This window comes from Campylobacter concisus (genome assembly GCF_902460535.1).
GTDB classification, from domain to species: Bacteria; Campylobacterota; Campylobacteria; order Campylobacterales; family Campylobacteraceae; genus Campylobacter_A; species Campylobacter_A concisus_AS.
In genome coordinates this window covers 160286-264115 of sequence record NZ_CABPTV010000002.1, presented here as the reverse complement: position 1 = coordinate 264115, position 103830 = coordinate 160286, and the positions used below count along the sequence as shown (strand labels likewise).

General features: G+C 39.1%; 115 protein-coding genes, 5 tRNA genes and 2 pseudogenes. 30 read left to right on the top strand and 92 right to left on the bottom strand.

Annotated features, from left to right (window positions below; genetic code table 11):
• Positions 1-143: 143 nt before the first annotated feature.
• The 3 genes from moaC to FZ945_RS03015 are packed head-to-tail and all read left to right on the top strand — an operon-like array spanning position 144 to position 2109.
• Positions 144-620, top strand: a complete 477-nt coding sequence (gene moaC, locus FZ945_RS03025) for a cyclic pyranopterin monophosphate synthase MoaC (RefSeq protein WP_180997186.1) — start codon at positions 144-146, stop codon at positions 618-620.
• The gene (locus FZ945_RS03020) at positions 595-861 is read left to right on the top strand and encodes an HP0495 family protein (RefSeq protein ID WP_009295275.1); all 267 of its coding nucleotides are present in this window, start codon (positions 595-597) and stop codon (positions 859-861) included. The genes moaC and FZ945_RS03020 overlap by 26 nt, the downstream gene beginning before the upstream one ends.
• 9 nt (positions 862-870) lie before the next feature.
• Positions 871-2109 carry a hypothetical protein gene (locus FZ945_RS03015; protein ID WP_148802367.1) on the top strand — a complete coding sequence of 413 codons (1239 nt, stop codon included), beginning with the start codon at positions 871-873 and terminating at the stop codon, positions 2107-2109.
• Positions 2110-2180: 71 nt separating this feature from the next.
• Here the strand turns inward: FZ945_RS03015 and FZ945_RS03010 are convergent, their stop codons facing one another.
• The 40 genes from FZ945_RS03010 to FZ945_RS02815 all read right to left on the bottom strand — a co-directional run bounded on the left by FZ945_RS03010 (position 2181) and on the right by FZ945_RS02815 (position 25528).
• Positions 2181-2975, bottom strand: a complete 795-nt coding sequence (locus FZ945_RS03010; RefSeq protein ID WP_002941660.1) for an undecaprenyl-diphosphate phosphatase — start codon at positions 2973-2975, stop codon at positions 2181-2183.
• 58 nt (positions 2976-3033) lie between these two features.
• Complete coding sequence (gene tkt, locus FZ945_RS03005; RefSeq protein WP_148802365.1) at positions 3034-4944, bottom strand: transketolase; 1911 nt, start codon at positions 4942-4944, stop codon at positions 3034-3036.
• Positions 4945-5051: 107 nt separating this feature from the next.
• A complete protein-coding gene (locus tag FZ945_RS03000; protein WP_148802363.1) occupies positions 5052-5951 on the bottom strand; it encodes a polyprenyl synthetase family protein in 900 nt (299 codons plus the stop codon).
• Positions 5948-7057 carry a DUF7488 domain-containing protein gene (locus FZ945_RS02995; RefSeq protein WP_148802361.1) on the bottom strand — a complete coding sequence of 370 codons (1110 nt, stop codon included), beginning with the start codon at positions 7055-7057 and terminating at the stop codon, positions 5948-5950. Before FZ945_RS02995 ends, FZ945_RS03000 begins: the two co-directional genes overlap by 4 nt.
• The gene (locus FZ945_RS02990) at positions 7054-7368 is read right to left on the bottom strand and encodes a YbaB/EbfC family nucleoid-associated protein (RefSeq protein WP_002941513.1); all 315 of its coding nucleotides are present in this window, start codon (positions 7366-7368) and stop codon (positions 7054-7056) included. The genes FZ945_RS02995 and FZ945_RS02990 overlap by 4 nt, the downstream gene beginning before the upstream one ends.
• Positions 7369-7371: 3 nt before the next feature.
• On the bottom strand, positions 7372-7719 hold the full coding sequence (panD, locus tag FZ945_RS02985; protein WP_002941539.1) for an aspartate 1-decarboxylase: 348 nt from the start codon (positions 7717-7719) through the stop codon (positions 7372-7374).
• 2 nt (positions 7720-7721) lie between these two features.
• A complete protein-coding gene (locus FZ945_RS02980) occupies positions 7722-9005 on the bottom strand; it encodes a UDP-N-acetylmuramoyl-L-alanyl-D-glutamate--2,6-diaminopimelate ligase (RefSeq protein ID WP_148802359.1) in 1284 nt (427 codons plus the stop codon).
• Entirely contained in the window at positions 8983-9537 is a 555-nt protein-coding gene (locus FZ945_RS02975) for a histidine kinase (RefSeq protein WP_103640088.1), read from the bottom strand. Before FZ945_RS02975 ends, FZ945_RS02980 begins: the two co-directional genes overlap by 23 nt.
• The gene (locus FZ945_RS02970) at positions 9524-9799 is read right to left on the bottom strand and encodes a NifU family protein (protein WP_002941565.1); all 276 of its coding nucleotides are present in this window, start codon (positions 9797-9799) and stop codon (positions 9524-9526) included. The genes FZ945_RS02975 and FZ945_RS02970 overlap by 14 nt, the downstream gene beginning before the upstream one ends.
• A 137-nt stretch (positions 9800-9936) precedes the next feature.
• The gene (locus tag FZ945_RS02965; protein WP_262367139.1) at positions 9937-10191 is read right to left on the bottom strand and encodes a substrate-binding domain-containing protein; all 255 of its coding nucleotides are present in this window, start codon (positions 10189-10191) and stop codon (positions 9937-9939) included.
• Between the two features lie 312 nt (positions 10192-10503).
• Entirely contained in the window at positions 10504-10860 is a 357-nt protein-coding gene (gene rplQ / locus FZ945_RS02960) for a 50S ribosomal protein L17 (RefSeq protein WP_002941584.1), read from the bottom strand.
• A gap of 11 nt (positions 10861-10871) precedes the next feature.
• Positions 10872-11888, bottom strand: a complete 1017-nt coding sequence (locus FZ945_RS02955; RefSeq protein WP_148802357.1) for a DNA-directed RNA polymerase subunit alpha — start codon at positions 11886-11888, stop codon at positions 10872-10874.
• A gap of 14 nt (positions 11889-11902) precedes the next feature.
• Positions 11903-12529 (bottom strand): 30S ribosomal protein S4, encoded by a 627-nt coding sequence (gene rpsD / locus FZ945_RS02950; protein ID WP_148802355.1) that lies wholly within the window; start codon positions 12527-12529, stop codon positions 11903-11905.
• 25 nt (positions 12530-12554) lie between these two features.
• Positions 12555-12947, bottom strand: coding sequence for a 30S ribosomal protein S11 (rpsK, locus tag FZ945_RS02945; RefSeq protein WP_002941551.1), 393 nt, complete (start codon positions 12945-12947; stop codon positions 12555-12557).
• Positions 12948-12969: 22 nt separating this feature from the next.
• Positions 12970-13338 carry a 30S ribosomal protein S13 gene (rpsM, locus tag FZ945_RS02940; RefSeq protein ID WP_012140556.1) on the bottom strand — a complete coding sequence of 123 codons (369 nt, stop codon included), beginning with the start codon at positions 13336-13338 and terminating at the stop codon, positions 12970-12972.
• 3 nt (positions 13339-13341) lie between these two features.
• Entirely contained in the window at positions 13342-13455 is a 114-nt protein-coding gene (rpmJ, locus tag FZ945_RS02935) for a 50S ribosomal protein L36 (RefSeq protein ID WP_002941545.1), read from the bottom strand.
• 189 nt (positions 13456-13644) lie between these two features.
• Complete coding sequence (gene infA, locus FZ945_RS02930) at positions 13645-13863, bottom strand: translation initiation factor IF-1 (protein WP_002848031.1); 219 nt, start codon at positions 13861-13863, stop codon at positions 13645-13647.
• Positions 13864-13896: 33 nt separating this feature from the next.
• Positions 13897-14655, bottom strand: a complete 759-nt coding sequence (map, locus tag FZ945_RS02925) for a type I methionyl aminopeptidase (protein WP_087583627.1) — start codon at positions 14653-14655, stop codon at positions 13897-13899.
• A 1-nt stretch (position 14656) separates the two neighbouring features.
• A complete protein-coding gene (gene secY, locus FZ945_RS02920; RefSeq protein WP_009295263.1) occupies positions 14657-15919 on the bottom strand; it encodes a preprotein translocase subunit SecY in 1263 nt (420 codons plus the stop codon).
• On the bottom strand, positions 15919-16320 hold the full coding sequence (gene rplO, locus FZ945_RS02915; RefSeq protein WP_002941506.1) for a 50S ribosomal protein L15: 402 nt from the start codon (positions 16318-16320) through the stop codon (positions 15919-15921). Before rplO ends, secY begins: the two co-directional genes overlap by 1 nt.
• A 15-nt stretch (positions 16321-16335) precedes the next feature.
• The gene (gene rpsE, locus FZ945_RS02910; protein ID WP_002941646.1) at positions 16336-16779 is read right to left on the bottom strand and encodes a 30S ribosomal protein S5; all 444 of its coding nucleotides are present in this window, start codon (positions 16777-16779) and stop codon (positions 16336-16338) included.
• A 15-nt stretch (positions 16780-16794) separates the two neighbouring features.
• Complete coding sequence (gene rplR / locus FZ945_RS02905; protein ID WP_021091120.1) at positions 16795-17151, bottom strand: 50S ribosomal protein L18; 357 nt, start codon at positions 17149-17151, stop codon at positions 16795-16797.
• Positions 17152-17161: 10 nt separating this feature from the next.
• Positions 17162-17698, bottom strand: coding sequence for a 50S ribosomal protein L6 (rplF, locus tag FZ945_RS02900; protein WP_002941606.1), 537 nt, complete (start codon positions 17696-17698; stop codon positions 17162-17164).
• 178 nt (positions 17699-17876) lie between these two features.
• Complete coding sequence (gene rpsH / locus FZ945_RS02895; RefSeq protein WP_148802352.1) at positions 17877-18272, bottom strand: 30S ribosomal protein S8; 396 nt, start codon at positions 18270-18272, stop codon at positions 17877-17879.
• Positions 18273-18281: 9 nt separating this feature from the next.
• Positions 18282-18467 (bottom strand): type Z 30S ribosomal protein S14, encoded by a 186-nt coding sequence (locus FZ945_RS02890; protein ID WP_002941532.1) that lies wholly within the window; start codon positions 18465-18467, stop codon positions 18282-18284.
• Position 18468: 1 nt separating this feature from the next.
• The gene (gene rplE, locus FZ945_RS02885) at positions 18469-19014 is read right to left on the bottom strand and encodes a 50S ribosomal protein L5 (RefSeq protein ID WP_002941643.1); all 546 of its coding nucleotides are present in this window, start codon (positions 19012-19014) and stop codon (positions 18469-18471) included.
• A gap of 5 nt (positions 19015-19019) precedes the next feature.
• A complete protein-coding gene (gene rplX / locus FZ945_RS02880; RefSeq protein WP_002941666.1) occupies positions 19020-19256 on the bottom strand; it encodes a 50S ribosomal protein L24 in 237 nt (78 codons plus the stop codon).
• Positions 19256-19624, bottom strand: a complete 369-nt coding sequence (gene rplN / locus FZ945_RS02875) for a 50S ribosomal protein L14 (protein ID WP_002941516.1) — start codon at positions 19622-19624, stop codon at positions 19256-19258. Before rplN ends, rplX begins: the two co-directional genes overlap by 1 nt.
• Positions 19624-19875 carry a 30S ribosomal protein S17 gene (gene rpsQ, locus FZ945_RS02870; protein ID WP_002941511.1) on the bottom strand — a complete coding sequence of 84 codons (252 nt, stop codon included), beginning with the start codon at positions 19873-19875 and terminating at the stop codon, positions 19624-19626. The genes rplN and rpsQ overlap by 1 nt, the downstream gene beginning before the upstream one ends.
• A gap of 1 nt (position 19876) precedes the next feature.
• A complete protein-coding gene (rpmC, locus tag FZ945_RS02865) occupies positions 19877-20071 on the bottom strand; it encodes a 50S ribosomal protein L29 (protein ID WP_002941625.1) in 195 nt (64 codons plus the stop codon).
• A complete protein-coding gene (gene rplP / locus FZ945_RS02860; protein ID WP_002941572.1) occupies positions 20058-20483 on the bottom strand; it encodes a 50S ribosomal protein L16 in 426 nt (141 codons plus the stop codon). The genes rpmC and rplP overlap by 14 nt, the downstream gene beginning before the upstream one ends.
• 2 nt (positions 20484-20485) lie before the next feature.
• Entirely contained in the window at positions 20486-21184 is a 699-nt protein-coding gene (rpsC, locus tag FZ945_RS02855) for a 30S ribosomal protein S3 (protein WP_002941650.1), read from the bottom strand.
• 1 nt (position 21185) lies between these two features.
• Complete coding sequence (gene rplV, locus FZ945_RS02850; RefSeq protein WP_009295259.1) at positions 21186-21518, bottom strand: 50S ribosomal protein L22; 333 nt, start codon at positions 21516-21518, stop codon at positions 21186-21188.
• Positions 21519-21529: 11 nt separating this feature from the next.
• A complete protein-coding gene (gene rpsS, locus FZ945_RS02845) occupies positions 21530-21811 on the bottom strand; it encodes a 30S ribosomal protein S19 (RefSeq protein WP_002941639.1) in 282 nt (93 codons plus the stop codon).
• Positions 21812-21813: 2 nt separating this feature from the next.
• On the bottom strand, positions 21814-22647 hold the full coding sequence (rplB, locus tag FZ945_RS02840; RefSeq protein ID WP_002941522.1) for a 50S ribosomal protein L2: 834 nt from the start codon (positions 22645-22647) through the stop codon (positions 21814-21816).
• 1 nt (position 22648) lies between these two features.
• A complete protein-coding gene (locus tag FZ945_RS02835; protein WP_002941535.1) occupies positions 22649-22930 on the bottom strand; it encodes a 50S ribosomal protein L23 in 282 nt (93 codons plus the stop codon).
• Position 22931: 1 nt separating this feature from the next.
• Positions 22932-23546 (bottom strand): 50S ribosomal protein L4, encoded by a 615-nt coding sequence (rplD, locus tag FZ945_RS02830; protein WP_002941609.1) that lies wholly within the window; start codon positions 23544-23546, stop codon positions 22932-22934.
• On the bottom strand, positions 23543-24121 hold the full coding sequence (gene rplC / locus FZ945_RS02825) for a 50S ribosomal protein L3 (RefSeq protein WP_002941563.1): 579 nt from the start codon (positions 24119-24121) through the stop codon (positions 23543-23545). Before rplC ends, rplD begins: the two co-directional genes overlap by 4 nt.
• 20 nt (positions 24122-24141) lie before the next feature.
• On the bottom strand, positions 24142-24450 hold the full coding sequence (gene rpsJ, locus FZ945_RS02820; RefSeq protein WP_009295257.1) for a 30S ribosomal protein S10: 309 nt from the start codon (positions 24448-24450) through the stop codon (positions 24142-24144).
• Between the two features lie 460 nt (positions 24451-24910).
• Positions 24911-25528 (bottom strand): hypothetical protein, encoded by a 618-nt coding sequence (locus FZ945_RS02815; RefSeq protein ID WP_148802350.1) that lies wholly within the window; start codon positions 25526-25528, stop codon positions 24911-24913.
• Between the two features lie 148 nt (positions 25529-25676).
• On the opposite strand from FZ945_RS02815, the gene FZ945_RS02810 reads away from it, so the two are divergent.
• The 3 genes from FZ945_RS02810 (at position 25677) to rnhB (ending at position 28260) form a co-directional block, all read left to right on the top strand.
• A complete protein-coding gene (locus FZ945_RS02810) occupies positions 25677-26771 on the top strand; it encodes an ATP-binding protein (protein ID WP_148802348.1) in 1095 nt (364 codons plus the stop codon).
• Between the two features lie 80 nt (positions 26772-26851).
• Positions 26852-27706: an S-adenosylmethionine tRNA ribosyltransferase gene (locus FZ945_RS02805; protein ID WP_148802346.1), complete on the top strand. Its 855-nt coding sequence runs from the start codon at positions 26852-26854 to the stop codon at positions 27704-27706.
• The gene (gene rnhB / locus FZ945_RS02800; RefSeq protein ID WP_148802344.1) at positions 27706-28260 is read left to right on the top strand and encodes a ribonuclease HII; all 555 of its coding nucleotides are present in this window, start codon (positions 27706-27708) and stop codon (positions 28258-28260) included. Before FZ945_RS02805 ends, rnhB begins: the two co-directional genes overlap by 1 nt.
• Here rnhB and FZ945_RS02795 read toward each other — a convergent pair.
• The 6 genes from FZ945_RS02795 to FZ945_RS02770 all read right to left on the bottom strand — a co-directional run bounded on the left by FZ945_RS02795 (position 28252) and on the right by FZ945_RS02770 (position 32895).
• Positions 28252-29829 (bottom strand): DUF4153 domain-containing protein, encoded by a 1578-nt coding sequence (locus FZ945_RS02795; RefSeq protein ID WP_148802342.1) that lies wholly within the window; start codon positions 29827-29829, stop codon positions 28252-28254. The two genes, rnhB and FZ945_RS02795, sit on opposite strands and share 9 nt — an antisense overlap.
• Positions 29830-29919: 90 nt before the next feature.
• Positions 29920-30477: a ribosome recycling factor gene (gene frr, locus FZ945_RS02790; protein WP_021087228.1), complete on the bottom strand. Its 558-nt coding sequence runs from the start codon at positions 30475-30477 to the stop codon at positions 29920-29922.
• Positions 30467-31426 carry a polysaccharide deacetylase family protein gene (locus FZ945_RS02785; RefSeq protein WP_021087211.1) on the bottom strand — a complete coding sequence of 320 codons (960 nt, stop codon included), beginning with the start codon at positions 31424-31426 and terminating at the stop codon, positions 30467-30469. The genes frr and FZ945_RS02785 overlap by 11 nt, the downstream gene beginning before the upstream one ends.
• 2 nt (positions 31427-31428) lie before the next feature.
• Positions 31429-31758, bottom strand: a complete 330-nt coding sequence (gene secG, locus FZ945_RS02780) for a preprotein translocase subunit SecG (RefSeq protein WP_021089287.1) — start codon at positions 31756-31758, stop codon at positions 31429-31431.
• Between the two features lie 62 nt (positions 31759-31820).
• Entirely contained in the window at positions 31821-32204 is a 384-nt protein-coding gene (locus tag FZ945_RS02775; protein ID WP_107929979.1) for a thiamine-phosphate pyrophosphorylase, read from the bottom strand.
• The gene (locus tag FZ945_RS02770; protein WP_002941542.1) at positions 32197-32895 is read right to left on the bottom strand and encodes a Bax inhibitor-1/YccA family protein; all 699 of its coding nucleotides are present in this window, start codon (positions 32893-32895) and stop codon (positions 32197-32199) included. The genes FZ945_RS02775 and FZ945_RS02770 overlap by 8 nt, the downstream gene beginning before the upstream one ends.
• 171 nt (positions 32896-33066) lie before the next feature.
• Between FZ945_RS02770 and FZ945_RS02765 the strand changes: the two genes are divergently transcribed.
• From FZ945_RS02765 to FZ945_RS02750, 5 genes are read left to right on the top strand one after another with little or no spacing between them, the layout of a single operon-like run.
• On the top strand, positions 33067-33711 hold the full coding sequence (locus FZ945_RS02765; protein ID WP_021086289.1) for a carbonic anhydrase: 645 nt from the start codon (positions 33067-33069) through the stop codon (positions 33709-33711).
• Positions 33704-35548, top strand: coding sequence for a mechanosensitive ion channel domain-containing protein (locus FZ945_RS02760; protein WP_148802340.1), 1845 nt, complete (start codon positions 33704-33706; stop codon positions 35546-35548). Before FZ945_RS02765 ends, FZ945_RS02760 begins: the two co-directional genes overlap by 8 nt.
• Before the next feature lie 10 nt (positions 35549-35558).
• A complete protein-coding gene (locus FZ945_RS09750; RefSeq protein ID WP_002941615.1) occupies positions 35559-35717 on the top strand; it encodes a hypothetical protein in 159 nt (52 codons plus the stop codon).
• A gap of 45 nt (positions 35718-35762) precedes the next feature.
• A complete protein-coding gene (locus FZ945_RS02755; protein ID WP_148802338.1) occupies positions 35763-36860 on the top strand; it encodes a GGDEF domain-containing protein in 1098 nt (365 codons plus the stop codon).
• Positions 36847-37902: a GGDEF domain-containing protein gene (locus tag FZ945_RS02750; protein ID WP_187424152.1), complete on the top strand. Its 1056-nt coding sequence runs from the start codon at positions 36847-36849 to the stop codon at positions 37900-37902. Before FZ945_RS02755 ends, FZ945_RS02750 begins: the two co-directional genes overlap by 14 nt.
• A 25-nt stretch (positions 37903-37927) precedes the next feature.
• Here FZ945_RS02750 and FZ945_RS02745 read toward each other — a convergent pair whose 3' ends face one another.
• The 3 genes from FZ945_RS02745 to FZ945_RS02735 are packed head-to-tail and all read right to left on the bottom strand — an operon-like array spanning position 37928 to position 40757.
• Positions 37928-39211 (bottom strand): TRAP transporter large permease, encoded by a 1284-nt coding sequence (locus FZ945_RS02745; protein WP_103615308.1) that lies wholly within the window; start codon positions 39209-39211, stop codon positions 37928-37930.
• Between the two features lie 11 nt (positions 39212-39222).
• Positions 39223-39765: a TRAP transporter small permease gene (locus FZ945_RS02740; RefSeq protein WP_148802336.1), complete on the bottom strand. Its 543-nt coding sequence runs from the start codon at positions 39763-39765 to the stop codon at positions 39223-39225.
• The gene (locus FZ945_RS02735) at positions 39765-40757 is read right to left on the bottom strand and encodes a DctP family TRAP transporter solute-binding subunit (RefSeq protein WP_002941552.1); all 993 of its coding nucleotides are present in this window, start codon (positions 40755-40757) and stop codon (positions 39765-39767) included. The genes FZ945_RS02740 and FZ945_RS02735 overlap by 1 nt, the downstream gene beginning before the upstream one ends.
• Positions 40758-41224: 467 nt before the next feature.
• Between FZ945_RS02735 and sodB the strand changes: the two genes are divergently transcribed.
• Entirely contained in the window at positions 41225-41842 is a 618-nt protein-coding gene (gene sodB / locus FZ945_RS02730; RefSeq protein WP_012140576.1) for a superoxide dismutase [Fe], read from the top strand.
• A 725-nt stretch (positions 41843-42567) separates the two neighbouring features.
• Here the strand turns inward: sodB and FZ945_RS02725 are convergent.
• The gene (locus tag FZ945_RS02725) at positions 42568-42747 is read right to left on the bottom strand and encodes a hypothetical protein (protein ID WP_148802334.1); all 180 of its coding nucleotides are present in this window, start codon (positions 42745-42747) and stop codon (positions 42568-42570) included.
• 3 nt (positions 42748-42750) lie between these two features.
• The gene (locus FZ945_RS02720; RefSeq protein WP_148802332.1) at positions 42751-43917 is read right to left on the bottom strand and encodes a MalY/PatB family protein; all 1167 of its coding nucleotides are present in this window, start codon (positions 43915-43917) and stop codon (positions 42751-42753) included.
• Positions 43918-44005: 88 nt separating this feature from the next.
• Here FZ945_RS02720 and FZ945_RS02715 point away from each other — a divergent pair, with 88 nt between their 5' ends.
• The 3 genes from FZ945_RS02715 (at position 44006) to tpx (ending at position 46362) form a co-directional block, all read left to right on the top strand.
• The gene (locus FZ945_RS02715) at positions 44006-44461 is read left to right on the top strand and encodes a DIP1984 family protein (RefSeq protein ID WP_148802330.1); all 456 of its coding nucleotides are present in this window, start codon (positions 44006-44008) and stop codon (positions 44459-44461) included.
• Between the two features lie 218 nt (positions 44462-44679).
• The gene (locus FZ945_RS02710; protein ID WP_148802328.1) at positions 44680-45822 is read left to right on the top strand and encodes a trans-sulfuration enzyme family protein; all 1143 of its coding nucleotides are present in this window, start codon (positions 44680-44682) and stop codon (positions 45820-45822) included.
• A 9-nt stretch (positions 45823-45831) separates the two neighbouring features.
• Positions 45832-46362, top strand: a complete 531-nt coding sequence (tpx, locus tag FZ945_RS02705) for a thiol peroxidase (RefSeq protein WP_148802326.1) — start codon at positions 45832-45834, stop codon at positions 46360-46362.
• 96 nt (positions 46363-46458) lie between these two features.
• Here tpx and FZ945_RS09745 read toward each other — a convergent pair whose 3' ends face one another.
• The 11 genes from FZ945_RS09745 to FZ945_RS02655 form a co-directional block, all read right to left on the bottom strand.
• Complete coding sequence (locus FZ945_RS09745) at positions 46459-47214, bottom strand: ATP-binding domain-containing protein (RefSeq protein WP_222862611.1); 756 nt, start codon at positions 47212-47214, stop codon at positions 46459-46461.
• Positions 47215-47284: 70 nt separating this feature from the next.
• Positions 47285-49288 (bottom strand): ATP-binding protein, encoded by a 2004-nt coding sequence (locus FZ945_RS02695; RefSeq protein ID WP_148802324.1) that lies wholly within the window; start codon positions 49286-49288, stop codon positions 47285-47287.
• The gene (locus FZ945_RS02690) at positions 49275-50345 is read right to left on the bottom strand and encodes a DNA cytosine methyltransferase (protein WP_262367138.1); all 1071 of its coding nucleotides are present in this window, start codon (positions 50343-50345) and stop codon (positions 49275-49277) included. Before FZ945_RS02690 ends, FZ945_RS02695 begins: the two co-directional genes overlap by 14 nt.
• A 1523-nt stretch (positions 50346-51868) precedes the next feature.
• Positions 51869-52444: a helix-turn-helix domain-containing protein gene (locus tag FZ945_RS02685; protein WP_187424150.1), complete on the bottom strand. Its 576-nt coding sequence runs from the start codon at positions 52442-52444 to the stop codon at positions 51869-51871.
• Positions 52444-52824: a CRISPR-associated protein Csx20 gene (gene csx20, locus FZ945_RS02680; RefSeq protein WP_148802320.1), complete on the bottom strand. Its 381-nt coding sequence runs from the start codon at positions 52822-52824 to the stop codon at positions 52444-52446. Before csx20 ends, FZ945_RS02685 begins: the two co-directional genes overlap by 1 nt.
• Entirely contained in the window at positions 52821-53267 is a 447-nt protein-coding gene (locus FZ945_RS02675) for a hypothetical protein (RefSeq protein ID WP_222862610.1), read from the bottom strand. The genes csx20 and FZ945_RS02675 overlap by 4 nt, the downstream gene beginning before the upstream one ends.
• A gap of 459 nt (positions 53268-53726) precedes the next feature.
• A tRNA-Ser gene (locus tag FZ945_RS02670) sits at positions 53727-53816 on the bottom strand.
• Between the two features lie 57 nt (positions 53817-53873).
• Complete coding sequence (locus FZ945_RS09740) at positions 53874-54029, bottom strand: hypothetical protein (RefSeq protein WP_187424147.1); 156 nt, start codon at positions 54027-54029, stop codon at positions 53874-53876.
• A 30-nt stretch (positions 54030-54059) separates the two neighbouring features.
• Positions 54060-54133, bottom strand: a tRNA-Cys gene (locus FZ945_RS02665).
• A gap of 7 nt (positions 54134-54140) precedes the next feature.
• A tRNA-Leu gene (locus FZ945_RS02660) sits at positions 54141-54227 on the bottom strand.
• Positions 54228-54236: 9 nt separating this feature from the next.
• A tRNA-Gly gene (locus FZ945_RS02655) sits at positions 54237-54311 on the bottom strand.
• 104 nt (positions 54312-54415) lie between these two features.
• On the opposite strand from FZ945_RS02655, the gene FZ945_RS02650 reads away from it, so the two are divergent.
• From FZ945_RS02650 to FZ945_RS02620, 7 genes are all read left to right on the top strand, one after another.
• Positions 54416-54491: transfer RNA gene (locus tag FZ945_RS02650), tRNA-Ala, on the top strand.
• Between the two features lie 102 nt (positions 54492-54593).
• Positions 54594-55322 carry a BUD32 family EKC/KEOPS complex subunit gene (locus FZ945_RS02645; RefSeq protein ID WP_148802318.1) on the top strand — a complete coding sequence of 243 codons (729 nt, stop codon included), beginning with the start codon at positions 54594-54596 and terminating at the stop codon, positions 55320-55322.
• A 168-nt stretch (positions 55323-55490) separates the two neighbouring features.
• Positions 55491-56615: a PepSY-associated TM helix domain-containing protein gene (locus tag FZ945_RS02640; RefSeq protein WP_148802316.1), complete on the top strand. Its 1125-nt coding sequence runs from the start codon at positions 55491-55493 to the stop codon at positions 56613-56615.
• Positions 56616-56686: 71 nt separating this feature from the next.
• Complete coding sequence (locus FZ945_RS02635) at positions 56687-57709, top strand: ribonucleotide-diphosphate reductase subunit beta (protein WP_009494790.1); 1023 nt, start codon at positions 56687-56689, stop codon at positions 57707-57709.
• Positions 57699-58190, top strand: a complete 492-nt coding sequence (locus FZ945_RS02630; RefSeq protein WP_148802314.1) for a hypothetical protein — start codon at positions 57699-57701, stop codon at positions 58188-58190. Before FZ945_RS02635 ends, FZ945_RS02630 begins: the two co-directional genes overlap by 11 nt.
• Positions 58191-58958, top strand: coding sequence for a carbon-nitrogen hydrolase family protein (locus FZ945_RS02625; protein WP_148802312.1), 768 nt, complete (start codon positions 58191-58193; stop codon positions 58956-58958).
• 60 nt (positions 58959-59018) lie between these two features.
• The gene (locus FZ945_RS02620; protein WP_148802310.1) at positions 59019-59651 is read left to right on the top strand and encodes a protein-L-isoaspartate(D-aspartate) O-methyltransferase; all 633 of its coding nucleotides are present in this window, start codon (positions 59019-59021) and stop codon (positions 59649-59651) included.
• 14 nt (positions 59652-59665) lie between these two features.
• On the opposite strand, the gene FZ945_RS02615 is transcribed toward FZ945_RS02620, so the two are convergent.
• From FZ945_RS02615 to pyrG, 5 genes are all read right to left on the bottom strand, one after another.
• Complete coding sequence (locus tag FZ945_RS02615; protein ID WP_148802308.1) at positions 59666-60148, bottom strand: hypothetical protein; 483 nt, start codon at positions 60146-60148, stop codon at positions 59666-59668.
• Between the two features lie 121 nt (positions 60149-60269).
• Positions 60270-60515 (bottom strand): hypothetical protein, encoded by a 246-nt coding sequence (locus FZ945_RS02610; protein ID WP_148802306.1) that lies wholly within the window; start codon positions 60513-60515, stop codon positions 60270-60272.
• Between the two features lie 47 nt (positions 60516-60562).
• On the bottom strand, positions 60563-62137 hold the full coding sequence (recJ, locus tag FZ945_RS02605) for a single-stranded-DNA-specific exonuclease RecJ (protein ID WP_148802304.1): 1575 nt from the start codon (positions 62135-62137) through the stop codon (positions 60563-60565).
• Between the two features lie 312 nt (positions 62138-62449).
• Positions 62450-63028, bottom strand: coding sequence for an outer membrane beta-barrel protein (locus FZ945_RS02600; protein ID WP_009295226.1), 579 nt, complete (start codon positions 63026-63028; stop codon positions 62450-62452).
• An 81-nt stretch (positions 63029-63109) separates the two neighbouring features.
• Positions 63110-64744: a CTP synthase gene (gene pyrG, locus FZ945_RS02595; protein WP_148802302.1), complete on the bottom strand. Its 1635-nt coding sequence runs from the start codon at positions 64742-64744 to the stop codon at positions 63110-63112.
• Positions 64745-64869: 125 nt separating this feature from the next.
• Between pyrG and FZ945_RS02590 the strand changes: the two genes are divergently transcribed.
• The 4 genes from FZ945_RS02590 (at position 64870) to FZ945_RS02575 (ending at position 69772) form a co-directional block, all read left to right on the top strand.
• Positions 64870-65085 carry a DUF4492 domain-containing protein gene (locus FZ945_RS02590; protein WP_103590779.1) on the top strand — a complete coding sequence of 72 codons (216 nt, stop codon included), beginning with the start codon at positions 64870-64872 and terminating at the stop codon, positions 65083-65085.
• Position 65086: 1 nt separating this feature from the next.
• A complete protein-coding gene (locus tag FZ945_RS02585) occupies positions 65087-66622 on the top strand; it encodes a cytochrome ubiquinol oxidase subunit I (protein ID WP_148802300.1) in 1536 nt (511 codons plus the stop codon).
• Positions 66612-67739 (top strand): cytochrome d ubiquinol oxidase subunit II, encoded by a 1128-nt coding sequence (locus FZ945_RS02580; RefSeq protein WP_262367141.1) that lies wholly within the window; start codon positions 66612-66614, stop codon positions 67737-67739. The genes FZ945_RS02585 and FZ945_RS02580 overlap by 11 nt, the downstream gene beginning before the upstream one ends.
• A gap of 266 nt (positions 67740-68005) precedes the next feature.
• Positions 68006-69772 (top strand): aryl-sulfate sulfotransferase, encoded by a 1767-nt coding sequence (locus FZ945_RS02575; RefSeq protein WP_148802296.1) that lies wholly within the window; start codon positions 68006-68008, stop codon positions 69770-69772.
• Positions 69773-69807: 35 nt separating this feature from the next.
• Here the strand turns inward: FZ945_RS02575 and FZ945_RS02570 are convergent, their stop codons facing one another.
• The gene (locus tag FZ945_RS02570) at positions 69808-70158 is read right to left on the bottom strand and encodes a hypothetical protein (RefSeq protein ID WP_148802295.1); all 351 of its coding nucleotides are present in this window, start codon (positions 70156-70158) and stop codon (positions 69808-69810) included.
• 212 nt (positions 70159-70370) lie between these two features.
• Positions 70371-73586, bottom strand: coding sequence for a hypothetical protein (locus FZ945_RS02565; RefSeq protein ID WP_148802293.1), 3216 nt, complete (start codon positions 73584-73586; stop codon positions 70371-70373).
• A 323-nt stretch (positions 73587-73909) separates the two neighbouring features.
• Here FZ945_RS02565 and ilvD point away from each other — a divergent pair, with 323 nt between their 5' ends.
• A complete protein-coding gene (gene ilvD, locus FZ945_RS02560; RefSeq protein ID WP_148802291.1) occupies positions 73910-75583 on the top strand; it encodes a dihydroxy-acid dehydratase in 1674 nt (557 codons plus the stop codon).
• A gap of 41 nt (positions 75584-75624) precedes the next feature.
• Here the strand turns inward: ilvD and FZ945_RS02555 are convergent, their stop codons facing one another.
• The 8 genes from FZ945_RS02555 to FZ945_RS02520 form a co-directional block, all read right to left on the bottom strand.
• Complete coding sequence (locus tag FZ945_RS02555) at positions 75625-76359, bottom strand: hydroxymethylpyrimidine/phosphomethylpyrimidine kinase (RefSeq protein WP_148802288.1); 735 nt, start codon at positions 76357-76359, stop codon at positions 75625-75627.
• Between the two features lie 84 nt (positions 76360-76443).
• A complete protein-coding gene (locus FZ945_RS02550) occupies positions 76444-76980 on the bottom strand; it encodes a hypothetical protein (RefSeq protein ID WP_148802287.1) in 537 nt (178 codons plus the stop codon).
• Positions 76981-77129: 149 nt separating this feature from the next.
• Complete coding sequence (locus FZ945_RS02545) at positions 77130-81197, bottom strand: retention module-containing protein (RefSeq protein WP_148802285.1); 4068 nt, start codon at positions 81195-81197, stop codon at positions 77130-77132.
• Positions 81198-81467: 270 nt separating this feature from the next.
• On the bottom strand, positions 81468-81650 hold the full coding sequence (locus tag FZ945_RS02540) for a hypothetical protein (protein WP_148802283.1): 183 nt from the start codon (positions 81648-81650) through the stop codon (positions 81468-81470).
• 60 nt (positions 81651-81710) lie between these two features.
• Entirely contained in the window at positions 81711-82400 is a 690-nt protein-coding gene (locus tag FZ945_RS02535; protein ID WP_148802281.1) for a response regulator transcription factor, read from the bottom strand.
• A gap of 3 nt (positions 82401-82403) precedes the next feature.
• Positions 82404-84053: a sensor histidine kinase gene (locus FZ945_RS02530; protein ID WP_148802279.1), complete on the bottom strand. Its 1650-nt coding sequence runs from the start codon at positions 84051-84053 to the stop codon at positions 82404-82406.
• A 47-nt stretch (positions 84054-84100) separates the two neighbouring features.
• Positions 84101-84721, bottom strand: a complete 621-nt coding sequence (gene dsbI / locus FZ945_RS02525) for a protein-disulfide oxidoreductase DsbI (RefSeq protein WP_148802277.1) — start codon at positions 84719-84721, stop codon at positions 84101-84103.
• Positions 84722-84729: 8 nt separating this feature from the next.
• Positions 84730-85386: a thiol:disulfide interchange protein DsbA/DsbL gene (locus tag FZ945_RS02520; RefSeq protein ID WP_148802275.1), complete on the bottom strand. Its 657-nt coding sequence runs from the start codon at positions 85384-85386 to the stop codon at positions 84730-84732.
• 240 nt (positions 85387-85626) lie between these two features.
• Here FZ945_RS02520 and FZ945_RS02515 point away from each other — a divergent pair, with 240 nt between their 5' ends.
• Together FZ945_RS02515 and FZ945_RS02510 are read left to right on the top strand one after the other, a co-directional pair.
• The gene (locus FZ945_RS02515) at positions 85627-86271 is read left to right on the top strand and encodes a ferritin family protein (protein ID WP_002940712.1); all 645 of its coding nucleotides are present in this window, start codon (positions 85627-85629) and stop codon (positions 86269-86271) included.
• Positions 86272-86382: 111 nt separating this feature from the next.
• Positions 86383-86673, top strand: a complete 291-nt coding sequence (locus FZ945_RS02510; RefSeq protein ID WP_103637931.1) for a DUF5339 domain-containing protein — start codon at positions 86383-86385, stop codon at positions 86671-86673.
• Positions 86674-86711: 38 nt separating this feature from the next.
• On the opposite strand, the gene FZ945_RS02505 is transcribed toward FZ945_RS02510, so the two are convergent.
• The 13 genes and pseudogenes from FZ945_RS02505 to FZ945_RS02440 form a co-directional block, all read right to left on the bottom strand.
• On the bottom strand, positions 86712-86942 hold the full coding sequence (locus FZ945_RS02505) for a DUF2798 domain-containing protein (RefSeq protein WP_107929928.1): 231 nt from the start codon (positions 86940-86942) through the stop codon (positions 86712-86714).
• Positions 86939-87412 (bottom strand): NAD(P)H-dependent oxidoreductase, encoded by a 474-nt coding sequence (locus FZ945_RS02500; RefSeq protein ID WP_262367137.1) that lies wholly within the window; start codon positions 87410-87412, stop codon positions 86939-86941. The genes FZ945_RS02505 and FZ945_RS02500 overlap by 4 nt, the downstream gene beginning before the upstream one ends.
• A 114-nt stretch (positions 87413-87526) precedes the next feature.
• Positions 87527-88909: pseudogene (locus tag FZ945_RS02495) on the bottom strand (tannase/feruloyl esterase family alpha/beta hydrolase).
• Between the two features lie 196 nt (positions 88910-89105).
• The gene (locus FZ945_RS02490) at positions 89106-89786 is read right to left on the bottom strand and encodes a putative quinol monooxygenase (RefSeq protein WP_148802273.1); all 681 of its coding nucleotides are present in this window, start codon (positions 89784-89786) and stop codon (positions 89106-89108) included.
• 13 nt (positions 89787-89799) lie between these two features.
• A complete protein-coding gene (locus FZ945_RS02485) occupies positions 89800-90315 on the bottom strand; it encodes a hypothetical protein (RefSeq protein WP_148802271.1) in 516 nt (171 codons plus the stop codon).
• 50 nt (positions 90316-90365) lie between these two features.
• Entirely contained in the window at positions 90366-91802 is a 1437-nt protein-coding gene (locus tag FZ945_RS02480; RefSeq protein WP_148802269.1) for a subtype B tannase, read from the bottom strand.
• Between the two features lie 10 nt (positions 91803-91812).
• Positions 91813-92379 (bottom strand): flavin reductase family protein, encoded by a 567-nt coding sequence (locus FZ945_RS02475; protein WP_148802267.1) that lies wholly within the window; start codon positions 92377-92379, stop codon positions 91813-91815.
• A gap of 20 nt (positions 92380-92399) precedes the next feature.
• Positions 92400-93176: an SDR family NAD(P)-dependent oxidoreductase gene (locus FZ945_RS02470; protein WP_148802265.1), complete on the bottom strand. Its 777-nt coding sequence runs from the start codon at positions 93174-93176 to the stop codon at positions 92400-92402.
• Positions 93173-93814 (bottom strand): NAD(P)H-binding protein, encoded by a 642-nt coding sequence (locus FZ945_RS02465; protein WP_148802263.1) that lies wholly within the window; start codon positions 93812-93814, stop codon positions 93173-93175. The genes FZ945_RS02470 and FZ945_RS02465 overlap by 4 nt, the downstream gene beginning before the upstream one ends.
• 29 nt (positions 93815-93843) lie before the next feature.
• On the bottom strand, positions 93844-94989 hold the full coding sequence (locus FZ945_RS02460) for an iron-containing alcohol dehydrogenase (protein WP_148802261.1): 1146 nt from the start codon (positions 94987-94989) through the stop codon (positions 93844-93846).
• An 84-nt stretch (positions 94990-95073) separates the two neighbouring features.
• Entirely contained in the window at positions 95074-95748 is a 675-nt protein-coding gene (locus tag FZ945_RS02455; protein WP_148802259.1) for an anaerobic ribonucleoside-triphosphate reductase activating protein, read from the bottom strand.
• Positions 95749-95836: 88 nt separating this feature from the next.
• Positions 95837-98119 (bottom strand): annotated as a pseudogene (locus tag FZ945_RS02445) (ribonucleoside triphosphate reductase).
• A 327-nt stretch (positions 98120-98446) separates the two neighbouring features.
• Positions 98447-98674, bottom strand: coding sequence for a hypothetical protein (locus tag FZ945_RS02440; RefSeq protein ID WP_148802255.1), 228 nt, complete (start codon positions 98672-98674; stop codon positions 98447-98449).
• 271 nt (positions 98675-98945) lie between these two features.
• Between FZ945_RS02440 and FZ945_RS02435 the strand changes: the two genes are divergently transcribed.
• On the top strand, positions 98946-99197 hold the full coding sequence (locus tag FZ945_RS02435) for a helix-turn-helix domain-containing protein (RefSeq protein ID WP_002940731.1): 252 nt from the start codon (positions 98946-98948) through the stop codon (positions 99195-99197).
• A 29-nt stretch (positions 99198-99226) separates the two neighbouring features.
• Here the strand turns inward: FZ945_RS02435 and FZ945_RS02430 are convergent, their stop codons facing one another.
• A complete protein-coding gene (locus FZ945_RS02430; protein WP_148802253.1) occupies positions 99227-101602 on the bottom strand; it encodes a ribonucleoside-diphosphate reductase subunit alpha in 2376 nt (791 codons plus the stop codon).
• 106 nt (positions 101603-101708) lie between these two features.
• Positions 101709-103830: pentapeptide repeat-containing protein (locus tag FZ945_RS02425; protein ID WP_187424146.1), on the bottom strand; the 2122-nt coding region annotated here is incomplete at its 5' end.

Sequence of the window (103830 nt, the reverse complement as noted above, 5' to 3'; positions counted from 1 at the left end):
ATCTAAATTTTTATTTTAAGAAATGGCAAATTTCAAAACAAGAATGCAAAAGCTCAAATTTTGGGATTAAAAAATATTTTTGCTTAAATTTCTTGTTGGGCTAAATTTGTTTAAATAGGCTATAATCTGCCAAAAAAGGAGAGATAATGCTAACACATTTAGATGAAAAAGACCGTCCAAAGATGGTCGATGTAAGCCCAAAGGATCCAACTAAAAGAGTAGCAACTGCTAGCGGGATCATCAAAATGAGCAAAGATGCTTTTAAGGCGATCAAAGAAAATACCGGCAAAAAAGGCCCAGTCATCCAAACAGCCGTTGTCGCTGCGATAATGGGTGCTAAAAAGACAAGCGAGCTAATACCTATGTGCCATCCACTAGCCATTTTGGGCGTAGATTGTGACATCGAGGAGCTGCCTGAAATTTGCGCTTTTAAGCTTTACGTGAGCGTAAAGATCGAGGGCAAAACAGGCGTTGAGATGGAGGCGCTAACAGGCGTGAGCGTGGGACTTTTAACCATTTATGACATGGTAAAAGCCATAGATAAAGGTATGGAGATCAGTAACATCGTACTAGAGAGCAAAACAGGAGGCAAAAGTGGCGAATATATGCGATCTAAATAATAAAAAGGCAAAAATCGACTACCCAACACACTGGGAGTACAAAGTGATATTTGATGCTGGCGTAAATGCCGAAGAGAAGGTAAAAGAGATAGTAAAAGATAGAGAATTTAAGCTAGTTTTTTCAAAATTTAGCAAGGATAAAAAATACGCTAGCTACGATCTAGCTGTGCTAGTTTTAAGCGAAGAAGAGAGACTGGAGATATTTTCAGCGCTAAAACACGAAGCAAAATACGTTTTATAAGGCAAAAATATGGATAAACTTGAACAAAATTTACGTGATTATAAAGATAGCGAGGGGCTACTAACTAGCATAAAAGCTCTTTGCAACGACTTTTTTAGGGACGTCTCAGACAAAGACGAAAACACACTGCCTGATCTTTTGAAGCAAAAGATGAACGAGCTTTACGACAAAATGGATAAAGAGAGCCTCATAAATGCTAAAAACCTAAAAAGCGCTATGGAGGGGATAAATCAGGCCCTAGTTAGCGGCGAAGAGAAGCAGCTTTATGAGCTATTTGATAAAAGAGATGAGATAAATAGAGCCATCGAGGCAAAGCGAGAAGAGATAAAAAATAGGCTAAAAATTTCATTTGAAGCGGCTGAAGAGGTCGTAAAGGATAGAGATTTTGGCGAAAAAGAGGAAATTTTAGAGCTTTTAAACAACGCCATTATCAGAGAAACAAGGATGCTTGGCATCTTAAAAGAGAGTGCTCAAATCGCCTTTTTAACAACACTTGAAGGCGCAAAGGATGTCGAAGAGACCGCTGGTGCGATAGCTAAAAATATGACCTACGCCGCGATAAGAGGCGGGGAGTTTAGCAAAGAGCGAATGTTTGAAATTTCAAAAAATATCATTAGTGCAGCTGGAAATTTAGCAAATGAGGGGCATATATTTGCAAAAGAGCTCATAAAAGGCGCGATAAATGGCACAAGAGATGGCATCTTAAGAGCTATTGAGAAGCTAAAAGATGAGGCGAAATTTGCTCCAGATGAGCTAAGGCTAAACTCACAGCTTTTAAATTTAAAAAACGTGGATGAAGAGTTCATAGCGCTTCTTAAAGAGCTTGAAAATGAATTTGATGGCGTGGCTAAAAGCGAGATTGAAAGCGTGATAAATAGCGAGCTTGATACAAATCTAGCAAAATTTAAACGCATAAGCGATCAAGCGATGGAGCAGATCAGCTCAAGGCTTGAGGAGCTAAAGTCAAACGGCGTTGCAAAGCTTATGAGCGAGGCAAACAATAAATTTGAAGCCCTAAAGCAAGAGCTAAACGACAAGAGCAAAAAGCTAAAGCTAAATTTTGACGCAAATGACAAGCTTGAAGGCCTCAAACAAGATATCGCAGAGTTTGAGAAAAAGGCGAACGACAAGCTTGAAGACATCAAACAGATGGATATAAAATCAGAAGCTAAGAAATTTGGCGACAGAGCATATCAAGCCGCAAAAGACTTCATAAACGTCATAAAAAAAGATAAAAAAGAGGAGTAAATTTGCCAAGCTTTTGGCAAATTTATCATTTTGGCTAGGTCTATCCAACCTAGCCCTTTTACAACTTAAATTTATAAAAACAGATAGAGCAAAAACGCACCCAAGATCAAGCGGTAGATGACAAAAGGTAGCATCCTGATCCTTGAGATGATCCCCATAAATAGCTTCACGCAGATATAAGCACTTACTGCACTTATGATGACGCCAAGGGCGATGTCGCTCCAAGGTAAGGCGTTTGGATCTTTGATAAGCTTGATACTCTCAAGTCCGCCAGCTAGGATGATGACAGGTATCGAAAGTAAAAATGAGAAATTTGCACTGCCTTTGTGGCTAAATCCTAAAAAAAGTGCTGCTGTCATCGTTATGCCTGATCTTGAGACACCAGGGATGAGCGCCACAGCCTGTGCTAAGCCTATGATAAGAGCAAATTTTATGGTCATTTCATATTCGCTTTTGTTTGTTGAGCGAAGATCAGCAAAGTAAAGTGCGATGCCAAAGATGATAGTTGTAACTGCGATCACAACGCCACTTCTTGCGTACTCTTCGATCACGTTGTTAAACAAAAGCCCAAAGATGCCAACTGGGATAGTGGCAAATCCCACGCACCAGACAAGCAAGCTATCGCCCACCATCTTTCTTTGTGCTATCGAGGCAAAAAAGTCGCGAAGTAGCTTAAAAATCGTATCTTTAAAATAAAAAAGTATCGCGCTTAGCGTACCAACATGCACTGCCACGTCAAAAGCAAGCCCTTGATCTGGCCAGCCAAGTAGCTTTGGCACCAAGATGAGATGAGCCGAGCTAGATATCGGCAAAAACTCGCTTATGCCTTGCACCAAGGCCAAAACGATAACGTGAGAAATTTCCATAAAATGCCTTTTTTGATTGTAGATTGCAGTTGGGGATTTTACTCCCCAAAGTTAAATTTTATATAAGTTCGCTAGCAAAATTTGCAAGCTTTTGCGGAGTAAATCCAAAGTGATCAAATAGCTCGTTCGCCTTGCCGCTGGCGCCAAAGCTGTTCATGCCATAAACTGCGTCGGCAAATTTATACCACTCATAGCCAGTTGCAGCCTCAACTGCGATGATCGTTGTGTTTTTATCTAAAATTCTAGCCACATACTCAGCTGGCTGCTCGCAAAGCAGGTCAAAACAAGGCGCTGATACGATATTTGCACCGATACCTTGCTCAGCTAGAAGTGCGGCTGCTTTTACACAAAGTGAGACTTCGCTGCCACTTGCTATAAATGTGACTTTCGCATCTTTTGCCGAGCTTAAAAGATACGCGCCATTACTAACCTCGCCAAATTCGCCTTTTGCAAGTGGGTCAAGCCCTTGGCGACTAAGCACAAAGGCACTTGGAGCGTTTAAATTTAGCGCCGCATGCCAGCTAGCTGCGTTTTCGTTGCCATCAGCTGGGCGGAATGTGTAGAAATTTGGCATAGCTCTAAATGTGCCAAGCTGTTCTATTGGCTGGTGTGTCGGACCATCTTCGCCAACGCCGATGCTATCGTGTGTGAAGACAAAAAAGTGCTTGATGCCCATTAGCGCTGCTATCCTCGCACTTGGCTTTAGATAGTCGCTGAAGATAAAAAATGTCGCTGAAAATGGCAAGAAAAGACCGTATCTAGCGATGCCGTTATTGATAGCTGCCATGGCGTGCTCTCTAATACCGTAGTGGATGTTTTTGCCATTTGGGAAGTCGCCCATACCCTTTAGCTCGGTCTTGTTTGATGGAGCAAGATCTGCACTACCGCCGATAAAGCCAGGGAGTTTTTTAGCTATCTCATTTAAAATGACATGGTTTGTATCTCTTGTGGCTAGCTTTTTGTCGCTAAAGTCTGGAAATTCGATCTTGCTAAAGTCTGGATTAAGAAGGGAATTTAGCAAATTTTTACCCTCAACACTTAATGCCTCGACCTTTTTGTTCCACATAGCCTCTTCAAGATCGCCCTTTTCTACCGCACCTCTAAATCTTAAAAGCACGTCCTCGTCAATGGCAAATTTCTTCTCAGGGTCAAAGCCAACTGCAGCCTTTGCCTTTTTGATGATCTCCTCGCCAAGTGGTGCTCCGTGGCTGTGGTGGCTACCCTCAAGCTCCATTGCGCCGCGTGCTATGTGCGTGTTTGCGATGATGAGATATGGCGACTCTTTCTCGCTAGCTTGCTCAAGTGCAAATTCGATCTGGTTGAAGTCATGTCCGTCGATGCGTGCGACCTCCCAGCCCTGCGCCTCAAACCTAGCCTTGACGTCCTCGCTAAATGCTATCGCTGTATCGCCCTCGATCGTGATATTGTTTGAGTCGTAGATGAGCACAAGGTTGTCTAGTCTTAGATTTCCTGCGATTGAACATGCCTCGTAGCTTATGCCCTCTTCTAGGTCGCCGTCGCCGCAAAGGCAGTAAATTTTATGATCGATGATTTTATTGTCTGGCTCATTTAGCACGTTTGCAGCGTATTTTTCTGCCATTGCTAGGCCAACTGCATTTGCTACGCCCTGACCAAGTGGGCCAGTAGCCACCTCAACGCCTGGAGTGTGAATTTCTGGGTGTCCTGGGGTGTTTGAGCCAAGTTGGCGGAAATTTTTAAGCTCATCTAAGCTTAGATCGTAGCCGCTTAGGTGCAAAAAGCTATAAACCAAGCTTGATGCGTGACCACCGCTAAAAACGAGCCTATCCCTGTTTAGCCATTTTGGATTTTTAGGGTTGTGTTTTAAAAAGTTGCTTAAAACCACCATGATATCAGCTAGGCCCATAGGAGCACCTGGGTGTCCGCTGTTAGCGTTTTGCACCATATCAGCGCACAAAAATCTTATAGTATCGGCTTGTTTTTTTAGCATATGATCTCCTTTTATTGCGTCAGATTATACAAAAAAGTGATTAAAACTTGCCTTGCATTTTTGCCCAAAATGTCTAAAAAGTGATATAAATTTACTAAATTTACGCACTATCTAAGGTGCTTGTCCGTAAGCTCCAAGATCATCTTTGCTATGCCAGTATCTATCTGTTTTAGCACCTCTTCTATCTGGCAAATTAGCTCATCTTTTTTCTTTTTTGCACCTTCAAGGCCAAGTAAATTTGTAAATGAATTTTTCGATAGGTCGTTATGCACGGGTTTTCCAGCGGCCACTTCGTCGCTTGTAAGGTCGATAATGTCATCTTGTATCTGAAAAGCAAGCCCAAGCTTTAGGCCGATATCATAAATTTTATCGCACTCTTTTTCGTCTAAATTTGCTATCACAGCGCCCATTTTTAGGCTAGCAGCGATGAGCTTTGCGGTTTTGTGGATGTGTAAAAATACTAGCTCATCAAGGCTTAGCATCTTGCCAGAGAGGCCAAATTTAGCCTTTGCTCTTTTGATGTCCTCTTTGTTTGTATTTTCAAAAAAACAATCAAGCGCCTGACCTAGCACCATGCCGCTAACGCCAGCATTTTCGCTTAAAATTTCCACGCATTTTATGCGTGTTTGCGCTGGCAAATCGGCGCGTGAAATTTCATAAAAAGCATGCGTATTTAGCGCATCTCCTGCAAGTATCGCAGTCGTTTCGTCGTATGTGACGTGAAGCGTTGGCGTGCCGCGCCTTAGGCTTGCGTTATCCATCGAAGGCAGATCATCGTGGATGAGCGAGTATGTATGCATCATCTCAAGCCCCAAAGCCACTCTCATAGCCTTTTGCGTGAGGCTTTTATCCACACTCTCCACCACGCCAAGAAGCAAAAGCGCCCTAAAGTGCTTACCTCCGGCCTTTAGCATAACGCCAAGCGTCTCCTCGTAGTAAGGGTGAAAGCTAGGCGCCTTTGGCAAATTTGCATTTAGAAATTTTACAAACTCCTCAAGCAGGCTCATTTTGGCACTCTTGCAAAGAACTGAAAGTCATTTCTGGTAAATAAAAGCACGAAATTTTGCAGGTCGCTTATCTTTTCTAAAAGCTCCTCGCGGTTGCTTACGCTCTCTTTGTTGTAGCCTAAAATTTTATCGCCTATCTTGATGCCAAAAATTTCTGCATTTGACTTTGGCTCGACCTTAGTAACGACTAAATTTTTATCGACCGTGATACCATAATCCACCAAAATTTTATCATCAAGCAAGCTCTCAGGCGACTTTGGCATGATGTTTAAATTTGGCAGATCAAGGCTTGAAGGGGCATCTATATCAAGGCTTTGGTTAAATTTCACATCCCCGCTTACTGGCACTTGAAAGAGTAGCTGCTCTCTATCGCGTTTTACGATGATGTCTAGTCTTGCGCCCTTTGGAGCAAAAAGTACCATCTCATTTAGCTCTCTTAGGCTCTTTGGCTTGATGCCATTTATACTAACGAGCTCATCATCAACCATCATCATCTTGCCGCGGCCCAGTGGATCAACAAGACCAACAAAAAATTTATCCTCTTTTTGCAAGAATTTCACGCCGATATCGCCGTAATAGACGTCATCGTAAGATACAAAGTGCTTTAAATAGCGGTTTGGTATAAATTTATCACCGCCCACAGCTATGCCTATCATCTTACAACAAGGTGTGTTTATCTCGCCAGTCGCGTTATACTCGAAGCTTAGCGTGTCAAAGTCGCCTAAATTTTGCCCTAAAGACTTGATGTGACCCATGACGGTGTTGTTTGAGTCGTTTAAAATTCCAACCCAAGTGCTCTTTTTTATGCGCTCCTCGTTGGTCTCATCAGCCATCACGACAGGGCTTAGCTCCTTGCTAGAGCGGACCAAAAAGAGCTGCAAATATGGGTCAAATTTGACATATTCACCAAGTGGAGCACCATCACTTTTTGGCACTGCGATCAAATTTTTAGTGATAGCCACGCCAAAGTGTTTATTAACTGAGACGATTGAGTTTTTGTTCTTTTCAAAGCAGGCGTTAAAGTCCTCTTGCGTAGGCCTAGGATCGGCATTTAGGCAAAGTGCTGATAGTAAAAAAGCAAGGGCAAATTTATATTTTAGTCTCATTTTATCCCCATCGAAGCAAGCCCGCCAAGCATCCTTGAAGCGGTGTTTTTCTTATCGGCCTCAACCGACTTTAGCACGTCATTTACGGCGCTTATTAATAAAATTTGCATGCTCTCTTTATCTTCAAGCAAGCTATCATCTATGCTGATATCAAGTATCTCACCGCTGCCGTTTGCTCTCACGCTAACTAGTCCGCCGCCACTTTTTGCGCCAAATTCTTTATTTTTGCTCTCTTCTTCCATCTGCTTGGCTTGCTTTTGCACATCCTCAAGCATCTGCCCCATCTTTGAAAAGTCAAATCCCTCAAACATCGCCTACTCCTTTATGATCTCGTTTTTGTTATTTACATGCACGATGGTTGGCTTAAATTTCTTAGCCTTTTTAAATTTCATACTAGCATACGCCACGATGATGACCACGTCGCCAACGCAAACCTTTCTAGCAGCTGCGCCGTTTAGGCAAATTTCGCCTTTTTTGCCCTTTATCACGTATGTGGCAAATCTCTCGCCGTTATTTACGTCTAAAATTTCAACCTTTTGATTTTCTATCAAATTTGCAGCCTTTATAAGCTCCTCGCCGATGCTGATCGAGCCAACATAGTTTAAATTTGCGTCTGTCACGACGGCTCTGTGGATCTTGCTAGCTAAAATTTCTATATTCATTTTTACCTCTTTAAAAGCTCAATTACAACTTCTTTGTCGCTAAATGGGTGCTTGACGCCCTTTATCTCCTGATATGGCTCGTCACCTTTGCCAAGTATGACAAGCGCCCAGCCAGGTTCTAGCTTGCTAATGGCTAGAGCGATCGCCTCTTTGCGGTTGGCGTTTCGTATCAAATTTTCATTTTGGCTCATGCCAGCGCAAATTTCATCGATTATGCTCTCTGGCTCTTCGCTTCTTGGATTGTCACTTGTAACGATGCAAATTCTTGCGTATTTTTGAGCTATCGCTCCCATTTTAGGGCGCTTTGTCCTATCTCTGTCGCCGCCTGCGCCAAAGACTGCGATCAAATTTAGATGTCTAAGCGAGTTTAGCACCTTTTCTATGCCATCTGGCGTATGAGCAAAATCTACGATGACTAGCGGATCGGTGCTAACGACCTCCATCCTACCGCTCACGCCTTTAAATTTACTTATCGCCTTTGAAAGTGTGGCCGCTTCTGGGCGCTCTAGCAGGCAAACAGCTCCAAGAGCGGCGATTAGGTTGTAGAGATTAAACTCACCTTGAAGGCTTGAGTCTATCTCCACATCGCCATTTGGCGTCTTGATGACTGCGTCTATGCCGTCTTTTAGCCCATAAACTATCGGCGCAAAGCTAGCTGGCTTTTTGAGCGCATATGTGTAGGCGTTTTTTGGGTTAAATTTAACTCCACCATCGTCAATATTTATGAGCTTTACGCTCTCATCGTCAAAAAAGCTTGATTTTACCCTAGCGTACTCCTCCATGCTCTTGTGGTAGTCTAGGTGATCTTGCGTTAGGTTTGTAAAAATTTTAAGAGCAAAATTTAAGCTCTCTATGCGTTTTTGAGCGATCGCGTGTGAGCTAACCTCCATCACGAAGTACTCACAGCCCTGCTCGCTGGCTGCTTTGAGGTATGAGAGCGTCTTTAAAATGGCACTTGTCGTAAGCGCCTTGTCATCTATCTGCTCGCCCTCTATAAAAGCTCCTCTAGTGCCACTTAGCCCGCATTTTTTACCTAAATTTCGTAGGGTCTCGTAGATAGCAGCAGCTGTCGTGGTCTTGCCATTTGTCCCTGTGATGCCAACTATCTTTAAGCTTTCATCTATTTTTAAAAGCTTTTTGCACTCCTCAAGGGTGATTATCTTAGCGCCATTTTTTACTGCGTCCTCTGCAAATCTCACATTTGCAGTGGTTTGCACAAAGTATGCACCCTGCTCGCACTCGTTTGAGTCATCTGTTATGAAGCTATTTTCTACTGATATTTTCATCGTTTTGTCTTTTTTGTATCTCTTTAAAAAGCTGATCTATACGCTCGTCGCCGCCAAACATCACCGCTGCACTCTCAAGGTAGTTCATGCTCATATCGATGAAGTCATTTTTTATCAAATTTCCTAAAAATTCCAAAAAATCGTCTTTGTTTGAGATCATCACCTTGGTTGAGAACATGATGTTTTCAAAGACCTTTTTAAAGCTGCCGTCCTTATAAACAGCCCTTTTAAAGTCCTCGTAGCTGATCGCGTCTTGCTCTTCAAAGTACTCGCTCTCCTCGTCTCTGGACTCTAAAATTTTTAAAATTTCCTCCACGCCCTCGTCGTCCTCGCCGGCTCTTACCTTCGCCATGTAGTAGTCAAACAAGAGCTTTGCCTCCTCGGCATTTTCCTCGCCAAGAGAGCAAATTTGTATCAAAAATAGCAGATCCTTCTCGCGTGTCTTCTCGTAGGCTAGCGAAAAGTAAAAGATCGCATCTTTAAATTTAGAGCGTTTGAAATATTTTATGCCTACTTTTTTATAATCCATCAATGTTAAATTCCTCGCCTATTGGGACGTTTATGACCTCAAGCTCTGGGTGAATGTCGATACGAAGCTGCCTTTCGATGCCGTATTTTAGCGTGGTCGTGCTAGCCGCACATCCGTGACAATGCCCTGTAAGCCTTACGTAAATTTTGCCATTTTTTATGCCAAGTAGCTCCATGCCGCCGCCGTCATTTTCAAGCATAGGTAGCACCTTTTGCAAACTCGCAGTCACTGGTTTTAAAAGCTCTTCATCACTAAATGGGATCATATTTTTTCCTTAAATTTTTTAGCTATTATAGCAGATAAAGTGCAAACAAACGTTTTCTAGGCTTTTGCTAGGGGGCGTTTTGGCTTTAAATTTTGGTGGTTTTTTGTGAGAAAAAAGGGCAAATTTGCCCTTTAAATTTAGTTTAGTAGAAGTGATTTTATATCTATTTTTTGCTCGATCATCTTACTTTCAAGCATAAATTCTTGCGTAGCCTCAAGCGCTTTTATATCTTCAGCCGTGATCTTTGGGCTAAAGTCGTACTGAGGATACATGCTCTTTACCGCCTCTATGCTAAGCCCGGTCTCTTCGGCCGTAAATTTAAGCGCCTCGTCCTCGTTTGCTTTGATGTAGTCTAAAATTTCGTCCTGAGCCTTTTTAAATTTCTCAACCACATCTTTATGCTTTTTATAAAACTCCCCCGAAAGAGTTAAAAATTTATAGGTATATTATAGGGATTTTGAGTGTATTAAACTTTACGTCATGATCATCTAGTTATTTTTTGGTTTAACGCCATTATATAAATTTGCATTAGCTACGTGCCATCACCTCAAACACTCCAAAAGTCAAAATTTAAAGCGTTTCAACTTGTAAATTTACTTGAAAACAGAAAGGAGAAATTTAAAAAGTTTTTTAAAAATAAAAATTTATAAAACGTAAAAAGATAAATTTAGAAAGAAAAGAGAGCCAGATAGGCTCTCTGGGGATTATTCAGCTACTAGCTCTATATAAGCCATCTCAGCTGCGTCGCCTCTGCGAACGCGAGTTTTGATGATCCTTGTATAGCCACCGTTGCGCTCTTTAAACTTTGGAGCTACTTCAGTAACTAGCTTATTTGTAGTCTCTTTGTCTTGCAAGGAAGCAAATACTGCTCTGTGAGCGTTAGAGTCGCCCTTTCTAGCTCTTGTTATCAGCTTTTCAACATAGCTTCTAAGCTCTTTTGCTTTTGGTAAAGTTGTCTCTATCTTTTCGCTTTTGATGATAGCTATCGCTAAATTCTTAAGCAATGCAGATCTATGAGATGACGTTCTACCAAGTTTGCGATATCCGTGTTTATGTCTCATCTATTGTCCTTTTATTCTTTTGCACTCATTTGTGATTTTAGCTCGGTTATTTTCTTTCTGAGTTGCTCTTTGCTATCTTTTAACACATCGACACCAACTGGATAGCCTATCTCTTCCATAACCGCTTTTATCTCTTCAAGAGATTTTTTACCTAAATTTTTAAGCTCTTTAAGCTCGTTTTCGTCCATCAACGCAAGCTCACCGATAAATCTAATCTCAGCCTTATCAAGACAGTTAAAACTTCTTGCGCTTAAATTTAGATCTTCTACACTAGAAAGCAGCTTTGAAAACTCGCCGCTTGCACTTGAACTAGCAACTGGAGCGCTAACATCAATATCTAAAATTCCTTTAAATACTGACATTTGCTGATACATAGCTTCTAAACAATTTTTAAAAGCTTCTACTGGACCAACTTGACCATCTGTTGTTATCGTAAATACGATCTTCTCGTAGTCTGGGTCATCTTCAACCAAGACGTTTTGTATCTCATAAACTGCTTTTTTAACAGGTGTAAAGAAAGCATCTAGTGCGATATACTCGTCTTCGATCTCTTCTCTGATCTCTTCACTAGGAACATATCCGATGCCTTTTTGAATGATAACTGAGAAATTTAACTCAGCATCTTCGTTGATGGTAGCAAGATATGCATCTGGATTAACGATCTCAACTAGATCGTTATTTAGGTCAGCGCCAGTTATCTCTTTTGGTCCTTTAAAGCTATACTCTATAACTTCACGCCCACTGCCGCTTTTTAACTTAAATCTGATCTTTTTCAAATTTATAATAAAAAACGCTACGTCTTCAAGCATGCCGCGCATACTATCAAATTCGTGGCTAACGCCTTTTATCTTTACACCAATAGGAGCAAAGCCTACCGTACTTGTGTAAAGAAGACGGCGTAGTGGGTGAGCCAAAGTAACAGCATAACCTGCTTCAAAAGGATATGCTGTAATGTTAGCAACATTTTCGCTAACACTTTTAACTTCAATTTCAGTTGGCATATAAGCTGATGTAGTAATCTTTCTCATCTTTATACCCTCTATTATTTCGAATAAAGCTCTACTATAAATCTTTCCTCAATAGGAATGATAACCTCTTCTCTTTCTGGATTTCTAGTGAAAATTCCAAATTTTTTCTCTTTTTCCACATCTACCCAAGCAACGATGCCAGTTTGAGCTGTAAGATCGATCGCACGAACGATTTGTGAATTGTTTTTAGATTTCTCAGCAACTTCTACTTTAGAGCCTGGTTCCACTCTGTAAGATGGGATATCCACTCTCTTGCCATTTACTAAAATATGTCCGTGAGTTACTAGCTGGCGAGCAAAACGACGAGTTGTTGCAAAGCCCATTCTGTAAACAACATTGTCTAATCTCTGCTCTAGTAGTTGAACCAAAAGAGCACCAGTGTTGCCCTCGCGGCGTGCTGCTTCTTGAAACAATCTTCTAAATTGTTTCTCTGAAACACCATACATAAATTTAGCTTTTTGCTTCTCACGAAGTTGTAAGCCATATTCGCTTATTTTTGCTCTTCTTTGTCCATGTTGTCCTGGCGCATAAGGTCTTTTTTCTAAAGCACTTTTACCAGCAAGTCTTCTTTCGCCTTTTAACGCAAGAGACACACCAAGACGTCTTTCTAATTTTTCAACAGGTCCTGTATATCTAGCCATAATAATTTCTCCTAATTTTCTCTAATTATACGCGGCGGCGTTTTGGCGGTCTGCAACCATTGTGTGGTAAAGGTGTGATATCTTTGAAGAAAGTTACTTTTATACCCTCTACACCACCTACACTCTTAACAGCCGTTTCACGTCCGCTACCTGGACCTTGAACCTTGATGCCAACTTCTTTAATGCCGTGCTCTTTTGCTTTATTTAAAGCATCTTCTACGGCTTGTTGAGCTGCATAAGGAGTTGATTTTTTACTACCTTTAAAGCCTAAGCCACCTGCACTACTCCATGCAATAGCATTTCCCATCTCATCAGTTACAGTTACCATAGTGTTGTTAAATGTTGCACTGATATAAACGATACCTTTGGCTATGCTTTTTCTAACTACTTTTTTCTTAACAATTTTTCTTTTCGCCATTTATTATCCTTTAACCCTTGCCTTACTTAGTAGCCGCACCGACAGTCTTACGTCTGCCTTTTCTGGTTCTAGCATTAGTTTTAGTCTTTTGACCACGAACAGGAAGACCTTTTCTGTGGCGAAGACCTCTATAACTTCCAAGATCCATAAGAGCTTTGATATCCATAGCAACTTGTTTTCTCAAGTCACCCTCAACGACGTGGTGCTCTTGAATTTCTTTACGGATAGCTGCTGCTTCGTCTTCGCTAAGCTCATAAACTCTCTTGTCGTAAGAAATTCCAGCTGCGTCAAGAATTTGACGAGATTTATAAAGACCTATACCATAGATATAAGTCAAACCATACTCGATTCTCTTTTTGTTTGGTAAATCTACACCTGCAATACGTGCCATGCTTTATCCTTGTCTTTGTTTATGTTTTGGATTTTCGCAGATAACACGAATTATGCCACTACGTTTGACAATTTTACATTTGTCACACATCTTCTTTACAGAAGGACGAACTTTCATTTTAGTCTCCTAAAAATTTATTCCACTTTTTTAGGGGCTGCATCAGGTCTAAAGAAAGAATTTAAACCAACTATTTTCAAAATAAGTGGGGAACTTTGAAAATAATTCTTCATACAGCTTTTCGCAAATCTTGGATTTTATCCAAAACCAGCTTTAAATTTACTTAGCATATTTGCCACAAAATCAAATTTACTTATATCTATAAGTGATCCTGCCCTTGTCTAGGCTATATGGCGTAAGTTCTACTTTTACGCGGTCGCCAGGCATTATCTTTATATAATGCATTCTCATCTTTCCGGCGATATGACATAAAATTATATGTTTGTTGTCGAGCTCAACTTTAAAAGTTGCATTTGGCAGTGCTTCAACAACATTTCCATCAATCTCAATGACATCGTCTTTTGCCACAAACTCTCCTTTCTTTAAATTTTTCTCTAAATTTCACGCTTGACTTAAAATTTCAGCTTTGCCATTAACTATCGCCATACAATGCTCATAATGGCTAGTTCTCAAACCATCTTTTGAGGTTACTTTCCAGTTATCGCTTCCTAAAACTGGCGTGCCATCTTTTTGGCAGATCATCGGCTCTATACAAAAAACCATTCCCTCTTTTATCTTTGGTCCAGCTTTTGGATTGTTTCCTTCAAGATAGTTTGGAATTTCTGGCTCTTCGTGTGGCCTTTTACCTATGCCATGACCGCAATATCCACGCAAAGGCACATAGCCTCTACCTAGTATAAATTTCTCAAGCTCGTAGCTAATCTCTTTAAAATGCATGCCAGCTCTTATAAAATCAATTGCAAAATATAGCGCGTCTTTTGAGCAAGCGATCAAAGCCTCGTCTTCTTTTGAAATTTTACCAACCCCAAATGTCCTAGCCGAATCACCAAAATAACCATCTAAATTTGAGCCGATATCAACACTAACGATATCGCCCTCTTTTAGTTTGTACTCATTTGGAATTCCGTGTATTACCACTTCATTGACGCTTATGCAAGCTGCATTTGGAAAGCCGTAAAGCCCTTTAAAGGCAGGTTTTGCTCCAGCAGCTCTTATCATATCTTCGCAAATTTTATCTATCTCAAGAAGGGAAATTCCAGGTTTTATGATCGTAGAAACGTGATCAAGTGTTCGAGCGACGATCTTATTCGCCGCTCTCATTTTCTCTATCTCAGCTGGTCTTTTTAGCGTGATAGCCATTTTATAGACCTACTGCACTTAGAGTTTGGTATTTGTTTGTATAAGACTGGGCTTCTATACGTCTCATCGTATCAAGTGCTACTGAAACCACGATAAGCACTGATGTACCACCAAAATAAAATGGTACGCCCATAGTCTTGACAAGTACCCAAGGTAGTGTTGAAATAATACCTAAGTATAAAGCTCCACCTAAAGTTAGTCTGCCAGCTACTTCGTTTAGATAGCTAGCAGTACTTTCGCCTGGTCTAACACCAGGGATAAACCCACCTTGTTTCTTTAAATTTTCACTTATGTCTTTTGTGTTAAATACGATAGATGCGTAGAAAAACGCAAAAAAGATGATAAATAAAAATGTTAAAACATTAAACATATAGCCATTTGGACTTAAAAAGTCGTTGATAGCCTGGATTACTGGATTTGTGCTAGCCTGCAAAATAGTGCTTGGAAACATCAAAATCGCACTAGCAAATATCGGTGGAATAACGCCACTTAAATTTACTTTGATCGGTATATAGTTCATTATACGTTTGTTTTGATTTTCCATTATCACTTTTCTTGAGTAAGAAATAGGGATACGTCTTTCGCCCATCTCGACAAAGATAATAGCACCAATGGTTGCTAGAATAATCACCAAAATAGCGATAACTGTTAGGAAATTCATCTCAGAAGTATTTACCAAATTTACAGTTCCGCCGATCGCACTAGGTATGCCAGAGACGATGCCCGCAAAGATGATAAGACTTATACCATTGCCTATACCGCGCTGTGTGATCTGCTCGCCTATCCACATAAGTAGCATAGTACCAGTTAGCATAGATACAGCAGAGATCGCGATAAATAAATTCATATCTATCATGATAGCCTGCTCACCACCACGACCGCTTAAGCTTTGAAGTCCGATAGAAACGCCGATTGATTGTACAAGAGTGATAACGATAGTTGCATAACGTATGATTTGCATATATTTTTGCATACCGTCGCGCTCTTTTTTCATCTGACCTAACTTTGGAAATGTTGCTGCTAGAAGCTCCATGATGATCGAAGCTGTGATGTAAGGCATAATGCCTAGAGATATGATACTTAAACGCTCAGCGGCTTTACCACTAAACATATTAAATAGACCCAAGGCGTTGCTATTGTTTGAATTGAAAAATTCTTTAATTACGTCGACATTAACACCAGGAACTGGCACATAAGCCAGTATCCTGTATGCGAACAAAAATGCCAACGTGATTAAAATCTTGTTGGTCAGTGTTTTATCCATTATTTTGTTCCGCTAACGCTAACGTTCTCGTCTTTGATCTTTGAAGCAAGAGCTTTTGCGCTTGCACCGATTAGTTTTATCTTAGTAACGCTCTTTGAAATTTTATGAACGCTAGCTATTGTTGCTATTGAAATTTCCGCAAGCTCTTTTATAGCTGCGATCTTTTCAACATTGATAACATAAGGTTTTTCAAATTTAGAAGCAAAGCCTACCTTTGGAAGACGTCTTTGAAGTGGTTGTTGTCCGCCCTCAAAACCTCTTTTTTCATTGTAGCCTTTTCTTGCTCTTTGACCTTTATTACCTTTGCCAGCAGTTTTGCCATTGCCACTGCCTTGACCACGACCTATTCTTTTAGTTGCATGAGTTGAACCTGCAGCAGGTGTTAATTTTTCTAATGCCATCTTAACTCCTTTCTCTTAGCTTTTTAGCAAACTAAGTGCTTTTATAGTAGCACGAACGACGTTTGCTGAGTTGTTTGAGCCAAGTGATTTAGTAAGGATATCCTTAATACCTGCAAGCTCGATAATAGGACGTGCACTACCACCAGCGATAACACCAGTACCTTCGCTAGCTGGGCGAAGTAGCATTCTACTTGCGTTATATTTTACCTCTACATCGTGAGGGATAGTTGTGCCCTTGATCTTAACGTGGATAATATTTTTAAATGCGTCGTCAATCGCTTTTCTCATCGCATCTGGCACCTCTTTAGCTTTGCCATATCCAAAGCCAACTAGGCCATTTCTATTACCAACAACAACTAAAGCTGTAAATCTAAATCTACGACCACCTTTAACAACCTTTGTAACCCGACCGATATCGACGATTACTTCTTCAAATTCTTCTCTATTATATTTTTCCATCGATTTTCCTTTGGGTTATAGCTTGATGCCATTTTCTCTTAAAGCTTCAGCAAATGCTGCAATAACACCATGGTATAAATAACCATTTCTATCAAAAACTGCAACATCTATCTTCTTAGCTTTTAAAGCCTTAGCAAATTCTTTAGCTAAAGTGACCGCACCTTCTTTGTTTGCTTTTATGCCTATTTTTCTACCATCAACTGCAGCTAGTGTAGTAGCTGTAACGTCGTCAATCGCTTGAACATAAAGAGTCCTGTTTGATTTGAAAATAGAAACTCTTGGGCAAGTTGCAACACCAGAAATTTTACCTCTGATTCTTCTTTTTCTCTTAATTCTAAGAGCGATTTTTCTTTTTAGTACTTTTGCTGTCATTTACCGCCCCTTACTTCTTAGATGTCTTGCCCGCTTTGCGGATGATACGTTCTTCTAGATATTTAACGCCCTTGCCTTTATATGGCTCAGGTGGTCTAAATCCTCTAACTTGAGCAGCCACTTGACCTACTACTTGTTTGTCGTCACCTTTGATAGTAATAACGTTTTTATCAACGCTAGCTTCAACGCCTGCTGGTAGCTCATAGTTGATAAGGTGTGAAAAACCAAGAGAAAGCTCTAAAATTTTACCTTTTGCAGCTGCTTTATAACCAACGCCGTTGATCTCAAGCTGGCGAGTAAAGCCATGAGTGATACCAGTTACGATGTTGTTAGCAAGTGCTCTATATGTTCCCCAGTAAGCTCTGCTTTGGCGATCTTCGCCCTTTGGAGCAAAAACTATATGACCATTTTCTATCTTGACATCAACGTGACCTTTTGTGTCAAGCTCTTTTAAGTGATTGCCCTTTTTAAATTTTAGGACATTATTTTCAACGCTAACGTCTACACCACTTGGGATAGCGATAGGCTGTTTTCCAATACGTGACATTTTTTTCCTTTACTTGTCTAGGGTGTTCCTACATTTACGAATAAACACCACAATGCCGTAAATTTGATCGTCAAATTTGACGAAACCTGACTAAATTTAGCCTTGGCGAAATATAAAATTTCACCTAGCTAAAGTTAAATTTCTAAATTTAAAACAACGCCAAAACGCTGCTTTACTATTACCAAACGGTGCAAAGAACCTCGCCACCAACGCCAGCTTTACTTGCTTCAATACCGCTCATAACGCCTTTGCTTGTGCTAACGATAACTGTTCCGTAACCATTTTTAAAACGCTTAATGTCGTCTTTGCCTTGATAAACACGACGACCAGGTTTTGACACCCTTTTAAGCTCGTTTATAACGCTTCTGCCGTACTCGTCATACTTTAAAACTACGTTTATAAATTTCTTGTTACCTTCTTCAATAACGTTGTAGCTCTCTACATAGCCTTTTGCTGTAAGGATAGAAAGAGTAGCTTCAACAACCTTAGAATGAAGCAATTTTGCAGTCTCAAGTCTTCTCATACTTGCATTTCTAATGCGTGTTAATCCATCTGATATTAAATCGTTCAACATTTCTCTTCCTTACCAACTTGCTTTTTTAAGACCAGGTATTAGGCCTTCGTTAGCCATTTTTCTTAGGCAAACACGGCAAATTCCAAAATCTTTATAAACAGAGTGCGGACGACCGCAAATTTGGCATCTAGTATAGCCGCGAACCGCAAATTTTGGCTTGCGTGCAGCTTTTGCTATCATTGATTTCTTTGCCATTTTACTTTCCTTTTGCAAACGGCACACCAAATAGCTCTAGCAATTTGAATGCCTCTTTATCATTTTTAGCCGTAGTAGCAATCGTAATATTCATACCATGAGTTCGTAAAATTTTATCATACTCAACCTCTGGAAACATTAGCTGCTCGCTAAGACCAAAGTTATAGTTTCCACGTCCATCAAAGCCATTTTTTGGAAGACCACGGAAGTCTTTAACTCTTGGAAGAGCAACGCTTATTAGCTTATCTAAGAAAGCATACATTTGCTCTTTTCTCAAAGTTACTTTGATACCAACAGGGAAACCCTCGCGAACTTTAAAGCCAGCAACTGATTTTTTAGCATCAGTGATAACCGCTTTTTGTCCAGCGATAAGTGAAATGGTATCAGCCATATTTTGAAGCACTTTCTGATCTTTCGCAGAGTCTCCAGCGCCTACACTGATCACGATTTTCTCGAGCGCAGGTATAAGCATTGGATTTTTGATGTCAAATTCTTTTACGAGAGCTGGCTTGATAGTTTCGTTAAATTTATCTTTTAATCTACTCATATCTCTTATCCTTCAACTTTCGCGACGTTTGATATATCAATTGGCATCTCTTTATTTACGTGACCACCATTTGGAGTTTTTTCGCTTGGTTTGATAGCTTTTTTAGCTATTTTGCATCCCTCAACTATAACCTGACCTTTTTTTGCAAGAACTGCTAAAATTTTACCAGTTTTGCCTTTATCGTCACCAGCGATGATCTTTACAGTATCACCTTTTTTGACTTTAAATTTTACATTAGCCATTATAAAACCTCCGGAGCTAGCGAAACAATCTTCATAAAGTTAGCATATCTAACTTCACGTCCAACTGGTCCAAAAATACGAGTGCCGACTGGCTCTTTTTTGCTATCAAGTATAACAGCTGCGTTCTCGTCGAAGCGGATTAGCGAACCATTATCTCTTTGAACCTCTCTTTTAGTTCTTACAACAACAGCTTTTACAACCTGTCCTTTTTTGATCTTACCATTTGGAAGAGCTTTTTTAACAGAGCAAACTATGATATCGCCAAGTGTAGCGTATCTTCTTTTGCTGCCGCCAAGAACTTTTATACACATTAACTCTTTTGCGCCGCTGTTATCAGCAACTGCAAGTCTTGTAAAACTTTGAATCATTACTCAACTCCCTTTGCCAATACAGCTTTTAAGCGAAAATTCTTGCGAGCTGAAAGTGGCCTGCACTCAACCGCAACAACTGTATCGCCTGCTCTTGTCTCATTTTTCTCATCATGAACTAAATACTTCTTAAAGCGTTTTACAAATTTATGGTATCTTGGGTGCATAACGCGTCTTTCTACCAAAATAGTAGCTGTTTTATCTCCAGCTTTTTGTAAAACAACACCTTGAATTTCTCTTTTTAATGCCATTTTACGCCCCTTGTCTTGTTGCACTAATTGCAGTGTTGATCTGAGCTATCTCTTTGCGAACAGCACTAATCTCATTAGGGTTGCTTAACTGCATAGTTTTTAGCTTTTGTCTCAATGTAAATAAAAGCACCTTTTTCTCTTTTAGCAACGCGTTTAATTCTGCAACGCTCTTATCTTTTAACTCAGTATATTTCATTTTCACTCTCTCGCGTTACAAATTTTGATTTGAAAGGAAGTTTGTGTAGAGCCAAAGTTAAAGCTTCACGAGCCAACTCTTCGTCAACACCAGCCATTTCAAATATTATACGACCAGGTTTAATATTCATAACCCACTCTTCAACTCCTGCCTTACCTTTACCCATACGAGTTTGTAGAGGTTTTTTTGTAAGTGGCTTATCAGGGAAAACCCTAATCCAAATTTTAGCCTGTCTCTTTACGTGACGAGTTAGAGCTTGACGAGCAGCTTCTATTTGGCGTGAATTTACTCTACCAGCTTCAACAGCTTTAAGTGCAAATTCGCCAGTTGCCAAAGATGCTCCACGAGTCGCATAACCACGGTTGCGACCTTTCATTTGCTTACGAAATTTAGTTCTTTTAGGCATCAACATAATTATTTACCTCTTCTTGCTCTACGTGTTTTCTTAGGTGCTTCTTCTTCAGTTTTCTCGGGTTGAACACCTTTTTGAAGAACCTCACCTTTAAAAATCCATACTTTAATACCTATGTTTCCATAAGTTGTATGAGCCTCAGCTACACCGTAATCTATCTTTGCTCTAAGAGTATGAAGCGGAACGCGACCTTCTAGATACCACTCGGTTCTTGCCATCTCAGCGCCACCTAAACGACCAGCAACTGAAATTTTGATACCTTTAGCGCCTGATTTTTGAGCACCTTGGATAACTTTTTTCATAGCACGTCTAAATGCGACACGCTTTTCAAGTTGCATAGCTACGTTTTCAGCAGCAAGTTGAGCTGAAGCTTGAGCTTTTCTTTCTTCTTTGATATTTACATTTACTTCTTTACCGATAAGTTTGCTAACTTCGTTCTTTAGGTTTTCAACATCTTGACCTTTTTTGCCGATGATGATACCAGGACGAGCTGCAACTACGGTTACACGAAGTTTTTTAGCCGTTCTTTCGATTAGAATTTGGCTAATTCCTGCATAGTAAAGTTTTTTCTTTAAAAATGCACGAATTTTATAATCTTCACCGATATTTTCAGGAAGACTTTGTTTGGTTGGAAACCATCTAGATTCCCAGTTGCGGTTAATTCCTAGTCTAAGACCTATTGGATTTACTTTTTGTCCCATATTATGCTTCCTTCTTTTCAGGTTTAGATACTTCTACCATTACATGAGAAGTAGGTTTGCGAATTTTGCTCGCTGTTCCTCTTGCTCTTGGTCTAAATCTCTTTAATACAGGACCAGCGTCAACGCGGCAACTAGTTACTACAACTTCTTCTGGCTCAAATCCGCCATTTGCTACTGCTGAGCTAATAGCGTTTGCTATAAATTTAGCACCACGATTTGGCATAAATTGCAAGCTTGCAAGTGCTAGCTCGGCATTCATACCTTGAACTTCTCTTGCTATAAGTCTTGCTTTTGTAGGAGAAAGTCTTACGAATTTTATAATTGCTTTACTCATATCATCTCCCCTTACTTGCCGATTTTCTTTTGCACTGAGCCTTTATGACCCTTAAATGTGCGTGTTGGAGCAAATTCGCCAAGTTTATAGCCTATATGATTTTCTGTAACATATACAGGAATAAAGCTCTTGCCATTATGAACGTTAAATGTTAGTCCAATCATTTCAGGTACAATCGTGCTACGTCTTGACCAAGTTTTGATTGGTTTGTTATCGTTTGCATTTTTTGCGGCAATAACTTTTTTCATTACATGATCATCTACGAAAGGACCTTTTTTGAGTGATCTTGCCATCTCTATTTTCCTTTCCTTCTTGAAATTATAAGCTTATCGCTAGCTTTTTTACGGCGAGTCTTAGCACCTTTGGTTGGTTTACCCCATGGAGTAACTGGGTGACGGCCTGAATTTTTCTTACCTTCACCACCACCGTGTGGGTGATCAACTGGGTTCATAGCAGAACCACGTGTTTGTGGGCGGATACCGCGGTAGCGATTACGTCCAGCTTTACCTATAGTGATGTTAGCCCAGTCTTCGTTGCCAACTACACCGATACTTGCCATACACTCAGCTAGTACTTGTCTCATCTCACCACTTGGCATTCTTAGGATAACATACTTCTCTTCTTTACCCATTAGCTGAGCATAACCGCCAGCTGAACGAGCTATCTGAGCGCCTTTGCCAGGTTTTAGCTCTACGTTATGAACGATAGTACCAACTGGGATAAATCTTAATTTCATAGCGTTGCCTGGTTTAATATCTAGTGAGCCCTCATCGATAGATGCGATAACATCACCAACATTTAGGCCGTTTGGTCTAATGATGTAGCGCTTTTCACCATCTTTATAAGCTATAAGAGCGATACGGCAGTTTCTGTTTGGATCGTACTCAATCGCTTCAACTTTACCTTCTATACCAAATTTGCGACGTTTAAAGTCGATGATACGATAAAGTTTTTTTGCACCTGCTTCTTTATGTCTTGAAGTTATACGACCATTGTTGTTTCTACCGCCAGTTGCAGGTAGTTTAACAAGCAAGCTTCTAACGCTTGGTTTAGCTGTTATATCTTCAGAGCTTAGTCCAGTCATATATCTACGACTAGGTGTATATGGTTTATATGATTTTATAGCCATCTTACGCCTCCGTATTTTCTAGGCTTACGCCTTCAGGTAACTTAACGTAGAATTTCTTTATCTCGTCACGTTGGCCTGCTCTTCCTCTAAAACGCTTAACCTTGCCGCTAATTCTAAGTGAATTTACGCGAACAGGCGTTACTCCAAAATACTCTTGCAAAACCGCTTTTAAGCTGTTTTTTGTAACTCTTGGTGAAGTTTGGATAACAACAACGCCTTGTTCTTGAAGGCCTAGAGTTTTTTCTGTATAAATAATTGTTTTGATATCAGTTATATCCGCCATTTTAGCCCTCTTTTGTTATAGTTTTTAGTGCAGCTTTTTCAATAATAACCGAACTAAATGTAGAGACAAGATAAGCATTTACCTCATTTGCATCTACTACATAGCAGTTTGCTAAATTTCTAAAAGCAAGTAGTGTTTTATCGTCTAGTAAATCTTTAACGATAAGCGCATCTTTTACTTTTAAATTTTTGATGATATTAGCTGCATCTTTTGTCTTTCCAGACTCGATTGAGATGCTATCTACTGCGAAAATTTTACCATCTTGTGCTTTTGCTGCCAAAGCGTACTCAAGAGCTAGTCTTTTTTGTTTTTTATTGACTTTTTGAAAATAGTTTTTCTCGTTTGTTGGACCAAATGCAACTGCACCGCCTACCCAAACGTTAGTTCTAGTTGAACCTGCTCTTGCACCACCACGTCCTTTTTGTCTCCATGGTTTTTTACCACCACCGCTTACAAAAGCACGGCTTTTAGTATGAGCCGAATTTGCTCTTATACCAGCAAGGTAAGATTTTACATAAAGATATAGGTTGTGCGGATTTACTTCAGCGTAGCTTGCAGGAAGCTCTAACTCGCCTGAATTTTCAAATTTATCGTTTAGTACGTGAATTTTACTCATTTTACAATCCTTATTTTACCCATTGCACCATTGTGACCAGGAACGCAACCTTTTACAACTACGATGCCATTTTGAGCGTCAAAGCTTATTAGCTCGTTTTTAACAGTAACTTTCTCATTGCCCATGTGTCCTGCCATTTTCATACCTGGTTGAACACGACCTGGCCATTCGCAGTTACCGATTGAACCGTGGCGTCTGTGGAAACGTGAGCCGTGGCTTTTTGGACCACCACCGAAACCATGTCTTTTTACCACACCTTGGTAGCCTCTACCTTTTGAGTTAAAGCTAACTTTTAAAATTTTAGCCTCATTTAATGGTGTAAAGTCTAGGTTTCCAACTTCGCTATTAGCTACTTCAAGCGTAGCAAATTTGTTAAATTCTGCAGTCAGATTGTATTTCTTTTGCTGACCAGCGATAGCTTTGTTGTTTGCTTTAGTGTGGGCATACGCTACGATAGCACGTTTGTTTTCGTCGATCTCACATACTTTAGCCTCAACTAGCTTAAGCAGTGTAACTGGCGTACTCTTCGTGGCAATCGTTCTACTCATGCCTATTTTTTCTACAATATATTCCATACTCTTATCCTTTTGTCCGCTTACTTCATCGCACGAACTTCGACATTAACTTCTGGAGCTAGGTCGAGTTTTGTTAGGCTATCTACAGTTTCTGGAGTAGCAGCTACGATGTCAAGCATACGAGCGTGTATTCTCATCTCAAACTGCTCACGTGAGTCTTTGTTGATGTGTGGAGATTTTAAGACTGTATAGCGTTTGATCTTTGTAGGCATTGGTACCGGGCCACGAACGTCGGCACCTGTTCGTTTGACAGCTTCTACGATTGCTGCAACAGTGCGGTCTAGAACTCTATGGTCGTAAGCTTTTAGCTTTAACCTGATTCTTTCCATGTGTTTTCCTTTAAAAAGAACTTGTCGCAAACTCGCGACCTCTTTACATCAAAATAACCCGCATAGGATCAAGCGATCGTACGAGCAAGACATAGGTCTTTCGTAAAGAGACTGCGATTTTACAAAAAAGCTATTATAGTTGTCAAGAAAAACGCTATTTTTTGTTGAATTTTGATTAATTATTTCCTTTTAATAAGGAAAGTATATAGAGTGCTTAAATTTTATTTTATACAACAATATTTACTTACAAGGCGATTAAAAAATATTTTCTTTTCGTGTGATAGTTGAAGATTTTATTCAAAAATGCACCACTGGAGAATTGATTTTAGCTGCTATTGGGATTATATTACTTGTTTGGTATGTTGTAGATTACTACAATGTTGGTTAAACATTGTAGTAAAATAAGAAGCTATTTAAGATACTCTAAATTTTTCCATCCTGACGCATCTTTATATATATATCACATGTGATTACTATCATATAATACAGAGTCCCATTTTTTATCTCTATTTTTTATCTTATCATTATATTCTTTTGTTTTTTCTCTATCATCGAGATATTTGTATATTTCACGTAAATCTCTACATATATACCCACTTTTAAGCTCGTTGCAACCATGCTCAAGCATTTGAAGCCCTGCTCCTGATTTGGTAGTAATTATTTTTGCAAAATCTGTGTCTATGGTGCTAGTATTTTGATTTTTTTTAGCGAAATATACAATTTTATCTCTAGTTAAATCAAACGCTGGTATTCTGCAAGCTGGAGCGAATTTTTTATCATAGCAATATTCTGGCACTGTTTTTTCATAAAAATTTGCTACTTTCTTAATATCTTTACTAGCTAAAGCTTCTAGTTTATCTAGCCAAAGGCAACCTAAATCATTGCCTTGATCTAAACACCAATATTTTGCATCATTAATTCTTAAACCCTTTTCTGAGAAAGAGCTTAATGATATTAGTTCTTTCTCACCGCTATAATCATAATTTGGCTTTTCTCTACTACTTCCAAAGCCCCAAGCATATACGCTACTTGTGGCCAACACGCTGGCTAAGACTGAAGCTAAAATTTGCTTTTTCATTATATTTTCTCCTTTGTAAATTCAAAAAGCAAATCATTCTACTGCCCCCCCCTTAAGAATAAATTAATTACAAATATAATATAGATTTAAATATTATTCCTTTTTAAAAGGAAGTGGCTATAATTTCAGAAAGTCAAAAAGGTCAAATTTGAAAAGTTTAGAAACGCTCTATCAAGCACCCATTAAAAATGCTAAATTTATCCCCAGAAAATATGAGATTATCTCGCCAAGGACGCTTATAATAGGCGCTATTTCAAGTGGTAAAACAGCCCTTGTTTATGAGTTTTTGAGCCATTATAAAAGCGAGGAGAGACTTTATATAAATTTAGACGATATAAGGATAGATAGAGCCTCGCTTTTAGCAAATTTAAAAGAGTTTTTAGAAAAAAACAGCCAGATAAAGGTGCTCGCAGTTGAAAATTTACAAGGCGCTGATCTTGTAAATTTAGACTTCTTAAAGGACGCTGCACTTGAAAATATCATCCTTACAAGCAAGGAATTTTCACTCTCGCTTGAGGGCTTTGCACGCATAAATTTAAACTATCTTGACTACGAGGAATTTATACTATTTTTTAAGAAAAATTTGGACCAAGACCTGCTTTTTAGCTACTTTTTGGCCCATGGTAACGAGATAGCAAGCGCCTTTTTGGACTCCAGCGAGGTCACAGCTCACTTGCAGCATCTCTTAAGAGCAAATTTAAACGAGCAAAGCATCGCTATCCTAAAAGAGTGCGCGACAAAGTGCCACGACACCATAAGCGCCTTTGGGATTTATAAAAATCTAAAAGAACAGATGAAAATTTCAAAAGATAGCGTTTATGGCGTGATAAGCTGGCTAAATGAGAGCGGATACGTGGAGTTTGTGCCAAATTTAGATGAGAGTAGCACGAGTAAGAAAATTTACTTTACAAATTTCGCCCTTCGCAACACTTTGTGCCTAAAAAAGGACTTTTTGGCTGTCTTTGCAAATGTCGTTTTTTGTGAGCTGCTTAAATTTAAAGATGAAATTTACTATACAAAAGAGATCGATTTTTTCCTTACTAAAAGGAAGCTTGCGATCATCTGCGTCCCATTTTCTGCGCCTGAGATCGTCTTTTTGAAATTTAAAAAACTCCATGCAAGCCTAAAAGAGCTAGGCGTTAGCAAACTTCAAATCATCAGCGTCGCAAACCAAGCTGAGCAAAGCATCGAGGGGATAAAGTGCGAGATCTTGCCATTTTCTAGGTGGAGCCTAGGTTTATAAATTTAAACTCTTTGTTTGATTATCATTTTAAAAGACTAGAGATAAAATAGTTATAATCAAAAAAACTATAAAGGACGGACATGAGAGCATTTTTTGGGATCTTATTCATCGCTGCAAGCCTTTTTGGCTACGAGATAAACCACGAAAACTGGGCTAAATTTTATAAATTTAGTGGCGATGCAAATGGTGTGAAATTTGAAGTTTATATGAACTATTTTAAAGATGAATTTGAAAATTTCAAACAAAGCAAGAGCTTTAAAGTCCCACCTAAGATAAGCGGCCACATTTTTTTTGACGGCGCAAAATACGACTATGAAAAGGGCTCTTTTGAGCAAAATGGCAGTGAAATTTCGTCACTAAATGCGGTCTCAGACAAGATAAATTTAGACATTAAAAACGAAAACGGCGAGCTAAAAGGTAAGATAATCGTCAAAAACAAAGCCTACAACGCCACCGTAAAAGAAGAAAAAGAGTATGAAATCCTAAATATCGGCATCCAAATGACCGAGTCAAACGGCACGAGATATGAAGCGATCACTAACGACATATTCGCTAAAGACTCAGCCAAAAAATACAAAAACAAGCTTCTTGCAGAGTTTTACGACCTAAAAAGCGAGCGCAAAAAATGGCCAAACAACCAGTATGAGAGCCTAAAAGAGATCTACTACATCAACGACAAGATCAAGAGCGTTTGCACCTATAAAAACGAAAAAACAAACTGCGAGGTGATCTCGCTTGCAACAAACAAAAAGCTAAAGCTAAAGCAAATTTTTAAAGATATGAATAATGAACATCTAAAAGCAGTCCTAGCAACCGCTGGCGTGAGCGACAACTTCGTGCTTTCGCCGCTTGGGCTTACATTTTTAAACGAGGAGCAAATCAGCGTGCCACTTGAGGAGCTAAGACCTTACTTTAGCGATGAAGTCGGGCTGTAATGGCTAAAATTTGCGGTATCGATGAGGCTGGACGTGGGGCGTTAGCTGGACCACTAAGCGTGGCTGCTTGCGTACTAAATAGTGAAATTCCTGGCCTAAACGACTCCAAAAAACTAACCGCAAAACGGCGCGAGGAGCTCTTTAAAGAGATCACAAAAAGCTCAAATTTCCTTATTGCCTACTTCTCAAACGCCCAGATAGATGAGCTTGGGCTAAGTGAGTGCCTAAGGCGCGCGCTCAAGCTTTTTAAGGCGCATTTTGAGGGCTTTGAGATCATTTACGATGGAAATTTAGACTACGGCGTGGGTATAACCACGATGATAAAGGCTGACGGCAAGGTAGCTAGCGTAAGTGCAGCCAGCATCCTAGCAAAAGTAAGCCGTGACTGCTTGATGAACGGCTGGGATAAATTTTATCCAGCATACGGCTTTGCAGGGCACAAGGGATATGGCACGAAGTTGCACATAGACGCCATAGCTAAATTTGGCTACTCAGACTTTCATAGAAAAAGCTTTGTCATAAAGCCAAAACTCACGCAGGGCTCGCTATTTTAGCTGCGCATCCTCCATATAAAAAAGCACGCTTGCGCCGTAAAATTTATAAACTCCGTTTTTTTGCACGATTTCCATAGAGCGCAGAACAAAGACCCTTTTGCCTACTTTAAGGATCAAAAGCTGCTCTTTTAGCTGCTCAAATACCTCAGCGCCAAAGTCGCCGTCTGGCTTTAAATTTAAACTCGCAAGCGCTTTTTCTAGGTGCTTTTGCATATTTATACTAACTCTTTCATTATCTAGCTGCATAACGAGCTCATCGCCATTTGTGCTGCTTGAGACTACGCTTTTTATGGTCGCCTCTTTGACATTTATGCCGATATTGCCTGAGTTAATGCTAAATACCTGCCACTTTTTCTCTGAGATACTCTCTAAATTTGATATAAATTTTTTATTTTCTAGTGCAAATTTATCGCCGTTTTCTACTAAAAAGTCAAATTTATCTTGCAAAAAGTAAAGCTTCTCTTCGCCGATCTTACTCACGTCGCCACTTAGCAAGCCGCTACTATCAAACAAATTTAGCGACCTTAACTCTCTTAGTAAAAGCTCTTTTTGAGAATTTATGGTAAGCAGCTTCGTATCAAGGACAAAATGGGTGAAAAATATGCCAAATACCATAAAAAATGCTAGAAATTTATAAGGAAAATCCCTAAAAAATATCATCACAAAATAGCTCAAATTTGCGAATATCACGCAGGCGATGAGATAGATCCTAGGCTCACTTAGGCCGTACTCGCCGACTCTGTGCATGATGCCCCACCAAAGCAAAACGCTAGGCAAGATGACAAAAAGTGGCAAGAGCTTAAAAATTTGATCATAAATTTGGCTTTTGATAAGTAAATTTAGCCCTCTTAAAACAAAGCCAGCGATCAAGCAGGCAAGCACGATATAGGCCACTCCACCGCGTGGCAACTCAAGTAAAATAAGCCTATAAATGCAGTATAAATTTAAAAGCGCCACATAGATGATGAGCAGGGGATTTAGGATGAAATTTATGGCGATCTTGATGAAATTTAAGAGTCTGTACTCGCTAAATTTGCTCTCAAAAAAGAGAAATAGACATGGCAGACCAAAAGAGGTCAGCGTCAAGTAGAGCCTCTGTGTCCTGTGGCTGGTTGAGAGCTCCAGCCCAAATAGGTAGTTAAGCCCCGCACAAACAGCAAAAATGCCAAGAAAAAAAAGGTGAAAAAGGGCAAATGAGATGAGTAAATTTAATAGTCTTGCTAGGCTCTCGCTTATAAATTTTTCATTATCTTTGGCGAAATTTAAAGATAATAAAAGCACAAAAGCCATGAGATAAAGTGCCACAAGATCGCTGGCATGACCGCTTAGCTTAAGGCCAAAAAAGTAAAGGCTAGCTCCAAATATCAAAAAGTATAAAGGGAGTAAAATTTGCCTTTTATTTAGATAGATAGCGACCAAAAGTAGCGGCTCAAGCAGCCAAAATCCTCTGTAATCCTCAATGATCTGACTTGAACTAAGAAAAATAGTAGGCAGACTAAACGCCAAAATGGTAAGTAGCAAAATTTTTTTATCAGCAAATGCAGCTTTTAGCTCGGTGATGATATGCAAGGTCGTCCTTTAAAGGATGAAATTTAGCCACATTGCGTGGCTAAAACGGGGGTTTAGAAATTTGCAAAGGGGCAAATTTCTAAATGAAATTTATACTTTTAAAAGCTCGGCTTCTTTCTCTTTTACGAGAGTGTCGATCTTTGCGGTGTAGGTGTCAGTTATCTTTTGAACCTCATCTTGACCCTTTTTGCTCTCGTCTTCAGTTATAGCTTTGTCTTTTTCAAGCTTTTTGACCTCGTCGTTTGCGTCTTTTCTCACGTTTCTGATGCTAACTTTTGCCTTTTCGCCCATAGCTTTTGCATGTTTTGCGTTTTCTTGGCGTTGCTCAACGGTCATAGGCGGGAAAAATAGCTTAACGCTCTCGCCGTCGCTGTTTGGATTGACGCCGATATTTGCAGCTTGGATGGCTGATGAGATCGCTTTTATCATGCTCTTTTCCCAAGGCGTGATAGCGATAGTTGAAGCGTCGCTTGTAAGCACGGTGGCTACTTGATTAAGCGGAGTTGGCGAGCCGTAGTAATCAACCATAACGTTATCTAGGATGTTGATATTTACCTTGCCAGTTCTAAGCGTTGTAAAATCGCGCTTTAATGAAGCGATCGCCTTTTCGCAACCCTCTTTTTGGGTATCGTAAATTTTATTTAGCATTGGTGTCCTTTATTAGAAGTTTTGTGCTTCTGTGATGATCTACTTTTAGCGACATTAACACTTTGCGTTTATCAAGTGGTGGGTTAAATTTACACTCAAAAACGCCATTTGTCATAGGTACTTTTCTAAAGCCATCAAAACCAGTCATGAAAAAACTGCCCTCACTTGCGTTAGTGTCGGTCTTGATGATGAGCTTGTCGATCGCATTGTTTTGCGGATAGCCCTCTGGAAATATCCACTGAGCATTTAAAAATTTGCTATTAAAAGTTAGCGCTATCTTTGTGCCATTCATCACTGGTGTTCTGTAAAGATCATAAACGTCACTTTTATCTGAAACTGCGCCTGAGTTTTGATTTAAAAGTGCCAAAAAGCCAAATTCTTTTGCCAAAGAGACGACCCTGCTATCGATCTCCCCGTAAGGCACTGCGAAGTATTTAGGCTTATAACCCATATGCTTTTCAAAGGTCTCAACGCCCTTTTGAAAGTCCTCTCTTAAGGCCTCATCGCTAAGTTTAGTCATCCTTGGATGAGCGTATGAGTGATAGCCGATCTCTCCGTAAGCTTCTAGCTCTTTGATCTGATCAAAGTCTAGATAATCACCATATTTGTTCGCGCTTGCCTCTACATAGACCATCAAAGCAAATGGGTAGTTATACTCTTTAAAAAGCTCAAGAGCGTTATTGTAAAAGCTTTTGTATCCATCATCAACGGTGATAACGATCCAGTTATCAGGGATCGGTTCGCCAGCATTTACCGCATCGACAAGCCTTGATAGCTTGACAACTTCGAAGCCATTGTTTTTAAAGTATTCAAACTGCTCTCTTAAATTTTGGATAGAAATATCTGTGCTAACGTGCCTTGGATCGTCAAAGCGGTGATAAACTAGGATGTGAGCGTCTGCCAAAGCAAACGTTAGCGTCAAAAGTGACGCTAAAAACGTTTTTATCATTGTTATTTTACTGGATTTTGTGGTGCGCTAGGAGCTGCTGGCACGTCGTTTGATTTTGGTACGACTAGAGATTTGCTATCGACACTATCAACGATAGAGCGTTTTAGATCTTTGTTGTAAAAATATCCAAGTGCAAGTGTGTTTAGGATAAACAAAACGCCTACCACAAAGGTAAATTTAGCTAAAAACCCAGCTGGTCCTTTTGCTCCAAAAAGGCTCTCGTTGCTTCCACTGTATGCTCCAAGACCGATAGATGAGCTCTTTTGGAGTAAAACTGCGATCGTGATAACGACAGCTAGAACAAATTGCAAGATTAAAAATATTAAACTCACGAAATTTCCTTTAAATTTTTTAAATAGTTTGCGATTATACAAGAAAAGATTTAAATTTTTAGTTAAAGTTCTTTTTCAAGCTCATAAAGCTCGTATCTTATGCTTTTAAAAAGCTCAGCTTGATCTAAATTTATAAGCTTAAAGCACTCTTCAAGCACGCGAGCGCTCTCTTGGGCACGCTTGAAATTTGCAGTGATGATCTCGTCTAAATTTGATCTTTCTTGCTCGCTTTTTGTGCTGGTTTTAAGGACGTCGTTTTGTGAATTTCTAAATTTTAAAAATTCTTTTTGTGGGATCTTTGCCTTGTGGCGGAGAGATTTTATCTTATAGGCGAGCTTGGCGTCATCAAAGACATATCTTTTTATATCTTCAACGACGCGAAGCCCTTCTTTTAGCCTATTTAGATTCGCATCTATCACTCGGTAGATGCGCTCATCATTAGTCATTTCTATTAAAAATGCCTAAAATTTGTAGTAATGATGTAAATAAATTTACAAAATCAAGATACAAAGCAACTGCGCCCTCAACTGGTGTCTCGTAGTTGCCACGGATGATATTTTGTGTATCAAAAAGTATGTAAGCGCTAAATAAGATCGATGAAATACTTGCGATTACAAGTTGAAACATCGTGCTTTTAACGAAAATGTTGATGATCGCTGCCACAACGATAACTATCAAAGTTATAAATAGCATCTTGCCCATCGTTGTAAAGTCGCGTTTTGTATTCATCGCAAAGACGCTTAATGCACCAAATGCAACCGTTGTCAAACCAAATGCCTGAGCTACGATACTAGCGCCACTTGGCATAGCAAGGATCGCTGAAAGTAGCGGAGTTAGCGTAAGACCACTTACAAATGTAAATGCAAAAAGAAGTATTAAATTTAATCCCTCTTTGCGTTTAGCCGCCATTAGACCAAAAAGTAACACAAACTCTAGTATCACAAGTCCCCAAAACAAAAATCTATTTGCCGCAAAAACGCCAGCAATGCTAATACCTACATAAGCGCCAGCAGTAGCTGAAAGTAGTGATGCTGCAAAAAGTTGATAAGTTTGTTTTATAAAAGTGCTTAGTGAGCTTTGAGAATACGCAAGCTCTTCTTGATTTTGCTTAGCGTAGTTTCTATCATACAAACTCATTTTTTCTCCTTATGAATTTTTTCGGTGAGTTTAGCCTAAAATAATTAAACAATATATAAAAAGAAGTTTAATAAAAAATATTAGTTTAAAGTCCGTTTTAAAGGGCATTTTTTTGATTAAATAAAAGTTGCTATAATCGCGATAAAAATATAAAAAATGGAGATAAATTTTATGGATGATTCAATACTTGAAGGTGCAGTAAAATTTATGGAAGATGGCTTTTTAGAGCACGAAGAGCTCTTTAAAAGTCTGCAACACAAACAAGATCCGCACACGCTTTTCATATCATGTGTGGATTCAAGGGTCGTGCCAAATTTGATAACAAACTGCCTACCAGGCGAGCTTTTCATGGTGCGTAATATCGCAAACATCGTGCCACCATATAGAGTGAGTGAAGAGTTTTTGGCGACTACTTCAGCGATTGAGTATGCGCTTGAAGTTTTAAACATAAAAAACATCATCATCTGCGGGCATTCTGATTGTGGCGGATGCGCAGCACTTTATGTGGATGAAAAGAAGCTTAAAAACACTCCAAACGTTAGAAACTGGATCAGGCTAATCGAGCCTATCAAGCGAGAAGTGCTTAAATTTACAAGCGACGATCCAGCCAAAATGGCATGGCTAACCGAGAGACTAAACGTGATAAACTCGATCGAAAACATAATGACCTATCCAAATGTAAAAGAGGAGTATGAAAGCGGCAAGCTTCAAATTTACGGCTGGCACTACATCATAGAAACTGGCGAAATTTTTAGCTACGATTTAAAAGAGGGCACATTTAAGCTTCTAGCGGATAAAAGAGGCGAAAATGCGTAAATTTCTAGCCATTATCCTGCTTTCTTTCATAACTCTTTTTGGCGCTGATAACAACGTAACGCAAGAAGACGATATCGTCAGCATAACAAATCAAATTCAAACCATAAACAGCCAGATAAATATCATAAAATCTCAACAAAAAGATATAAACGCTTCAAAGGTTGATAACTCAAATTTGATCACTCTTCAAAAGAAAAAGAGCGATCTTTTAGAAAAGATACCAAACTATATCATGCAGATCGAATTAACCCAAAGCGATATCAATAAATACAATCTGCAAAAAGAGGTGCTAGAGAAAAAGGTAGCTAGACTAGAAAAGCAGTCAAACAAGGATGCCTACATCCAAAGCGCCATCGAGCTTGAGAAGATGAAGGTTGATTCTGCTTATTACTCAGCGCTTGTCAGCCTTGAAGAGGTCTTTAAAAAGGGGGCTAAGGCAAATTCTATAAGAGATGTGATAGATAATGGCCTTTTAAATTTACAGACAAATTCTTATGTGAGTATAAAAGATCTAAAAGACTCACTAAATGACACTTCAGGCTCTTATGACAACGCCTTTTTTGACCTTGAGCTGAAAAAAGAGACGCAAGAAGAAATTTTAACCTACCTTAAAAATAACGCCGATCTTCTAAGCTCAAGCATGCTCTTGTCTGAGCTAAATTTAGTCGATGCAGTCGAATACATAAACAAAACAACTGACATAAATTCAAGTAAATTTAACATCGGCAAGATCGTTGTTATCGTTGCGATATTTTTATTTTTCGTCTCGCTAACTAGAATTTTAGCCAAGCTCACCTACTGGGTGATGTCACTCGTCGCTTCAGGCGAAGGGGTAAAAGAGGCTAAAAATCAGATCGTTGATATCGTGAAAAAGCCGATCTCAGCACTTCTTATCATCTATGCGCTAAACATCTGTATCGGCGTTGGATTTTACCCAGTGCCAGTACCTCTAATGGTAGCAAATATCTTTTCTATCATATATATAGTCGCATTTTCATGGCTTGTCCTAACCATACTAAATGGCTACGGTATCGCTATAATCGACAAAATCGCGCAAAAAAGCAAGCGCAAAGAGGTGATAAACCTAGCACTGAAAGTGATCTATGTGATCGTGCTAATCATCACACTTTTACTGATCCTTCAAAAGCTTGGCTTTGATATCTCAGCGCTCATCGCCTCACTTGGTATCGGTGGTCTTGCTGTTGCCTTCGCTGCTAAAGACATCATCGCAAACTTCTTTGCCTCTGTCATGATGCTCTTTGACAACTCATTTTCACAAGGCGACTGGATAGTTTGTGGTGATATCGAGGGCACAGTCGTTGAGATAGGCTTTAGAAAAACAACTGTTAGAAGCTTTGATAATGCCCTTATCTTCGTGCCAAACTCAAAGCTAGCAAGCGATCCTGTTAGAAACTGGAGCAGAAGAAAGGTCGGAAGACGCATAAGAATGGTTATTGGCATCGAGTATGGTCCAACTACAGAAGAGATCAAAAAATGTGTAAATGACATCAAAAATATGCTGATAAATCACCCAGATATCGCTAAAAGCGAAGATATCGCAGCTAATAAAAGAGGGCTAAAATATAGACAAAACATAGTCTCAGTTGATGACTACGCTGGATATAAGTCAAATTTATTTGTCGTGGTTGATGACTTTGCTGATAGCTCGATAAATATCCTAGTTTATTGCTTTGCAAAAACTATCGTTTGGGGAGATTTTTTAGACGTAAAACAAGATGTAATGCTAAAAATTATGGATATTTTAAAGCAAAATGGTCTAAATTTTGCATTCCCAAGCCAAAGCTTGTATATCGAAAATATCAAAGATAAAATTTAAGGAGAGAAAAATGAGTGATGATTTTGACTACGAAGAGGTAGAAGAAGACTACTCTGAATTTAACGACGAGGATGAGGATAGTAGCGATAGCTATGACTATAACTACGACGAAAATGACTACAACTATGAAGATAGCGATGAGGATGAGGATAGTTACGACTCGTATTAAAATGGTCTAATTAAATTTAATGGACGAAATTAACGGAGAGGATGCTTGGTACAGGAATTTATAGAGCAAGATAGCTATAAGGCTATCGATGACATTTACAAAACGATATTAAACGTAGCGATATTAAGTAATTTAATTGCTATTTTAGTATTTGGTTTTTTTGGTGAAAGCCTATTGATTGTTTTTATATGTCTCTTGTTTTTTGGCATAAATATACCATTAAGGCTAAAATTTGACGTTAAAAAAAGGTATCTAATATCAGCCCTTTTCCATATAAATACAACTGCTGTTGTTATTGCTGGCGTTATTAATATAGGCTGGAACTGTGGCATTTGGATAACTATACTTGGAGTAATTTTTATCAATTACTTTTTAGCGTTTAATAAAAAGATAGTTACATATTTGATTAGTATCCTTGAGCTTTTAGTGCTTTTGTGGCTCTATTTTTCATATAAAGATTCTTCGGTGGTAGTTTCTGAACAAATTCAACGCTTTATCATCTGTTTAAGTGTTGCATTTACTTTTTTACTTGTTTTTAGATTATCTAGTTTTGCTGATGCGATCGCATCTAGTGGCTATAAACAGATCAGTGAAGAAAAAGAAGATATAGAGAGAATTTCTATGTATGACTTTTTGACCGGTCTTTTTAATAGACGCTCAATAGAAAATACACTAAAAAATAAGCTTATAGAGCTTCGAGAAAATAGTAGTGATACGAATTTAGTCGTTATGCTAGGAGATATAGATAACTTCAAAAAGATAAACGATACCTACGGACACGACTGGGGTGACAAGGTTTTAAAAGAGATAGCGCTGTCTTTAAAAGATACATTTAGAGAAAATGATGTCATTTGTAGGTGGGGTGGAGAGGAATTTCTAGTTATCTTGCCCGATGTTAAAACTGAAGACGTAAAAAAAGTAGAAACCAGACTTGGCACAAGGATAGCGCAGGTAAAACTGCCTGACAAAAGTTCAGTAACCATGACCTTTGGTTTAGTTCTTTGCGCAAGTGGTATAAATATAGATATGGATACGGTGATAAATATAGCCGATAAAAAGCTATATGAAGGTAAGAAAAATGGCAAAGACCGTATAGAATATGCCATATTAAAAAAAGGACATTTAGACTATGGCAATGCCTAAACTTTCACTTTATATCTCACACAAAATCATCGTCTCTTCAGCCCTATTAGTACATGTTTTTTACCTAGTTATGTTTTGCCTCATGGGCGAAGAAATTTTAACTGTGGCAAACATCCTATCTGTTAGCATATATCTTTTTGCACTAAAGATACTCTTTGATAGCGAAGAGAATAACAAGATCGTGATGTTTATCTTGCAAGCAGAAATTTTACTCCATGCCTCACTTTGCGTCTTTATCCTTGGACTGGGCTGGGGCTTTGAAATTTTATTTTTAACATCAACAATTAGCCTCTTTTTCTTATCAGTTAGTTTTAAAATGTTAAGCAGACTTATCTCTTTGCTAGATATCGCGGCATTTTTGCTTTTTTATCTAGTGATAGATATACCAGTAAAAGATGATACTTTATATAAAGAGATATTTTTTGTATTTAACCTAACTGCATCTTGCGTGTTTGCCGTCCTAACATCATTTTTACTAGAGAGCTCAAATTTATTTATATTCTTAGGCATCTTAAAAGAGAAAGAGTCTGCTAAGGCTGTCTTTAACCACGACCCACTAACTGGGCTTTTAAACCGCGCTTCGATGCAACAAATTTTTAGACAAAAGAATTTATTTGACGGCAATGACTTTGCTATCGTGATGTGTGACATCGATAACTTTAAAAAGATAAATGATACCTACGGACACGGAGCAGGCGATGAAGTGCTAAAGAGCCTTTCTAAAATTTTCAAAAACGCTTTTAGAAATGAAGATAGGGTTGCAAGATTTGGCGGAGAGGAATTTCTAGCTGTTATCTTTGATGTTAAAAAGGCAAAAGCAGTTAGCATCTTAGAGCGTATCAGAGAGACACTTAATCAAAATGTCGTTGAATTTGAAAACAATAGGATCATAGCGACGATGACCTTTGGTGTCGTGGCGCATAGTGGCAACACTGAGGTAAATATCGAGCGTATGATCAAGCAAGCTGACGAGCTACTTTACGTTGGTAAGCGAAATGGTAAAAATATCGTTATGAGTGCAGATTACGATCCAAGAGGATAAATTTAGAGGCCTGGGCCTCTAAATTTTAATGTCCATACATTATGTTTGGTAGCCAAAGTGAAATTTGTGGTATATAAGTAACCAAGATAAGACCAAAAAACAAGGTTAGCGTCCATGGCAAGCACGCCATGATAACCTCTTTTAAGTTCATATTTGTAAGACCGCTTGCGACAAATAAATTTAGTCCAACAGGCGGAGTGACCATACCTATCTCCATATTTACAACCAAGATGATGCCAAAGTGTATAGGATCAACGCCAAGCTGCGTAGCTATCGGTAGTAAGAGCGGCACCATGATCATGATAACGCTTGAAGGCTCCATAAACTGACCCATGATAAAGAGCAAGATATTTACAAATATCAAAAATCCTATCATGCCGATATTTGCATCAAGTATCATCGAAGCGATCGCTTGCGGGATCTGCTCGCTAGTTAGCAAATAGGCAAAAACAACGGCGTTTGCGATGATGAAAAATATCATAGCTGTTGTAAGGGCTGAGTCTAGGCAGATATCCCAAAGGTCTCTTATCTTTATATCTCTATAGATAAAAAGTGAGATAAATAGCGCATAGACCGCACTTGCTGCAGCAGCTTCAGTCGGAGTGAATATGCCTCCATAAATTCCACCAATAACCACAACGACGATTAGAAGTGCCCAAAATGCTTTTGCAAATTTCTGCACTCTTACTTTAAGTGGCTCAGCCTTAGTCGCTTTAAATCCAAGCTTTTTTGCGCCAACGTAGGTTTGCACAAGCATCATGCCACCAAGCATAAGACCTGGCACAACGCCTGCCATAAAGAGCTTGCCAATACTTACCTCTGCCGTTACGCCATAAACTATCATAACAACTGAAGGTGGTATCAAAATTCCAAGCGAGCCAGCCGTAGTTATGCCGCCCACTGCGTACTCTTTTGGATAGCCAGCCTCTTTTATCGCTGCAAACATAATTGAACCAATAGCCACAACTGTCGCAGGTGAGCTTCCAGAGACAGCTGCAAAGATGATGCAGGCAAATATCGCACTCATAGGCAAGCCACCTGGCAAGTGTCCGACCATAGACTTTGCAAAGTCGATGATACGCCTTGCTGAGCCGCCTTTGCTTAGTAAATTTCCAGCCAAGATAAACATCGGGATCGCCATTAGCGAAAATTTATTGATACCATCAAAAATTAGCTGCGGGATCGTAGCGATGTCGATATCTGTAAAAAATATCATCGTTAAAACGGTGCTTGTGCCTAGCGAAACCGCGACTGGCACGCCTATTAGCATCAGTGCAAAAAGCAGGATAAATAAAAATGCTATTGTCATCTTTTTTCTCCTTAGTCTTTGACTACGCTACCATGAGCTAGCTCGTGCGCTTCGTTGCTTACGACCTTTGCTGCTGGAGTTAGAGCTACTTTGATAGCCTTTTCAGCCGAGCGGTAGCTAGCTGTGACAAAGGCTATTGGAAGCACTAGCATAGGGACCCATTGAGGTATGCCAAGGTCTATTATCATCTGCTCGATCTCGTGCAAAATTTTAAGATAATCAACCGAATAAATCGCGATAAATATCAAAAAGACAGTTGTTAAAATGTGCGAAAAGAGCAGGCACGCCTTTGCAAGCGCTGGTGGAAATTTCTCCACCAAGATAGTTACGCTCACGTGGATGCCCTTGTTAAAGCCATACGCTGCGGCAAAAAACGCCGACCAAATAAATAAGTAGTTTGATAGCTCGCTCGCCCATGACCAGCTTTTGTCAAAAAAGTATCTAGCCACGACGTTGGCAAAGGCTAGTAGCGTTCCACTAGCTAGCCCTAAAACGGCGATAGTCTTATTGAGCGAGACTATCAATATATCAAGAGCGTTAATGAAATTTTTCATTATTTTGTCTCGATTGTTTTTTCTATAAGCTCTTTGCCGATGACATCGTAAAATTTAGGATAGATAGCCTGCATAGTCTTCTCCCACTCGGCTTTTTGTGCGTCGTCTATCTTGAAAATTTCTAGCTTTTTAGTCTCTGCTATATATTTTTCAAGCTCGGCTATGACGTGAGCGTCCTCTTTAGCTGTCTCTTCTCTCTCGTAAGCTGTAGCCTCGCTTAGAGCTTGTTTTACATTTGCTTTTAGATCATCTGGTAGTTTGTTCCAAAATTTATCACTCATAACAACTAGATAGCCTAGATATCCGTGGTGTGAAAGCGTAAGAGAGCTTTGAACCTCGTGAAATTTAGAGTTATAGAAATTTGATAGTGGGTTTTCAGTCGCATCAACTACGCCTTGTTGAAGCGCAGAATAAACCTCTGAAAATGGCAGAACTTGTGGGTTGCCACCGATCGCTTTGATCTGCTCTTCAAGCACTTTTGAGCTTTGGATTCTAAATTTTTGTCCTTTTGCATCTTCTGGCACAAGGATCGGTTTTTTACTTGAGCTAAAGTGCTTAAAACCAGCATCCCAGTAATCAAGCGCTACAAAGCCTTTCTTAGTCACAAGGCCTTTTAGCTCCTCGCCAACTGCGCCATCTTGAACCTTGTGAAGGTGGTCTGCATCCTTAAAGATGAAAGGCAGGTCAAATAGCTGAAACTGCGGCACGATAGGTGTAAATTTAGAAAAGCTTGGAGCTGCCATTTGAACGTTGCCAAGCTTTAGCGCACCAAAAACTCTATCATCATCAAGTAGCTGCGCTGATGGGAAGACTTGAACTTTTATCTTGCCGCCACTTAGCTCCTCAGCACGCTTTGCAAAAAAGTCAGCCGCCTTGCCCTTTGGCGTAGAAGCTGCGACAACGTGAGCAAATTTGATCGTATAGACCTTATCAGCACCAAATGCTAAGCCACTGATGGCACATGTAAAAAGTAAAGCTTGTAAGAATTTCATCTTTCATCCTTTGTAATAGTTTTGATAGGTGCATTATAAATTTCAAAAATAAAAATTTAGAAATTTTGTTTCATAAATTCACATATCTTTATTTTTATATGTGTATTTTTGTAACATTTTTGATCTAAAATGGATAGTTTTTGCTTTGTAAATTTAACGTAAAAATTTATTTATCATTTTTATAGTGCTTATCTGTTACTTTTCTACACATATTTTTATATTATTTTTTACATTTAGAGAAATTTAAATTTACTTTTCTCTCTTTTACAAAGCCAAATTTGCTCTTTTAGGATATAAATTTCACTCTTTTAACCACAAATTTATAAAGAAAATTTGCTCATCTTTTATAAATGAAAAAATTAGCTTTTATAAAAGCCCTATTTTTGGGTTAAATTTTAAGAGATTTTGTTTGTTAATATTTTGTGGCTATAATGCGAGATAACAAATTTTATTATTAAGGAATTATTATGTTTGAACTAAGAAAACTTCCGTTTGACGCAAATGCCAATGCAGTAGTAAGTGCTAAGACCTGTGAATACCACTATGGCAAGCACCACGCGACCTATGTTGCAAATTTAAACAATCTCATAAAAGATACAAAATTTGCTGACGCATCATTTTACGAAATCCTAAAAAATAGCGAAGGCGGCCTATACAACAACGTCGCTCAAGTTTATAACCACGACTTTTACTGGGACTGCATCGCTAAAAAAAGCGAGATGTCAAGTGAGCTAAAAGCTGCGATCGAGGCAAATTTTGCAAACTTTAAAGAAGAGTTTTTAAAGGCAGCTACAACGCTTTTTGGCTCAGGCTGGGCGTGGCTTGTATTTGATCCAAGCAGCAAAAAGCTAGAAATCGTGCAAACTAGCAACGCAAAAACTCCAGTGAGCGACGGCAAAGTGCCACTTCTAGTCGTTGATGTTTGGGAGCACGCTTACTACATCGACAACTTCAACGCTCGTCCAAAATACCTAGAGACTTTCTATGAGAACATAAACTGGGAATTTGTAAGCAAAGCTTACGAGTGGGCGCTAAAAGAGGGTCTTGGCTCAGTTGAGTTTTACACAAAAGAGCTACATAAGTAATATCTGGCGGGACTTTCCCGCCTTAAAATTTCTACTTTTATTCAAATTTAACTATCAAATTTATCATTTTAAACGAGAGCGTAAATTCCCACTTTAGCAAATGACCTTTTTATAAATTTACAACCAGCATAAGCTAACTCATCTTTAAATTTCTGTTTTTATATAAACTTTAAAATCATCAAATTTATTAGCAAAATCACTTTTTGAAAGATAATACGATTTTAAACGGCTCAAATTCTTGTTCTGGCAAGTGACATTCGCTTAAATTTAAAACTAGCACAAACTATTTCGCTCTCAAATTTCTATTGCTAAATTTAATGATAAGGAGGCGCGATATTTGCTACCTCAAAAGGCGTAAAATGCTTGTTTTTGTCGCCTGCTCTATTTTCTTTGGGTCACTTTCACTTTAAATTTATCACCACAAAACCAAAATGGATATCGCGTCTTTAAATTTAAAAAGTCGCTTTGAACTCGAGATGACCACACTCTTTGGTGCTTGAAAAATAAACTCAAGTATTCGCATTAACAGCTTTGCTTAATTTTAATGTAAATCAAGATCGGCATGACTATCTCGCTCTTAAATTTCTCTCTTTCAAATTTAAACTACTAAATTTATGAGCGAAAGCTACTTAATTCCCAAACGCGGCCATGACACTCTTTTGACGCTCCAAGGCATGCTAGAGAGATATCAAAAATAGCAAAAACTGGCTTTACGACCTCTCTTACTACGACCAAGCAACTCCATGCTTAAATTTAAAGTAACCAAAAACAAGCATAGGCTCGCTAGACTTTAAATTTATCAGAAAACTTACTTTGATCTTTAAGAAATGTGTGAGGTCAAAAATGCCCCAGTAGATATTTTGTATCAGACAAAGGCGGCTTAAATTCCAAAGCCACCCAGCCAAAATTTATCTCTTTGAAGTGTATAAATTTATACCATTTTGCAAGCGTTTTAGCCCTTCGAGCACCCTCTCACGCTGCGTTGCGATATTCATACGAAGGAAAAATCTATCTCCTCTGTAAGCGTTGCCGTCATTTAGCCAAAGTCCAGCTTTATCACGCAAGAAATTCATAAACTCACTCGAATCCTCGCAAAACGCACTGCAGTCAAGCCACAAAAGATAAGTCGCACTTGATGGCAAGAGCTTCACTGGTAAGCCTTGCTCTTTTATGAAGTTTGCGACGATATTTTTGTTTTCAAAAAGATACTCTCTAAGCTCATCAAGCCACGCCTCGCCCTCGTTAAAAGCGGTGATTGCGGCGATGATCGCAAAGGCATTTGCCTCGCCGACCTCATCGTAGTTGATAGCAGCATTTAGCCTTGATCTGATCTTTTCATTTGGCGTGATGACTGCCGAGCTTTGAAGGCCAGCTATGTTAAAGGCCTTTGTAGGCGAGATGCACGTGATGGAGTTGTTTTTGCACTCGTCGCTAACGCTGATAAATGGCACGTAGTTTAGCCCAGGGTCAGTTATGTCGCAGTGAATTTCATCGCTGATAACCAAAACATCGTACTTATAGCAAAGCTCGCCTATCTTTTTAAGCGTCTCTTTGTCCCAAATTTTGCCTATTGGATTGTGAGGGTTGCAAAGAAGCATCATAGTAGTTAGTGGCTGAGCTAGCTTTGCCTCGAGATCTTCAAAGTCGATCTCATAAGAGCCATTTTTATAAACAAGGTCGTTTGATAAAATTTCACGTCCATTGTTTTTGATGCAGTTAAAAAAGACGTGATAGACAGGCGCTTGCACTAAAATTTGATCTCCTGGACTGCTAAATCTCCTAATAGCAGTCGAGATGGCCGGTATGACGCCAGTGCAAAAGCACATCCATTCGTTCTCTAAGCTCACGTTGTGACGTCTTTGCCACCAGCTCTTTATCGCCTCGTTCCACTCTTTTGGGATGAACGAGTAGCCAAAGACGCCGTTATCAAGGCGCTTTTGCAAGACGCTTAAGATCTCAGGTGCAGCCTTAAAGTCCATATCTGCAACCCACATCGGCAAAACGTCATTTTTCATACGCCATTTTGATGAGTTTGTACCTTCTCTGCTTACTAATGTGTCAAAATCGTACTTCATAGCTTTTCCTTAAATAAAATTTTAAATCAATTATAACCCAAAAGATACTAAGATGATTTAAAAATTTAATACCCAAAAAGGAAAAATGATGAAACTAGCTCAGGCTCTCATCCTAAGATCTGACACGCAAAAGCGCATCGAACAGCTAAAAGTTAGGCTACTTAGCAATGCAAAAACGCAGGAAAATGAAAGTCCAAGCGAGGATCCAAAGCTTCTTTTAAAAGAGCTTGACAAGCTAACAAGCGAGCTTTTTAGGCTCATTTGCTCTATAAATTTAACAAACTCAAGTGCTAAATTTGATGGCATGAGCCTCACTGAGATGATCGCTAAAAAGGACGCTTTAACGCTAAAAGCAAACGTGCTTAGGGAGTTTGCCACGAGTGCTAGTCAAAAAGTGGATCTTTACTCAAATAGCGAGATCAAAATTTTAAGCACAGTCGATGTGGCCGCGCTTCAAAAGCAAGTGGATGCGCTTTCAAAAGAGATAAGAGAGCTTGAGATGAAGCTTCAGGAGGCAAACTGGTCGGTTGAACTAGTAGAGTAAAATTTATGGTAAAAATTTAGCCAAAAGCGAGTAAAAAACCATACATTGGCAGCTTGCGAAGACCAAGCAAAAGCTTAAATTTAGTCTTAGCAATCTTACAAATGTAATTTTAAAAAGCACTTTTACTACCACTTACTGGTTTGGCTATATTTTGGGTGGGTTTGGGGAAAATTAATTTTTATCATGTAAAATTTCGTAAATTTTTAAAAAGGAAATTTATGAAACTAGACACTCTCGTCGTAAAAGGCATCGAAGCCAAAAACAACCCAAACAAAGCGGTCGTTCCGCCAGTATTTTTAGCTAGCACCTTCGTGCAAGATGACCTTGAAAATTTTCAAGAATTTGCCTACTCACGTGGCAACAACCCTACAAAAAAAGCATTTGATGATATCTTTGCTAAAGTCGAAGGTAGCAAATACGCATTTAGCTTTGGTTCAGGCATGGCAGCAACAGCAGCTGCACTTAGCCTTATAAAAACAGGGCAAAAAGTCCTGCTAAATAGCAACGTCTATGGTGGCACTTATAGGTATGTCACGACTGTTTTTGAGAGTCACGGCATAAAGAGCGAATTTATAGATGATCTAAATTTTTTAAGCGAAGATGACATAAGCGACGACGTGGCAGCTATCTTCATCGAAACTCCCTCAAATCCTCTCTTAAGAGTGACTGATATCGCTAGAATTTCAAAGATCGCTCACAAAAAGGGCGCTCTAGTCATCGTGGATAATACATTTTTGACGCCTTACTATCAAAAAGTGCTTGAGCACGGAGCTGACATCGTGGTATATAGCGCCACAAAATATATCGGCGGACATGCTGACGTGATCGCTGGTATCGTCACGCTAAACGATGATGCTTTGGCTGAAAAGATCAAATTTGCTAAAAATACGCTTGGTGGCATCATCAGTCCGATGGACGCATACTACCTAATACGTGGGCTTAAAACTCTTAGCGTTAGGTTTGACAGACAAACGCAAAATACCCATAAAATCATCAAATTTTTAGAGGATAGTGACGCCGTTAGCGTGGTGCATTTCCCTGGTTCATATAGCGAGCAAGAGGCAAAGATGCAAGCAGCTCAAGCAAGCGATATCGGCGCTCTTATCTCATTTGAGCTTGATGAAAAATATGATGTAAATAAATTTGTAAAAGCGCTAGAAATTTTTGATCTAGCAGTGAGCCTTGGCGGCGTAGAGAGCCTTATCTGCAGGCCTGCAACGATGACGCACGAGGCATATCCAAAAGAGGTGCTAGATAAGATCGGCATAAAGCAAAATTTGCTTCGTTTAGCCATCGGCATCGAAAATGTCGATGATCTAATAGCCGACCTTGATCAAGCGTTTAAAAAAGCTAAAAAATAAGGAGAAATCATGGCAACTACAAAATTTAAAGGCAGTGAGGTAAATTTAATCGGAAACGAGCTATTTGTCGGCTCTTATGCGCCTGAGGCAAGAGTCGTAGCGCAAGATCTTAGCGAATTTAGCGTGGGCGGAAATAACGGCATAGAGGTGCTTGTCTGCTTGCCTTCACTAGATACTGGCGTTTGCGCGGCAGAAGCACGTAAATTTAACGAAAAAGTAGCTGGAAAACACGGAGTAAAACTTAGCATCATCTCAAACGACTTGCCATTTGCGATGGGGAGATTTTGCACGACTGAGGGCATAGCAAATTTGCGCGTGGGAAGTGACTTTAGATACGGAGAATTTGCCCAAAACTACGGCATGCTGATGAGTGACGGGGCGCTAAAAGGCTTGCTTGCAAGAGCGGTCTTTGTCATCAAAGATGGCGTCATCATCCACAAGCAAATCGTCCCTGAAGTGACCGAGGAGCCAAACTACGACGCCGTTTTTGACGCTATAAAACAAAGCGGCGGATGTGGTTGTGGCTGCGGCTGCCATTAAAATTTACTATGCAAATAGCCCGGCTATGATGGCAAAGAGCTGACTGCCTGCCACCACTAGCTCGGCTCCCTCTTTTACATCTCTTAAAACTGGCCTCTATAAGGCCAGTTTTAGGCTGGACTTTGTCTTTTTGCCATCATCTGGCTCTGGTAAAACCTGAGTTAAATTTGTATATTTTTTGATGATCTCTACCACCTTTTTTATCTCATCTGGCAAATTTTCATCCAAATTTTTAGGTAGTGAGATATATAAATTTTCACGGCTTCTAGTTAGCAAGACGTAAATTTTTCTATAAAAAAGCGCTCTTTCATTTTTATATATAGTCTGCAAAAACGGTAAAAAGTTGTGGATGATGATATTTTGCGCCTCAAGGCCTTTAATGGACTGTATCGTCAAAACCTCTACATTTTTACCCTCTGACAAGACGCTCTCTTTTATGGCACTTACAGCGACCTTACTGCTACTTAAAACGACACTTGTTTCGCCATTTGGCAAAGAATTTAGGCACTTTTTAAGCTCACTAAATTCATCAAGCTCGACCACTTTTATGCTACCATCCTGCAAAATACACTGGATGTCTGAGATGAAGTCATGACTGAGATAAAAGCTCTTTTTATAGTAGTCATTTATCGCAGAGTCCTTTTGCAAGATCTCAAATGCGCACCTAGCGATGTTTGAAGGCGTTCGGTAGACATTTTTTAGGTTTTTCACGCGCCCTCTCATGTCTATACGCTCAAATTTTGGATGGTGAAAGATGTCGGCGATGTTTTTGGTATATTCAAAAACATTTTTAAATTTTACTTGGTAAATTTTAATAGAGAATTTTAGAAAAAATATTCCGTAAAATATCAAAGATAAAAAACATGGAATATTTTGGTTTTTTACAGCGTTAATTTTTAATTAACGCTGTAAAAGTTATAGTTTATGATAAATTTGGAATTATTTTTTGTTTTTTTATGACATTCATAAATTCTTTATACATATTCTTTGCATTATCTAGCAACTCAGCATATGTGTATATATAAGTATTATCATCTCTTAATTTTTTAAATTCACCTTCGTCTATATCAATCTTAAGAGATCCATCAGTACCAGTAAATTCAGATACAATACATATTGCTTTGATGTCCTCAAGTCTTATATCATTTTTATTTGGTTCAGTCAAACTTTGTTTTAATCCTTTTTTATATTTTCTAGTTTGATCATATAAACTTGAGTAGGTAACTCTCGCATGATCTTTAGGGTTATTTTTCTTTAATTCTATTATGATAGGATATCTCTCTTCTTGTACTTTTATCAATATGTCTATACGACCAGATTTTTCTTTGTCTGCATCATTATCTCTTATTTTTATATACTTTTCTTTTATTCTATCAAAATTGATATCATTATTGGTGTTCCAGTATGGATTTATTAGCCATGGATTATCATATAAATGTTCTTGAAATACCTTTTCGGCACTTTCAGGGTTATCCATTAATGTTTCAAGTCTATCTATGGCTTTTAGCCTATAATTAATAATATCTGCGGTTTGTATTTGTTCTGCTTTTGCTATCTTTTGCATAAATTTCGACATAAGACGAAAAAGAGCTTCTGTATTTCCCTGCGCTTCATTAATGTCATTATTTATTTCATTAATGCCAATATTGTTTACAACATTGGCAATTGATGTAACCATAGCATCCACTTCTTTATCCCATATTTCACTATCATCATTTAATTTTGCAGAAAATAAATTTAATAATTTATTGTTTATTGTTTTCTCATCTTCAGTTAATCCATTTAACCATTCCTTATAATTTTCATTGTTTTTGATTCTCTCTGGCAACGTGTTTACAGCATCTTTAACCCTAAAATTATCCCACATAGAAATAAATTTTTTTCTGACCTTATCCATATTATCAATAAATTTTTTTACTTCATCATTTGATTCATCAAGCCCTTGTCTACTAGATGTTATTGGGTCATTATCTGTATCTAAAAAATCAACATGAATTTCTCCTACTATATATTGTGAAGCTAGTCTTGCATCAAGTTTATTTTTAAAAATATTTTCATCAGCAATTTTATTATTCATATATGCTATTACAAATGCTCCATTACCGTCTTTAGATAGATCTTTTGGTTTTGCTACGCTACCTATCCATCCTTTTATTTTTTTGTTTCTTATGTAACTAGAAATTTCAGTACCGCTATCTAGAAATTCTTCTATTTTAATATTAGCATTATCAAACATGGCATAAATTTCGTCTTTTTTATACCCAAAATACATAACAAGCTGCAAATCGTTATAGTATGAATTTTTAGATAGTTCTATCTCTTCATTATCTATTTTTAAAGAAAAATCATTAGAAGTTAAATAAAATCTTTTTGATAATTGACTTATTAGATTTGATTCAGATATAGAGGTAAATTTTCTTCTTAAATCAAAAATCTTAACTATAAATCCTGAATTAAAATTTATATAATCCGCATATTCATTAGGCAATCTATCTAATAATTTGATCTCAGTATTGTATGGATTATTTCTAAGCATCTCATTGTAATCTAATATAAAGCTTATCCAATATTGAGAACCTTTTGTTTTTGTAAAAACCTCATACTTATTGCCTATACTAAAAGCAGCTAGCTTTCCTATTCCCTTTTTACCCATAGGCTTTCTCATTAGTAGATTATTGATTGGTTCTTCTGATTGTTTTGGATTACCTATTTTGCAATATTTTTGGTCTAGCTCATCAATATTCATACCTTTGCCATTATCAGCGATAACTATATATGAATTTTCTATCTTTATATCAACTCTAGTTGCATAAGCATCATACGAATTTGCAACGAGTTCAGCTAATGCAGGAGGAGTGGTACTATATAAATTTCTACCTAAATGAGCCACTGCATGATTTGCTGTTGAAAAACTAATTTTCGCCATCTATATTTCCTTGATATTGTTTTAAGTGTTCCAAGATGCTTTTGCCTATGTGTTCCCCTAGTTTTGGTGGAACGGCGTTACCTATGTGTCTAGCAATCTTTCGCATACATATCTTTTCATTTTTATCTATAAATTCGTATTTTGGTGGGAACGACTGAAGCAACGCTCCTTCGCGTAACGATATTGCTCTATCTTGTTCTGGATGCCCAAATCTTCCCGTACCATAATTTATAAACTGTGTAGTTAAAGTTGGGGCAACGTCATCCCAACTCATTCTACCATAAACAGATTTATAACTTTGACCACTTGCTTTTTTATAACAATTTGGCAATAATTTTTCATCCCAATCATGCCATGAACCGCCAGGTTTTGATTGTTTTATTCTTTGCTTATTTATATGAGTTAACATGGGGCTTATGTGGAGATAATCTTTTTGATTGTCATATACACCAGCTTTTATTTTGTCAACTTTATAAATCACATCCCTAACTGTTAGTTTCTTTTCTTCTGATTTTACAAAATCAATATCACCAAATTTAGAAGCTAAAAGTAAAAGCCGTTTTCGCCTTTGAGCAACACCATAATCGCTAGCATCGTGAATCTTAAAATTTATCCTATATCCTTGTGCTTTTAAATTATCAACAAAATCAGCGAATACTTTCTCATTTTTAAGCTCTGGAACATTTTCCATAGATACTATTTGTGGAGAAGTAAATTTTACTAGCCTTAAAAAATCATATAATAATCCCCAATCTTTATGGGAAGATCTATTTTTTTTGTCTTTCCGATGTGTTGAAAAAGGTTGACAAGGGGCACATCCTACTAAAATTTTAATATCAGTATTTCCAAACAGCTCATTGACTTCTTCGCCTTTTATTTCTCTTATATTTTTATGTATAAAGACTCCATTATTGTTTTGTTCATAAGCAAATTTACAACTCTCATCAAAATCAATGCCTGCCAATACGTCTATTCCTGATTTACTAAGCCCATAAGTAAGTCCTCCTATTCCACAAAAAAGGTCTATTGCAGCTATTCTCATATTTTTAACCACCATTTTAAAGTAAATTATTATATCCCAAAAGAGTTTTTAATTTATCCAATCCACAATCTCTATCAGATAAGTCTTATTTTACCTTACAATAATACAAAAGCTATATTAATTTATCGTGAACTTCATTTCTATTTTTTTAGATCAAGAGTTAGCACTTTTAATTTCTCATCTTTGATTTACGGGTTTCAATTATGTTCACATTAAGCCACAATAAATTACTTGTTAATCCTTGAAATTATGGCAAGTTCCTTTGCCCTCTATCTCTTTTGACTTTCTTGGTATCTTTTTGCTAATTTTTGCCCTCACATCTTTACAACTATTCTTCTCTATTTAGTCCATAACAACGACCTATCCCTAGGTCCATATAACATCAGCATTTAAACTATAGCATACTTATTTTTCAAGCTTTGTCAAATTACATATTCTTACTCTTTGTGCATTATAGCGCATTTTTCAGCAATTAAACATGGTCATATAAATAACATAAACTTAAAAAAATAATTTACTTCTCTTTTGATACACAACATTTGCTGTGTATCCCTTGATTTTACAAAATATATGATTTTGATACTTAACTTACGAAAAATTCAGCCACTAAAATTGCTTCTTGATGCTTTGGGCTTGCCTATAGTATACATTTTTATTGAATTTATTGTTGGTAATAAAAATTTATATAAACATTTCAATGCGCCAAGACGAAACTTGATATCAAACATTAACTGATCTCTCAAGCTTATTTAAATTTTTCCTTACCATTTTTACTTTATCACTATACTTTCTATCGCAATTCAGATGCTTCATACTCAGTTCATATTTTGCACCTCTATTATAACAATGGTTCGCCTAATTACCGATTGTTTCAAAAATAGCTTTATCTTTTTACCAAGACTCTTTAATGGTTTATCGGTTATTTTTATATTAAGTTACCTCATAATATAAGCAAGTACCCTAACTCAGATTATCCGACTCCAAAATTACAACAAATTTCTTTTAATGTTTACTCTATATCAACAAAAAACATGTCCATATTTGTGCTTATCATTTAAAAGTCTATAATATCATACAAATAAGACTGAAATTGGAGCATATCTTCCTTTAATTATCACGAAAATTATCACGAACCCTTTTAAACTATCTTGTAACAAATTTCTTATGATAACTGCATGTTCTATGCCAAGGTTTTTAGCTCATAGAAATTGTTCAATTGTGACTATTTCTTTTATAAATCCCATAAATAGGTCTTTAATCCAACTCGTCACCATCTAAAATTTTATTTTCATAAACTTACCCAAATTAAATAGAATAGAAAAACAAATAAAAATCATTCCCGCAAAGCCAAACTATAGCCTATTTAGTAGCGACTCCCCCCATCTATTGTTTTTATTTTAGTTTTGTATGTATTCTTTAAAATATAGCTCTCATTTCATCTAACTATATATGAGACTACACACTCAGCATTTAACTTTCTCGTTTTATTCCTTTAGACTATCTGTTTTTTCATACACAACCTGGATTATTTCAATAGATCATACAATGCATTCTACAACAGCACATATTACCCACTCGGTTAAATTCTCGACTTCACCGATATATTTATACTTAATATCTCGGTATTCTCTGTTTGCAACTGCATTACGAAGCTCACTCAAATACCTTTTGCTAGGCTCATCTTGTAAATTTTCTAAAGGATTTGTTTTAAATAAAAATATATCTGAATTTTCTTGTAGCTGTCTAGATACCTCTTTTTCATATTTATCTAAATCATTCAATAAGCTAGGATCGTTTTCGTTTAGTAAAGCGATTAGCCAGCCTAGATTATCACTATTTTTTAAAAGATACTCTAAAACGACGACTATGTCTTTATTCTTATCAGACACTCTTAACACACCCATAGGTCTTTTGGCATTTTTTACAAGCTTATTTTCCACTATAAATGAATCCTCGAATAAAATTTTGATCTCTTCTATATATCTTCTTAGCGTTCTTTCTTGTATGCCAAATTCGTCTAAAAGCTCTGCATCTGATGGATAAATTTCTCGTTTTTTTAATAATTTTTTTAAAATTTCAAAAATAACTAATGTTTTATTGTTTAACTCTGCCATTATAAATCCTCATATTCTCTAAATCTTGCATGTTTAAATTCTCGTTTCGTTACAACTTTTCCGTTTTCTATATATTCGCTTACTATGCGTTTTGTAGTCGCATATACGACATTTAAACCCATATTTTTTGCAAATTTTATCATGTTATATGTTGCTCCAAAGTCACCTTGAACTAACAACACATCTCCAGCACTAGCCTGCTGCGTAAGTCTATCTTTGTAGATATTTATGATATTTCGTACACTTTCTTCAAACGGATCTATGTCACTCCACTTTGCGTCAGCTATATTTATAAATTTCATAATTTTTAAATTTTCTCTCGCATCTTCTTCTTGTTCTGGTGTTAGAGTGTGATTCATTAAAATAAAAAGAGTTTTCATTTTTTATTTCCCAGTATGTTTTGCACTATACAAAATGAGTTATATTTGTCTAACAATTTTGTGAGCTCTTTTTTTGAATCTTCTATTTTTTCACTTGCATTACCGTGAGCTAGATTATTTCTTAGTTTTTCGGCCTCTTTTATAAAATCTCTAAAATTACCAAGGGTTCTTATGCTCTCCAGCTTATTTTTTATATCATAGTATGCCGCACCACTTTTTTTTAGGTACTTTTCATCTCTTAATTCCATCCATTTTACAAAAGTTCTAGACTCGTGTGTTAGATCATAGGCATTGAAATTTTTACTTTTTCTAAAGGCATCAATGTGCATTTTTACATTATTGCCAAAACATTCAAAGCTTTCTGCACAGTAATACCCAATAGCTTCAAATAACAGGGTTATAGAATTTAATAAGTATCCTTTCGAGCTTAATAACCTAGACATTCTATAAAATTCCATAGAATCTTTTTGTTTACCTATGTCTTGAAGCTCTTTTATATGTTGCTGTATGTCATTAAGGCTGCTCTTAAAAATTCAAAGTCAATTATATTGACATTCTTTGTTAAAAATCATCTGGAAAAGTGCATATTGCTTTGTAAGTTTATTTTAATGATAATCTAAAACCACGAATGGCATTCTATAACTATTTCTTTTAAACTTCTAAACCTCATTAAAAACTAAATAAAAAATAATAATAGTTTGAACTATTTTTTTGATTTTTATTACTATCTTGAGGGGGGGGTCATAAAGGAGTTTAAATATAAATCTAATTTCTATAGATAAAATGATAAATTTCCTATAATAAAGTAAACCTGCAACAAAATTCAAGATAAGTTTTTGCACTTTTTGTGTATCATATTGAGAACTATTAAGACAGGTATTTAAACATTTATTTTTAGTATATGGCCGGGAGATAGGGATTCGAACCCCAGGAGGCTTTCACACCTCAACGGTTTTCAAGACCGCCGCTTTCGACCGCTCAGCCATCTCCCGATTTAAAGATTTGTGATTATAGCCAACTTTGCTTAAAATTTGCTATAACCACCAAAATTATTCTGTTTTTTCTTTGACGTAACTAGCGCCGTCATTGATCTTTTCTTTAGTCCATTCTTTGGCGTTGTGGCTATCTTCTTTTACGCCGTGCCAAGTGTTTGAACAACCTACTGCAAAAAATACCATACAAACTATTAAAAGCAACTTTTTCATTGTTAATCCTTTAATTTGGTTTTTGAAGTCTGGAGGCGACACCCGGATTCGAACCGGGGATCAAAGCTTTGCAGGCTCATGCCTTACCACTTGGCCATGTCGCCGTTTTGGTGGTGCCCGAGACCGGACTTGAACCGGTACGGTAAAAACTACCGAGGGATTTTAAGTCCCTTGCGTCTACCATTCCGCCACTCGGGCAAAATTTAATGGAGCGGGAAACGAGATTCGAACTCGCGACCCCAACCTTGGCAAGGTTGTGCTCTACCCCTGAGCTATTCCCGCGTTAAAGGTTGCAATGTTAGCCAAAAGTTGCTTAAAAATTTATTTTATAAAAACGACTTTCAAAAAAATGTAAGCCATAAAAAGATAAAATACAAAATCCTTTTGGGGTTATAGCTCAGCTGGGAGAGCGCTTGAATGGCATTCAAGAGGTCGGCGGTTCGATCCCGCTTAACTCCACCATGATTTTACTCTCTTTTTTGCTAACAAATATTTTCACTTTTTTCATTAAATTTTACGTCAAATATATGTAAAAATTTAGAATTCTTTCGCTACATTAACAAAATGCAAAATTTAAAACAATATGTAAATGAAATTTTAAAAGATCATAACGACGAGCGTGTTTTTAGCTTTGAATTTGATGGGCAAAAATTTTGGTTAAAACGCATTGAAAAGACCATTGAAGGTGGCTTTTTAACTAAAATTTTTAAACCAAACCCTTATAAGTCATTTGCGGCCGAGATAAAAAAGCTTGAAATTTTAAACGAGGCAAATGCTCCTGCGCCAAAACTCGCGTTAAAAAGCGATGAATTTTTAGTTATAGAAGATGTTGGAGAGCCAGTTGCTAGACTGTTTAAATATAGTAACGATGAAAAATTTAAACACGAAATTTTGCTAAAAGCAGCCCACGCACTAGCTGGACTTCACGCGCTAAATTTCGCACACGGACGCCCAGCTCTTAGGGATATCGCCATAAAAAATGGCGAGATAAAATTTCTAGATTTTGAGTCAAAATTTTTTAGCAAAGACTTGGAGCTTCAAAAGTGCCGTGACCTACTAGTTTTCATCCACGAGCTCTACCGACAAAAAATTTCACATGAGCTGGTAAAAGAAGTGGTCAATGAATACATTAACGCTGGTGGAGCTCAAATCTACTCGCGCTCGCTACAACTAATAGTAAAATTTAAGCCACTTTACTACCTGCTAAAGCCGTTTAAATCTCTAAACAAAAAGGATCTAAACGCAGCCATCAGAACCTTTGAGTATCTCCTGCCGATCGCTCAAAATAGATAAATTTACAAGGCAAAAAGCGCTTTTTGCCAATAGAGCTCTCTGCCTAGTGGTCTATCGTGCCAATGAGTAGCCAAATTTTATCTCATAACTTAAAAAAATCTTCTAAATTTTATCTCTGCTTAACAAAAAATAAATTAATATTCGTTATTAAAATCTAAAAGGAGATATATGCTTTTCAAGCGTAACAAAATCATTTTCAACATCCACCTAATAATCGGCCTAATCGCGACTATACCGCTACTTATCATGACGCTTGCGGCGCCATTTGCCTCTTACAGAGAGGAGATAAAATCTGCGATAAATGAAAAATATATAAATTTAGCACCTAGCGAAAAGCCAAATTTAAGCTTAAGCGAGATCCTCGCCAAGGCAAAAAGTGAGATCAAATTTGACACGCTTGAAAACGTACAAATCGGCGGTGAAAACAAAGCTTATAGCATCAGCGTCACTAAAGATAAAAAGCTCTTAAATTTCTTCATCGATCCAAGAAATGGCGAGGTGATCAGCGAAGATTTGGGCGAGAAAACTCGCATGATAATACTAAGCCTGCATAGAAATTTAGGCCTTGCCCTGCTTGATAGCAAAGTCCCAGCAAACATCGGCAAGCAAATAGTCGCCATTAGCTCGATCATCATGGCACTTCTTGCCATCAGTGGCCTCATCCTCTACGCCCCAGCGATCAAGCGAAATTTCCTAAATTCACTAAAGATCAAACCAAACGCGAAGGGCTATGCCTGCTTTTACAACCTCCACACGAGCCTTGGCACATACGTGGCGATCCTGCTTGTCGTGATGTCGCTAACTGGCCTTTACTGGTCTTATGGCTGGGTAAGAAGCGGCGTAAATAGCATATTTTTCGAGCTAAAGCCAAGCCAAGCGCAAAGGGCAATGCCTCAAAGAAATTTGACCCCAATAAGCGACGAGAAATTTAAAGAGATCGAGACTGCAGAGCAAATTTTTAAAGAAAATGTCACGCTAGAGCTAAAATCCCTCACGATAAACGTGCCTGAAAACAACCAAAGCACCTACACGATAAACTACGAAACTAGCGAGAGTCAGGTAGGCAAGCTAAAGCTTGACGCTAGCGCTGGCAAGATCAAAGAAAACAAACTTGTTAGCAAGAGTGATAGCATCCCAGAGGCAAAAAAGGCAGGTCGAAAAGTGCTTAGCCTGCACACTGGAGAGATCTTTGGCGAGGTCGGTCAGATCGTCTTTGCCATCTCTTGCGTGATCGCCGCTTTACTAATAATAACTGGCTTTTTGATGACCATAAAAAGGAGCAAAACACTCTAAATAAAAGTAAATTTTTACTTTGCTTTGGGTAAGATTTTAAGAAATTTTTACCACAAACAAGAGAGAAATTTATGAACAGAAAACGCATTTACAACCCAAGTTCAAATGAAAATTTGACCGACAGAAGAGTCTTTAACGGCAACCCACACGGCATTTTAAATTTCACTAAGGCAAAATACGAGTGGGCGTTAAAGCTTTGGGACCTTATGGAAGCAAACACCTGGTTTCCAAAAGAGGTCGATACAACAGACGACGTGCGCGACTACGCCTACAACCTCACAGAGGCTGAAAAACGCATGTACGACCTAGTTTGGAGCCAGCTCATATCGATGGATAGCTTCCAGACAAACAACCTAGCTGACAACATCAACCCTTACATTACCGCACCAGAGATCAACGCCGTGCTAAGCCGCCAAGCCTACGAAGAGGCAAACCACAGCAAGTCCTACGCTGTCATGGTCGAGGCGATCTGTGACAACACCGACCTCATCTACGAGATGGAGAAGCACGACGACGTCTTGCGCGAGAAAAATGACTACATCTCAAGCGTCTATGAGGAGCTTGCAGGCGAAGTGACTGACGAGAAGCTACTTCTTGCGATGGTGGCAAACCAAATTTTAGAGGGCATTTACTTTTATAGCGGCTTTACGGCGATCTACGCTCTAGCTCGCGCTGGCAAGATGCTAGGCTCGGCGCAGATGATCCGCTTCATCCAACGTGACGAGATCACGCACCTGCTTTTGTTTCAAAACATGATAAATTCAGTCCGCAAGGAAAGGCCTGACCTTTTCACACCTGAGACTGAGGCGAAAATTTATGATATGTTTGAAAAAGCTGGAAATTTAGAGATCAAATGGGGCAAATACATCACCCAAAACCAAATAATGGGCTTTACCGACGACATAATCGAACAGTATATCCACTATCTCATCGACCAGCGTCTAGTTGCGATCGGCCTAAAACGCAAATACAACGTCGCTCACCCGATCAAATGGGTCGATGACTTTGCTAAATTTAACGACCAAAAGTCAAATTTCTTTGAGGCAAAGGTGACAAACTACAGCAAGGGAAGTATTAGCTTTGATGACTTTTAAAAATGGCATATTAGCCCTTGCCTGCGTGCTTTTTGTAGGGTGCGCAAGTAGTAGCAGTCAGAGGGCGATCGACATAGCAAATAAGGATCTATTAAATAGTTTTAACCCTTACATACTTGTCAAAACAGACGAAACCAAATATGCCATCATCTACCAAAGCATGCCAGCTGGCGATGTCCGGCCAAGTCTGGCACCTATCGGGTCTGCTCTTTTTGTCGATGTTTTAAAGCAGATAAATAGGGAATGTAGCTTTAAATCCACCGACCTAAAAGAGACTAGAGTGGTATATTTTGACGATAAAACCTCGTTTTCGTATGAAGTCTGGGTCTTTAACGATCCGCTTTCACAGCGTGATAACAAGACTACGGCCATAACAGTTTTGCTAAAGCCAACGCCTGAAATTGGCGGGACGGATATGGATTTTAGAATTCCAGAAAATTGCCATGCGCCAAAGCAAACTATATTTGTTTTTGGAAAATAAATGAGCGAAAATTTAAACCTAATAACCCTAACTTTAAAGGCAAAAAATGCTACCGAGCGGCTAGAGGAGCTTGCAAATTTAGTTGAGGCTGCACCTGCAAATTCGCTCCTGCTTGCAAGCGAGCTTTGCATAAGCGGCTATGATTTTGACGGCTTTTTTGCTGGGGCAAATAGAGCTATGCTTGGTGGCATGATAGGCAGCTTTGATGCGATGCTGCTTGAGCGCTTGCAAGAGGCGCTTAGCCCAGATAAATTTCTAGGTTTTACGCACCTTAGTAGCTTAAACAAAAGCGTAGGGCTCGCTCAAATTTCAAATTTAGCCGCTCATGAGCCAAAAATTTATAACGAATTTTTACTTCTTAACTCAAGTAACGTCTTTCATTCGCAGTTTAAGGCTGAGCTTTTTAGGCCAAATTTAGAGCACGAGATCTTTGCCGCTGGCGAGGTGAGCGATATAAATGCCTTTACATTTAAAGGGCTAAAGCTTGGCGTTCTGATCTGCTTTGAGCTGCGTGATAGTAGGCTTTGGGCAAAGCTAAGAGAGTGCGACATCATCATGGTGCCAGCCATGTGGGGCAAGGCCAGAGAGGACGTATATCTTAGCCTTTGCAAGGCACTTGCCATTGCAAATAACTGTTACGTCATGATCTCAAGCTCGCTTGATCTTGAGACCGCTGGGGTCTTTTTGCCAGACGGCATGCTAGAAGCAAGCGCAGTTTTTGACGCAAATTTGATCACACAGATAAAGAAAAATTTAGGGCTTTTATAAATTTTAAGATAAGCTTTAAATCGTATAATAACGATTTAAAATTTGTTTAGGATAGAAATTTTGACCCAATTAGAAGCGATAAAATGCCAAAATTTAGCTAGCGACATAGCCGACGAGATCACGCTAAGTCCGCTTTTGTTTGACGCGATATCAACAACCGAGCGTGAAATTTTCGTACCCATCACCGCACATGCTTACAAGCTTGACGCGCAGCCAATCCTTGGCAACCAGTGGATCAGCTCGCCGCTAACTGTAGCAAAGATGACCATGGCACTAGAGTGCGAAAATGTGGATAACATCCTAGAAATAGGCTGTGGCAGCGGCTATCAAGCGGCTATTTTAAGCAAGCTCGCGCATAGAATTTTTAGTGTCGAGCGCATAGAAAAGCTGGCCATGGAGGCAAAAAAACGCTTCGAGGCGCTAAAGATCAAAAACGTGCACGTAAGATATGACGACGGCAACAACGGCTGGCGAAGCTACGCGCCGTTTGATAGAATTTTACTCTCGGCTGCTGCTGATGAGATCTCGCCAAATTTATTTAGCCAGCTAAAAAATGGCGGTATCTTGGTCGCTCCGATGAAAAAAGATGGCAAGCAGTTTATAGCTAAATTTAGAAAAGACGAGAGCGGAAATTTAGAAAAAGAGTTTTTAGACGAGTGTCTTTTTGTGCCACTTCTTGAGGGCAGAGAGTAGAGGCATTGCCGCTACTACCACCTAACCAGCCACTCGCCGCTAGGGTGCTGTGTAAATATAATATCATCAAATTTTGTAGTTTCTTCGCCATCTGCTGTGATAAATGTAACGCTAAAACTAAATGCGTTTTTGGCGATAAATTTCACATTTTCTATACTCGAGATATCTACTCTGTCGCTACAAGTGCCACTAGCCCTTTTTAAATGGCTATCATCTCTTCTTAGCGCAGGCGCCCCTGTGCCACCTTCCATAAATTTATCATTTTTATTAGCCTTATAGCATACCATATTTGCTAAAAATTCCTGCATCCTAGGCTTTGCGCTATCAAATTTCGCTTGATACTCTTTTGCTACCTTGATGCCCAAAATAGCGCCTGGCACCGTCTGGCCAACTAAATTTCTACTTTTTGTTAGCGTTGGCTCGCTTTTTGGTTCGCAAAAGGCAAGGCTACTAAAAACGGCACAAAGCGCAATGGCAAGAAACGATTTGTTTTTCATTTTTCTCCTTTTTAGATAAGAGCCATTCTACCTCACATCATTTAAAGGTTGCATGAGTTATAAATCTAAAGAACAAATGTGAGTTTTTTGGGATGGGCAAAGCCTAAGCCTTGCCATAAATTTAGAATTTATAAGTGTAACCTGTGTAAATTCCCACGCTTGTATCTCTTAGCTGAGCACCACTATTTTTCTTATAAAATGTCTTATCAGCCTTTAAACCAAACTCAAGCGCGTTGTGAGCGTCAAATGAGTACTGACCGCCAGCTTTTGCACCAACTAACAAACCTTTAAAATTTTTCTTGCTAGTTTCGTTTTCAAATCTCTCTCTAACGCTCAGATAACCAAGACCAGCGTAACCACCAAGCATAGCTTTAAAGTTTTCAGTGATTAAATTTCAAACGACTAGGCAAAATGCTATAAAATTTCTCGTATAAGAAGCTGTGGTGTAACAAGTCCGCGAAATGAATTTTTAGATACGCAAAAGATGATATCCACCATCTCACCCACTCTAACGTGCCTTGTGAAGTTGAAAAATAGAGCCTCAAGCGTTTTGTTGTCTTTTTGCAAGATAAGTTTTAAGTGGTTTTGATCCCTGCCTATGAGCCTCTCATTTTTCACGACGGCATTTTCTATTTTAAAGACTGGGCGTGGATTTTTCTGTCCGTATGGCTCGTAAAATTCCAAAATTTCAAGTAGTTCAAAGTCGATCTCGCTTGGCATTATGTCACCAAGTAGCTCGTCTGAGCTTTTGCACTCTTGCATATTTAAGCATGAGCAGCTTTTATTTATCGCCTCTTTAAATTTTTCCAAATTTTCAGGCGCAAGCGTTAGCCCTGCTGCACCTTTGTGACCGCCGTAGCTTGTTAGCAGATCTTCGTGGCTTGCGATGAGTGATAAGATATCAAGCTTGCCAACGCTTCTAGCACTGCCTTTTGCGCGGCCTTTATCGATGCTAAAGACGATAGCTGGCTTTGCAAAGTGCTTTGCAAGGCGGCTGGCCACGATGCCTATCACGCCCTCATGCCACTGCTCGCCCCAAGTGATGATGACCTCATCGTCCTCTTTTACGTCCTTTAACGAGCACTCAAAGAGTTGGCGCTCCTCCTCTTTTCTGGAGTTGTTAAATTCAATGATCGTATCAAGGTAGTTGTAAGCCTCTTCGATGCTCTTTGCACGCAAAAAGTTAAATGAATTCATCGCATCGTCCATGCGTCCGGCTGAATTTATAAGAGGCGCTATAAGAAAGCTGATATCATCACACTCAAATTTATCCTTGCCGTAAAACTCTTTTATGACGCAAAATGCCGAGCGCTTCGAGGCATTTAGCTTGCAAATACCCATGCGAACAAGCATCCTGTTCATATCTCTTAGCTCCATCATATCAGCTATTATCGCGATGGCTAAAAGCTCTAAAAACTTGCTCATATCGTAGTTTAGCTTGCAAACATCCTTTAGCGCTCCAACCAAATACCAAGCCACTTCAGCACCACAAATTTCGATATTTGGGAAGTTGCAGTCCTCTTGTTTTGGATTGATGATAGCGTAGGCTTCTGGTAGAACGGATGGTGGCATGTGGTGATCTGTGATGATGAGATCTATGCCTTTTTCTTTGCAGATGTTAGCTGCTTCATTAGCCGAGATGCCGTTATCGACGGTGATTATTAGACTCACATCGTTTGCAAGCTCGTCGATGATCTCAGGGTTTAAGCCGTATCCGTCCTTAAAGCGATTTGGGATCTTTACTAGGTAGTTTTTTACGCCAAGATCATCAAAAAACTCGGCTAAAATCACACTTGAAACCACACCATCAACGTCATAATCGCCAACAATAGCGATATGCTCGTTTCTCTCGATCGCCTCTTTGATACGATTAGCGCCTTTGTAGATATCTTTTAGGGCGCTTGGCGTTGGAATTTCACTAAGTTTTTTGTGTATGTCGTTACAAAATCTACGTGCTAGTAAATTCCTTATATCCTCTTTAGTTAACATAGCTTTGGCAAGGACTTTTTGACGCCCTGCCAACTTTGACTAATGCTATTTGCTCACTTAAATTTACGCCCAAACTGCCAAAAATTTGGCAACAAAAATGCTTTTTTTTCATCGTAATCTTTCGTCTTTATTTTGAATGCTTTGATTATATCTTTTTGAAATTTAATTTCTTATAATTTTCATTGAAAGTAAGATTTTTAGGGCAAAAAACTTTTGTTAAATTGATACTCTTTATAAATTAGCCATTGTAAATTTGAAGTAAAAAATGAGAGAAATTTTAAGTAAAAATAAGGGGTCATAAGACCCCAAAAATTAAAATTTATATGTGTAGCCTAGATAAGCGCCAACATCTGTTGTTTTAAGATCAATATAATCAGATGAAGAATACCAAGACTTATCAGCTTTTAAGCCAAATTCAAGTGCATTATTTTTATCAAAACTATACTCACCACCTAGTTTAGCACCAAATAACCAGCCAGACTTTGTAACATCATATATTAGTCTGCCCGCATTTGTATTAGCAGTAGCATCAAAATTGATCACTGAAAGACCAGTATAAAGACCAGCAACTAGTTTAAAGTTGTCAGCTATGGTTGGTGTGTAGTCACCACCTATTACGAATTTATGATTTGTCCATTTTGCATCCACTATATTGCTATAGCTGTCTTTAGCTTTAGCATGGTAGAAATATCCACCATAAACTCTAGCTGTATCAAAATCATAACCACCTTTTATGCCTATGTTTGGTCTATTATCTTTTATGCTACCACCGCTAGTTAGCTTTGAGCTAAAATCATAGCCACCCTCAACTCCAGCAAATCCACCTTCAGCCAATGCAAATGAGCTAGCAAGTGAAAGTGCTAAAACACCTTTTAAAACACAATTTTTCATGTTAATCCTTTCAATAGTAATTGCACTACAATTTTATGTATCATATACTTTATCTTTACTTAAATATTTTTTGCAAATTTATCATTTTACGTGATTAGCCAAGCTTGCTTTGATAAAGCCTAGTATCACAGGGTTTGGTCTAGTCAGGCGACTAGTAAATTCAGGGTGACACTGCACGCCTACAAACCACGGATGTCCTTTTAGCTCGATCGCCTCTACTAGTCCGTCGCTTTCGCCACTTACTATAAGGCCAGCCTTTTCAAAGACCTCTTTGTATTTTGGATTTGCCTCGTAGCGGTGGCGGTGGCGCTCTTTTACGCTCTTTGCGTTGCCATAAATTTCAGCCAAAAGCGTCTTTGGCTTGATGTCGCAGTTATAAGCACCAAGTCTCATAGTGCCGCCAAGTGGGCTTGTGTGCGTTCTTATCTGCTTTTTGCCGTGAGCATCGATGAAGCTATCTATTAGATAGATGATAGGATTTTTGCACTCTTTGTTAAATTCCATAGAATTTGCATCTTCTAAGCCCAAAACATCCCTTGCAAACTCAATCATCGCTAGCTGCATACCAAGGCAAATTCCAAGATATGGGATCTTATTTTCACGAGCAAATTTAATGGCTTGCATCTTGCCTAAAACGCCTCTTTCGCCAAAGCCGCCAGCTACTAAGATGCCATCCACGTCCTTTAAAAGCTCATTTACATTGCTATCTTCTATCTTTTCGCTATCTATCCAGCGTAAATTTACCCTAGCGTCCAAATTTGCTCCAGCGTGGATGATGCCCTCAGTTAGACTCTTGTAGCTCTCTTTTAGATCGATATATTTGCCTACAAAGGCGATTGTAGTTTCGTTTGTTGGAGCGATGATCCTTTTTACTAGGCTATCCCAGTTTGCCATGTCTGGTTTTAGCTCGCCAAAGCCTAAATTTTCAGCGATCGGCGTTAATATATCTTGCTTTAAAAATGAAAGTGGAATTTGATAGATGCTTGCGCTGTCTAAGCTTTCTATGACGCAGTTTTTCTCCACACCACAGCTCGCTGCGATCTTATCTTTTAGCTCGCGGTTTAGTGGCATTTCTGACCTGCAGATGATGATATCTGGGGTTATGCCGATGCGTCTTAGCTCGCCTACGCTGTGCTGGGTTGGCTTTGTTTTTAGCTCGCCAGCTACTTTGATAAATGGCACAAGCGTTAGGTGGATATTTAGCGCTCTTTTTTTGCCAACTTCTACTCTTAGCGCTCTTATCGCCTCTAAAAATGGCAAGCCCTCGATGTCGCCAACGGTTCCGCCGATCTCAACGATAAGCACATCTTTGCCCTCGCCTGCTTTTTTGATACGATCAACGATCTCGCCAACGATGTGAGGGATCACTTGTATAGTCTTTCCAAGGTAATCGCCACGGCGCTCTTTTTCGATAACCGAGCTATAAACTCTGCCCGTTGTGAAGTTATTATCCTGACTTAGGCTCTCATCTAAAAATCTCTCGTAGTGACCAAGGTCAAGATCAGTCTCAGCACCATCATCTGTGACGAAGACTTCGCCGTGTTCTAGTGGGCTCATCGTGCCTGGATCTACGTTGATATATGGGTCAGCTTTTAAAACGCTCACCTTTAAGCCAGAATTTTTAAGTAATGTCGCGATAGACGCAGCTGCGATGCCTTTTCCAAGTGAGCTTAAAACGCCACCTGTGATAAAAATATACTTCGTCTCTTTTGCCATCAAATTTCCTTAACTTTAGTTATTTTTTAATCTGCCGATTATACCCCTTAAATATTTAGTAAGGCATTAATCGTGCAAATTTTAAAAATTATTCTTTAAGTTTTTTTGTTATAGACTTCGACATCATGATTAAAAACTGCTTAAAAAACATCGCCTCTTTATATATAGACGGCTTTAAAAATATGAAAATAGGCAAGAAACTATGGCTTCTCATAGCGATAAAGCTTATTATTATGTTTGGGGTTTTAAAGCTCTTTTTCTTTAATGAGACTCTTAATACCAAATTTCAAACTGACGAAGAAAAAAGCGAATTTGTAATTCGTAATTTAATAAAGGAATAAAATGTCTGAGATGGATTTTGTTGATTGGTCTAGGGCTCAGTTTGCGCTGACTGCCATTTACCACTTTTTGTTTGTCCCGCTTACGTTGGGGCTAAGTTTTATCATCGCCATTATGGAGACGATATATGTCAAAACTGGTGACAAAGCCTGGCTTGAGATAACGAAATTTTGGCTAAAGCTCTTTGGTATAAATTTCGCTATCGGTGTGGCAACTGGCATCATCATGGAGTTTGAGTTTGGTACAAACTGGGCGAACTATAGCTGGTTTGTAGGCGACATCTTCGGTGCTCCGCTTGCGATTGAAGGCTTGCTCGCATTTTTCATGGAGAGTACATTTTTTGCCATTATGTTTTTTGGCTGGGAAAAGGTCAGTAAGAAATTTCACCTGCTTTCAACATGGCTTGTTGCGATCGGTTCAAATTTAAGCGCACTTTGGATATTGATCGCAAATGGCTGGATGCAATACCCAATAGGCATGAAATTTAACCCAGACACAGCTAGAATGGAGATGCAAAATTTCTTCGAAGTCGCACTAAATCCTCTTGGCATTAGCAAATTTTTACACACAGTAACTAGCGGCTACACCATCTCAGCTATCTTTGTGATAGGAATTTCTGCTTGGTTTTTGATCCAAAAACGCCACATCTTGCTTGCTAAAAAAAGCATCGTCGTTGCTAGCGCATTTGGTCTTATCACATCAGCATTTTTACTACTTAGTGGCGATGAAAGCGCATATTTTGTAGCTCAAAAGCAGCCTATGAAGCTAGCAGCCATGGAGGGACTTTACAAGGGCGAGAAAAACGCTGGCCTAGTTGCTGCTGGTATTTTAAACCCAGCTAAAAAGCTTGGCGATGAGAGCGATGCCTTTTTGCTTGAGATAAAGGTACCTTACGCACTTGGCATCATGGCAAACAGAGAGCTTGACTCATTTACACCAGGCATAAACGACCTACTTTACGGCAACAGCGAGCACAATCTAATAAGCGTAGAAGAGAAGATGGCAAAGGGTAAAGTAGCTATCGAAGCTCTTAAAAACTACAAAGAGGCTAAAAAAGCAAATGACGAGAGCTTGATGAAAAGCTCACTTTCAAATTTAGAGAGCAACCTAAATTTCTTAGGATATGGCTATCTTAAAGATGCAAAAGATGCTGTACCACCAGTTGCACTTACATTTTATAGCTTCCACATCATGGTCGCACTTGGCACTTACTTCATAGCTCTTTTTGTTATCACTCTTTATCTAAATATCTCAAGAAAATATAAATTTGAAAACATAAGAGCATTTTTGTGGATCTGCCTCTTTACCATACCGCTTGGCTACATCGCAGCTGAGGCTGGCTGGATAGTAGCAGAGGTCGGCCGTCAGCCATGGGCGATACAAGATCTCATGACCGTTGGCATCGGAGCTACAAATTTATCTGACTCAAATGTCAAAATTTCATTTATATTATTTGCTGTTTTATTTACGGTCTTACTGATAGCCGAGATCAAGATCATGCTTAAGCAAATAAAGATAGGATTTAACGATCATGCATAGTTTAAGCTTAGAAAATTTACAAATTTATTGGTGGTTTATAGTTAGCCTTCTTGGCGGACTTTTGGTCTTTATGATGTTTGTTCAAGGCGGTCAGTCGCTCATCTTTAGCCTTGGCAAAGACGAGCTTAAAAAAGATATGCTCATAAACTCTATCGGTAGAAAATGGGAGCTTACATTTACGACGCTTGTTATGTTTGGTGGCGCGTGCTTTGCGGCGTTCCCGCTATTTTACGCTACTAGTTTTGGCGGTGCTTACTGGGTTTGGCTGGCTATTTTGTTTTGCTTTATCATCCAAGCTGTAAGCTACGAGTACCGCAAAAAGCCTGATAACTTCTTGGGCGCTAGAACTTATGAAATTTTCCTTTTCATAAATGGCTCACTTGGCGTTATCCTTATTGGTATGGCGGTTAGCACATTTTTTAGCGGTAGTGATTTTGTGCTAAATGAGCACAACTTTGTCGAGTGGAAAACTCCATTTCGCGGTCTTGAAGCATTGGCAAATCCTTACTTGTATTTGCTTGGCATAGCGATGTTTTTCTTATCTCGCGTAGGTGGCTGCTTATATCTTATAAACAACATCGCTGATGGCGAATTTATACAAAACGCTAGAAAACAGCTAATTATCAACACAGTGCTATTCTTGCCATTTTTCTTAGGCTTTCTTGCTTGGATACTTACAAAAGATGGCTTTGCATACGACGCAAACGGCGTAGTTAGCCTTGTTGCTTACAAATACGCTATAAATTTGATCGAGATGCCTATCGCTGGCGCACTACTACTTGTTGGCGTGCTTTTGGTGCTTGTTGGAATTTTCCAAGGGGCATTTACAAAGAGCATTCGCGGAATTTTCGCTTATGGCATTGGCGTTACACTAGCTGTGACTGCACTATTTTTGATAACAGGACTAAATGGCACAGCATTTTATCCCTCTTTTAGCGACCTTTCTAGCTCGCTAACTATCAAAAATGCAAGCTCAAGCCACTATACACTTGGCGTTATGGCCTATGTTAGCTTGCTAGTGCCTTTCGTGCTTGCCTATATCGTCATAGTTTGGAGAGCGATAGATAGCAAGAAGATCACGCAAGATGAGATCAAAAACGATCATCACGCATACTAAGGATTATAGATGTTAGAAGCAGGAATTTTTTTGATACTTTGGCCAGTAACGCTATTTATTAGCTACAAATTTGTTCTCTTTTCTCTTAAGAAATTTGACGCAAATAACTAAAATTTAGGGGCATTTGCTCCTAAATTCTTCTTTTTATTTTTACCTCTTAAAACGACTTCTTTTTATAAATTTACTTAAGCCTATTTTTATATAAGCGTTAGTTTTGTGTGAAATTTGGGGAGTAAGATATCATTAAATTTCACAAAGGAGCGAAAATGAGCAAGAATTTCTTAGGTTCAGTTGCCCTTGCGGCTGTTTTGGTGAGTGGTTTTGGCTTTAGTGCTCCACTAAACGCTGGAGTCTTGGCTCATCAAGTAAAGGTTCAAGGAGAGCTTGGCTCAGTCTTTATAAACCCTTACGACGTATCGCCGCTAACTGCTATCATCGATAGAGCTGGCAAAGATATCAAAGATATCCACGTCAAAGTAAAAGGCAAGCCAGATGGCGGTATCGATATCGACTACAACGTCTCAGAGCATGCCCTACTCACACATGACGGCGTGCCTATTTGGGGACTTTATCCTGACTATCTAAATGAGGTCGAGCTTAGCTACACATTTAACGGAGCTAAAAAGGTTGAGACATATAAAATTTACGCCCAACCTATCGTCACATATAGCCGTGATTTTAGGTTCTCACACATGCAAAAAACTCGCGTCAAAAAGGTCGATCCTGCGTTTAAAAACAGGCTCTATCTCATAAACAACACAATAACAAGCGTCTATAAACCGCTTGATTGGAAAAATGGCGGAGCTGCTAGCTGGAACGACTTTACCGAAAACTACATCGTAGATACCAAAGGCGAGGTCAGATGGTACCTTGACTATCAGAAATTTTACGACCGTAGCGAGAGAAGAGTGATGGATGGGGGTATGATGATGGGCTTTCATCAGCTAAAAAACGGTGATATCAGCTTTGGCATGGCTCAAAGATATCTTAGATATGATCTAATGGGAAAAGAAATTTACAACCGCCCACTACCTAGAGGCTACATCGACCTAAGCCACGAGGTGATGCCACTAAAAGATGATCACGCACTTCTTAGAGTAGCAAAATACAACTACCACCACAAAAATGGCAAAATTTCTCACACCATAAGAGACCACATCATCGAGGTCGATAACACCGGTAAGGTGGTAGAAGAGTGGGATCTAAATGAAATTTTTGGCAACAACGTTTATCGTAGCAACCTCATAAAAGCGCTTGATGCTAGGGCTGTTTGTCTAAACATTGACATGGACGCAAAAGAGATCAAGATAAGCGACGATCAGCCATTTGGCGATGTCACCTCCACTGGCACAGGCAGAAACTGGGCGCATGTAAATTCTATCTCATACGATGAGAGCGATGATAGTATCATCCTTTCGCTTCGTCACCAAGGCATCGTAAAGATAGGACGCGATAAAAAAGTAAAATGGATATTAACCTCGCCTGAGGGCTGGAGCGAGGACTTTAAAGCAAAAGTGCTAACTCCAGTAGATAGTAAAGGTAACAAGATAAAATGCGAAAACTCAAAATGCGAGGGCGAATTTGACTGGTCATGGACTCAGCACACTGCGTGGCTAACACCAAGATACGAAAACAAGGGCGACATAAAGCATATAAGTGTCTTTGACAATGGCGACGGCAGAGGCATGGAGCAGGCAGCGCTTAAAGAGGAGAAATACTCACGCGCAGTTGAATATAAGATAGATGAGAAAAAGGGCACAGTAGAGCAGACTTGGCAGTTTGGTAAGGAGCGTGGATTTGACTTTTACAGTGCAGTTACTAGCAACGTCGAGTGGCAAAAGGATAAAAACACCTACTTTATCTCAAGCTCAAACGTAAATTTACTTCGTCCTGACAAGACTATCAAAATGGTCTTAGTTGAGATCGACCCAAAGACAAATGATATAAAATTTGAGATGGATGTGGATTCTGCTTCAAGAGATGATGTCGCTTATAGAGCGATGGTTATCGATCCTGAAGTGTTTAGTTATTAAATTTTGGTGTGAGACCCCCTCTCACACCGAGTGTATTAGTTATTATTTTGAAATTTATAAATTTCTTCTTTGACGCTAGTTAGGTCAAAATTTATCGCTCGCTCTAGCTCTAGCAAGCTTACATCTTTGTCTATCTCAAGAGCCATCGCTATCTCGTTTAGCTCTTTTGCTTCCTCATTTGCAAGGATCGCACTCTTAAAACTAGCCTCATCTATCTGGCCAAATTTTAAAAAGATCAATTTAAATTTATCTTTTAAAATTTCTCTACTTAGCTTTTTATCTTCTAAAGCCTTCTTCGTGCCACCATTTCTGTTACAGGTTCTAAATATAAAATCTATTGTTTCATTTACTTCATCAAGTAAATTTTTTGTCTTCTCGCTTTGCATACAAACTCCCTTTACCGCAAACAAATCAACCAAATATCATCTTGATATAAATTAATTTTGATACTATTTTATAATTAATTTTTTAAATTGTAAATTGTACCTAGGTACGATATAGTTACATTTATATATTTTATTTTTTGTATTATTTTTTAAAGCAGGATGTTTGACCCTGCTTTAAGTAAAATTTTAGACCCAAAAAATGGGTCTAAAATTTATATTGTGGGAATTATATTAACGTCTTCTATTTTAAGAGTAAATGTCTGATTGCCATCATGCACTTCATATGTAGTAGCATTACCATCTGCTTCCCTAGAAGTTGTAATTCCTGATGTGCCATCTTCAAATCTGCCAACACCTTTTATACCTTTTACAGTTAATGATGTTGCGCCCTCGCCACCAACATTTTTTATAAAATTTGATATATCTGATGCTTGAAAAAATCTAAACACTCCATCAAATTCAGACATATCAAGTACCTCAAAGCCACTTATCTTGCCGGCATTTGTCGTATTAAATGATGCGTCATGAACTTTTAGCGTATCTATACCGTCGCCTCCATTTATAGCAGTGCCATTTAGGCTTACGTCCTTGCCAAGATCGACTAAGTCGCTGTCGTCGCCACCTGAAAGGTAGGTGTTAGTTAGTGTTACATTATCAGCTATATTGATAGTGTCGTTGCCTTTGCCTGAGTTGATGTTTGATGCATCGTGGTCATGCGCAGCTTCGCCTGCAGCTGGACTTAAATTTACATTTGATGTACCAGTTAGATCAGAGTTGATATTTATCGTATCGTCTCCGCCTTGAGTGAAAATTCTAACATCAGTATTATCATGAGTGCCAGCTCCTATAGTCACACTATCGCCGTCATCTGCGGTATTTATGGTGACCCTTCTAAGCTCAGCGTTATCGATAGTCACGGTTTTTACGCCAGCATTTCCAACGCCTGCACCCTCTATATTTGTATCAACTATACTAGTAGCCTTTGCGACATTTAGTGTTACATTGCCATTTTCAAGCATGATGTTTGAATCCACCATAGAGACGTCACCATTGACATTTACATCGTCATTTCCGCCGTTTGTGTAAATGATAGCCTTGTCAAATGAACTATTTCCATAGATATTAATGGTGTCCTTTCCACCGCCTGCGCCAATATATGTGCTATATCCATCGTTTGAGATCATGGTGACATCTTTTAAATTTATTTCATCATCGCCATATCCAGTCTCAATGGCAGCGTTGTTAAATTTAGCGCCAGTAACATCTACGCTGTCTCTATCGTCACTTACTCCAGCATCAGCTGAGCTAGTGTTTATCTTAGTATTTGAAATTTCAGCGCCTCTTTCGATAGTTAGTGTATCGCGACCTTTGCCCATCTCTATGTAGTTTGAGTGAATTCCAGCTTGGTTAGCTACCGGATTTGCCACGTGAGCTGGTGAGCTTATAGGGTCATTGTGTACGGCGCTATTATTTTTTATTTCAGTGCTACCTTTGATAGTTAGGCTATCATTACCCTCACCTGTGTAGATATCCATGACATCTGCTTTGGCATCTTGAAGTACGATCTTATCATCACCATTACCACTTTTTATTTCAGAGTTATATATGCCTGCACTGATGAAATTTAGCATATCGCCTGTATCTGAATCGCCTGTATCGATATCAACTCTGCTGATACTTGCATCAGTAACATTTATAGTGTCGTCGCCCTCGCCTGTTTTTATAAAGCTATCAGTTCTGCTTCCTGCATACTCGGTTAGATCAGTTGTTCCGTTATTAGTAACATAAGCATACATATCGCTTTTAATATTTACAGTGTCATTATCAGCACCAGTGTCTATTTTGGTATTTTTTATTCTTGAATTTTCCTCAAAATTTACAGTGTCATTGCCATCGCCTGTTTTTAACAAGACATTATCCAAAAGAGATATTTCTTCATTTGTGCCTCTAATGGTAAATACATCATTGCCATTATGACTTGTGATCCTTGTGTCAGTTATTGTAGCGCTATTTATATTTACTGTGTCTTGATTGTTCTTTCCTGCATCGCCCATATCTATTTTTGTAGAGCTAACACTGCCATATTTCATTTCACCATTTATTTCTGCATCAGATTTTTCTATATTAAGCACATCGTCGCCATCACCCATTTTTATGACATCATTGGCATCTTTTTTTAGATCGTATATCCCACTTCTAAATTCTACACCTTCTTTTATAGTTATCGTATCATCGCCATCTTTTGTATCTATGATAGGTTTCATAGTGTTATTGCCATTGTCTGGATCATAGTTTATAAAGTTGCGATCTATGGTAGGTTCTACACCTTCGTAATCATCTGGATTTATATCCTGCGTGATGTCGATCTTATCATCATTATCTATGATCTTGCCCTCAGCCTCGCCAAATGTGATAGCTGCGTTGTTTGTAGTCACGCTAAGAGTTACGCCCTCTTTATAAACGCCGTAGTCTTTTATGCCAGGAGCGATATTTGCGCCTAGATCCTCGCTGCTTGCGCCCTCGTTTTGGTTGCCAGCTGTTTGACCGTAGTCGTCAATAACCTGCACTCTAACCTTTACATTTGCGATATCGCTTGGTGCCACGCCACTTATCGTGCCACCATTTTGTATCGCAGTCCAGCTATTTCCGCCATCAAGTGAATACTCCATAGCGTTTGAGTAGTCTCTGCCTGCACTTGCACCACTTAAATTTAGCGTTAGATCAGTAGGTGTAGTTGAGCTTGTAACAGCTGATAAGCCTAGATTATAAACTAGATACTCGTTTGGAGTTGCCTCTCTTGCCTCGCCACTACCATCAAGTGATACGCTTAGTGCTACAGGTGTTGCTGGAGTTACTGGAATAACAGGGGTTGTTGGGTTTGTTGGGTTTGTTGGGTTTTGCGGTGTAACACTATCGCCCTCGCTATTGTCGTTATTATCAGCATAACCGCCGATTGGGCTATTAAAAGAGTCAAAAGCTCTGTTTGAATCAGGTAAATTTCTATAATCATCAGTAATGTTTGAGTAGTGACCACCCTCTTCAAAGCTTGCAGCACCTAAGCTTACGCCATCTCCACCAGCTCCAGCTGCTGCGTTACCACCAGCTGCTGTCTCTTCAAGATCTGTGATGTTTGCACCATCAAGAAGTGCTTTTTGGATAGCGCTTACATCAGCTACGCTATCGTCACCAAAGCTCTCATTGTGAGCTACGCTCTTGTCTAAATTTAGGGTATCTTTTCCGATGATCGCAATGTCTTTGCCATCGTTTGCAGTTATGACTACTTTTGAGTCAATATCAGTTGTTTGTATAGTCTCACCAAGAAAAATTTCATCGCCTACTTTTAACACTCTTTGTGTGCCATCCTTTGCAGTTGCGATTGCACTTGATCCTTGTGAGATGCTTTTTATAATGCCGATTTTGTTTGACATGGTTATCCTTGTTAAATTTTTCATCGCATTTTAATGAATTTTATAATTCATGTATATTGTACTCAGGTACAATAAAGCCCTTAAATTCGGTATTTGTGACACATATATGACAATTTTACGTTATCAATTTATATATCATTTTGATCAAAATGAGGCAAATTTCATTTTATACGTCTTATCTTTTAAGAGAGAGTTAAATTTAACGTGTTATTTGCGTTATAAAACTTATTAAAAATTTTCTTTTAAATTTTGTAAAAACTTTTAAAATTTTTGATACTTTAGATGTGATAAAATCCTCTCAAATTTTAAAAAAAGGATCAAATTTGAGAAGCGACATAATCAAAAAAGGCTACACAAGAGCCCCACACCGCTCACTTTTACGTGCGACTGGTCTAAAAGACGAGGACTTTAATAAGCCATTTATCGGAGTTGCAAACAGCTTTATAGAGATTATCCCAGGGCACTTTTTCTTAAACAAATACGCACAAATTTTAAAAGATGAAATTCGCAAAAATGGCTGTGTGCCGTTTGAGTTTAACTGCATCGGCGTCGATGACGGCATCGCGATGGGGCATAAGGGCATGCTATATAGCTTGCCTAGCCGTGAGATCATCGCAAATTCGATCGAGACTGTGATGAACGCTCACGCGCTTGATGCACTTGTTTGTATGCCAAACTGCGACAAGATCGTCCCTGGCATGGTTATGGGCGCTTTAAGGGTCAATGTCCCGACCATTTTTGTAAGCGGCGGCCCTATGAGAAAAGGCCACACAAAAGATGGCAGGCCGATCGATCTTGCGACTGCGTTTGAGGCGGTTGGTAAATTTGAGACCAAAGAGATAGACGAGGCTGAGCTAAGAGATATCGAGTGCAACGCATGTCCAAGTGGGGGCAGCTGTAGCGGTATGTTTACGGCAAATTCTATGAACACGCTTTGCGAAGCGATGGGCATAGCGCTCCCTGGCAACGGCACTATCTTGGCACTAACCCCTGAACGCGAAGAGCTCATCAGGCAGGCTGCTCGCAGAATTTGCCAGATCGCCCTTGATGAGAAATTTAAGATAAGAAACATACTAAATGAAAAGGCGATCCGCAACGCTCTTGTCGTTGATATGGCGATGGGTGGCAGCAGCAACACCGTCCTTCACATGCTAGCCATCTCAAGAGAAGCAGGGGTAAATTTAGAGATAAAAGAGCTAAACAAGATCAGCCAAAACATCGCTCACATCGCTAAGATCAGCCCAAGCTTGCCAAACGTGCATATGGAGGACGTCGGCAGAGCTGGCGGTATGAATGCGGTGATAAAAGAAATTTCACGTAGAGACCACGGCATGCTAAATTTAGACAACCTAACAGTTAGCGGCGAGACTTTGGGCGAGCGTGTAAAAGCCAGTGACATCAAAGATGAAAGTGTCATTCACAAGGTGGAAAATGCCTATTCTCAAGTTGGCGGACTTGCCATTTTGTTTGGAAATTTAGCCGAGCAAGGCTGTGTCATCAAGACGGCTGGCATCGTTGGCGAGCGTAAATTTAGCGGTAAAGCGGTCTGCTTTAACTCACAAGATGAAGCCATAGCCGGCATCTCAAGCGGTAAAGTAGGTAAAGGCGACGTCGTCGTCATCCGCTACGAAGGCCCACGCGGGGGACCAGGCATGCAAGAGATGCTAAGCCCTACTTCGCTCATCATGGGACGAGGACTTGGCGCGGACGTAGCGCTCATCACAGATGGTCGCTTTAGTGGGGCGACAAGGGGTCTAAGCATCGGTCACGTGAGCCCAGAGGCAGCTGAAGGCGGCATGATAGGTTTGCTACGAGACGGCGACATCATCGATATAGACGTCGATAAATACGAGATAAACGTTCGCCTAAGCGAAGCCGAGATCGCTGAGCGCAGGGCTAAATTTAAGCCAGTCGATAAGGCGCTAACCTCTCGCTGGCTAAGGCAGTATCAAAAGCTAGTCACAAACGCAAGCAACGGCGCGATACTGGAGGCGTAAGCTAAAACTATCAAATTTAAGCCTAAATTTTAGGCTTAAATTTACTTCGCTCCGTGCCAAAGTAGGCGGTTTTTACCTAGCTTTGTGTCGATACTCTCTTTTATAATGGAGCAGATATACTCTTTTGAAAGCCCTATGGCCTCCTCTAGGCTCTTGCCCTTTGCAAGGTAGCAAGCAAGCGCCGTTGAGAAAGTGCAACCAGTCCCACTCATCACAAGCGGACTAGCAAGCAGCGTTTTGAAATTTTGCAGTGAGCCATCTTTTCTATAAAGCGTATCTATGCTATTTCCCTCGCTCACTCGCTTTTTCACTATGATATCGCAAGGCAGATCTTTAAAATTTCCACCAAAAAGGACGTTTGCCTCGTCTAAATTTGGCGTGGCGACGGTGGCAAGCTTCATTAGCTCTTTTAGCTTTTCTACTGCGCTATCTTTTATGAGCTTGTGGCCGCTCTTTGAAACGCAGACTGGATCAAGCACAACTTTTGCCTTTTGGGTGAGTAAAAACTCATGCACCACGTCCATTATCTCCTTGCTAAAGAGCATGCCGATCTTTATGGCATCAAAGCTAAATTCCTCCGCAAGCGTGCTAAGCTGGTCTTTAACAAAGCTGGGTTCAAGACAAACTACGCTTTTTATCGCGTCTGTGGTCTCAGCAACAAGCGAAGTGACCGCCGTTGCGCTATAGCAGTTTAGCCTAGCGCATGTCTTTATATCAGCCTGAAGTCCTGCTGTGCCGCTATTGCATGAGCCTGCGATGATTAAAATTTTCTTCATCGTTTTCCTTTTGTAAATTTTGGCTTATTATAAGAAATATTAGTTAATTTTTAGGATAAGAAATTTGAGCCAAGAGGCTCAAATTTATGAAAGTTTATTTAGATCGTTATCGATCTCGATATATATCGTAGTTGCGTCAAAATTTGTATGCTCGTAAGAGTTATCTACTTTTAGCTCATTTGAGTCAGATAAAATCTCATCATTTGCGCTATGTTTGTCTGCTAAATTTTCACTGTCCTCAAGGCTATTTGAGCTGTTTTCAGTCTCATTTGTCTGCGTTTTTGCAAACATATCTTCCACTTTTTCATTCATCTGATCAAGTATCTCAGCGTAGTTTTCTCCAAGAAGCGCTCTAAAAAGTGCGTCAGTATCGATGCTATTTTCAGCGCTAGTATCAGCACTTACCACGCTACTATCAAGCCATATCGTGTCATATCCATTTAGAGATATGTCGCTACCATCCACTGCTGTGATAGTCGCGCTCGCACTTTGGCTCTCGCCCTTTATACTCTCTCCGATATAAACCTCATCATCTACGTTTAGAACTCTTACACGGTCGTTTTTATCTATCGCTATAACATCAGATGTGACGCTTTTTACCTTGCCGGCTACAGCTGCCATCTTTATTCCTTACTTTTATTTTTTGGTTTATTCTAGTGTTTTTTATTAAATTTGTATATTGTACTTTGGTACAAAAGTGGTTTTAAAAGCGTTTTTTGGGAGTAAAAATAGAAATTTAAAAGAAGAATTTGGGCTAAAAAGCCCAAATTTTATACAAGTTGTTTGTTTATATCGTTATCGACATCTATATAGATAGTTTTTGGAGTAGCTGCGCTTGTTTGACCCTCATATCTTGTATATCCAGCTTCGACACCATTTTGATCTCTAGCCTCATTAAATCCTTTTAATGAAACGCTATCTTTGTTATCGCCACTTATTTTTAAGATAGTATTTACATCATCAGTGATACCAAATACATTATCCGCTTTTAAATTTAGTAGCTTAACAGCTTGATTATCATTGCCATCAGCATCTGCGCCAAGTTGAATTTTCTCAAAATTTTGGATAGTGCTATTAAATTCTTTACCATTTATCTTATTAAAATCAATAGTGCCATCCTTTGCCACTGGACGCATGATAAGCGTATCGGTGCCCTCTCCACCATCAAGTCTTTGAACTAGCGACAAACCTCCGTTATAGTTAAACACAACTCTATCATCGCCAGCGCCAGCATTTACCTTATCGCCTATTTTTGAACCATTATAGTTGCCTAAGCCTGAATCAATATAGTCATCGCCACTTCCAGTAGTTATCACATCATCACTATTGCCAGTTACTATCTTGTTTTTACCATTTCCTGTAGTGATTACATTTTCGCCACGTCCTGCGTTGATCACGTTGTTTCCATCTCCAACAGTTATGATATCGTTGCCCTCAGTCGTTGTGATAACGTTATCGTTGTTGTTTTCTGCAACTACTCTTGTATTTTTAGCGATATCAGAAATTTGTAGATAGACATCGCTTGCTTTTATATCGCCGTTAAATACTGCTTCGAAATTTCCATTATCATCAAGCTTTACAGAGTCCGCAGCGATAGTGTTGCCATCAGCGTCTTTTATAGTGATACTATCTTTTAATTTGATACCTTTTACCGCCTCTTCAAAGTGTTGTTTTAATGTATAGCTTGCACCAACTCCATTTTCACTTAAATTTCCACTCCATGTGGTTTTATTTAACGTTGCATCGTAGTTAAAATTTGAGTTGTCTATCGTTGCAGCTGTTGCATCGATCGTAAATTGAATAGAGTTGTATAGAAATTTATCGCCATTTCCATATTTGCCATCGATAGAAAGTTTATAAACTCCATCTTGCATTCCTTCAAGGCCGCTAAATATTTTATTATTAAAGCCAGTGATCCTATCGTAATGTTCTGGTGTTACATTTCTAATAGGACCTTCGTTTCTAGATTGAATTGCAAGATTTTTTATCTCGCCAATATCAACATTGGTTGCTACAAAATTACTTGTAGGTATTTCTCTATCATCTGGCACTACAGCTCTTATATATGGGACAGCATCATTTGAAACGATCCTTGAGCCATCAGCCCTAAAGCCATTCTCGCTCATATCCATAGTGCCCCAAATTTTTTCAGCTGAGCGACCAGTAGCATTTGTAGTTGTGTCGTTACTATTTTCAAACTGCGTCATAGCTGGAACTAAAATTTCATTTACGTGAGTATATTTTGTGCCAGCTTTATCAGTCATCTCAACTTCGATCTTATCGCCTAGTTTTATCCTATTATTATATTCAACACTTAGCACGCCATTAGTTGGCTTAGTAGTGCCAACAGAGATAACCTCGGTAGTTCCGTCAGCTTTTAACATTTTTATGCTCTCGATCTTATCGCCCTCTTCATAGTTTTTGAGGTTAAATTTGATCGTATGGTGTAGCCCCTCTTCGTCATTTTCGATAACCTTGATGTTTTCTATAGTAACTGGTGTCTTATCTACCACAAATTCGCTCACTACCGTGCTTCTTGTCTCGTTATCGCCATTTTTAAAGATAGCAGTTGCTTTGATGTTATAGCTACCTTCCTCTAAGCTATCAGATGTGACTTCAAATTTACCATTTGAAAATTCGCTTTGATTAAGCACTTTTGTAAAGACCTTATGTCCGTCTTTATCAAGCACAACGATCTCGGCGCTAACTGCATCCTTATCTATCTCGCCTGTAAATGTCGGAGTCTTGTCGCTTAGAACTGGCAGTGGCGCATTAGATGAAAATTTATCAGTTTGAGCGATGTCATCAGTTGTATATTTATAATATTTAGTTGCATCGTTTATACCTGTATTTGTATTTGCACTTATATTGCTTGCATCATTATCTATAGCGTCTATTAGGTCTGTATTAGCGACATTTAGCTTAGTTGATATCGCCTGCGCCTCGTTGCCTACAAGGTCGCTAACTTTAGCTGTGTATGTTGCTTTTGGATCGCTTGTTTTAAACTCAACTTCATATTTGCCATCTACCACTTTAGCTGTATGGCTCTCGCCTGTGCTTGATGTGACAGTTACGATCTGTCCGTCTTCGACATTATCCACAGTACCTGTGATCTTTTGAGTGACTTTATAGACATTTCTTGTTTCAGGATCTATGTAGCTGTCAAAGTCAGTTGAATTTAGTTTTATGCCACTTGCTTCTGAGCCAAGTATGCTCTTAGCTCCGCCATCTTTTGAAACGGTTAGTTTTAACACGCCTTCAAAAACATAGTTTGCATAGCTCATATCAAAGTCATAGTACCCTGCTTTATCAACGTGTAAAGATGTGACTTTGCTCTCATTTGGTGCACCAACAGCGTTATAGTCTATCATAGTCTTACCATCAACTCTAAATCTCACACTATCATCAGTGCCAGTTGCATCAAATTTATAATCCCCTGGCTCAAGATACATAGTGCCTTTTAAATTTATCATCGCACCAGCTGTTGTATTTGTGCCGATAGGAGCTGGTCTTAGGATGTCTATATCACTACCTTTTGCGTTGTCGATGAAATACTCAAGTGCTTTGAAATTTGGAGCTACCCACTCATTACTTGGAGTTATTAAATTTCCGCCAAGATCTCTTGCTCCAGGCACAAATGTGCTGTTATGAGCACCGTCAAGTCCAGAGACTGCACCTGGATCAGTTTTTAAATTATCTCTATCGCCACCTTCACCTTGTTGGAAATTTAGCTCTTTTGCTTTAAAACTTGCCCAAGGTTTGGTATTGTTTGTATAGTATTCTATAAAATCATTTTGTTTCATGCCGTTATGAGCGTATGTTGTATTATTAAAGGCATAAGGTCTTAGCTCAGTGCCACTAATGCCTGGTTCTTTAATGTGGTTAAACCAAAAACTTCCTTTTAGTCCGCTACTCATCTCAGACTCTTTTACAAGGCTCATCTCTGTTTCAACGTTTATAGTGATCTTTGCAACTGTATCAAGCACAAAATTACCAGTATCGGTTGCAGTATTGCCGTCTCTTCCAGTTGCCACTATTTTTACTTCATAATCGCCATCATGATTGCCATCTATGCTTAACTCATTAGTTGTAAATTTAAATTTACCATCAGCATAGTCGCTTGGATTTAGAGTTTTTGTAAAGACTTCGTGCCCGTTCTTATCAAGTACGCTAACAACCGCTCTTACAGCAGTAGGCTCAACTGTGCCACTTATGGTTGGAGTAGCGTCATTTGTGCGAGGTACGCTTGGCGCATCTAAGCTGTAATCTCCAGTTATAGTGCCAAAATCATCAGTTAAAGTTTTGATATCAACGCTGATTGGAGGTATGACTGGGGCAACAGGAGTTGTGTTGCCAGCACCATTGCCGTCATTGTAGCCACCGATTGAGTTTTCTGGAGTTTGAAAAGCTCTATTTGCGTCGGTTAAATTTCTATAATTTTCATTGATATTTGAGTAGTGGCCGCCCTCGGCAAAGCTTGCAGCGCCTAAACTCACGCCATCTCCAGTAGCGTTGCCACCTGCTGGGTTGCCGCCTGCTGCAGTCTCTTCAAGGTCTGTGATGTTTGCGCCGTTTAGTAAGGCTTTTTGGATAGAGGCTATCTCTGGGTTGTCACTAAGTGCATTTGCCTCTTTATCTAGGCTTAGACTTTCGCCATTTTGCAAGCTGACCTCTTTGCCGTCGTTTGCTGCGATCACTGCTTTTGCAGAGCCATTAGCCTTTATCGTTTCGCCTTCAAAAATGCTATCGCCCACCTTCAAGACTCTTTCGTTGCCACTTTTATCAACAGCTACGATTTCACCGCCTAGGATATTTTTGATAACGCCTAACTTTTGCATCTTAGTGCCTCCCTTTGGATTTTATTGATCTATATCAAGATTTTAGCTAAGAAAAAAATTTAGTTATATTGTACTTTGGTACAATACCCTTAAGAAAAGCCTAAGTTTAGGGGTTAATAATGTGTAAATTTTTTATAAATGTGTGAAAATTTTTATATTTATCTATAAAAATTTTAAAATTTTAAGTTTTTGTTCATCAAAATGGTATAGTAGTTGATAAAATAACCCAAAAATGTCACAAAATTTTTTTCATTTTAAACGCATAAATTCTTAATTCAAAAAGCCTTTATCTAGCCTTATTACCGCTAAATTTAGCCTTTTTATATCAAAATGTTTTTTATTTATAACTATTATAAATTTATCCCCACTTGTGACATAAATTTTCTTAAGTTTATCTATCAAATTTTGCAAATTTTTATCTATTTTTCTATAAATTTTAGCTAGTAGTGACATAAATTTATCACTACTTTTAAGATATTATTAGATAAAAATATTAATTTTGCTATTTTGAATTTATGCTTTTTCGCACTCAGCGACCAAGATATACCCACTCTCGCTGATGTTTTTAAATTTCACGCCAAGCTCGCGTTTTAGGCGAAGCACGACATTTTGTATCGCAGCCTTGCTCACCTCGGTGCTATCATAGACAAATTCCTCTATCATCTCATAAGTCACGAGCTTGTTTAGGTTGTAGGCAAATAGCCAAAATATCTTATTTTGCAAGAAACTAAGGTATAGCTCGCTGCCATTTTTATAAATTTTCTCTTTTTTTAAATTTATACTCACCTCATCACTTAGGCGCACTAGCTTCTCATCTCGCTCAAAGCTTAGGCTTATCAGCATCGATCTAAGATCCTTTATATCGATAGGTTTTTTCAAAAACAAGGTCGCCCCCTGCTCATAGCTCTTGATCAAATTTTCATCGCTGTCGTATGAAGTAAAGACGATAAATTTCTGATGAGGCTTTAGCTTTTTTATCTCGCTCATCATCTCAAAGCCATTAAGTACTGGCATGTGAATGTCGCTCATCACGATGTCAAAGCCCTGTTTTTTAAATTTCTCCAGCCCATCTTGCCCATCTTGTGCGCCTACGACCTGACCGCAGTATGGCTTAAGCCCAGTGATGATGAGCTCCCTTGCCATCTCGTCGTCCTCAGCTACTAAGATAGATACTTTTTTTAAAATTTCTAGTGCCTCTTGCATCTTTTAACCCTTTAAATTCTTATCAAAGCTTAGCTCAAAAATCGTTGGCTTTAGGTTGTGCGCAAGCGTGATGTCGCCATTTAGCTTCTCACGTGCGAGCTTTTTAGCGAAGTAAAGTCCTATGCCATTTCCTTGTTTTTTAGTCGTGTTTAGCCATGTAAAAATTTTCTTACTCATCTCGTAGCTCACGCCGCCGCCACTATCATAAACGCCGATGTAGCACTTATCTTCAAAGCTTCTAAATTTAAGCTCTATCACGCGTTTTAGCGGCTCATCTTTGTAGCTTTCAACTAGTGAGTCCTTTGCGTTGTGGATTAGGATTAGTAAAATTTGCTGGATGATGTTTTCTATCTGACAGACCTTCATCTCTTCAAAACCGCTAAATTTCACGCTCACGTTTGCACGGCTAAGCTCTGTGTGCATAAGTGTTATTAAATTTCTAACGCTTGTTTGGATGTCAAATTCGCTCACATTTTCAGCGCTTTTATAAAAATTTCTAAAAATTTCAATTGTTTTTGAAAGAAGCTCGATCGAGCTTTGCCCTTTTTTTAATAAATTTAAAAGCTCATCATCACTTAGCTTACCCTCTTTTTTTAGCATTATCGCCGAGCTTAGCATCAGTTTTAGCGAATTTACTGGCTGGATGAACTGATGACTTATGCCGCTTATCAGCTCCCCAGCCTCGCTCATCTTGGCTCTGTGCGCTAGCAAGGTCTCATACTCATCTTGCACCTTTTTTATCTTGTTATACATGAAGTTGTGCAGGCTGTTTGCCAAAAATGCAAGTGCAACGAAGGCAAAGAGTAAATTTAGGGCGTTTTTTAGCGCCTCTCTTGTCATGGCTAAAATTTCTTCTTCGTTGTTTGTGCCAGCTCCGATAAACCAGTTCATCGTCGGTATCTCGGCTACTTGGATCAAATTTTGCCCTATCTTTAGGCTAGTGATGTCTTCATCTTTTAAAAATAGCTCCTTAAATTTCTCCTCGATCTCTCTTTTAAGCGTTATATCAGCCATCGATGTGAGGATCTCGCCACTGTGTGTTACTAAAAATGAGTAAGAATTTGGCGCAAGGCTAAAGTTTTTGATGCTATCAAAGATAGTGCCTATGCGCACGACGCCACAAAGTGCCGCCTCAAATTTATCATCCTTTTCAACTGGCACGCATAAATTTAAAGTTGAGTCCTTTAAAATTTTGTGATTTTGCATGAAATTTACGCTTGGGGCATTTGTATTTTTTGTCTCGACATACCAGATAAGCCCCGCTCGCTCGCGCTTTGACATCACCTCTTCTGAGATCTTTTGCCCATCTACAAAGATCTCGCCATCCTCTCTTAGAAGCTGCATGAGATCAAATTCTTTCGCATTTTCTTTAAAGAGCTTTATGAAATTTGCCACCCTAGTATCGTCATCTATGATGCCAGAGTTTTGGATAAATTTTGACGCACGAATGAGTGAATTTAAGCGCTCATCAAGCCAAATTTGAAAGTTGCTAACGATGTTTTTACTAACTGCGATGTTGTTTTTATCAGATAGCTCGATGATCTTTTCTTTTGCTTTGTTGTAGCTATTTAGCCCAAGAAGCACGACAAAGAGGCTTGCTAGCAAGATGATCGCATAAATTTTAATATTTTGTGATTTTAAATTAATACCCATGCGTGCAGTATATCCTAAGTTAGCCCAAAAATAGGGCTAACTAAAATTTATTTCGTAAAAGATAAGAGCTTTGAAACAAGCATAAGTGCAAGCACAACAAAGCAAATGCCAAAGCCAAGCAGCGTGCAATCCGCCATCGACATAAATTTAGACGACGGCACAAGATACCAGCCGTCTGCGTAAAGATCCACTATGCTCTTTTGCAGATCGCTTAACACCGCGCCATCAGGCACCATAGGGCTGTCATAGCCACAATCGCCCGTTGGCATAAACCAGTCAGGCGCCCACTTCTCAAGTGGCAAGCCAAATGGATAGTGTGGCTCAGTCGAGCAGCCCTGCACGCCAAAAGGATCATCGCCATGCACCGCATCGTGGATTTTGGCTAGCTTTACGCTATACATTATGCCCTGCACCGCTCCCCAAAAGGCAAAGACGTAGCCAACTAGAGCAAAGAGCAAATTTTTTGGGTTTATGATAGCGATCACGCCGCCAAGCGCCATGCACAAAAAGGCAAAACGTATATAGACGCACTGCTCGCAAGGCGGCATATAAGCGTAGTTTTGAAAGAGCGAGTGCGCGATAACGACAAGCGCGACGCTCATAAAGACTAGGATCGCCCAAGAGATGCGTGAGTCTTGAAATTTAGCCATTTTTTTAAAAAAGCTCATGTGGCGCCTTATTTTTTAAGAAGCTCTTCGATGAGTGCTGCCATGCCGTCAAGTGAGCTGATTGATTTTGTCATGATGAGATATTTGCCATTTACGACAAATGCTGGCACGCCTTGAATTTTAGCCACATCATAGCTCTCATCCCACTTTTTAAGTAGCTCAGTCACTTTTGGATTAGCTAGCTCTTTTTCATAGTCTGCTTTGCTAACGCCAGCAGCATCAAGCCCAGTCTTTAAAAAGCCATCAACATCTTTGCCATCACCCCAGCGCTCTTTTTTGTCGTGATAAGCTTTGTAGTAGGCAAATTTAGCCTTTTTAAATAGCGAATTTTCATCAAATAAACTAACACCCTTTGCCTCGTCCATAGTGATAAGCACGGCAAAAACCTTGCTCGCAACCTCGCCATAATCGCCCTTTGTCTTTAGGTGAAATGGCTCGTATTTTAGACCAGGGATTTTCTCAACTACCTTTGGAGTGACACTCTTGTCGTACTTGTAGCAAAATGGGCAAGCATAGCTAAAAACCTTAACTAGCGTATTTTGTCCGACACTTAGTGGTTTTTCAAGCTTGACGTAGTCTTCGCCCTCACTAAATGCACTAGCACTTATCGCAACTGCAACTGCAACGGCAAAGATAGCCTTACTAAATTTAGATAGAAAACTCATGATGATCTCCTTTGGATGATTTATTTTGAGTTATTCTACAACCAAGCTCAACCGCACTTTTAACGCTAGAATAAATTTTGGCTGAAATTTATCTATTTTAAATTTATGATAATGGATTTGGTGATTTTGTTTTTTGTTAAATTTTATAAAAATAATATACGTTATCAATAAAAATTATTATTTACATATTTTAATTATTTGGTTATAATCCGCTCAAATTTTATCAAAATAGGAGTCAAAATGAGACAGTACGAAACATACAAATGCGAAAAATGCGGCAACGAGATCGAAGTTCAAAAAGTTGGCGGCGGCACATTAACCTGTTGCGGCGAAGAGATGAAGTGCGTGACTGAAAATTTAACAGCGGTAAATTTGATGAAGGCATTTGCTGGCGAGTCACAAGCTAGAAACAAATACGAGCTTTACGGCGACCTAGCCAAAGAAGCTGGCTATCACGCGATAGCCAGACACTTTTACGAGGCAGCTGAGAACGAGAAATGGCACGCAAGGGCTGAGTTTAAGAAATATCACGAGATGATGAACGATCCGATCGATAAGATGGATAAAAATTTACTTGACGCTGCAGCTGGCGAAAACTACGAGCATACGACGATGTATCCAGACTTTGCAAAGATCGCAAAAGAAGAAGAGCTAAGAGATGTTGAGAGGCTATTTAATGCGATTGGCAAGGTTGAGGTTGAGCATGAGAGAGAGTATTTAGAGCTTAAAAAGATGCTTGATGAAGAGGGCTTTTTTGAGAGCGATGAAGAAGATATCTGGGTTTGCGAGGTGTGCGGACACGTTCACAGAGGCAAAAAAGCTCCGGGCGCTTGCCCACTTTGCAAAGCTCCAAAAGAGTATTTTAAGCGCGAATTCTTAGGCTAAAAAAGCCAAAATTTAGCCAAGGCGCTTGTCTTGGCTAAATTTATAATTTTTTAAGCACAAAATCACCATTTTAAATGTTATACTTCTCCAAAATTTTCACAAGGAGAAAATATGAAAAAATCACTTCTAGTTTTAGCTACTCTTGGCTTTGCACTAAGCCTAAACGCTGCAGATCTTACAGATACTTGCAAGTCTTACTTCTCAGACATCGATAAGATGGTCGAGGCTTACAAAAAAGCTGGTCAAGAGCAACAAGTAAAAATGTATGAAGATCAAAAGAAACAATCAATGGATCAACTTGCTGCACTTCCAAAAGAGCAACAAGACGCTACTTGCAAACAAGCTAAAGAGATGTTTGCTCAAGTAATGGACCAAATGAAAAAACAAGGTCTTTTAAAATAAACCTTCACGTGGCTAGGCTCTCTAGCCACACTTCAAATTTAACTCTCTTTTTTACATAAATTTTGCGTGATCTTTGCAACAGACGGCGAAACTAGCAAAAGCACAGGATACGCCACTACAAAGGCTTTTACATAAGCAGTTAGCCAAATTTTCACAAAGCCATCAACAAAGCCAAGATTTAGATACGTGAGCACAAATGACATAAAAAACGCCATAAATGCTGACATTATAAACGCAAAAACATATCTATAAAATTTCGCCGGTATCATGAAATATTGCCTATCAACTCGCCTAGTCTTCTTGCATGATCAAGTGCCTTTTGCTTCATCAAAGCAAGCTTTGCCTCATCGTGCCTGCTCTGATATGATAGCCCTCCGCTATAAACATATCCTGCAAACTCCATGCCACACATATTTGCTAACGCCTTAAGTGGCGGCAAAAACTCCTCTATCTCGTAGCGCTGAAGCGCCTCTTTTTTATAGAGCTCCTCAGGCGCGCCAGAAGTAAATGAAAGCACCAGCTTTTTGCCACGTAACTTATCTCCCTTGCTGCCATGAGAGAAGCCATGAACTAGCACATCTTCAAGCCACTTTTGTAAAAGCGATGGCACGCCGTACCAGAAAAATGGATAAACAAGCACGACCACATCAGCCTTTACAAGCTTTTCTTGCTCAGCTTTTACATCGATCACGTAGTTTTTATAAAGCTCGCTTAATATGTCAAATTTAGCCTCTGGCAAGTGCTTTTTAGCTCACCCAAGATAATCTTATTTGCAAAGGAATTTTAAAGGTCAGTGTGACCTGATACGACTAAAATTTCACTCATTTTCGCCACTTAAATTTACTTTTTAAATTTACTTGCAAACAAAGCTACTTGCCTTGCTAGCGTCGCCGCCCACGTATGTAGCCACCTTTGGATAGGCACACACTAAAAATTCCTTGCCAGCATAGCTCTTACTTTTTGCTAGCATGCTCTTTGGCGCTTCGCCCTTTTCGTGCCACGCCTCAAGCGCACCTAAAGGATCGACGTCATCTATGCCGTTGCCGCCACCGCAGTGATTTAGCCCTGGCAGTGCAAAAAATGCCGCGAAATTTTGACTATTTTCATTATCAGCCTCTAGTTTTTTAAACCAGTCCCTCTGATCTTTTGCCGAGAAAACTGGGTCTGAGACGCCAGTTACGATGATTAGCTTACCGCCATTTGCGCTAAATGTGTTAAGGTCTGTTGAGATGGCGTCATTTATCGCCGCAGTCTCGAAAGTCTTTGGCGTGTCTTTGTCAAAGTCAAAATTTATCGTGTCAAAATTTGGCTGCGCTGGCGTCAAAAAGTAATAATTCACCGAGCCACTTTATAGCGTGATATTTCTAGCGTTTGGCTTGGCGTTTTGCGAGTCGCCCAGCTTCCACTGCCTCCAGCCATCAGCGCTCACGCCTGAGTCGTAAAACCAGCCGCTATAAATTTGCTCACCCTTGCTGTTTTTGGCTCCGTTAAAGATTTTCTCTATCACTGCTATCTTTTGCTTTGCTAAATTTAAACTTTTTGGATCAAATTTGCACGTTTCCCACGCATTTATGATCCCATCTTTTAGTCCGTCTAGCCTGTCACATTTGTCTAGTACAGCCTGGCTTAGCTTCTCAAGGTCTTCCTGCGTTAGGGCATTTGCAAAAATTTTCTCACCTTTTTCATTTTTTGGAGCTATTTGCATAAGCGCTTGGTTGTCCCACTGCTGAGCGATCGCCGCACGAGATAGCCTAAAGCCAGGGTTTGCAGCGATAACGCCGTCAAATTCTAGCGGATAGCGCTGTGCTGCCATGAGTGCTGCTCTGCCGCCATTTGAGCAGCCCATAAAGTAGCTATGTTTTGGCTTTTTATCATATGCGGCGACTAAAATTTGTTTAGCTGCATCTGCGACCTTGCCGATCGCCTGATAGGCGTAGTCTAGCCTTGCTTGCTGATCCAGCCCAAACTCAGCCGTTGGTTTTGGATGTCCTGAGTTTGTAGTAACGACCGCGCAGCCTCTAAGAAGCGCTGGTGTGGCTGTGCTTGTTCGTATCGGCACCGCACCAAGAGCAGGCGCTACAAAGCCGTCCATACCGCCTCCGCCTTGAAACAAAAACTTCTCATTCCACTGCTCTGGCAGCCTTAGCTCGTAGTCTATGCCGTACTCTTTGCCATCCGAGCCTACACGCCTATAGAGCTTGCCGTGCACCACGCAGTGAGGCTTTGCTTTGATCATATTTTTACTGCCACCAGTTAGCGCAGACATCCTATCGGCCGAGACTTCACCGCTCTCGTTCCAAACCGCATCTATCATCTCATTGTTTAAAATTTTCACATCTTTTAAGCTCTCGCATCCTGCCTTATCAAGGGCAAAAGCCGTGCTGCCAATGAGCGCTAAGGCGCAAAAAAGTGAAATTTTCTTCATAAATCTCCTAAAATTTTACCTTGCTAAATGAGGTCTCGTTTTTTAGGCCAAAGCCGTCAAATTCATCTATTAGCCCTGCTCGCTCTTTGGCGTAAGCCTTGTAGTTTGCGCTGTGGCGGTAGCTCTCAAAGCTAGCTTCGTCTTTGTAAATTTCAACCAACACCCACTTGTTAGGCGCGTCTTTTTGACTAAAGGCAAACTGCGCGTAAGCTCCCTCATCTACGCTTTTTTGCATATATTTTTTCACTAGCTTTTCAAATTTCGCATCGCTCTTTGCCAAAAGGCTTAAATTTGTGATGTGAAAGTAGGCATCTTTTAGCCTCTCTGGCGTTAAATTTTTAGAAAACGTAGCCCGTTTTTTCACGCTTATAGCCTTTTTACTAGCCAAAATTTCAGCGCTCGCACTTGCAAATTTCTTATAGTGCGCTGAAGCTACATGCTTTTTATAAGCCGCCTCGTCCTTGTAAAACTCAAGCAGATAAAATAGCTCTGGTTTGCTCTTTGCGCTCGCAAAAAAGATCGCCTGCGTGTCTGGCTCGCTCTTTGAGCTTAGTATATTTTCCCTGCCAAGCTGTCTCAGCAAGCTCTTGTTATTTGGCGTTGAAAGCAGCTCCTGTAAGCTCACTTTCGCCTCCGCCCCAAAGGCAAACGCCGCCAAAACCGCTAGTAAAAATAGCTTTTTAAACATCAAATTCCCCTTATCACTTCGCCTTTTTCATATCAGCCTTAGCTTTTATCTCTTCTGCGCCTTTTAGATCAATCTGTGCTTTTTCAAAGGCTTTACGTGCTTTTTCTAAGCGGTTAGAATTTTTCGTGCTTGGGTTATCAGCATAGGCTTTTTCTGCTTCTTCTAGCTTAAATTTCTTGTCGCCATAGCTCTTTTGTGCTTTTTCAAGGTTATTTGTAGCTTTATCGCCACCTAGTAGCTCAGCCTTTGAGGTGACTTTACCAGTGACTGGGTTTCTACCGATAGTCATATCTAGTTCTCGTTTAGCTCTAGCAGCGGTCCCGCGATTGACAAAACACTCTTCTTTTCCACCTATTAGCGTACCACCAATTAAACGCGGTAAATTTTTAGGATCGTTGCAATCAACTTCCTCTTTAGCTACTTGCCCTTTATGTTTATTAAAAACATCAGAATTTACCTCAAAGGCATTTAAATTTATGCAACCAAGAAAACCTGTAACAAATACTGCAATTAATGCTTTATTTCTCATCTTTACTCTCCTTGAAAATTTTAAAATTTCTCATACTTTCTCCTTTAAATTTATCTCTCAACCACTCTTTTTATCCAAGCAAAAAGCTCGTCTAGGTCGTAGTCGCCGCCGTGTCCTTGCCCCCAGACCGCTTCAAAATCAACCTCTTTGCCAGCATTTTTAAGCGAGAGTGCGAGCATAGCAGGCACGGCAAGGGCTAGGTCGGTGTCGTTTGTGCCCTGCCTTATGCGGTAAAATTTCGCCGCCTCTTTGTTTGCGGTGTAGTTCATCGCATTCATCATCTTTATGACGCTAGCCTCCGCCATCTCGCCCACGCTACGCTCTTTGGCAAATTTAGTAAAGTGCTTTGCAGGCGTTTTGCTGTCGCCAAAAAGGTCGTTTTCAGCATTTTCAAGAGCTAGGCCGTCAAAGGCAACTGGCGCTTTGGCACGTTTTAGCGAGGCGATGAAGTCTTCTAGCTTAAACGTATATCCAAGCTCGCAGCCCTGCGTGTCAAGAGTGATAAATTTAGGTGTAAGCGTGCTTTTATCGCTGTTTTTTGTAGCGGTAAATGCCTTTGAGATGAGGGCGTTTATATACTCTTTGAAGCTGCCCTCGCCATTTTCATCAAGGCTTAGTGCGTGGCCTTTGGCGTCTTTTAAATTTAGCGAGTTTAGATAGGCTGGGAATTTACTCTTTAACTCGCGTGAGAGCTCTTTTTGTGTGGCGTTTAGCTCGCCTACTATCATCTTTGGCTTTTTGCTCCTGTCGTTAAAAGAGCCCGCGTCAAGGCTTGAAAAGTCTATCCTTTCAAATTTATCCAAATCCCCAAACATCCACTCATACGCCTCATCCTCATGCTCTAAATTTATAACAGGACAATAGGCTGAGACTGCATAAATTTGATCGTCCGCCTTTGCAGCGCCTAGCTCGCTAAGATATGGTTCGTACTCTTTTGCGTTTGCGCTAGCGCCAAGAAGTGCCGACATCGCGCCGCCTGCGCTCGTGCCGTTTGAGATGATCTTATTTGCGTCGCCTGGCATAAATTTATCGTTAAATTTAAGATATCTAACGGCCGCTTTTAGATCGACTATCGCAGCTGGGGCTTTGCCGATGAAGCGCTCGCCATCTTTTAGCGTCCTGCCCCTAGCGCCAACGCTTGCCACGACGTAGCCTCTAAGAAGCGCTTCAAGAGTGGCATTTGGCTTTTCGTTTTTGGTTTCTGGCTTTTGAGGTTTGGTTGGCATGTAGCCGCCGATAGCGTTTGGCATAAAAATGGCCGTAGTCTTATCGTCAAATTTACCCTCTGGCACGTAGAAATTTAAGACCTCGTAGTCGCTAGCTGGCTTTGCCACATAGACTATGCCCTCATAGGCTCTAAATTTAAGCGTCCTATCACCAACTTGCACGCTTTTTAGCTCAAATTTACTCTCATCAAATTTAAGTTCATTTCCGAAGCAAGCACCTACTAAACAAACCCCTAAAACTAGGCATTTTGCACTTTTCATACTTCGTCCTTTAACCGATAATGGCTGCCTTTTCCTCAAATTTCGCCGCTCCGTCAGCATAAAACTGCCCGCCAGCTATGTAGTGAGGCGTCCTTAGCCCATCATCTAAATTTTCAAATTTCCAGTGACCACCCTCAAAAACGCGCGTATCGGCGTAGGCTGCCAATACTTTGGCCTTAAAGAGGTCAAACTCACTCTCGTTTTTGGAGTCTTTGATGATCTCGCAAACCATGTAGGCTGCGCACTCTTTTAGCAAAGGCACGCCATTTTCGTAAAACATCTCCACGCCAGCAAGCTTGTTTTTGTCGCTGTGCATGCTGGTCGTGCCAAGTCTTGCGATAAGGGCGGTATCTTTGAAAAATGGCACACAAAGGCCAAATTTACCGCTCTTTTCAAAAAGCGTGCGTGTAAATGAGCCAGAGGCTACGACTGCTGTTACCTTGTCGTAGTCTAGCGGGCAGACCCAAGAGGTGCTCATCGCGTCCTCGACGCCCTCGTGGCTTGCGCAGATGATGAGCGTTGGGCCGTGGTTGATGAGGCGGTAGGCCTTGTTTAGATCAACTTTTTGTAGTGCCATTTTGCTTCCTTGATTTGGCTTTATTTATCTATATTTTTTGCATCATACTTGAGGGCATAGTCAAATTTTGGCTTACTTAGACTAAACTCAAAGCTATCTCTATCGACCGAGCCAACGCAGTAATGGCTATCATAAAGGCGAAGCAAAAACTCCGCCATCTGCTCGCTCGTGTGATACTTTTTAAACGCCTTATCGTAGTCGTAGCTCTCTTTGCTAGTTGCCACCATGCCAAATTCTGTCTTTGTGGCAGCTGGGGCCAGCACTTTTGCCTGCATCTTTGCCTGCTTGTCCTGTGCTAGCTCGTGGTAAAGTCCCTCGCTAAAGGCACTTACGAAAAATTTGCTAGCGCAGTATGTGACGGCATTTGGCACGATTTTGTAGCCGCCTATCGAAGAGATGTTTATAAGCTGCGTATCTTTGTCTTTATATTTTTTAGTAAAGAGCGTTGAGAGCGTGACAAGAGAAATGATGTTTAAATTTATCATCTGCGTCACTTTCTCTAAATTTTGCTCGCCAACCTTGTTATAGTCGCCAAAGCCAGCATTGTTTATAAGCGCTTTTAGCTCAAATTTTTCTAAATTACGCCAAAGAGCTAGGACATTTTCTTGCTTTGAAAGGTCGCAAATTTCTATCACGACCTCTACGTCTGCAAATTTAGCTATCTCGCTTTTTAGCTCTTCTAAAAGCTCCCTGCGTCTTGCAACAAGGATCAAATTCTCCCCGCGCCTTGCAAATGCCTTTGCCACCGCCGCTCCTATGCCTGAGCTTGCCCCAGTGATCACTATATATTTTTTCATTTTGTAAATTCCTCCGGACTATAAATTTTCACACCTTCATTGTGGTCGTCTTGCGCTACTTCCACGATCACTTTAGCGATGTCAGCTGCCCTCATCGGACGATACTCGTCAAAAAAACCTTTTGGGATAAATTTAAACGCCTTTATCGCCAGATACTCGCCTAGTCTAAATTCTTTCCTATCAGCCTCGATAAGTGGCAGCCTAGCGATATGAAATGAGCTATATCCAAGCTCTTTTATCTTCGCTTCTGCTTGACCTTTTGCCTTTAGGTAAAACGAGCCTGACTTTCTGTTTGCGCCTGCAGCCGAGAGCAAGACAAAGCGTTTTGCGCCGCACTCCAAGCCAAATTTGGCGAAATTTATCGGATAGGTCACATCGACTTTGTAAAACTGCTCTTTGTGCTTTGCCGCCTTCATCGTCGTGCCAAGCGCGCAAAATACGTCATCAGCGATAAATGGCACCTCATCTTTAAAATCATCAAAATTTACTATCTTTACTTCAAGCTTTTCATGAGTAAATTCTAGCTCATGCCTAACAAGAGCGACCACCTTGTTATAGTGCTCACTCTCGCATAAATCTTTTAAAATTTCACTTCCTACAGCGCCGCTGGCTCCTGCTATAAGGGCGACTTTTTTCATGTTTATCCTTTGTAAAATTTGGATAAATTCTATCTCGCTAAGGCAAAAATTTCGCTTATGGCCTCTTTTGTATAAATTTGTTCCAAGCTCCTGCCCTTGGCGTAGTCATAAACTAGCGCCATGATCTCGTCTAAATTTGACTCATCGACACCAATTTCTATGAGGCTTGTTGGTGTGCCGATCTTGCTAAACCACTCTTTTAGCTTTTCAATGCCTGCGTCTGCGCCATCTACGCCAAAAATTTCTTTGCTAAAGCGCTTAAACGCCTTTAAATTTCTACTCTTATACCACTTCATCCAAGCTGGCATAACCACACTTAGCCCAGCCCCGTGCGCGCAATCAACCACCGCACCTATGGCGTGCTCGATCATGTGATTTGGATATGAGTAGCCAGCCGTGCCGACGTAAGTTAGGCCATTTAGCGCCATCGTCGCAGCCCAGGCAAACTCGCCTCTAGCGTCGTAGTTTTCAGGCTCTTTTAGTAAAATTTCAGTCGTTTTCATGACCGTTTTGATGTTTGCTTCGATGTATAAATTTATGATCTCAGGCTGGATGCTCGCCGTAAAGTAGCCCTCAATGCTGTGAGCGATGATGTCTGAGGCTGAATAGACCAAGTACTCCTTGCTAACGCTTGCTTGAAGCAGTGGGTTTATCACCGACACTTTTGGGTAAAGACAAGCGCCGTGCATGGCAAATTTCTCTTTTGTGGCTTCATTTGTGACGACTGCGCCGCCGTTCATCTCTGAGCCAGTTGCAGCAAGCGTTATGATGTCAAAGATCATAAGCGCTTCTTTTGGGCAATTTCTAGTAAAAAAGTCCCAAACGTCGCCGCTATATTTTGCTCCAGCAGCTACGGCCTTGGCACTATCAAGTACCGAGCCACCGCCTATGGCTAGCACGCTATCGACGCCCTCTTTTTTAGCTAAATTTATAGCCTCATTTACCTTGCTTAGCACTGGGTTTGACTTCACGCCACCTATCTTGCAAAACTCGATGCCATTTGCGCTTAGGCTCTTTGTGGCAACGTCAAAAAGTCCGTTTTGTATGATCCTGTCGCTGCCATAGATGATGAGCGTCTTTTTTGCGCCAAATTCTTTCATATATTTGCCGATGTTTTGCTCTTTGTCTTTGCCAAATTCTATTTTAGTAGGGTTTAAAAAGCTGAAATTTTGCATAGTTTTCTCCTTGTTTGCTTTTGTGATTTAGGGTAAATTTTAGTTAAATTTTCTTATTTTTAGTTATTTTTATCTGCGCTAAATTTAGAAATTTCTTAGTCTGATAGGTAGTTTTGATGTGATTTTGTCTGGATCGAAGCTGTTTTTTGGATCACCTAAGCCTCCAAAATTTTCGCCAGTGTTAAAGAATTTTTGTAAGAAATAATCCCCTCTATATCCAAGTTCAAAAAGTAGCTCTGACATCTCAGAGATATCCTTTTCGCTTAGCAAGTCCGCATGCACGGTCGTTCTCACTTCAAATTTAAAATTTATCTCAAGCAGATATCTAAGCGTGGCAGCAAATTTCTCATATAAATTTGAGCCAGTGATGCCTATAAATTTCTCTTTTGGAGCTTTAAAATCAAGCGCGATGTAGTCAATCAGCCCCTCATCTATCGCCTCTTTCAAGACGTCACGATATGAGCCGTTGGTATCAACCTTTAAGCTAAAGCCACGTGCCTTTACCTCACGTGCTAAATCAAAAAATAAAGGATTCGCTGTGCATTCGCCACCGCTAAAGACGATGCCATTTAGCTTGCCGACCCTGTGGTCTAAAAAGTCGCAAACTTCGCTAAGGCTTATAGTGCCATTTGACTTTGCAACATCAATGTTGTAGCAGTATCCACAGCGCATATTGCAGCCTGCAAACCAGATGACGGCAGCTACTTTATCAGGATAGTCAAGCGTCGTAAATGGCGTTATACTAAAAATTTTTTGCAAATTTAAAACCCTATGTGAATTTTAAAGGCACAGAGGATGTGCCTTTTTTTAAAAAAACGTATTTTATACTATTTTTTAAGATTTTGTGTTACTTTTTGCAGCAACTTGCGTATTCGTCAAATTTAACACGCTCTTTGTGCTCGCCTTTTTTACCGAGATTAAAGCTCTCAACTGGTCTGTGATAGCCCATAACACGAGTATAGACCACGCATCTTGTGCGTTTGTCTTGCACTTTTTCTAAGATCTCTTTTTCTGTCATTTTCTCTCCTTATTTGGATTTTTTCTTTTCATTTTCTATCAGCTCTGCATCACAAAGCGGGCAAAACTCATGCTCGCCAGCTATGTAGCCATGCTTTGCGCAGACGCTAAAGACCGGCGTTATCGTGATGTATGGGAGTTTGTAGTTTGAGATTATACTCTTTACAAGCTCTTTGCAAGCTTTAGCCGAGCTTATGCGCTCTTTCATATATAGGTGAAAGACGGTGCCGCCAGTATAGGCGCTTTGTAGCTCATCTTGCAGATCAAGCGCCTCGTAAGCGTCGTCTGTGAAATTTGCAGGTAGCTGGGTCGAGTTTGTGTAGTAGATATTATCGCCCTCGCCTGATTGGATGATGTCTGGATAGCGCTTCTTATCCTCTTTGGCAAAGCGGTATGTAGTGCCCTCAGCTGGAGTTGCTTCAAGGTTGTATAAATTTCCGCTCTCTTCTTGAAATGTCCTTATCTTATCGCGTAAAAAGCCAACCATCTCAAGGGCAAATTCTCGTCCAAATTTAGTTGAAATGTTCTCTTTATCGTCAGTGAAATTTCTAAGTAGCTCGTTCATGCCATTTATACCGATCGTGCTAAAGTGGTTGTTAAAGTGCTTTAGATACCTCGCCGTGTAAGGATAAAGCCCTCTTTCATACATCTCTTGGATAAATTTACGCTTTTTCTCTAGGGTTGATTTAGCTAGCTCTAAAAGGTAGCTAAGCCTGTTATAAAGTGCGACCTTATCGCCTTTGTAGTTGTATCCTAGGCGAGCTAAATTTATAGTGACGACGCCGATCGAGCCAGTCATCTCAGCACTTCCAAAAAGACCGCCACCACGCTTTAAAAGCTCTCTTAGATCAAGTTGCAAGCGGCAGCACATAGAGCGCACGTGACCTGGTTTGTAGGCGTTTTCGTTCTCTATCTTGTTGCCATTTTCGTCATAAGTGTATTGCGAGCCGATGAAATTTTGAAAGTAGCTTGAGCCCATTTTTGCGGTATTTTCAAAGAGCACGTCCGCCACTTCGCTATCCCAGTTAAAATCCTCTGTGATATTTACCGTTGGTATAGGGAATGTAAAAGGCTGTGAGCACTTGTCACCAGCTGTTAAGACCTCGTAAAATGCCTTATCTATGCGCGCCATCTCAGGCTCAAAGTCCTTGTAGGTCATATCGATCAAATTTTTCCTACCACGCTCGTTTGCTTTTTTCAAAATTTTCTCATCTTTTACATTTGTAAAAAGGTGTATATCATCGCTCGTTGGGATCTGATCTCTTAAGTCGCTTGGGCATGTGATGTCTATGGTTACGTTTGTAAATGGGCTTTGTCCCCAGCGTGCAGGCACGTTTAGGTTGAAAATAAAGCTAGTGATCGCCTTTTTGATCTCGGCGTCGCTTAGATCGTCTTTGAAAACATAAGGCGCAAGGTAGGTGTCAAAGCTAGAAAACGCCTGAGCGCCCGCCCACTCGCTTTGCAAAATTCCTAAGAAATTTGCCATCTGATAAAGCGCCTCTCTAAAGTGCTTTGGCGCTTTGCTCTCGACCCTGCCACGAACGCCGTTAAAGCCCTCATTTAGTAAAGCCCTTAAGCTCCAGCCAGCGCAGTATCCTGTGAGGCAGTCAAGGTCGTGGATATGGTAGTCGCCGTTTCTGTGAGCAAGACCTTCTTCTTTGCTATAAACAGCGTCTAGCCAGTAGTTTGCTATGACTTTGCCAGCTGTGTTGTTTATAAGGCCTGCGTTTGAGTAGCTCGTGTTTGAGTTTGCGGAAATTCTCCAATCGGTGCCGTTTATATACTCATTTATCGTTTGGGTTGAGTTTATATAGGTCGTATCTTCGTTTAGCCCTAAAATTTGCTCGCGTTGGAGCTTGTGCGTGTGGCGGTAGAGCATGAAGCTCTTTAAAACTTCAAAATGTCCGCCGTCAAATAGATCTTTTTCTATCGCATCTTGGATGTCTTCGACTGTTATTGCACTTGATTTTTGAAAGATATCTTGGACTACATTTGTAAAAACTTGCTCGTCATAAGCTTTATTTTCGCTTGCAAATGCCTTTTTGATCGCATCTACTATCTTGTATGCCACAAATTCTTGCCTTGTGCCATCTCGTTTTAAAATTTCACGCATAACTTGCTCTTTTCTGATTATTTTTTTGATATGGAGTTTAAAAGTATAGGACAAGAAAGCTTAAAAGATAGATAACTATTTTCTTTTGTTTAATAATATTTATCAAAAAATATAAAATTTTAAGATAAATTTTTAAGGATTATTTATCTATTTTTTCGTGATTTTAAATATAAATTTTATTATTTAGCTTAAATTTTTTTTTAATTTTTAATTTTTATTTTTTATATTTTTATTTAATGCATATAAAAATAGACTACGTAAAAATGTAAAATTTAAAACTGTATTTAAAAAAATAAAGTATTCAAGGCTACTTATATAGCCTTGAAATTAAGCGTCTTGGTTTTCATCTCTCTTTCTTAAAATGGTTTTAGCCATATCTTTATCTATGCCGCTACCATATTTAGCAATTTTTTTTAATTCATCGTCATCAAGTTGTCTTAACTCAGCATGCCTATTTTTAACTTTTACCCCTTCGCTAAATGCAAATTTACCAATTTCAACTAATCCTTTTCCTATGCCTACAATAATATCTTTTGCAATTTCACCTACACCCATAACTATCCTTTTAGGACAATGGCGAAAGAGCAATCTTTACACTTCTGCATTTAGGACAATAATTAGGTGTTCCGCTCCCTGCCCTACTCGTCCATTCGTATTTACAATCTAGACACTTAGCTCTATACACAATTATTTTTGAAGATGCATTTTTATCAGCTGCGTTAGCCATAAAACCTCCTTTTTACTCTATTTATTATCCTATAGGATATAGATAAAGGAATGCTATCAATATATAGTTTAAAATTTTATTAATCCTATAGGATAAGGTATGTATGAAAGCATAAATTCTTTTAGCGAAGATGAAATTTTAAAATTTTACGAAAACATATCAAAAAGAGTAAGAGAGTTAAGAGAAAGTCATAAAATTTCTCAACTAGATATGGCGCTAAGTATAGACATTAAATCAGCTGCTTTTTACTCCAACTGCGAGAATAATAAATATGGAAAGCACTTTAATTTAGAGCATCTTTATAAAATTTCAAAGATCCTAAACATAAGTTTAAATGAATTTTTTATTTAAGAGAGAAAAATCTCTCTTAAATTTGATTATTACTGACATCCCTCGCATTCGATCGAGCGGTCGGCCACGTCGTTTAGCTTTTCGCTGTCTGGTGACTCGGAGCGTAGATAGTAGGTTGATTTTAGTCCAAGCTCCCATGCAAGCGTGTAAATTTCACTTAGATATCCGCCGCTTGCTTTGTCTAGGCTCATAAATATATTTAGACTTTGACCTTGATCGATCCATTTTTGGCGGATCGCGCCTGCTTTTATCAAAATTCTCTGATCAAGCTCGTAAGCTGGCGTGTAAAACTGCCAAGTATCAGGGCTTAAATTTGGCACGACATTTGGGATCATACCACTTAGGTTGTGCTCGAACCACTTGCGTTTATAGACTGGCTCGATAGTCTGAGTGGTACCAACAAGGATCGAGATCGAGCTAGTTGGAGCGATCGCCATTAGGTAGCCGTTTCTCATGCCGTCGCGCTTGACCTTTTCTCTTAGCTTGTCCCAGTCGCAGACATTTTCGTCAAATAGCCCACCTTTGTCGTTTAAAAGAGCTTTTGCGTTCTCATTTGCAGTGTCTATCGGCATGATGCCTTTGCTCCATTTTGAGCCTTTAAATTTTGGATAGACGCCCTTTTCTACGGCTAAATTTGAGCTAGCGTAGATGGCGTTGTAGCTTATGTTTTCCATTATGCTATCAATTAGCGCCAAATGCTCATAGCTGCCCCATTTTACGTTTTTCTCAGCTAGCATTTGCGCTTCGCCCATGACGCCAAGGCCGATCGAGCGAGATGATAGGTTTGTATGTTTTACCTTTTTGTGCGGGTAGAAATTTAGATCGATAACGTTATCAAGCATCCTAATAGCTATCGGCACGACACGCTCGATGTCCTCTTTGCTATTTATCTTGCTTAAATTTATACTTGCAAGGTTGCAAACTGCCGTTTTGCCCTCGATGCTCTCTTTTTCTACGATGAAAATTTGCTTGCCTTTTAGGCTATCAAGCGCGCTAAGCTTTTTGGCTTTTTTAGTTATGCCACTATCGACCGTGACGTCTTCTTCTTCGTCAAATAGCTCCTCGCCGCCGTCTTCATAAGTGATCTTGATCTTATAGTAGTTTGGCGCTGTATTTTGGAAAATTTCGGTGCATAAATTTGAACTTCTGATGATGCCTTCGTGGTCGTTTGGATTTGCTTTGTTGGCATTGTCTTTAAAGCATAAAAATGGCATGCCCGTTTCAAAATAGCTAGTTAAAATTTTCTTCCAAAGCTCTTTTGCAAGGATGGTGTTTTTCTGGATATTTTCGTCGTTTTCATACTCTAAATATCTCTTCTCAAACTCCTCGCCGTAAAGGTCGCAAAGGTCGCTCACTTGAGCTGGGTCAAAGAGGCTCCAGCGGCCATTTTCTTTAACACGCTTCATAAATAGGTCGTTTATCCAAAGCGCAGGGAAAAGCTCGTGCGCGCGGCGTCTCTCTTCGCCTGAGTTTTTACGAAGATCGAGAAAATCGCTCACGTCCATGTGCCAAGGCTCGATATAAACAGCGATCGCGCCCTTTCTAGTGCCTAGCTGATCGACCGCCACTGCGATGTCGTTTGTCACTTTTAAAAATGGTATGATACCGCCAGCTGCGTTTTTGTGTCCGTCGATACTACCACCCATCGCGCGCACCTTGCTCCAGTCCCAGCCGATACCGCCGCCAAATTTTGAAAGTAGCGCCATCTCTTTGTAGCTATCAAAAATGCCCTCGATATTATCAGGCGTGCTGCCTACGTAACAGCTGCTTAGCTGGTGGCGTGTGGTCCTTGCGTTTGAGAGCGTTGGAGTGGCTAGCATCACTTCAAATTTAGAGATGAGGTCGTAAAATTTCTTAGCCCAGCCTTGGCTGTCTAGCTCGTTTTGCGCAAGAAACATCGCGATCGCCATAAACATATGCTGTGGTAGCTCGATCGGCATACCGCTCTTATCTTTGATGAGGTAGCGATCATAAAGCGTCTTGATACCAAGGTATGCAAATTGCAGGTCGCGCTCAGGCTTGATGTAAGCGTTTAGATCCTCAAGATCATACTTCTCTTTTAGCCCAGGGATGATGCGGCCTACCTTTTCGCCCTTTGCGAGGTAGTCTTTTAGGTGGTTGTAGCCGTTAAAGCCAGTCACTTTGTGATAAAGGTCGAACAAAAATAGCCTCGCAGCGACAAATGTCCAGTTTGGGCGGTCGATGTCGATCTTATCAACTGCTGTTTTTATAAGAGTTTGCTGAATTTCCTCAGTCGTTATCATATCTCTAAACTGGATTTTTGCATCTACCTCAAGCTCGCTAAGACTTACGTTGCTAAGCCCTAGAACCGCTTCGTTTGTATATTTTTTGATCTTGCTGATATCAAGCTCTTCTGTTCTACCGTTTCTTTTGATTACTTTCATTTGCTCTCTTTCTTTTTTATAATTGTTATAATTGTATCTAACGGTTGTTTTTAAACTACTTAGAATATTCTTATTTTTTACCAATAAGCAATTACAACTCTTGCAACTATGATACTATTGAATTTTTGCGTGATGTTTTTGCTAATGAATATAAACATAAAATCATAACAATAACGTATAAAATATATGTTGATTTGTATGTTTGCGAATTTATTTTATCTAGTCTTATAACCCTATAGAATTCCAGATATTCGTCGTATTCTTTTATAATATTTTTTAACTGCATCATAACATCTTTGCTGTTATTGATGGCATCAGTTAATTTCTTTTTCTCATTTAATATCTCGTCTCTTGCCTCTTTTTCGTTGTTGTAAACTCTAAAAAATTTTAACAATCGCAATCTAAATTCATCTTTTATTTCCATATCTTTTAATGTTCTAACATATTGTCCATTAGCTGCATATGTCAAATCTAACGCAATGGATCTATTTTTATTATCTTTTAAAATATTATTTAGTTTGTTTGTATTGTCAATATTTTCTAGAATTTTGTTCAAATCGTCTTTTGTATTCCTTTGAAATAAAAATCCAAAAATACTTTCAAGTGTTGCTTTATTTGCCATGATTATTTCTTTTTGATTCGCTATATTATTCACAGAGAAACTCACATTATTATCGATACTATAATCCCTAAATGATAACGTTGTTAAATTTGATAGAAATTTATAATCGGTATTACTTAATTTTTGGATTAAATTTTTATTTTCTATGTTTTCTTTATTAAAAATATTTAATGTTGGATTTATAATCTCTGGAACAATAAATAGTGAAAGCATTAATCCAACGTAGCTAAAAAACCTTGTAAAAATAGTTACAATATTTATATTTTTTATAAAAATATAATATGAAAAAATCAAAAATAGGACGTATAGCAAAACACCAAAGGCTATATATGAAATTTGTGGTAATAAAAAGAGAGTAATTACAAAAATAAGATATAAAAATATAATTACATGAGTGCTTAATTCTGTTATTTTTTTATAACTTTTCATTATGACAATTATGGGGAGAGAAATTAATAAAATACTTATAACAATATACATCGATTCAAATTTGTTGTATACAATCCAGTGGTTGATTTTATTGATACAAAATAAATATAATCCATAAGTTGCAATTACAGATACTGTAAAGTGAAAAATTTTATTTAAATTTGTATGATGATCACTAGTTTTTCGGTATATAAGTAAACTCATATATTCAAACCATTTTGTGAAGTCAATTATATTTTTTGAATTAATTTTATGCCACCAAATATAAATTTTTCTTTTCAGACTAGATTTTTCTGTAGAAAACAAATAATTTAGCATATTATTAAGTATAATAACAAAACTACATGATAAGTATGATACAAGAAATACTGGGAACGCAAAAATACATTCTATAAATATTGTTGTATTAATGATGGCTTTAAATAAAAGTACAACAGTATTTTTTAGTATAGAAAACAAAAATTTTAAAAAACGAATTATATTAATTTCTTCTTTTTGTGGCTTTTTTAAAAACTTTGACTGCTCGTCTTGCTGCATTGTTTGGTTTTTACTATCCGCCAATGCGTATTCCAGCTCCATTTCCTTACAATAAAGCTCTGCTTTGTGATGGTTGCTTGCATCTACTAGATTCTCATTTTGATTTAACATGTGTTTTAATATAGAAAATGAGTTTCTAAAGTCAGAATATACTTTTTGATAAATTTCTGTTTCAGTAGCTTCTTTATTGTTTTCAAGTCTTCTTTTTATCTCTTCATCACAATCTTGTTTTATACTACTAAAACTATGCGAATCAAATTTCATATTAATTAAAATCGGCTTTTCTGAGAAAGTTGCACTACTAAAATTTGGCGTTTTATGCAATCTTACTCCATAAAAAGAAGCTAATTTTTTAAATTCGCACTCGTGAAAATCTGTAAATTTCTTAAACTCGGAATTGTTAAAGTAGGCATTGTCTTTAAAAATAGTATTTTTAAAATTAGTGAAGCCGTCAAATTTATTATTTTTAAAATTTGCATTTTTAAAAGTGCAGTCGTTAGCTATAAAATCACCAAAAACATTGCACTTTATAAAGGTAAATTTTTGAAATTTAGCATTCTTTATATTTATATCTGATTTAAAAGTACACTTTTTAAAGGTAATCTTTTTAAAATTTGTTGAAGCAAAGTTTATATTATAT

Excerpts from the sequence above, each read along its gene's own strand:
- FZ945_RS03015 (WP_148802367.1), top strand. The coding sequence starts at position 871 with ATGGATAAACTTGAACAAAATTTACGTGATTATAAAGATAGCGAGGGG.
- FZ945_RS03010 (WP_002941660.1), bottom strand. The coding sequence starts at position 2,975 with ATGGAAATTTCTCACGTTATCGTTTTGGCCTTGGTGCAAGGCATAAGC.
- tkt (WP_148802365.1), bottom strand. The coding sequence starts at position 4,944 with ATGCTAAAAAAACAAGCCGATACTATAAGATTTTTGTGCGCTGATATG.
- FZ945_RS03000 (WP_148802363.1), bottom strand. The coding sequence starts at position 5,951 with ATGAGCCTGCTTGAGGAGTTTGTAAAATTTCTAAATGCAAATTTGCCA.
- FZ945_RS02995 (WP_148802361.1), bottom strand. The coding sequence starts at position 7,057 with ATGAGACTAAAATATAAATTTGCCCTTGCTTTTTTACTATCAGCACTT.
- FZ945_RS02990 (WP_002941513.1), bottom strand. The coding sequence starts at position 7,368 with ATGTTTGAGGGATTTGACTTTTCAAAGATGGGGCAGATGCTTGAGGAT.
- panD (WP_002941539.1), bottom strand. The coding sequence starts at position 7,719 with ATGAATATAGAAATTTTAGCTAGCAAGATCCACAGAGCCGTCGTGACA.
- FZ945_RS02980 (WP_148802359.1), bottom strand. The coding sequence starts at position 9,005 with ATGAAAATATCAGTAGAAAATAGCTTCATAACAGATGACTCAAACGAG.
- FZ945_RS02970 (WP_002941565.1), bottom strand. The coding sequence starts at position 9,799 with ATGATCCCATTTAGTGATGAAGAGCTTTTAAAACCAGTGACTGCGAGT.
- rplQ (WP_002941584.1), bottom strand. The coding sequence starts at position 10,860 with ATGAGACATAAACACGGATATCGCAAACTTGGTAGAACGTCATCTCAT.
- FZ945_RS02955 (WP_148802357.1), bottom strand. The coding sequence starts at position 11,888 with ATGAGAAAGATTACTACATCAGCTTATATGCCAACTGAAATTGAAGTT.
- rpsD (WP_148802355.1), bottom strand. The coding sequence starts at position 12,529 with ATGGCTAGATATACAGGACCTGTTGAAAAATTAGAAAGACGTCTTGGT.
- rpsK (WP_002941551.1), bottom strand. The coding sequence starts at position 12,947 with ATGGCGAAAAGAAAAATTGTTAAGAAAAAAGTAGTTAGAAAAAGCATA.
- rpsM (WP_012140556.1), bottom strand. The coding sequence starts at position 13,338 with ATGGCACGTATTGCAGGTGTAGATTTACCAAACAAAAAGAGAATCGAG.
- rpmJ (WP_002941545.1), bottom strand. The coding sequence starts at position 13,455 with ATGAAAGTTCGTCCTTCTGTAAAGAAGATGTGTGACAAATGTAAAATT.
- map (WP_087583627.1), bottom strand. The coding sequence starts at position 14,655 with ATGGCTATCACGCTAAAAAGACCAGCTGAGATAGAGAAAATGAGAGCG.
- secY (WP_009295263.1), bottom strand. The coding sequence starts at position 15,919 with ATGGATAAAACACTGACCAACAAGATTTTAATCACGTTGGCATTTTTG.
- rplO (WP_002941506.1), bottom strand. The coding sequence starts at position 16,320 with ATGGCATTAGAAAAATTAACACCTGCTGCAGGTTCAACTCATGCAACT.
- rpsE (WP_002941646.1), bottom strand. The coding sequence starts at position 16,779 with ATGGAAAAATATAATAGAGAAGAATTTGAAGAAGTAATCGTCGATATC.
- rplR (WP_021091120.1), bottom strand. The coding sequence starts at position 17,151 with ATGACAGCAAAAGTACTAAAAAGAAAAATCGCTCTTAGAATTAAGAGA.
- rplF (WP_002941606.1), bottom strand. The coding sequence starts at position 17,698 with ATGTCACGTATTGGAAAACAGCCTATCGCTATCCCAAGTGGTGTAGAC.
- rpsH (WP_148802352.1), bottom strand. The coding sequence starts at position 18,272 with ATGTTGAACGATTTAATATCAGATGGATTAACACGCATTAGAAATGCA.
- FZ945_RS02890 (WP_002941532.1), bottom strand. The coding sequence starts at position 18,467 with ATGGCAAAGAAATCAATGATAGCAAAAGCTGCACGCAAGCCAAAATTT.
- rplE (WP_002941643.1), bottom strand. The coding sequence starts at position 19,014 with ATGAGTAGATTAAAAGATAAATTTAACGAAACTATCAAGCCAGCTCTC.
- rplX (WP_002941666.1), bottom strand. The coding sequence starts at position 19,256 with ATGGCTAATGTAAAATTTAAAGTCAAAAAAGGTGATACTGTAAAGATC.
- rplN (WP_002941516.1), bottom strand. The coding sequence starts at position 19,624 with ATGATTCAAAGTTTTACAAGACTTGCAGTTGCTGATAACAGCGGCGCA.
- rpsQ (WP_002941511.1), bottom strand. The coding sequence starts at position 19,875 with ATGGCATTAAAAAGAGAAATTCAAGGTGTTGTTTTACAAAAAGCTGGA.
- rpmC (WP_002941625.1), bottom strand. The coding sequence starts at position 20,071 with ATGAAATATACTGAGTTAAAAGATAAGAGCGTTGCAGAATTAAACGCG.
- rplP (WP_002941572.1), bottom strand. The coding sequence starts at position 20,483 with ATGTTGATGCCTAAAAGAACTAAATTTCGTAAGCAAATGAAAGGTCGC.
- rpsC (WP_002941650.1), bottom strand. The coding sequence starts at position 21,184 with ATGGGACAAAAAGTAAATCCAATAGGTCTTAGACTAGGAATTAACCGC.
- rplV (WP_009295259.1), bottom strand. The coding sequence starts at position 21,518 with ATGAGTAAAGCAATTATAAAATTCGTAAGACTTTCTCCTACAAAAGCA.
- rpsS (WP_002941639.1), bottom strand. The coding sequence starts at position 21,811 with ATGGCAAGATCACTCAAAAAAGGTCCTTTCGTAGATGATCATGTAATG.
- rplB (WP_002941522.1), bottom strand. The coding sequence starts at position 22,647 with ATGGCTATAAAATCATATAAACCATATACACCTAGTCGTAGATATATG.
- FZ945_RS02835 (WP_002941535.1), bottom strand. The coding sequence starts at position 22,930 with ATGGCGGATATAACTGATATCAAAACAATTATTTATACAGAAAAAACT.
- rplD (WP_002941609.1), bottom strand. The coding sequence starts at position 23,546 with ATGAGTAAAATTCACGTACTAAACGATAAATTTGAAAATTCAGGCGAG.
- rplC (WP_002941563.1), bottom strand. The coding sequence starts at position 24,121 with ATGGAATATATTGTAGAAAAAATAGGCATGAGTAGAACGATTGCCACG.
- rpsJ (WP_009295257.1), bottom strand. The coding sequence starts at position 24,450 with ATGGAAAGAATCAGGTTAAAGCTAAAAGCTTACGACCATAGAGTTCTA.
- FZ945_RS02815 (WP_148802350.1), bottom strand. The coding sequence starts at position 25,528 with ATGAAAAAGCAAATTTTAGCTTCAGTCTTAGCCAGCGTGTTGGCCACA.
- FZ945_RS02805 (WP_148802346.1), top strand. The coding sequence starts at position 26,852 with ATGAGAGCATTTTTTGGGATCTTATTCATCGCTGCAAGCCTTTTTGGC.
- rnhB (WP_148802344.1), top strand. The coding sequence starts at position 27,706 with ATGGCTAAAATTTGCGGTATCGATGAGGCTGGACGTGGGGCGTTAGCT.
- frr (WP_021087228.1), bottom strand. The coding sequence starts at position 30,477 with ATGCTAAATAAAATTTACGATACCCAAAAAGAGGGTTGCGAAAAGGCG.
- FZ945_RS02785 (WP_021087211.1), bottom strand. The coding sequence starts at position 31,426 with ATGATAAAAACGTTTTTAGCGTCACTTTTGACGCTAACGTTTGCTTTG.
- FZ945_RS02775 (WP_107929979.1), bottom strand. The coding sequence starts at position 32,204 with ATGACTAATGATGAGCGCATCTACCGAGTGATAGATGCGAATCTAAAT.
- FZ945_RS02770 (WP_002941542.1), bottom strand. The coding sequence starts at position 32,895 with ATGAGTTTGTATGATAGAAACTACGCTAAGCAAAATCAAGAAGAGCTT.
- FZ945_RS02765 (WP_021086289.1), top strand. The coding sequence starts at position 33,067 with ATGGATGATTCAATACTTGAAGGTGCAGTAAAATTTATGGAAGATGGC.
- FZ945_RS02760 (WP_148802340.1), top strand. The coding sequence starts at position 33,704 with ATGCGTAAATTTCTAGCCATTATCCTGCTTTCTTTCATAACTCTTTTT.
- FZ945_RS09750 (WP_002941615.1), top strand. The coding sequence starts at position 35,559 with ATGAGTGATGATTTTGACTACGAAGAGGTAGAAGAAGACTACTCTGAA.
- FZ945_RS02750 (WP_187424152.1), top strand. The coding sequence starts at position 36,847 with ATGGCAATGCCTAAACTTTCACTTTATATCTCACACAAAATCATCGTC.
- FZ945_RS02745 (WP_103615308.1), bottom strand. The coding sequence starts at position 39,211 with ATGACAATAGCATTTTTATTTATCCTGCTTTTTGCACTGATGCTAATA.
- FZ945_RS02740 (WP_148802336.1), bottom strand. The coding sequence starts at position 39,765 with ATGAAAAATTTCATTAACGCTCTTGATATATTGATAGTCTCGCTCAAT.
- FZ945_RS02735 (WP_002941552.1), bottom strand. The coding sequence starts at position 40,757 with ATGAAATTCTTACAAGCTTTACTTTTTACATGTGCCATCAGTGGCTTA.
- sodB (WP_012140576.1), top strand. The coding sequence starts at position 41,225 with ATGTTTGAACTAAGAAAACTTCCGTTTGACGCAAATGCCAATGCAGTA.
- FZ945_RS02720 (WP_148802332.1), bottom strand. The coding sequence starts at position 43,917 with ATGAAGTACGATTTTGACACATTAGTAAGCAGAGAAGGTACAAACTCA.
- FZ945_RS02715 (WP_148802330.1), top strand. The coding sequence starts at position 44,006 with ATGAAACTAGCTCAGGCTCTCATCCTAAGATCTGACACGCAAAAGCGC.
- FZ945_RS02710 (WP_148802328.1), top strand. The coding sequence starts at position 44,680 with ATGAAACTAGACACTCTCGTCGTAAAAGGCATCGAAGCCAAAAACAAC.
- tpx (WP_148802326.1), top strand. The coding sequence starts at position 45,832 with ATGGCAACTACAAAATTTAAAGGCAGTGAGGTAAATTTAATCGGAAAC.
- FZ945_RS02695 (WP_148802324.1), bottom strand. The coding sequence starts at position 49,288 with ATGGCGAAAATTAGTTTTTCAACAGCAAATCATGCAGTGGCTCATTTA.
- FZ945_RS02690 (WP_262367138.1), bottom strand. The coding sequence starts at position 50,345 with ATGGTGGTTAAAAATATGAGAATAGCTGCAATAGACCTTTTTTGTGGA.
- FZ945_RS02685 (WP_187424150.1), bottom strand. The coding sequence starts at position 52,444 with ATGGCAGAGTTAAACAATAAAACATTAGTTATTTTTGAAATTTTAAAA.
- csx20 (WP_148802320.1), bottom strand. The coding sequence starts at position 52,824 with ATGAAAACTCTTTTTATTTTAATGAATCACACTCTAACACCAGAACAA.
- FZ945_RS02675 (WP_222862610.1), bottom strand. The coding sequence starts at position 53,267 with ATGTCTAGGTTATTAAGCTCGAAAGGATACTTATTAAATTCTATAACC.
- FZ945_RS09740 (WP_187424147.1), bottom strand. The coding sequence starts at position 54,029 with ATGAAAAAGTTGCTTTTAATAGTTTGTATGGTATTTTTTGCAGTAGGT.
- FZ945_RS02645 (WP_148802318.1), top strand. The coding sequence starts at position 54,594 with ATGCAAAATTTAAAACAATATGTAAATGAAATTTTAAAAGATCATAAC.
- FZ945_RS02640 (WP_148802316.1), top strand. The coding sequence starts at position 55,491 with ATGCTTTTCAAGCGTAACAAAATCATTTTCAACATCCACCTAATAATC.
- FZ945_RS02635 (WP_009494790.1), top strand. The coding sequence starts at position 56,687 with ATGAACAGAAAACGCATTTACAACCCAAGTTCAAATGAAAATTTGACC.
- FZ945_RS02630 (WP_148802314.1), top strand. The coding sequence starts at position 57,699 with ATGACTTTTAAAAATGGCATATTAGCCCTTGCCTGCGTGCTTTTTGTA.
- FZ945_RS02625 (WP_148802312.1), top strand. The coding sequence starts at position 58,191 with ATGAGCGAAAATTTAAACCTAATAACCCTAACTTTAAAGGCAAAAAAT.
- FZ945_RS02615 (WP_148802308.1), bottom strand. The coding sequence starts at position 60,148 with ATGAAAAACAAATCGTTTCTTGCCATTGCGCTTTGTGCCGTTTTTAGT.
- FZ945_RS02610 (WP_148802306.1), bottom strand. The coding sequence starts at position 60,515 with ATGCTTGGTGGTTACGCTGGTCTTGGTTATCTGAGCGTTAGAGAGAGA.
- recJ (WP_148802304.1), bottom strand. The coding sequence starts at position 62,137 with ATGTTAACTAAAGAGGATATAAGGAATTTACTAGCACGTAGATTTTGT.
- FZ945_RS02600 (WP_009295226.1), bottom strand. The coding sequence starts at position 63,028 with ATGAAAAATTGTGTTTTAAAAGGTGTTTTAGCACTTTCACTTGCTAGC.
- pyrG (WP_148802302.1), bottom strand. The coding sequence starts at position 64,744 with ATGGCAAAAGAGACGAAGTATATTTTTATCACAGGTGGCGTTTTAAGC.
- FZ945_RS02590 (WP_103590779.1), top strand. The coding sequence starts at position 64,870 with ATGATTAAAAACTGCTTAAAAAACATCGCCTCTTTATATATAGACGGC.
- FZ945_RS02585 (WP_148802300.1), top strand. The coding sequence starts at position 65,087 with ATGTCTGAGATGGATTTTGTTGATTGGTCTAGGGCTCAGTTTGCGCTG.
- FZ945_RS02575 (WP_148802296.1), top strand. The coding sequence starts at position 68,006 with ATGAGCAAGAATTTCTTAGGTTCAGTTGCCCTTGCGGCTGTTTTGGTG.
- FZ945_RS02570 (WP_148802295.1), bottom strand. The coding sequence starts at position 70,158 with ATGCAAAGCGAGAAGACAAAAAATTTACTTGATGAAGTAAATGAAACA.
- FZ945_RS02565 (WP_148802293.1), bottom strand. The coding sequence starts at position 73,586 with ATGTCAAACAAAATCGGCATTATAAAAAGCATCTCACAAGGATCAAGT.
- FZ945_RS02555 (WP_148802288.1), bottom strand. The coding sequence starts at position 76,359 with ATGAAGAAAATTTTAATCATCGCAGGCTCATGCAATAGCGGCACAGCA.
- FZ945_RS02550 (WP_148802287.1), bottom strand. The coding sequence starts at position 76,980 with ATGGCAGCTGTAGCCGGCAAGGTAAAAAGCGTCACATCTGATGTTATA.
- FZ945_RS02545 (WP_148802285.1), bottom strand. The coding sequence starts at position 81,197 with ATGCAAAAGTTAGGCGTTATCAAAAATATCCTAGGCGGTGAAATCGTA.
- FZ945_RS02540 (WP_148802283.1), bottom strand. The coding sequence starts at position 81,650 with ATGTCACTACTAGCTAAAATTTATAGAAAAATAGATAAAAATTTGCAA.
- FZ945_RS02535 (WP_148802281.1), bottom strand. The coding sequence starts at position 82,400 with ATGCAAGAGGCACTAGAAATTTTAAAAAAAGTATCTATCTTAGTAGCT.
- FZ945_RS02530 (WP_148802279.1), bottom strand. The coding sequence starts at position 84,053 with ATGGGTATTAATTTAAAATCACAAAATATTAAAATTTATGCGATCATC.
- dsbI (WP_148802277.1), bottom strand. The coding sequence starts at position 84,721 with ATGAGCTTTTTTAAAAAAATGGCTAAATTTCAAGACTCACGCATCTCT.
- FZ945_RS02520 (WP_148802275.1), bottom strand. The coding sequence starts at position 85,386 with ATGAGTTTTCTATCTAAATTTAGTAAGGCTATCTTTGCCGTTGCAGTT.
- FZ945_RS02515 (WP_002940712.1), top strand. The coding sequence starts at position 85,627 with ATGAGACAGTACGAAACATACAAATGCGAAAAATGCGGCAACGAGATC.
- FZ945_RS02510 (WP_103637931.1), top strand. The coding sequence starts at position 86,383 with ATGAAAAAATCACTTCTAGTTTTAGCTACTCTTGGCTTTGCACTAAGC.
- FZ945_RS02505 (WP_107929928.1), bottom strand. The coding sequence starts at position 86,942 with ATGATACCGGCGAAATTTTATAGATATGTTTTTGCGTTTATAATGTCA.
- FZ945_RS02490 (WP_148802273.1), bottom strand. The coding sequence starts at position 89,786 with ATGTTTAAAAAGCTATTTTTACTAGCGGTTTTGGCGGCGTTTGCCTTT.
- FZ945_RS02485 (WP_148802271.1), bottom strand. The coding sequence starts at position 90,315 with ATGAGAAATAAAGCATTAATTGCAGTATTTGTTACAGGTTTTCTTGGT.
- FZ945_RS02480 (WP_148802269.1), bottom strand. The coding sequence starts at position 91,802 with ATGAAAAGTGCAAAATGCCTAGTTTTAGGGGTTTGTTTAGTAGGTGCT.
- FZ945_RS02475 (WP_148802267.1), bottom strand. The coding sequence starts at position 92,379 with ATGGCACTACAAAAAGTTGATCTAAACAAGGCCTACCGCCTCATCAAC.
- FZ945_RS02470 (WP_148802265.1), bottom strand. The coding sequence starts at position 93,176 with ATGAAAAAATATATAGTGATCACTGGGGCAAGCTCAGGCATAGGAGCG.
- FZ945_RS02465 (WP_148802263.1), bottom strand. The coding sequence starts at position 93,814 with ATGAAAAAAGTCGCCCTTATAGCAGGAGCCAGCGGCGCTGTAGGAAGT.
- FZ945_RS02460 (WP_148802261.1), bottom strand. The coding sequence starts at position 94,989 with ATGCAAAATTTCAGCTTTTTAAACCCTACTAAAATAGAATTTGGCAAA.
- FZ945_RS02440 (WP_148802255.1), bottom strand. The coding sequence starts at position 98,674 with ATGGGTGTAGGTGAAATTGCAAAAGATATTATTGTAGGCATAGGAAAA.
- FZ945_RS02435 (WP_002940731.1), top strand. The coding sequence starts at position 98,946 with ATGTATGAAAGCATAAATTCTTTTAGCGAAGATGAAATTTTAAAATTT.
- FZ945_RS02430 (WP_148802253.1), bottom strand. The coding sequence starts at position 101,602 with ATGAAAGTAATCAAAAGAAACGGTAGAACAGAAGAGCTTGATATCAGC.